We start from the raw sequence: 115343 nt of genomic DNA on the forward strand, positions 1-115343 counted from the left end.
TTTTCCCGTTTCGAGCCGTTTAAACCAGCTTCGAAGCGAGGGCGCCATTTTAGAGATTTAACTCTGTGTGTCAAGCGTCTTTTTAAAAGAATGCTGACTCACTTTCTAAACCCTTCCGAGCTACCTTACTGCGTATCCCCGTTGGCATGGCGCGCATTATAGAGCCTTTTAATTGATGCGCAAGCGCTTATTACAGAAAAATGACAAACTTTGTTTCGTTCGCATAAAGTTTCTACAATCCGCGCTTTTTTACAGCGTTTACTGCATAATATCTCAGCATTGGAGGATTTTATGACGATACGAGCCTATAAAGGTATTTTACCTACCCTTGGTAAAGCAGTTTATATAGATGAGTCAGCAGTTTTAGTTGGCAATATAGAATTAGCAGATGATGTGAGCATTTGGCCGTTAGTGGCTGCACGCGGTGATGTTAATATTATGCGGATTGGTGCCCGTACTAATATTCAAGATGGTACAGTTTTACATTTGTCTAGACCTAGCCCTGGGAAACCTGAAGGCTCCGCACTTATTATAGGTGAAGATGTCACTGTTGGTCATAAGGCTATGTTGCATGGTTGTACTCTTGGTAACCGTATTCTCGTGGGTATGGGTGCCATTGTTATGGATGATGTCGTAGTAGAAGATGATGTTATCATTGGTGCAGGCAGTTTGGTGCCACCCGGTAAACGCCTACAAAGCGGTTATTTATATGTGGGCAGCCCTGCTAAACAAGCGCGGCCTCTTAATGCTGCTGAAATTGCTTTTCTTACTGAGTCTGCTGCAAATTACGTTATTTTAAAAGATGAATATTTATCAGAGGCTTAAAGCCAAATTTCTCCCGCACTATTATAAGCGTCGTCGGCAATGGCCTGCTCGGCGCTATCTTCCCAACTAAAGGCTTGCTGTATAACTTCAGCCAGTGCAAGTTCATGAGAGCGATCCTCAGCAACGCCTATATAACAAGTTACTTTTAACCCTGAGACTAAACAGCTAAAGGTTATTGCTTGTCTAGCTTGGTTATAAGCAAAGTCATTATTAAAAATTAATTGTTGATTCATGCAGCCTGCTATTTTGTTGTTGTTAGTTGTTTTGCTAATAAGCTTAACACTGGTGTGATCTCGGGTCTTTTGCCGCGCCAAATATAAAATGACTCAGCGGCCTGTGCCACTAACATGCCTAACCCATCAGCTTGCTGCTCTGCCCCATGTTGTTTAGCCCAAGCTAAAAAAGCTGTTGGTTTGCCAGCATATAACATGTCGTAAGCTAGCTGACAGTAACGCATATGTTTAGCTTCAAGTTTTGGCCGCTCTCCCGTTAAACCTGCAGAGGTAGCATTAATAATAATGTTATAGCTAATTTCAGGAATTTGTTGTAAATCTGTAGCTTGCACTTGCGAGCTAAAGCTAGCCGCTATTGCTTGGGCTTTGTTTAGCGTGCGATTAGCAATAACTATTTGCCTTACGCCGGCTTGTAATAAAGGCCCTATTACGCCTCTGGTTGCCCCTCCAGCACCTACAATTAAAATACGGCTATTAGCTAAGCTTTGGCCTAAGCGCTGTAAATCCATGACTAAACCTATTCCATCGGTATTATCGCCACAGACTTTACCTTTGCTATCTATATAGAGGGTATTTACTGCTTGTGCTTGTTTAGCTCGCTCGGTTAAGTGCTCGGCTAATTGATAAGCTTGTTGTTTAAAGGGAACGGTTACATTAGCTCCTTTACCACCCTGAGTAACAAATTCGCGCCAGCTGTCGGCAAACTTATTTACCGGTGCTAGAATGGCCTCGTATTGCAGTGGCTCCTGTAACGCTAGAGCAAACTGTGCGTGTATAAAAGGCGACCACGAGTGGCCTATCGGATTGCCAAAAACAGCATAACGGTCCAAATTAGATGCCTATTAAAAAGTTAATGAACAGAATATTTAAAGCTAACACAAAAAACAGCTCCCTTCCTACGCCTGAACGCACACCTTATGACATTATGGGTGGTGAAGCTCAGGTTAAGTTATTAGCTAACCGCTTCTATGACATTATGGAAACAGCCCCTGAGGCAGCCGAGCTTTATGCCATTCATCCTTTGCCTTTAGATGCCATTCGCGAGAAGTTTTTTCAGTTTTTATCTGGCTGGTTAGGTGGCCCACCGCTTTTCGAGCAACAATACGGCCACCCTCGCTTACGGGCTCGCCATATGCCTTTTGCTGTTACTGAGCAGCTACGTGATCAATGGATGTTCTGTATGGATAAAGCCTTAGAAGAAGTCGTTGAACATAAACTGCTTCGCCAAGGCTTAAGTCATTCATTTGGTCAACTCGCCAGCCATATGATTAATCGTTAAGGTTTAACCAGTCTTGTGGCTGTAAATAACGTTGATACAACAAAGCTTCTGGGCTATCTGGTTCAGGGGTATAGCCATACTCCCACCGGACTAAAGGTGGCATTGACATAAGAATTGACTCAGTACGGCCTCCGCTTTGTAGTCCAAACAGCGTGCCTCGGTCATAAACTAAGTTAAACTCAACATAACGACCGCGCCGATATAACTGAAACTGACGCTCGTGCTCAGCGTAGGCGGTATCTTTACGCTTTTCTACAATAGGTAAATAAGCTGAAGTAAAGGCTTCGCCAACTGAGCGCATTAAGGCAAAGCTTTGCTCAAAGCCTAAATGATTTAAATCATCAAAAAACAAGCCACCGACTCCGCGTGTTTCTTGCCGATGTTTTAAATAGAAATAATCATCACACCATTTTTTATAGTCTGGATAAAAGTTAACGCCAAAAGGATCAACTGCTGCTTTGGCAGCTTGGTGCCAGTGCACCACATCTTCTTCAAATGGATAAAAAGGTGTTAAATCAAAGCCACCACCGAACCACCATATAGGCGCCGAGCCAGGTTTCTCGGCAATAAAGAAGCGGACATTGGCATGGGTTGTCGGCACATAAGGATTATGCGGGTGAATAACTAAAGACACACCACAAGCATGAAAACTACAACCTGCTAATTCAGGGCGGTGAGCCGTTGCAGATGCTGGCATATTAGCCCCATAAACATGAGAGTAATTCACCCCAGCTTGCTCGAAAACATGGCCACCTGTCAACACTCGACTCTTACCTCCGCCCCCACCAGGACGTTGCCATGCATCCTCAACAAACTTAGCATTACCATCAGCCTGCTCTAGTGCTTGGCAGATATTATCTTGTAATTTTAATAAGAATTGCTGTACGAGGTGTAAATGCGTGTGGTCTTGACTCGAGGTCATGTTAACTCCTTACAATAGCGCCTGTGAGTGCATTACGGATCTGGCTGGGCTGTTCAGCTCCACCTAGATCACCCGGCATGATAGCAGAAAGGTGCTGAGAAAGTTGCTCTACAAGCAGCTGGGCATCTGTGATTGCTGGTTGTCCCGATAAATTAGCGCTAGTAGAGACAATAGGTTTACCAAAAGCTAAGCAAAGTTGCTGCACTACAGGATGGGCGCTTACTCTTACGGCTATGCTATCAAATTTCCCCGTGATCCACGCCGGCGCTGCATCACTAGCAGGTAGCACCCAGCTAACATGGCCAGGCCAGCTAGCTAAAATTTGCTGCCGCATTTTTTTAGGAATAGCTTGATCGTCAACATAAGGTAGTAATTGATTATAATTAGCCGCAACAAGAATTAACCCCTTTTCGACGGGTCTTTGTTTAATCTTTAGTAAGGCTTTAACCGCTATCTCGCTATCAGGATCACAGCCTAAACCAAAAACAGCTTCGGTAGGATATGCAATAACACCGTCTTGCTGTAAAGCTTGTAATACTTGGTTTAAATTTGACATAGTGCCAATTTACCTTATCGATTTTTGTGCAAATAGCACAGTTAAAATGTTATTCAGTAGCGCAAGCGGTTATAATAACGTCTTCACGCACTTTGTTCATCACTAAAAAAGGAAACAACAATGCAAGTTGGAATCATAATGGGCTCTACTTCTGATTGGCCAACCATGAAACATGCCGCTGAAATGCTGGATACGTTTGGCATCGCCTATGAAACCAAAGTTGTTTCTGCTCACCGCACTCCTCAATTATTAGCCGACTATGCAAGTTCTGCAGCAGGGCGCGGTATTAAAGTTATTATTGCCGGTGCTGGCGGTGCTGCACACCTACCAGGTATGGCTGCCGCTTTTACTAGCTTACCGGTACTTGGTGTTCCTGTGCAGTCAAAAGCATTAAAAGGGTTAGATTCATTACTATCTATAGTGCAGATGCCAAAGGGTGTTGCCGTAGGGACTTTAGCCATTGGTGACCCAGGTGCCGCTAACGCCGGTTTATTAGCAGCCCAAATTCTTGCGACGAATAATCCAGATTTAATGTTAAAAATTGATGCCTTTCGCGCCAAGCAAACCGAAACTGTTTTAAGCCAGCCAGATCCATCTAAGGTAGCGCTATGAAAATATTAGTATTAGGCGCCGGTCAGCTAGCCAGAATGATGGCTTTAGCTGGCACGCCATTAAACTTACAAATTAATGCATATGATGTGAATACTGACACTATTGTCGATGCTATAAGTCAACAAGCTATTGGCCGTGGTTTGGCCACAGCTATTGCTGATGCAGATATTATTACCGCAGAGTTTGAACATATCCCGCTGCCTATATTAGAGCAATGCCAACAAAGTGGTAAGTTTTTGCCTGGCGCTGAAGCAATTAAAGCCGGCGGTGATAGGCGTATTGAAAAGCAATTACTAGACAATGCTGGGGTAAAATCAGCCGAGTACGCCATTGTTAATACAGAAGCCCAGTTTAAACAAGCTATTACAGATTTGGGCTTACCTTTAGTATTTAAAAGTGCCTTAGCCGGGTATGACGGTAAAGGCCAGTGGCGTTTAAAAACGACAGAGCAAGCGGCTGTATTATGGCAGGAAATAGCCGACTTCTTAGCGGCGGATCCTAAACAAGCGATAGTGGCAGAAAAGTTTGTTCCATTCCAACGCGAAGTCTCACTCATTGGTGCTCGCGACGCTAACGGCAATATTAGCGTTTACCCGTTAACGGAAAACCACCATGTTAATGGCGTTTTAAGTACCTCTGTTATTGCAGAAGCTACAACGGCCTTGCAGCAGCAAGCAGAGCAAGTTTTCACTAAACTGGCTAATAGCTTAAATTATGTCGGCGTGTTGGCTATAGAGTTCTTTGAGGTTAACCAGCAGCTTTTGGTAAACGAAATAGCGCCTCGAGTGCATAACTCTGGCCATTGGACCCAACAAGGTGCTGACGTCTGTCAGTTTCAGTTGCATTTACGCGCTATTTGCGGTTTACCACTGGGTAGCACAGATCTGATCCGGCCAACACTCATGATTAATATTCTAGGTGAAGACTCTCTGCCAAACGAGATATTAGCGATTTCAGGCTTACAGCTACATTGGTATGGTAAAAGCAAACGTCCAGGTAGAAAGATGGGCCATATTAATTTATCAGCAGTCAATAAAACCGAACTTAAGCATAAGTTTAATCAGTTAATAGACTTATTGCCTGCTGCGGCCTTTCCACAGTTAACAACCATGCTAGAACAGCTATAACCATCAGCAATGCCGGCAGCTTAGTCTGCCGGTTGCTTTTGCCCACAGCGCTTATCCGCACAATAAAAAGCAGCCTTACGCTGAACTAATAAGTTAAATCCACAGCTCACGCACTTACCTGCACAGGGTTTATCATTAACTAAAAACTTACACTGCGGGTAACCATCACAACCATAAAAGGTTTTGCCATATTTGCTTAAGCGTTCTGTTATTTCACCCGTTTTACATTTTGGGCAACTCAATTTTTGTTGGTCTTTATCGGCTTCGTGCTGCGACACAATAAAGTGACAGTCTGGGTAACTGCTACAACCAATAAACATGCCATAACGGCCATTTTTTACCGCTAAGGGTGCAGAACACTCTGGGCAGGGCTCGGTTTCTAAAAGCTTAACTAACGTAGTTTCATGTTGATGTAGCGCTTTAATATAATCGCATTCAGGGTAACTGCTGCAACCTAGAAAAGCGCCATTTTTTCCGGAACGAATAACTAAGGGTTGCTGACATTTAGGGCAAAACTGCTTGCGCTCTTCGAACGAAAATAAATTAGCCGTCTCTGTCATAACGCTTTAATCCAATTAATGCAGCAACCCCTCTGGTTGTTCAAAAATAAGTTCCTCCATTTGTGTATAGGCCGACTCATGGCCAGGAACGTTAAATAACACCATTAGCACCACCCACTTTAAGTCTTCAAGGCTGATGCTGTGACTATCTAAGTCCATCACCCGATCAATAACCATTTCGCGGGTGGTTACATCTAATACATTTATTTGCTCTAAAAATAATAAAAAGCCTTGTCCCTGCACATCTATTTTCTGCAGCTCTTGTTGGCTAAATATCCGTGTAGAACCACTGATGCTATGATCAATATAAGGTTTAACATCACTTTGCTGTAAAGCAGACAAGTGATCTAGCCATTTTAGGGCTTTAAAAATATCATCATCATGAAATCCAGCTTTGCTTAACTCTTTAGTTAATTCAGCATGATTAACATAAATATCAGATTCATTATGAATATAGTTTTCGAACAGATAAACGAGGATATCAAACATACTTAGGCACTCCTCACTCTGATATAGCCACCAGGAACGGTGGCAACTTCACCGGCAAGCTCAAGCTCTAATAAGGCAATGGTTGCCTCAGTAACGGCCAAACCTGAACGCTCAGCAATGGTATCTATTGCGGTAACATCATCACCTACGTTAGCCAACAACGACATTGTAAACAAGTCTGTATTGCAATTTTTTGACTCTGTTGGCTCATTTTTTGTGCAAATGCTAGTTAAAAAGCTGCGCTCTTCTAATATATCGGCCGGACAAGTGACAAGTTTAGCGCCTTGTTGGATTAATAAATGGCACCCTGCACTTTGCGGATTATAAATATTGCCAGGTACCGCAAACACATCACGACTATATTCAGCTGCTAAATTAGCACTAATTAATGAGCCGCTTTTTAATGCAGCTTCAACCACTATAGTGCCTATACTTAAACCAACTACAATGCGATTACGCTGTGGGAAATACTTAGGTAAAGGCGCAACTTGTGGAAAATACTCCGACACTAATGCTCCTTGGCCAGCAATATGTTCAGCTAAGCTTTTATTTGCAGCAGGATAAATTTGATCTAAACCGTGGCCCAAAACAGCAATAGTAATGCCTGATGCTTGTAAGGCGCCTTTGTGGCTTTCTGTGTCTATACCTCTGGCCATGCCACTTGTTATTACATAGCCTTGCTGAGTTAGCTCTGCAGCAAAGTCTTGGGCAATTCTGCGCCCCGTTGGTGTAGGTTGCCGGCTACCAACCATAGCAAGTTGCTGTTGCGATAATACTTGCGGATTCCCTTTAACAAATAAGAGCAGTGGCGGTTGTTTAGTTTGCTTCAGTAAGACTGGGTAATCGGGGTGGTTATAAGGAATAATATGGTGATCTTCAGCTTGCTCTAACCAACGAAGCGCTAATTCAACTTTAGCCTCACTTTCATAAGCTAATAATTGCGCTTGGCGTGAGGTGAAACCAATATTTCTTAATGCGCTGGCTGGCAAGGCGACGAGTTCAGCCGCGGTAATATGCTCGCTTAGACGTTGGAACTTCAGGCCATCAAGGCCATGCACTGTGGCTAAAGCGAGCCAGTTGCGTAGATCCTTCATAGCAATCTGGCTCCATCTAGAATGATTATAAGTTTGAGATTAAATCTCCAACCCGCACTGGGCTACTATTTTTAGTTACAATAGCGAAACTCGTACGCTCTGCTACCTTAAATACCATTAGCTCACCGACCTTTTCCCTTGGTAATTGAATACTGTTATCACCAAAGTTGCGCATTGCTTTTTGTAACTTATTGCCATCTTCAATATAAACTGGACCGTCTTTACCATCAAAGACAACAGGTGAGTTACGGTAAATGCCTAACATATGACCAGCTGTTAATTCGTGTAAAGAACCACGATTTAGCACGACGATATCCCATTTAGAAAATTCTCTTAAGTCAGAAGTAGTATCAATAATTAAACCTTCAATATCAAAAGTAGGTTTTGTCATGATAAAGAATGCTGGTAATGATTGCCCTTCAAGCGCAGGCATTACTTTATCGCCTTGTTTAATTTCGCGCTTAACGCTCAACACATTTAATGACGCAGCCTCAAGTGGCTTATCTTCTGTTGCGGCACGACCACTACGAAATGCACGGGCGGTTGCGACTAACTTAGTTTCATAACCTAGTATTAAATCGGTTTCTGGGTCAATGTAAGGCTTACCTTTACGGTAAACACCATATGATGCACCAGCATCTAATACACCTTTAACATAGATAATATGGTTATTCGTTGAGTTTTTCACATTAGCATTTGAACCCAAAACATAAGGTAACGCGTTAATACGTTCTTCTGTTAATGCTTGTTCAAAGGTCAAATATGGACGAATCATACTTAAAGGTAAGGTACTAATCGCATTATCACCTTTTAAGGTTTTGCGACTTGTAGGCGATAGCCTTTTAACATTTTCGTTAATAGCCAAACGAGGTCGGCCTTGAGCGTCATACGTTAAGGTTAAGGTATCACCTGGGTAAATAAGATGCGGATTATCTATTTGTGGGTTCATCTGCCACAATTGCGGCCATAACCAAGGCTCGGTTAAGTATAGGGCAGAAATATCCCACAGTGTATCTCCCTTCTTCACCACATAGCTTTGTGGTGCGTCTTCACGAATTGTAAGTACATCAGCTTGTGCTACAAAAAAGCCACTAACTAGTAAAAAAGTTAAAATTATTGCAATTTTTTTCAGCATGCCTGCATCCTTGAGCTCTTTTAGTTGTAATTGTTGCACACTATACTGTTAATACAGCGGATTAATGGCTAAAATTAAAACATAACACAATCCTTGAAACAAAGCATATTTTTGTAGGTACTATGGCCGTTTTAAATGTTTTACATTATCCAGATGACCGGTTGCGGACAATCGCTAAGCCGGTAGAAAAAATCACGAGCGAAATCAAGACACTAGTAGCAGACATGATTGAAACCATGTATGACGAGAATGGCATTGGTTTAGCAGCAACTCAAGTTAATGCTCATTTGCGTATTGTCGTTATCGACATTTCAGAAGAACGTAATGAACCAATGGTATTCATAAACCCTGAACTAAGCGCACTAAATGGTAAAACAAGCTACGAAGAAGGGTGTTTATCTGTTCCGCAAAACTATGCCTTAGTTGATCGCGCAGAAACAGTAACAGTAAAAGCTCAAGATGTAGAGGGCAATTGGTTTACCCTAGATGCTGATGGACTACTGGCAATCTGCTTGCAGCATGAACTAGATCATTTAGTCGGTAAATTATTTATTGATTATTTATCGCCGTTGAAGCGCGACCGTATTCGTAAAAAATTAGAAAAAGAAGCCAAAATGGCACAACGCCACGCGTTGTAATCAGGAAATACTGTGAGTCAATCGTTACGAATTATTTTTGCCGGTACGCCGGATTTTGCCGCGCGCCATTTACAGGCGCTTATTGACAGCCAACATCAAGTTATAGCCGTCTACTCCCAACCCGACAGGCCAGCAGGGCGAGGCCAGCAATTGCAACCTAGCGCAGTAAAACAACTTGCCTTAGAACACAATTTGCCGGTGTATCAGCCTAGCTCACTTAAAACTAGCGAAGCTCAAGCAGAGTTAGCTAGTCTAGATGCCGATATTATGATAGTGGTAGCCTATGGTTTGTTATTACCACAAACTGTTTTAGATACGCCTAAGCTAGGGTGTTTAAATGTACATGGCTCAATTTTACCACGTTGGCGGGGTGCAGCCCCTATTCAACGTGCCATTTGGGCCGGCGATACTGAAACGGGTGTCACGATTATGCAAATGGATGCCGGATTAGATACTGGGGCTATGTTAGCGGTTAGCCGCTGCCCTATTTCGAATAGCGACACTAGTGCTTCTTTATACGACACCCTTGCCCTACTTGGCCCAGCCGCTTTAATTGATACGTTAAATAACTTAACCAGCCAACAGCATCAAGCGGTTAAACAAGACAACAATTTAGCCACCTATGCCCATAAATTAAGTAAAGACGAAGCCGAGCTTGATTTTACTAAAACGGCACAACAGTTAGATCGTGAAATCCGGGCCTTTAATCCTTGGCCGGTAAGCTATATTAAATTACAGCAAGGCACGGTCAAAGTGTGGCAAGCAAGCCCAGAACCACTAACAACCGCTGCCAGCCCAGGTCAAATACTAGCCGCTGACAAACAGGGCATTCGTATTGCCTGCCAAGATAGCGTACTTAATATTACTCAGTTACAGCCGCCTGGCAAAAAAGCCATGTCCGCCGCAGACTTTCTCAATGGCCGAGCCGATTGGTTAGCGTTAAATAGCATCATTAAATCTAGCCACACTGAGAAAGCATTATGAGCCAAAGTGTGCGCGTTTTAGCGGCTCAATGTTGCTTTGATATTATTGATAATGGCCTCTCCATGTCAGAAGCCTTACCTCGAGCCCAAGCAAAGCTAAGTAACGATTTAGATAAAGCACTACTGCAAGAAATATGTTTTGGAGTTATGCGCTATCTGCCGCAACTAGAAGCAGCCACTAGCCAATTAATGGTTAAGCCACTGGTAAAGCAGCTAAGGCCACTGCAGTTTTTGTTGTATGTGGGTATTTACCAACTTAAATTTATGCGCATACCTGATCACGCCGCTATTAGTGAAACCGTAGAAGCAGCACGAGCTTTAAAAGGCCAGTCGCTAACAAAACTTATTAATGCCGTGCTGCGTAATGTGCAGCGTCATCCTGGTATTTTTGATTTTAACGATGCAGTAGATGCAGTACGTTTTAATCATCCGGGCTGGTTAATTAAACAATTACAACAAGCTTATCCAGAGCAATGGCAAGATATTTTATTAGCAAACCAGCACAAAGCACCACTTTGGCTACGCGTTAATGCCAACGTTATCTCTGCTGCAGACTATAGCGCGGCTTTAACCGCTGAAGATATTGAACACCAGCAACCCATAGCTGCTATGCCTACTGCAATTGTGCTTAAGCAGGCTCAAGATGTTAGCCAATTACCGGGTTACGATTTAGGTTGGTTTTCAGTACAAGACGCAGCGGCTCAATATGCTGCAACCTTACTTGATGTCAAAAATAATCACCTAATTTTAGATGCCTGTTGTGCCCCTGGTGGTAAAACTTGCCATATAGCCGAACTGGCCCCAGGTGCTAAAATAACCGCATTAGATAAAGAGCCTAAACGCTTAACCAGGGTTCACGAAAACTTAGCGCGGTTAAACTTAAAAGCAACCGTTATTGCGGCTGATGCGGCACAGCCAGACACTTGGTGGCAAGGGCAGCAATTTGATCGTATCTTATTAGATGTGCCCTGCTCGGCAACTGGCGTTATTCGCCGTCATCCGGATATTCGTTGGTTAAGAAAAAATAACGATATTCCAACCTTAGTCGCCCTGCAACAGCAAATATTACAACACTGCTGGCCATTACTCGCACCCGGTGGTCGTTTACTCTATGCTACGTGTAGTGTTTTACCTGCAGAAAATCAGCAACAAATCAGCGATTTTTTAGCACAACACCCTGATGCCCGTTTAGAGCCTATTCAACATCAACCGGATAGCACAACTATAGGTTGGCAAATACTGCCAAATGAACAACAACTAGACGGTTTTTACTATGCACTGTTAGTTAAAGACAGCAAGGATTAGCAAAAACTATGAAGATTATCATCTTAGGTGCTGGTGAAGTTGGCGCAACCCTAGCCGAAAACTTAGTCGGCGAACAAAATGACATTACGGTTGTTGACGTTAACGCCGACAAATTACGCTCATTACAAGATCGCTATGACTTACAGGTTGTTCATGGTCATAGCTCGCATCCCGACATCCTCAAGCAAGCAGGTGCTGAAGATGCCGATATGATTGTCGCGGTAACAAACAGTGATGAAGTTAATATTGTTGCTTGCCAAGTCGCTTATACTTTGTATAACACGCCAGTAAAAATAGCCCGGATTCGTGCGACCCAATACCTTAAATATCGCGAACAGCTCTTTAATAAAGATGATATGCCAGTAGATCACTTTATTGCACCTGAAGCCTTAGTTACTAATTATATTCGCCGTTTAATTGATTACCCAGGTGCATTACAAGTTGTTGAATTTGCAGAAGGCAAAGTAAGTTTAGTCGCGGTTAAAGCGTATTATGGTGGATTACTCGTTGGCCATGCATTATCTACCTTAAAAGAGCATATGCCTAACATTGATGCTCGTGTTGCAACAATTTACCGTAACGGCAATGCGATTAGACCCCTTGGCACCACCATAATTGAAGCTGATGACGAAGTTTTCTTTATTGCAGCCACTAAGCATATTCGTGCGGTTATGAGCGAACTACAAAAGCTAGAGCGTAATTATCGGCGCATTATGATTGCCGGTGGCGGTAATATCGGCTTTGGTTTAGCGCGTGCCCTTGAAGATACCCATAGCGTAAAACTTATAGAACGCGGTAAAGAGCGAGCAGAGTTTCTCTCTAGCGCTTTAGATAGCACCCGCGTTTATGTGGGTGATGCCTCAGATCCCGAGCTGCTTGAAGAAGAAAATATTGAGCAAATGGACGTATTTATTGCTGTTACTAATGATGACGAAGCCAATATTATGTCGGCCATGTTAGCCAAGCGGATGGGCGCACAAAAAACCATGGTACTGATTAAGCGCAGTGCTTATGTTGACTTATTGCAAGGTGGCGAAGTAGATATAGCAGTATCACCCCAGCAAGCTACTATATCCGCACTACTTACCCATATTCGTCGTGGCGATATTGTTAATGTTTACGCATTGCGCAGAGGTGCTGCCGAAGCCATGGAAGCTATAGCACGAGGCGATAGCAGCAGTAGTAAGGTAGTTGGTAAAGCCATAGGTAAATTAAAACTTCCGCCTGGCACCACTATCGGCGCTATTGTTCGCGGAGATGAAGTATTAATTGCTAAAAACAGCACTGTAATAGAAAGTAATGATCACGTTATTCTATTTATGGTAGATAAAAAACATATCGCTGAAGTAGAAAAGCTATTCCAAGTCAGCGCTATTTTTATTTAATCTTTCCAGAATGTTGGCGTGAACAATACTAATAAGGTAAATATTTCTAAACGACCAAACACCATCGCCGTTATTAGCAACCACTTACTCATATCTGGGACATCACCATAATGTGCAGCCGCTGCGCCTAATGCCGGTCCCAGATTATTTAAACAAGCCGCTGTGGCAGTAAAAGCCGTAACACTATCTAGTCCTGTCGCCATTAACAACAGCATAATAACAACAAACACTAATGCATAAGCCGCAAAAAAGCCCCAAATAGCCTCTACAACTCTATCTGGTACAGCACGACGGCCTAATTTAATGGCATACACAGCTCTGGGGTGAATTAAGCGGTTTAGCTCACGCTTACCTTGTAAAAACAACAACACTACCCGAACCACTTTTAAGCCGCCACCGGTGGAACCAGCACAACCACCGACAAAGCTGAAAAAGATTAATAAGATAGGTAAAAATAACGGCCAAGCCGAAAAATTATCGGTGGCAAAGCCTGCTGTTGTCGAAATAGAGACCGCTTGAAAACTTGCATGGTTTAAGGCTTCAGAAGCAGAGCTATAGGTATTTGTTTTTAACAGCACCATAAAGCAAATAAAAATAATGGCCGCTTGTAGCAATAAAAAAGCTTTAAACTCGGGATCGCGAAAATAGACACTAACACTTTTACCGCGCATAGCAGCAAAATGTAATGGAAAGTTAATGGCACTTATTAATAGAAAAACCATACAAATGGTATTAATTACTGGGCTTTGAAAATAGCCCATACTGGCATCATAAGTAGAAAAACCGCCAATAGCGATAGTGGCAAAAGCATGACAAATTGCATCAAATACATTCATTCCTGCGGCATAAAAAGCCACTGTACAAGCCAGAGTTAAAGCTAAATAAATATACCAAAGATGCTTAGCGGTATCGGCTATACGAGGCGTCATTTTATTATCTTTAACTGGCCCAGGCGTTTCTGCGCGATATAACTGCATACCACCCACACCTAACATAGGTAAAATAGCCACAGCTAACACAATAATTCCCATACCACCTAGCCATTGCAGCTGAGCACGATAATACAAAATTGCCTTGGGCAAGAATTCAATGCCGGTTAGTACCGTAGCACCTGTGGTAGTTAAGCCTGAAAAGGCTTCAAACATAGCACTGGCTAAACTCAAGCTAGGATTTGACGCTAACATAAAGGGGATAGCGCCAACAGCACCTAACACCACCCAAAACAGGGCCACTATTAAGAAACCATCGCGCACTTTTAATTCAGCACGATGCTTTCGATGCGGATACCAAATAGTAAAGCCAATAGACAAACAAAGTAAAAAAGACAATAAAAAAGGTACGCCAGCACCGTCGTTATACCCTAGTGCAACAAAGGCAGGTGGGATCATAGTGATACTGAAGATTGCGATTAGCAACCCCAGGATCCGAATTATAGAGCGGTACTGCATACCTAGTGGCGTCCTTCAGACTTAGTCCAGTTTTAGCTCGCGCGTCATATTTTCATTGCGCTCACGGTGAACAATTATATTGTCTTCAATGCGAATACCGCCATATTGACGGAACTGATCTATTTTTTGCCAATTGATATATTTATTGGCATCAGTTTCAGCTAAATCTGCCAATAAACTATCTATAAAGTATAAACCTGGCTCTATAGTAAATACCATATTGGCTTCTATTGCTCGGGTACAGCGCAGGTAAGGATGCCCTTCAGGTGCGGCAACACTCGTGCCCCGCTCATCAGCCATAAAGCCACCTACATCATGTACTTGTAGCCCTAAATGATGACCTAAACCATGCGGAAAGAAACTACGCGTAATTTGCTTTTCTAGAATGCTTTCAGGCGCTAATTTGACAAAATCAAACTGATTTAGTATTTCAGCGATATACCGATGACAGTTTACATGTAAATCACCATATTTAGCGCCAGGCTTAAGCTGCTCAATTAATGCTAACTGCGCCTGATTAACGGCACTAATTAATTCAGCAAATTCATTTTTACGCTCGCCACTATAGGTACGCGTAATATCAGCAGCATAACCATTAAACGACGCGCCAGCATCAATTAAAAAGGAATGACGCTGATCTGGAACTCGCCGCTCTAAACCAGTGTAGTGTAAAATGGCTGCATTACGGTTAAGCGCAACAATATTACCATAAGGCACTTCATTTTCTGTTTGTTCTACTGCTGCTAAATATGCCTGCTGAATATCAAACTCACTGCCACCGGCAAAAAATGCACTTTTTGCCGCTTTATGGCCACTAACCGCAAGCTTATTAGCTATGCGCAAACAAGCTAATTCATAAGGTGTTTTATAAACACGGTGATAGTGTAAGTAGTTTAGCACTGGTTCTGGGTTTATTTCGCTAAAACCAAGTGCTTGCGCAACTTCAATATACTCGCCAATGTAAGCTAAATTAGCCTTATCATAAGGCAGCAGGGTTTCAACACTTTCTGCTTTTTCTAATAACTGAATATCAAATTGTTCAGCCCAATAGCCATTAGGTTCATCTGGTACTTTATGCCAAAAATCTTTTGGACGATAGAAAATTAATTTTGGTTTATTTACACCATCAACAATCAACCAGCAGTGGGGATTATCAACTACCGGCAACCAAGCTTTAAACTGAGGATTAACAAAAAAGGGATAATCCATATCATCTAAAAATCTGCGCTTAGTTTGTCCTGAGTGAATAACTAGAGCATCTAGGTTTTCTCGCGCCAATAATTGTTGTACCCGCTGCTGTAATTCAGCAATATGCGCTGGGTATAGCGCTTGATAAGAAAGTGTCATAAATGTCTGACCCTATTGACTAAAAAACATCCGACGCATCATAGCATTAATCTACTATGACCCCAATCTGCATTGTTAATAACGGTTCAAATACATCATTATTAGCATTCAGGCGAATATTATATATTTGATAATACGCCATCACAGCTTTTACATATTCCCGCGTTTCACGATATGGAATTGTTTCAATCCAAATATCAGCCGGTAATGCGTAATCTTTGGGTATCCACTGCTTTACTCGGCTATATCCTGCATTATAGGCTGCGGTCGCCATTAGTAAATTACCATCATTGCGCTGCAATAAATAATTTAAGTAATCAGTGCCATAATCAATATTGAGTATTGGATCATTCAATTGTGTTACCGAGACCGCTTTTTTAGCCACTTCTTTTGCTGTTGCCGGCATTAATTGCATTAAACCTTGTGCACCAACGGGTGAGCGCGCATCCGCCATAAATGAACTTTCACGCCTCGCTATCGCCATCGCCCAGCCAGAATCCACTTTAGCCTTTGTCGCACCAAGGTTTATTTCATCTTGATACGCTAATGGAAAGCGCAATTCAATATCGTCCCAATAACCTACATCTGCTAATGAAAATATGGCTCTGTCATACCATTGCAGCTGATGAGCAAGCTTGGCTGAAACGAGTTTTTGTTGCTCTGTTGCATTGTTTTGTAGGTAGTTCCACTCCCGGCGCGCTTCAGTATTGCGCTTAAGGGCTAACCACTCCTGAGCACGACGTACTGCGGGATGCTTTTTTAATTGCTGAATTTCTGTATCGCTAACCGTTACAGGTGCATGGGCTAAGCTTGGCGGCAAGCCTAGCTTTGCTGCTGCCATAAAGCCATAGAAATGGCGCTGTAATGCTAGCTGTTGGAATATCTCGTTAGCTTTTTCAGGCATAGCTTGCTGTTCATAAGCTCGTGCTAACCAATATTGCCAACGGTTATTAGCGGCTAAATCCGCTGGAAAAGCTTCAATAGTTGCCTGCACTTTTGGCCAGTCTAGCTCTAATAATAAGCTACCAACCTGCCACTGGGCTAAAGTGTTATCTAATAATTCAGCGGGTAACTGTTTAAACCAATCGCTGGCACGCTCATCCCCTCTATTCGCTAATGCTATAGCAAATTGGCGCTGAACATCTACACGCTGAGCAGCAGTAAAATAAGGATCATTGATAAACTTCTGCCAGGTGGCAATGGCCTTATCAGCATCGCGCCAAATTAAGCGCTTTAAACCATAAGCTAAGATGTCACGCTCTTGCGGCTTTTTTAAAGTGAAAAATTTAGCACGAGCAATAGCGCTTGGGTTATATCGTGTTTGCCGATACATATCGGCTAAATATTGCTGCTCTTTAGGTAATAAGGTTTTAAGATAGCGAATTAAACTTGCATCGCCCCCTTCTGCCGCTAAACGCAAACGTTGCCAAACAATCTCTGGTGTTTGCTGCCCTGCATCTCGCCAAACGGTAAATAGCGCATCACACGCCTTAGGTTGCGACTTACCCACCGTCCATAACTTTGTAACCTTAGGCCAAATCTCTGCTTTATCAGCATTAGGCTGGGCTAACTCGAACCGTAATTGGTAACATTCTAATTCGGCATCTGCAGAGCCATGATAATTGGCTAAAAATAATTGTGTTTGCTTACGCTTTGCTAAGCTTAATAACCACTCTTTTCTTAACGGCCAATCCATAGGTGAGTTTTTATACTGCTGTAAAAAGTCAGCAATGCGTTGATCTGCAGTAAGGTGTTGCTTTAAACGCTCAAACTCAAGATAAGGCTGTAAAGGATAATCAGCAAATTTTTTCAGCGTTGCTTGAGCATCAGCATAGCGCATACTGCCTATAGTAAGTTCAGCTTGGCTAAACTCTGATCGCAACGTATTTTCTTCAGCTAAACTATAACTTGTTACTGATACACTTAAACAAAAACTAAAAAAATACAGAGCTCGTCTCACGATCTTACTCCCTAAATAACAAAAAAATTTAAATAACATCTATAGTTAACACTTATTGTTGCAAACAAATTCAAACACACGTTTAAATAGCAGTTGAAATTTTACTTAAAGCACGACACACTGGTTGTGAAACTCTCATCGTACCAGTTGCGACAATTCAACCTACGCGACCAAGGAGCACCGTTATGATTTACCAGAGTGACAACATTAGTGTTGTCTATATCAAACCTGGCATTGCCCGCTTTACTTTCAATGCTAAAGGCTCTGTCAATAAATTCGATCAGCAGACCTTAGCTGATTGTAAGTCAGCCTTAACCATACTGCACGCAGACAAAGCATTACAAGGTGTGATTTTTTCTAGTGAAAAAAATACCTTTATTGTTGGTGCCGATATTACCGAATTTTTATCTACCTTTTTGCAAGAAGAGGCTCAGTTAGTACCTTGGATTAAACAAGCCTCAGACATTTTTGATCTTGCTGAAGATTTACCTGTTCCGACTGTTTCTGCTATCAATGGTTTTGCTCTTGGTGGCGGCTGTGAGTGGGCACTCACTTCCGATTATCGTGTTGCAGATACTACGGCTCAAATTGGCTTACCTGAAGTAAAGCTAGGCTTAATGCCAGGCTTTGGCGGCACAGTTCGCTTGCCAAGATTAATTGGTGCCGACAACGCCTTAGAGTGGATAACCACAGGTAAACAATTTAAGGCCGAGCAAGCGCAAAAATTTGCTGCTGTTGATGCTGTTGTTGCCCCAGAAAAATTGCAAGATGCTGCGTTAAGTATGCTAGAAGATGCTATTGCCGGTAAACTTGATTGGCAAAAAAAGCGTCAAGCAAAGTTACAACCTTTAAAATTAAACAAAACTGAAGCGACCATGTGCTTTAGCACAGCAAAAGGCATGGTAATGGCAAAAGCAGGTAAACACTACCCTGCACCTATGGTCGCAGTGCAAACAATTGAAGCCGCAGCCGGCATGCACCGCGCTGAAGCTGTTGCATTAGAAAATGCTGGCTTTGCTAAACTCGCCAAAACTGATGCCGCAACCGCACAAATTGGCTTATTTTTAAATGACCAACTTATTAAAGGCAAAGCAAAAAAAGCCGCTAAAACAGCCACAAAAGCAGTGAAGTCTGCCGCTGTTATTGGCGCAGGCATTATGGGCGGTGGTATTGCTTATCAGTCGGCACTTAAAGGCGTGCCAGTGGTAATGAAAGACATTGCCGATAAAGCCCTAGATTTAGGCATGGCAGAAGCCACTAAACTGCTTACTAAACAAGTTGAACGCAACAAGCTAGATGTTCAGTCAATGGCTAAAGTCATTGCCTCTATTACCCCAACACTCAATAATGACGCTTTAAAAAATGCCGATATAGTGGTTGAAGCTGTAGTAGAAAACCCGAAAGTTAAAGGCGCAGTACTAAAAGAAGTAGAAGCGGTTATTGCTAATGATGCAATTTTAACCTCGAATACGTCTACTATTTCTATTAATGCCCTAGCCGCTAATTTAACCCGCCCAGAAAACTTCTGTGGCATGCACTTCTTTAACCCTGTCCATCGCATGCCTTTAGTAGAAGTTATTCGCGGTAAAGATACTAGCGATGAAACGGTAGCCGCCGTTGTTGCTTATGCTGCTAAAATGGGTAAATCACCTATCGTTGTTAACGACTGCCCAGGTTTTTTTGTTAATCGCGTTTTATTCCCCTATTTTGCCGGCTTTAGCAAATTAGTCTTAGACGGTGCCGATTTTACTCAAATAGATAAAGTGATGGAAAAGCAGTTTGGTTGGCCTATGGGTCCGGCTTACTTGCTTGACGTTGTTGGTTTAGATACCGCTTATCATTGTACAGACGTTATGGCTGATGGCTTCCCTACCCGGATGGCAAAATTAGCGAATGATCCGGTTAGCGCTATGTATCAAGCCGAGCGTTATGGCCAAAAGAATGGTTTAGGCTTTTATGCTTACAGTAAAGATAAAAAAGGCAGAACCAAAAAAGACATCGACAGTACAGCCGGTGCTTTATTAGCTAAGTGCACAACGAAACAACAAACCTTCTCTGCTGAAGACATTATTGCTCGCACTATGATCCCGATGATTAACGAAACAATTCGTTGCTTAGAAGAAGGTATTGTAGCAACTGCAGCCGAAGCTGACATGGGATTAATTTATGGCTTAGGCTTCCCGCCATTCCGTGGTGGCCCGCTACGCTATGCTGATACCCTAGGTTTAGCTAACTTTGTCGCCTTAGCCGATAGCTTTGCTCATTTAGGTGAAATATATCAGGTTACAGACAAAACCCGCGCTATGGCCGAAGCTGGCCAGCGTTTTTTCCCAGTTTAAGCGCAGGAGCAAAATAATGAATAACGCAGTTATAGTAGATTGTATTCGCACCCCTATGGGACGTTCTAAAAATGGCATGTACCGCAATGTGCGTGCCGAGCAGCTTTCAGCCCATATTATGGCGTCACTTATTGCCCGTAACCCTGCGCTTAAAGCAGAAGAAATAGATGATGTTATTTGGGGCTGTGTGCAGCAAACCTTAGAGCAGGGTTTTAATATTGCACGTAATGCCGCGCTACTTGCCGGAATTCCACACTCGGTGCCCGCTGTTACCATTAACCGTTTATGTGGCTCTTCTATGCAAGCGCTACATGATGCAGTTAAAGCAATTCAAACCGGTATGGGTGATGTTTATTTAATTGGTGGTGTTGAGCATATGGGCCATGTACCTATGACCCATGGTGTTGACTTCCACCCTGGTTTATCAACCTCAGTTGCCAAAGCCGCGGGTATGATGGGTTTAACCGCTGAGTTACTTGGTAAAATGCACGGCATTAGCCGTGAGCAACAAGACGAATTTGGCGCTCGCTCACATCGTTTAGCCCAACAAGCCAGTGTTGAAGGCCGCTTTGCTAACGAAATTGTGCCAACTGAAGGTCATGATGCCGACGGCGTATTAAAGCTAATGGAATACGATGAAGTTATCCGTCCTGAAACCACAGTTGAAGCCTTAAGCAACCTACGCCCTGTTTTCGACCCAGTAAACGGTACTGTCACCGCGGGTACGTCATCTGCATTATCAGACGGTGCTTCTGGCATGCTAGTTATGAGTGAAGACAAAGCTAAAGCTTTAGGTTTACCTATTCGTGCTTATATAAGAGGCATGGGTGTCGCAGGTTGTGATCCATCTATTATGGGCTATGGCCCAGTGCCTGCCTCTAAAAAAGCATTAAAAATGGCCGGCTTAAGCATTGCCGATATTGACTATGCCGAGCTAAACGAAGCCTTTGCTGCTCAAGCCTTACCGGTTATGAAAGACTTAGGTTTGCTAGAGGTGGCCGATCAAAAGGTTAACTTAAATGGTGGTGCTATTGCTTTAGGGCACCCGCTTGGTTGTTCGGGCTCACGCATAGCCACTACCCTTATAAACATTATGGAAGATAAGGGTGGTAAATATGGCTTAGCCACTATGTGTATTGGTTTAGGCCAAGGCATTGCAACAGTGTTTGAACGGCCTTAGTCTGGCAGCGAGCATTGTTATAGTTTACTATAAGGACCGTTTTACGGTCCTTTTTATTTTTTTGCTGAATATCGGAGTTATGATGGAGCAGTTATTTACCAGCGCAGATAAAACTTTAGATGCCTTAGGCATGCGTTGCCCTGAGCCTGTTATGATGATCCGATTAACCATTCGCAATATGCAACCTGGGCAAAGCTTATTAATAATTGCTGACGATCCTGCCACAACTCGAGACATTCCTGCTTTTTGCCGCTTTATGGATCATGAGCTTTTAGCCAGTGATACTAATGAACTACCATTTCGCTATCTCGTTAAAAAGGTGGCAAATTAACCGCCACTTTTGTTTTACCATCTAGAATCGTTTTCGCAAGGAATACCATCGTTATCCCCATCCATTTTGGTGTTAGGGCAATTTTCTAGGAAGAACTCGGCTTCAGCACGAGAAGTCATCTGACTACAATGCTGACGCCCATCACACCTATATTGTAACTTATTAGCAGTGTCTCGTGCTTTTTGTAGCGGAATTGAATAATCAGGAAAAACCTGTTCAACCGGCTCTACTACAGGTACCACTGTTTGCTTTTGATAATACTGCCAGCCACCAAAAGCAATAAGTGCAATAAATATTAGTTTTTTCAATTTTAACTTCCTTATTATCAACTTACCCTTCAGCAAAGAATACAGCAGACACTTATATTCTTAAACAATTAAAAAATTTGCTGATAATAATTTCTTACCGCGACAATTATATGTTTATATAGCTAACCCTTTGATCAAGCGCAATAGCTATAATTGTTATTTATTCTATTATAGGTGGACTAAATTCATAAGGAGCTACTATGCGCGTTAATACTGCTGAACAAGCACTCGATATTATTTCTGATAATGAAATTATTTGGTGCCATTCTATGGCTGCAACGCCTTATTATTTATTGCAGTCTTTAGCTAAAGTTGCTTTGAATCGTAAAAATCTTACTTTACTGCAATTACATACAGAACAAAGTGATTGCCTTAACACTCCTGAATTGCATGGCCATTTACGACAACGCGCCTTCTTTGTCGGCCGCTGCACCCGCCCCGCTATTAATGCGGGTTATGCCGATTATGTTCCTGCTTTCTTATCAGAAATTCCAAAGATGTTCCGCAGTGGCGAACAACCTATAGATGTAGCATTAATTCAAGTATCGCAGCCTGATAAACATGGCTGGTGTAGCTTAGGCGTTTCTGTTGAAGCGACTCGCGCAGCCTTACAAGTGGCGAAAAAAGTCATTGCTTGGGTTAACCCTAAAATGCCGCGCACCCATGGTGATGCCATGGTGCCCTTAAGTCGCTTTGATCGCTATGTTGAATTTAGTGCAGAATTATCACCTCATTTACCTGCTGCACAAAATACCATTACCGGCCAAATAGGCCAACATGTTGCCAGCTTAATTCATGATAGAGACTGCTTACAATTAGGCATAGGTGCTATACCCGATGCAGCTTTAGCTTGCTTAGGTAACCATAAAGATTTAGGTATTCACACTGAAATGTTCTCTGATGGCGTTTTGCCCTTATTAGAGCAAGGCGTTATTACTAATAAATACAAAAAGAAACACCCTGGTAAAACCGTTACCACCTTTGCTATGGGTACTAAAGCATTATATGATTTTATAGACGATAACCCTGAATTAGCCTTTTTAGATGTTGAATATACTAATGACACTGCCGTTATTAGGCAAAACCCGCAAACAGTATCAATTAATAGTGCCTTACAGATAGATTTATCCGGCCAAGTGTGTGCCGACTCTTTAGGTACCAAAATTTATTCTGGCGTGGGTGGTCAAATGGACTTTGTTCGCGGTGCTGGCTTATCGGAAGGCGGTCGTTCTATTATTGCTCTTCCCGCAACAGCGAGTGGTGGCGCAGTATCTCGAATCAGCAGTTTACTTAGTCCTGGTGCAGGTGTTGTTACTACTCGCGCTCATGTTCATTACATTGTTACAGAGCACGGTATTGCTAATTTGCGCGCTCGTAGTTTAACTGAGCGAGCCAAAGCTTTAATCGCCATAGCTGCACCACAATTTCGTGAACAACTGGCTCGTGCAGCTTGGGATGACTGGGGCTTACATTTATAATTAAGTTGTAACAACAAACGAAGCCATTAACGTTACCTTTCGCTGAGTTAATCTAAACGTAATGGCTCTAATCAATGTACGGCACAACCTCTAAGCTTGTATAATTTTTACTATTCATATCTTAGCTTATAACTTTATTTTCTGGTGCGAACCAACTTCTTTAGAGGTTACTGTCGCACCAACTGCGAACTTATCAAACGCTTCTGTTGTGTTATTCACTAACCAAATTTCAGCATCTGATAATTCGAATCGTAACATTAATAGGTTGCTATCTAATTTTCCATCTGGATACCAGGCTTCGACTTCTTTGCTCCAGTATTTGTCTATAATAAGAGGATCTTTTTCTTCAACGAGTTGACCACTTATACAAGCAAAAACATCATGCGCTTTACTTATAAATTGTGCCATCGCCAAACCACCAGATGCAATTCTATTATTTTTTGTTGTATAAATCCAAAGTTTACTTCTAGCATCTTGATCAAACTGCACTCGCATAGGCTCGCTATGTAAATCACTGTTATGTAGTTTTATCATTAAATTTGGACTAGCTGATATTGCCTGCCAAAATGTATTCTTAGCTTGTTCTGATGCTGTATTGCTTTTTTGATTAGGCGTTAGGTTAAACATAGTTACCTCATGACAATCCGATTTATGATTAGTGTTATTAACCTTGTATTAAAAAATATTACCGGGCTGATTAAGCATAGTTATATCATTAAGGTTAGATTCTAACTCAGTGATGCTTTGTTGAATTTCACTAACATACTCATCTATCACAAGCGCATTAATTAAGTTTTTTATAGCTCTTTGTCGAACGTTAATAGGCATTACATGTAGGTCAATCTGATCTTGATTTTGTTTAGCTTGTGCCATATCAATTTGCTCCACTATTCTTTTCACTTAGGTAGTGACAATAGAGTTGCAGGGTCTATACCAACTTTAAATTTATTATATAGCTTTAACTTACTGATTATATTAAATAAAAATTACGCCTGGATTTTACAACTAGATAAGCCATGTAATTTTTTCATTTTAATAGATTATATTTACAAATTAGCTAAGCGATAATTTAAATTGAAGTGCTATATGCATGATTAAAAAAAAGCCAGCAAAATTGCTGGCTTTTTAATTATTCAACAAGATAAACAAACAGGTTAATTATTGTAAAACGGAAATATCCGCAACCTGCAAGAATAACTCTCTTAGCTGTTTTAATAATGCCTGCCGATTTAATTTAACGGCTTCATCATCTGCATTAACCATTACATTATCAAAAAATGCATCTATAACCTGCTGCATTTTAGCCAGATGTTTTAAGCCATCAGTATAATTTTCAAGTTTAGCTTGCTCAGTTTGTTCTTGCACTATGGCTTGATATAGCGCCTGCTCTTCTGCTTGTTGTAATAAATTAGTATCAACGCGATCAGGAATAGCCGTGTCAATTTTAGCTAAGATATTAGCAACCCGCTTATTTGCAGCAGCTAATGCAGCCGCAGCTTCTAATTTACCGAACTCTGCAACGGCTTTTACGCGTTGGTTAAAGTCTGCCGGTACTGTTGGCCTCCGGGCTAAAACCGCTTGAATTACATCAACGCTATAGCCTTGGTCTTGATACCAAGCCCTAAAGCGGCCTAACATAAATTCAAGCACATCAGTGGCGACATTTGTATTTGTTAATTTATCCGCGAAAGTTTGCTGACTAAAAGCAATGATATCCACTAAGTCTAGCTGTAAATCTTTTTCAACCATAATACGTAAGGCGCCAATTGCAGCACGTCGTAAAGCAAAAGGATCTTTATCGCCTTTAGGTGCTTGGCCTATACCAAAGATCCCAACTAAGCTATCTAATTTATCGGCAATGGCAACTGCTGCACCTTCTAAACGGCTAGGCAGCTGATCACCCGCAAAACGAGGCATATACTGCTCATTTAATGCTAATGCGACACTTTCGGCTTCGCCATCAAAGCGTGCATAGTGCATACCCATAATGCCTTGCACTTCAGGAAACTCACCCACCATATTGGTCATTAAATCGGTTTTAGACAATAATCCCGCTCGTTCAGCGGCACCCTTATCTGCACCAATTTTATCGGCAATAAAGGCGGCTAATTGACTAATACGCTCTGATTTTTCCGCTAGAGTACCCAGTTGTTTTTGGAATAAAACACTGCTTAGACTTTCTAAGCGTGACGCTAAGCTTTGTTTTTTATCGGTATTAAAAAAGAACTCAGCATCAGCTAACCTAGGCGCTACTACTTTTTCATTACCGGCAATAACTTTATTTGGATCTTTACTCGCAATATTACTTACAAAGATAAATTTATTAATAAGCTTGCCCGTATTATCTACTACCGGAAAATATTTCTGGTTATCCTTCATAGTAGAAATAAGTGGCTCTGATGGTATTTCTAAAAAGCTTGATTCAAAGCTACCTACTAATACTACAGGCCATTCAACTAATGCTGTAACTTCATCAACTAAGTCGGCATCCATTAAAGCCTGCCCACCTAATTGCTCTGCCGCTTGCTTTACACCCTGCTCAATAATGCTTTTTCTTTTAGTGAAATCAGCAATCACATAAGCTTGCTCTAACGCGTTTAAATAACCATCTGCATTATTAACACTTACTTTTTCCGGGGCATGAAAACGATGACCATAGCTTAAATTATTACTAGCATGACCTAAAATAGTTGCTGGTATAATATCGTTGCCAAATAACATAATAATACTATGTACCGGGCGGATAAATTCAGCATCAGAGTTACCCCAGCGCATTCTTTTGGCAATAGGTAACTTGGCTAGTGCTGATGTCACTACATCGGCTAATAAATTGCTGGTGTCGGCTCCTGATTGTTGCTCTTTGTGTAATAGCCAGGCCCCTTTATCAGTTTCTAAGCGACTAGCTTGCTCTACAGTAATGCCACAACCTCTAGCCCAGCCCATTGCCGCCTTAGTGGGTTTACCCTCAGCATCAAAAGCAGCGCTCACTGCTGGGCCACGTTTTTCAACAATTTTGTCTGTCTGTTTAGCAACTAGCTGTTTTACTACAACAGCTAAACGTCTAGGCGCGGCATACCAGTTAATATCGCTATATGTTAATTCTAACTTAGTCAACTCTTGGGCAATATTATCGGCAAAAGCTGTTGCTAGGGTCGTTAGTGACTTGGGAGGTAACTCTTCAGTACCAATTTCGACCAAAAAATCTTCAGCACGCATTTAAGCCTCCTTCGATGATGTAGTTTGCATTTTACACAGTGGAAAACCTAACTTTTCACGTGTTGCATAATAAGTTTCGGCACAAGCTTTGGCTAAGGTTCTTACTCGTAGGATATAACGTTGGCGCTCTGTTACTGAAATTGCGTGACGGGCATCTAATAAGTTAAATGTATGCGAGGCTTTCATTACTTGCTCATAAGCAGGTAAAGCCAAGCCTTTTTCAATTAATAAATGACTTTCTTTCTCACACTGATCAAAATGGGCAAATAAAGCTGTAACATCAGCATGTTCAAAGTTATAGGTAGACTGCTCAACTTCATTTTGATGAAAAACATCGCCATACGTAACTCGACCAAAGGGACCATCTGTCCACACTAAATCATAAATACTATCTACGCCTTGCACATACATCGCTAATCGTTCAAGACCATAAGTAATCTCACCGGTAACAGGGCGACACTCTAAGCCACCTACTTGCTGGAAGTACGTAAACTGAGTAACCTCCATACCATTTAACCAGACTTCCCAGCCTAGACCCCAGGCACCTAAGGTTGGTGATTCCCAGTTGTCTTCAACAAAGCGAATATCATGTACTAACGTATCAATACCTAGCGCCTGTAAAGAACCTAGATAGAGCTCTTGAATATTATCTGGCGATGGTTTCAAGATAACCTGAAATTGATAATACTGCTGTAAACGCATTGGGTTATCGCCATAGCGACCATCTGTAGGGCGTCTACAAGGTTGTACATAAGCCGCATTAACAGGCTCAGGTCCAAGTGATCGTAAAAACGTCATAGGATGAAAAGTACCAGCGCCAACTTCTAAATCTAATGGCTGCACCAGCACACAACCTTGACGAGCCCAATAGTCTTGCAAGGTTAGAATTAAACCTTGAAAGGTTTTAATATCATACTTATTCATGCTTGATAACTCGCTAAAAAATGACTGAAAATTATACCTAGTTGCACTAATGAACAGTAGCGCTTATCGGCTTTTTATAGTGAAAAAAGGGGCCTAAGCCCCTTTTGTATTAATATAACTTGGACTACACATCCAAGTTTGCTACGTATAGTGCATTTTCTTCAATAAAGGCGCGTCTAGGTTCAACATGATCTCCCATCAAGGTAGCAAATAACTGATCTGCACCTACTGCATCTTCAATAGTAACCTGTAACATGCGACGGCTTTCTGGATCCATAGTAGTTTCCCACAATTGCTCTGGATTCATCTCACCTAGCCCTTTATAGCGCTGGATATATAAACCACGCTTAGACTCACTCATTAACCAATCTAAGGCCTCTAAGAAGGTTTCAACTGGCTTAATTTTCTCACCACGTTTGATATAGCTTCCCTCTTCCATTAAGTCACGAATTTCGTCACCTAAGGCGGCAATCGTTAAATAATCACGTGAGGTAATAAAGTCATAATGCAGCAAGTATTCATTATCAATACCATGTTGGCGAATAATAACTTTTGGTAAAAACAACTGACGCTCACGATCTTCATGTATCGCATAACTATAACTAGAGCCATCGCCCTCTTTATCGTCTAATCGCTGTACTAGGTTCTTAACCCATTCAGCACTATATTGCTCAGACTTAGCTTGCTCTGCATCAAGTGTCGGCACATATATTAATTCGTTTAATAAATTAAATGGGATTTTGCGGCCTAAACGGTCAATTGTTGCTGTTACCGTGTGGTATTGACGAACAATTTTCTCTAAGCCTGCACCACTAATACCGGGTGCGTCCGCATTAACATGTAACGATGCGCCATCTAAAGCTAGTGTAGTTAAATACTCAGTTAACGCAGCCTCATCTTTAATATATTGCTCTTGACGGCCTTTTTTAACTTTGTATAAAGGTGGTTGAGCAATATAAATATAGCCGCGCTCAATTAACTCAGGCATTTGGCGATAGAAGAAAGTTAATAGTAAAGTACGAATATGAGAACCATCCACGTCAGCATCCGTCATTAATATAATGCTGTGATAACGTGTTTTATCTGGGTTATATTCTTCTCGGCCAATACCACAACCTAAGGCAGTAATTAAGGTGCCTACTTCTTGCGAAGAAAGCATTTTATCAAAACGGGCTTTTTCAACGTTAAGAATTTTACCTTTAAGTGGCAATATAGCTTGGTTTTTACGATTACGCCCCTGCTTGGCTGAACCGCCAGCAGAGTCACCTTCCACTATATACAATTCAGATAATGCTGGATCTTTTTCTTGGCAATCTGCTAATTTGCCAGGTAAACCAGCAATATCTAGCGCACCTTTACGGCGTGTCATTTCACGCGCTTTACGAGCAGCTTCACGCGCTCGGGCTGCATCAACAATTTTGCCAACAATTATTTTAGAGTCGCTTGGGTTTTCTAATAAATATTCGTTCAGTTTTTCATGCATGACGCTCTCTACTGCTGAGCGCACTTCTGATGAAACTAATTTATCTTTTGTTTGCGAGCTAAACTTAGGATCAGGTACTTTAACACTAATAACCGCGGTTAAACCTTCACGCGCATCATCACCAGTAGCCGATACTTTCATTTTTTTGGCATAACCTTCTTGTTCAATGTAAGCATTGAGAACACGGGTTAGTGCGCCACGAAAACCTGCTAAGTGAGTTCCACCATCACGCTGCGGAATATTATTAGTAAAACAAAAAACATTTTCTTGATACGAGTCATTCCACTGCATGGCAACTTCGACAGAAATACCATCATCACGTTGGTCTGTGAAATAAAACGCTTTAGGATGAATACTTGTTTTACTTCGATTTAGGTATTGTACAAACGCCTCTATGCCACCTTCATATTTAAAGTGGTCACGTTTATCATTGCGCTCATCGGCTAAAATAATGCTAACACCAGAGTTTAAGAAAGATAATTCGCGTAAGCGTTTAGCTAAAATATCGTAATGAAAATCTAGATTTGTAAACACGTCTGGGCTTGGCCAAAAACGTAAAGATGTACCCGTATCTTCAGTTTCGCCAATTACGGCTAAAGGTGATTGTGGCACACCAGAACGATAAATTTGATTATGCACTTCGCCCTTACGACGGATAGTAAGTTCTAATTTATCTGATAAAGCATTTACAACAGAGACACCAACACCGTGTAAGCCGCCTGATACCTTATAAGAGTTGTCATCAAACTTACCACCAGCATGCAGTACTGTCATAATTACTTCAGCAGCAGACACACCTTCTTCGTGGATATCTGTTGGAATACCACGCCCGTTGTCTCGTACTGAAACAGAGCCATCACTATGAATAGTGACCCAAATATCTGTACAGTGGCCAGCTAAGGTTTCGTCGATAGCATTATCAACGACTTCAAAGACCATGTGGTGTAAACCCGAGCCATCATCGGTATCCCCAATATACATACCGGGTCTTTTGCGAACTGCATCCAGTCCTTTTAATACTTTAATACTTGAGGAATCGTAATTATGTTGTTCGGCCATCATCATCTGTCCGTGCTGTTATCTGACCATGTTCCACGTGAAACATTGCAACTTTTTCGGCAGCAATGTGCGGTGTAACCTGTTCAGCGTTAATTGCAGTAATAAAAACCTGTGAGTTTATATTGCGTAAGTAACTAAATATTTGTCGGGTAGAATTTTGGTCTAATTCCGACGCTAAATCGTCTATCAATAATAACGGTTGTTTTTTACCGTTATCGCGGATCAAATTATTTTGTGCAATTTTTAAGGCAAATAATAACACTTTTAATTGACCACGTGATAATTGTTCTTCAACCGCTTGCTGTTCAACTTTAAGTTTTAAATCAGCTTTTTGCGGGCCATATTGCGAAAAGCCCATTCTACTATCTTGAGAAAAGTTTTGCTGCATTAAGGCTAACAATTCAGCTTCTTCTGCTATCTTTTCTGGCCAGCCTTGCTGAAGTTGAAAAGTTAAAGTAGAAAACAAACTTTCATTTGCTGTTAGTTGGCAAAAGCAATCCGCTAACTGCTGCACATATTTAGCGCGCAAACGTTGCAAGGCAAACGCCAAGCTAACAAACTGCTGATCCCAATATTCAAACTGGCTATCGTAACTACGTTGTGTTTTTAATAGCGCATTTCGCTGTTTTAAAACTTTATTAAAGCGTAACCAAATATCAAAGAAATGAGGTTCCACGTGGAACAATCCCATATCAAAAAACTGACGACGCTCTTTGGGTCCACCAAAAAACAGCTTAAAACTATCGGGTGTAATTAACTGAACCGGCAATAAACTAGCTAAGTCTGCAAGTCTATTAACATTACTACCATTTAACCTAGCCTGCATATCACCTTGGCGTAAACGTTTTAGGCCTAAACTATGGGCTTGACCATGCGCATTAACTTTCGCATGCAACACAAAAGACTCTTGCTCATGCTGAACTAAACGCTGGGGCTTACTGGTGCGAAATGAGCGACCATGAGCTAAATAATAAATTGCCTCTAATAAACTAGTTTTACCGCTGCCATTGCTGCCAATAAATAAGTTAACTTGCTCAGCCGCATCCAAAGAAGCTGAGTCAATATTTCTAAACTGACTAATTTTAAGTGACAACAACGACATTAATTATAAGCGCATCGGCATAACAACATAAGATGCCCCAACATTACCCACACCTTCAACTAAGGCACTAGAATTAGCATCATTTAAATGCAACACAACTAAATCTGTTGCTAAGGTGTTTAATACATCTAACAGATATCCAACATTAAAGCCAATTTCAAGGTTATCACCTTGGTACTCAACTTCAATTTGCTCTTCTGCCTGTTCGTGCTCAGGGTTATTAGCAACAATATGTAAACCACCGGGTGTTAAGGTAAAACGAACACCACGATATTTTTCATTAGACAAAATAGAGGCTCTAGTACAAGCGTCTTTTAATATACTACGATGCGCCGTTACCATTTTGGTGCTATTGCGAGGCAATACTCGGCGGTAATCTGGAAAACGCCCATCAATAAGCTTGCTACTAAATACAAAATTGCTATCCGTTAAACGAATATGATTTTGACCAAAACTAAGCTGAACTTGCTGCTCATCATTAGCTAATAGGCGCATAATTTCCATTACCCCCTTTCGAGGAATAATGATTTGTTTTTGTTCCGCACTAAAACCCGGTAATTCTAATAAACTTAACGCTAATCTATGGCCATCAGTTGCTACCGCTCGAACCTGACCATTATCCGTTTCAAACAATAAGCCATTTAAATAATAACGAACATCCTGATTAGCCATTGAAAACGCGGTGTCATCTAATAGCTTACGTAATTGCTGGCGGCTTAGTTGAATATCAACTTCTCCCTGCCAACTTTCTAAGTTTGGATATTCAGCGGCACTGAGTGTCGATAAAGTAAACTTAGTTTTACCACAACTTAAAATACAATTATCAGCTTGAACCTGCACTGTAATATCAGCGCTATCAGGTAAGCTGCGACAAATATCTAATAATTTTTTAGCTGGTACAGTAATCCGGCCTTCTTCTTTAATAGATAATGCATCTGTTGTAGCGACAAGCTCTACTTCTAAATCAGTACCAGTTAAAGATAAACGGCCTTGGGCTACTTCAACTAATACATTTGATAAAATTGGTAATGTATGGCGACGCTCTATTGCGCCAGACACCATCTGCAATGGCTTTAATAACGCATCTCTGTTGATAACAAATTGCATGAGCAGATCCCTGTTACGATGACAATGTACGAATTAAGTTTTGAAAATCTTCTTTAATTTCATGCGTTTCTTCTTTTAATGATTCTATTCTACGGCACGCATGCAACACCGTAGTATGGTCTCGGCCACCAAAAGCATCACCAATTTCAGGTAAACTATGGTTAGTTAACTCTTTAGATAACGCCATGGCCATTTGCCGTGGTCGCGCAACAGAACGAGAACGCCGTTTTGATAATAAATCAGCAACCCGTATTTTATAATATTCGGCCACTGTTTTTTGAATATTTTCAATGGTAACCAGCTTATCTTGTAAGGCAAGAAGATCGCGCAAAGCTTCACGAACAAAATCGATAGTAATAGGCCTACCTGTAAAGTTAGCATTAGCGATAACCCTGTTTAAAGCACCTTCTAATTCACGCACGTTTGATCGCAAACGCTTAGCAATAAAAAATGCCACTTCTTCAGGCAAGCGGATCTGGTTCTCATGTGCCTTACGCATTAAGATCGCAACACGGGTTTCTAACTCAGGCGGCTCAATGGCAATTGTTAACCCCCAGCCGAAACGCGATTTTAAACGATCTTCAACACCATCAATTTCTTTTGGATAACGATCACTCGTTAAAATAATTTGCTGGTTACCTTCTAATAAGGCATTAAAGGTATGAAAGAACTCTTCTTGAGAACGCTCTTTATTAGCAAAGAATTGAATATCATCTATAAGCAAGGCATCAACTGAGCGATAATAACGCTTAAACTCTTCTATAGCATTGTTTTGTAAGGCTTTTACCATATCTTGAACAAAGCGCTCTGAATGCATATAAATAACTTTAGCATCCGGCTTATTGGCTAAAATACCATTACCAACCGCATGCAATAAGTGGGTTTTACCTAAACCTGTACCACCGTATATAAATAATGGGTTATACGCTGTGCCAGGGTTATCAGCAACTTGACTTGCCGCTGCCCGAGCTAGTTGGTTAGATTTACCTTCGACAAAGTTAGTAAAAGTATAAATAGCGCGAACATTACTGGTTACGATTGTTTTAGGCGCAGGCTCAGCGACGTCCTGTTCTTTAACAACTTGTTTTGGCGCAGGGCTGGTAGCTTGAGACACTGGTGCAGCCCGCTGTGTATGTTGCTGGCTAGAGCCAACATCAAATTTAAGTCTAGGGGCGTCATCACCACAATAATCATGGATAAGTTCTTGGATACGGTTTAAATATTTTTCACGCACCCAGTCTAATACAAAGCGATTAGGTGCATATAAGGTTAAACCAGCGTCAGAACTATCAGCCTGCAGTGGGCGGATCCACATGCTAAAATGTTGCGCGGTCAATTCTGCTTGCAGCGCCTGCAGGCAATTTTGCCAAACTGACTGATACACACTCTCTCCTGAAGCCCTAATTTACAGACGTAACTAGGCTGGCTTAGCTAAAATAAGCAGCCATTATGATACGATCTTATCCACAACTTCAATATTGACATTTACAAATTTACTCTAGCAACCACATAAACAGCTTAAACTACTGATTTACAACAGCAAATATTACATATATTCTTTACTGCTAACTGGGTAATTTCTTAGACTTTATTAGCAAAATTTAAAGTAACCCACAATTTGTTCACTATGGCTTGTAATGGTTGTGGAAAACTTATCCAAGTAAGTCGTTAAATTCTAGCTAAAAAAAAGATCAAATAAGATCGTGTATAATAAAACCGCGGATCTGATTGACTTTAGTTGCCAGAGTACTTAAAATTCGCGCTCATTTTTGTTAGCTGCGTTTTGGTACATTTTGCTAAAACACAGGAACCTTTAGTAAATATTTGACCGGACGGGTGAACTATGAGTAAAAGAACTTTTCAACCAAGCGTATTAAAACGCAAACGCAATCACGGTTTCCGTGCACGTATGGCTACTAAAAATGGCCGTGCAGTTTTAGCGCGTCGTCGTGCTAAAGGCCGTCATCGTTTATCAGCCTAATTGGTTAATAAGCACTGAGTGGTGAATTTAAAATTCGGCCGGGAGTTACGTTTACTAACTCCTGGTCAATTCGATAATGTTTTTCAACAACCTTTTCGGGTCTCTTCTCCGTTATTTACTATCCTCGCTAAATCAAACAATTTACCTCACGCTAGACTAGGCTTAACCATTGCTAAAAAACGCGTTAAATTAGCAGTTCAACGAAACCGTATTAAACGTTTTGTGCGCAATAATTTCCGTCTACATCAACACGAATTGCCTGGCGTTGATCTAGTATTAATGGTTAAAGGCGATATAAGTAACACTGAAAATAGTGAACTACAGAAGCAACTGGAAAAGTTATGGAGAAAAATCGTTCGCCAGCACACCGCTTTGCAATCCGCTGTGCGTTAACGCTAATTCGCGGTTATCAAACAGTCATTAGTCCAATTTTAGGGCCTAGTTGTCGGTTTTATCCAAGCTGCTCTCACTATAGCGTTACAGCCATAGAACGTTTCGGTATACTAAAAGGCGGTTGGTTAGCAACTAAGCGTATATTAAGATGTCACCCTTTAAATGCAGGCGGGAATGATCCTGTTCCTGAAAAGCACAACGAGAATAACTAAGCCATGGAATCACAACGCAGTTTATTAGTTATCGGTCTGGCACTTGTCAGTTTTTTACTCTGGCAGCAATGGCAAATAGATCACGCGCCGCAAGCCCCTACGACCGTAAGCCAAAGCAACTCTTCACCTAACAGTTCCGCTGATATAGGCATGAGTTCTACTCCTTCAGAGCAAGCTGTTATCAGTAACACTGCTGCTCAAGCTAAAATTATCACTATCAACACTGACGTATTGCAATTGCAAATCGACAGCCGCGGTGGCGATATCATAGGCTTAAAATTACCTAAATATACCGTAAGTAAAGAAAGCGATGAGCTTTACACTTTAATGCGTAAGCTGCCTAATTTTCAATTCGTTGCTCAATCTGGCTTAATTGGCCGTGATGGACCAGACGATAACCGCAATCCTCGCCCTGTTTACACTACAACCGCAGATAGCTTTACTTTAGCCAAAGGTGAACAGCAATTAGTTGTGCCATTGATGTTTAGCAGCAATGGTTTAAGTGTAGAAAAACGCTTTATCTTTACTGCGGGTAATTATGATGTTCGGGTAGAATATTTAATTCATAACCAAAGCGATGAAGTAAAAAGTGTACAATCTTATCAGCACTTAGTACAAAGCATTGAAGGCGGCGCAGAAAGCGGCTTGATGATGCCTATTTATCGTGGTGGTGCTTTTGGCACAGCCAAAGAGCGTTACACTAAGTATGCCTTTGACGATATGCAAGATGAAAATCTGCGTAAACACACTACAGGTGGCTGGGCTGCAATGTTAGAGCATTACTTTGTTTCTGCTTGGGTGCCAGATCAGCAAGCCGAAAATGAAGTTTATAGCCGAGTTCAAGGTAATTTAGGTGTTATTGGTACTAAAGGCCCTGAAGTTCATATTCAGCCAGGTGAAAGCCAAACTATAGCGGTGAGCTTTTATGCTGGCCCTAAAACTCAAGATAACCTAGCAAAACTCGCTAATGGCCTAGATTTAACCGTAGATTACGGAATCTTATGGTTTATCTCACAACCACTATTCTGGTTACTCACTACCATTCAAGGTTTTGTTGTTAACTGGGGTGTCGCTATTATTTGTATCACCTTAATTGTTAAAGGTGCTATGTACCCACTAACAAAAATTCAATACGAATCAATGGCTAAAATGCGTAATTTAAAGCCGAAAATTGATGAGTTACAAGCCCGTTATAAAGAAGATAAACAAAAAATGGGCCCAGCAATGATGGAACTTTATCGCAAAGAGAAAGTTAATCCGATGGGCGGCTGTTTGCCTATGATAGTGCAAATGCCAATTTTCTTAGCCTTATACTGGGTGTTTGTAGAAAGTGTCGAGTTACGTCATGCGCCTTTTGCACTTTGGATAACTGACTTATCGTCACAAGATCCCTTCTATGTGTTACCGGTGTTATTTGGTATTAGCATGTTCTTAATGCAAAAATTACAGCCAATGACGGTTACCGATCCTATGCAACAGAAGATAATGATGTGGATGCCAGTGGCCTTCTCTATCTTCTTCTTATGGTTCCCAAGTGGCTTAGTTTTATATTGGTTAGTCAGTAACTTAATATCACTGGCGCAGATGCTTTATATTTATAAAGGTATGGAAAAGAAAGGCTTACATACCAAAAAAGCAAAAACAAGTTAAACTAATAACATAAAGAACGCTTAACCGTATACTAACAGCCTGCCTTTATGGCAGGCTTTTTACTTTAAGAGGCTACTATGTTTACAACTGATACCATCGCCGCATTAGCAACAGCACCGGGCCGCGCCGGTGTTGGTATTATTCGTATTTCCGGTCCTCACACCAAAGATGTAGCCCAAACCATACTTCACAAGCTCCCCAAAGCCCGCTACGCGGATTATCTATCTTTTCACGATACAAGCGGACAGGTTTTAGACCAAGGCATAGCCTTATACTTCCCAGGCCCGAATTCTTTCACCGGTGAAGATGTGTTAGAACTACAAGGCCATGGCGGCCCTGTATTATTAGATTTATTACTAAAACAAGTACTGTCGATAGATAAAGTACGCATTGCCCGCCCTGGTGAGTTTTCTGAACGCGCATTTTTAAATGATAAACTCGACTTAGCACAAGCCGAAGCCATAGCCGACTTAATAGATGCCAGCAGCGAACAAGCGGCACGTTGTGCCATGCAGTCATTACAAGGCGAATTTTCGCGCCATATCCATGAATTGGTAGAAAAGGTTATCTATCTGCGCATGTATGTTGAAGCGGCAATTGATTTCCCAGATGAAGAAATTGATTTTTTATCAGACGGCAAAGTCGCAGCAGATTTAGCCGAGATTATTGCCTATCTTGATAAATTAAAAAAACAAGCCACGCAAGGCAGTATCTTACGCGAAGGCATGAAAGTGGTGATTGCAGGTAGGCCTAATGCTGGTAAATCAAGCTTACTGAACGCCTTAGCCGGCCGAGAAGCCGCCATAGTGACAGATATAGCAGGAACAACTCGCGATGTATTACGCGAGCATATTCATATTGATGGTATGCCACTACATATTATTGATACCGCTGGCTTACGTGAAGCCACAGATGCCGTAGAGCAAATAGGCATAGAGCGCGCATGGCAAGAAATTAGCCAAGCCGATAGAGTATTATTTATGGTAGATGCCACCACCACCGATGCCTGCGATCCAGAACAAATATGGCCAGATTTTATAGACCGTTTACCACCAGACTTAGGTGTCACTGTTATTCGCAATAAAGCCGATTTAAGCGGCGAAGAAATTAATGCTAGCCAACACGATAGCACCCCCGTTTTTGCTATTTCGGCTAAAACAGGTGCCGGTATTGACGCCCTGCGCGACCATTTAAAACAATGTATTGGCTTTGACGCCAGTACAGAAGGCAGCTTCTTAGCACGCCGCCGCCATTTAGACGCCCTAGATCGCGCCGCCGAACACCTAGCAACAGGCCAAGAGCAGTTACAAAGCTTTATAGCCGGAGAAATTCTAGCCGAAGAACTGCGAATTACTCAGCAACATTTAAATGAAATAACCGGTGAATTTAGCTCAGACGACTTACTAGGAAGAATATTCTCAAGTTTTTGTATTGGTAAATAAGCTGGCCACCCATCCACAAACTCATCACTATTAAAGCCTAAATTGCTTTGTTAAAAGCTATTTGGGCTTTTTTATCCACTAAGTTCTTAATCTAAGTTCAAAACTAAATTTAAGAGAAAAATAACTTAACACAACTTAATTTTAGCCGTCTAGATGTTTAGATTGACGTGATTTAAATTCTATGTTGTAGTAATTAAAACTTACTATTTAGCAACTAGGATTAAATAATGAAACGGGAAACAATCGCTTTACACCACGGTTATCAAGCAGATGAACAAAAAGCCGCTGCAGTGCCTATTCACCAAACCACCTCTTTTTGTTTTGACGATGCCCAGCATGCGGCGGATTTATTCGATTTAAAACAAACCGGTAATATCTATTCCCGTATTATGAATCCAACGTGTCATGTATTAGAGCAGCGACTTGCAGCTTTAGAAGGCGGTATTGCAGCTCTAGCCGTAGCTTCTGGCATGGCGGCGATAACCTATGCTATTCAAACACTCGCCGAGGTAGGAGATAATATTATTTCGGTGAATCAGTTATATGGTGGTACTTACAACTTATTTGCCCACACCTTACCGCGCCAAGGCATAACAGTGCGTTTTGCCGATAAAGGCGACTTAGCCACTATCGAAGCCTTAATAGATGATAAAACCAAGGCCGTTTTCTGTGAAACTATAGGTAACCCTTCTGGTGGTATTGTAGATATAGCCGCGCTGGCCGCAGTTGCCCATCAGCATGGCGTGCCATTAATTGTTGATAATACAGTCGCTACGCCATTTTTATGGCGGCCCATAGAGCATGGTGCCGATATAGTAGTCCATTCTGCTACTAAATATATTGGTGGCCATGGCACGACGATAGGCGGTGTTATTGTTGACTCTGGTAAGTTTCCGTGGGCCAAGCATGCAGCTAGATTCCCATTATTAAATGAACCCGATGTCTCTTATCACGGTATTAATTACGCTAAAGACGTTGGCGAAGCAGCTTTTATTGCTCGGGCGCGGGTAGTGCCGCTGCGAAATATGGGCGCAGCATTATCTGCACAAGCAGCGTGGAATTTACTGCAAGGCTTAGAAACCTTAGCCTTACGTATAGAGCGGGTTTGTGAAAACACGTTAAAAGTCGCGCAATTTCTACAACAGCAACCCCAAGTGAGTTGGGTAAATTATGCAGGCTTAACCGAACATAAAGATCATGCATTAGCTCAGAAATATTTACAAGGCCGTGCTTCGGGTATTTTAAGTTTTGGTTTAAAAGGTGGCCGCGAAGCCGGGGCGAAATTTTATGATGCTTTAAAATTAATATTACGCTTAGTCAATATTGGTGATGCCAAGAGTTGCTCAGCCATTCCGGCAATTACTACTCATAGGCAGTTAAATGATGAGGAACTTATACAAGCGGGTGTCTCGGCTGATTTAGTCCGGTTATCGATTGGTATTGAGCATATTGACGATATTATTGCCGATCTAAGTCAAGCCCTGGCCGCTGCGGTATAAATGACATAAAGGTAAATAATGCCAGTAAATTTGTAATGATTACGAACCGGCTTGCCCACGCCAACACGCCGTAAACCCTTCCTTGGGGGCTCGGTTCAGGCATCCATGCCTTCAACGGTTAGCTTAGGGCAAGTCGGTTCTCACTGAAACGATAGCTTATTCCCTAAAATAGGCTTTATAGACTACTATCATAACGCAAATAACTTATGCACTAACGGGCATAAGTTGCAGTTAACGTCGCCTTAGCTAACGACATTGCATTTAGCATAAAGCTCACTACTGCGGCGCTGGCATCATCAGCGGCTGGCAAGGTTTCTTCCGGTAAGGCCCAAACAGTAAACTGGTAGCGGTGCATACCATGGCCTTCAGGCGGACAAGCGCCACCGAAATATTTACTGCCATAATCATTAGCAAAACTACGACAACCTGGCGGTAAACTGCCCTTACCTGCACCTTTAGCTAAACCTGTTGCAGAAGCCGGAATATCAGTAACTAACCAATGCCAAAAACCCGAGCTAGTTGGCGCATCAGGGTCAAACACAGTAACAGCAAAACTTTTTGTACCTTCTGGAGCATTATGCCAAATTAGCTCTGGTGAAATATTGCTACCACTGCAACCAAAACCATCAAACTCTTGCTCTTTAGCCATAAAGTGGCCTTCTTTCAGATTAGGGCTAGTAAGACTAAATTTAGAATTGCTCATATTATCCTCGAATTATCTAGGTTTACTTATGGCTAGATAGCCATTGTAAAAAGGCTGATTTAGGAAATGCCCCCGCTTGCTGCGCTATTATTTTACCTTGCTTAAAGATCATCAAAGTAGGAATAGAGCGAATATTAAACTGCGCAGCTAATTGCTGCTGTTGCTCGGTATTAATTTTACCAAAGCGAAATTGTGGCTCTAATTCTTGTGCTACTTGATCAAAAATAGGCGCAAAGTTCTTACAGGGGCCACACCAGCTAGCCCAAAAGTCTACCACTAAAGGTAAATCTGATTTATTAGCATGGGCGGCAAAATTTGCTGCGGTTAATTCAATGGGTTCTCCTGTAAATAACCCTGACTTACATTTACCACAAACCGGAGCTTGGAATAACCGCTCATCAGGCACACGATTCAAAGAATGACAACTAGAGCAGGCAATAATCATAAATACCTCATGAAAAACTGTTATTTATAATATCTTAATCAAATTTAGCATAAATAAAATAGGTTAATATTTTACAATTAAACTTGTAAGCAAATGCTCACTTACCCCAAAAGAATTGTAATAATATGAAAAATCAAAATTTAGTTAAAAATAAAGCCCCTAGATAGGAGCTTTATTTGAGCTATAAATCGCTATTAATCGCGAGGTTTACGCGGTGCACGAGGTGCAGCACCTGGCCGTGGGCCAGAGTTGCCTGGACGACGATCATTACTTGGCACACTTGCAGCACTGTTGTTATCTACGCTGATATTAAGCTTTTGCTTACGTACATACACTTTTTTCAAGTGCTGAAATACTTCTGTAGGAATATTCGCTGGTAATTCAACGGTACTAAATTGATCAAACAATTTAATATTACCGATAAACTGGCTATCAATACTGGCTTCATTAGCTATAGCACCAACGATATCACCGGCACGAACACCATGCTCTTTACCTACTTCTAAACGGTAAGTATTAAAATCACCTTTCATTTCACGACGCTGACGAGGTCCACGCTCAGGGCGGTCACTACGATCACGTCTAGGACGATCATTATTACGACCACGATCATCACGTTCGCCACGAGCATGCGGCTCGCGAATTTCAGGAAACTTATTAGCTACATTTAAAGGTTGCTCTTTTTGCGCTAAAAATAATAAAGCTGCTGCTATATCAGTGTCTGAAGCGTCAATCTTTTCACTCCACTCACTGATTAATGTTTGGAAGAAGCTTAAATCTTGGTTTTCAACTGTTTGCGCTAATTGCTCACGGAAAGATTGAATACGGCGTTGCTCAATAATTTGCCCTGTCGGTAACGACATTTTTTCAATAGGCTGTTTAGTTGCATGCTCAATTGTACGTAATAAACGACGTTCGCGAGGTGAAACAAACAATACTGCTTTACCTTCACGACCAGCCCGGCCAGTACGACCAATACGGTGAACATAAGCTTCACTATCGTAAGGAATGTCGTAGTTAACAACTAAGCTAATACGCTCAACGTCTAAACCACGTGCAGCAACATCTGTTGCAACAATGATATCGATTTGGCTGTTTTTCAAACGACGAATAGTTTGTTCACGGCTAGCTTGGTTCATATCACCATTTAAGCAAGACACGGCATAACCACGAGCGCCAAGTTTTTCAGCTATTTCTTCCGTTGCACTCTTAGTGCGAACAAAGATAATGCTAGCATCGTATTCTTCGCCTTCTAACAAACGAGTTAAAGCATCAAGCTTTTGATTACCATCTAACATGACATAACGCTGAGTAATACGCTCAACGGTACTGGTTTTAGAAGCAATTTTAATTTCTTCAGCATTTTTTAAATGCTTCTGAGCGATAGCGCGTATTTGCGATGGCATGGTTGCTGAAAACATAGCTACCTGACGGCCCGCTGGCGTAGCATCCATAATAGTTTGCACGTCATCAATAAAGCCCATACGTAACATTTCGTCAGCTTCATCTAATACAATAGCGCGTAATTTATCTAATTTAAGCGTTCCACGATCAAGGTGGTCAAGAATACGGCCTGGAGTACCAACTATAACTTGCGAACCACGCTTAAGTGATTTAAGTTGGTTGGTGTAACTTTGACCACCATATAATGGTAAAACATGAAAAGCGGGCATATAGCGCGCATAAGCTTGGAAAGCTTCAGCGACTTGAATCGCTAATTCACGCGTTGGTGCTAAAACTAAAATTTGTGGATCATTTTGACTCGGATCTAACCGAGCTAATAATGGCAAAGCAAAAGCACCCGTTTTACCGGTACCTGTTTGAGCTTGGCCTAACACATCTTCCCCAGCTAAAAGTTTTGGGATTGCAGCCGCTTGAATTGGCGACGGAGTTTCATAACCCAATTCAGTTACAGCTCGAATAAGCGGCTCTGGTAACTTTAGTTGGGCAAAAGACATAGAGTCTGACATACGTTGATTAAACCTCAATAACACGCAGGCATTGTAATAGTGCTATATGTTGCTTTTACTTAGCCTGCAGAGCAGTAAAAACACGTAAATCAGATCAATAAATTTTTATTGTCCGATTTTATTCCAGTAGTATAGCCGAACATTTAGAAGACAAGAGAAACATCATGATAGACATCCTCGTTGGCAGCCAAATGGGCGCAGCGGAATATGTGGCAGAACAAGTTGCTGAAGCACTGGTACAAGCGGGCTACGACGTACATCTACATCTTAAACCCGAATTGAATCACTTAAACAGATATAAAACCTGGTTAATTGTCACATCCACCTATGGCGCAGGAGATCTGCCTGATAATATTCAACCCTTTGCGGATCAATTAGCACAAGATCAGGGCGATCTTAACACACTTTTCTTCGCCGTGATCACTTTAGGTGACTCTAGTTACGATACTTTTTGTTTATCTGGGCAATTTTTAAGCAAAATGCTATTAGAAAAGGGGGCTAATCAGTTAATAAATAATTTAGAAATTGATGCTCAGCAACCAGAATTACCAGAAGAGTATGCATTAGCTTGGTTACCAAAACTTATTGAACAGTTAAAAACCAAATAAAAAAAGCGGGTGCAAAACACCCGCAAATACAAATCGCGACCAGGAAGTTATGCGATGTACAAAAACAACTTCAAATTGGTTTCAGCAATAAACCAATCCGCTTAACTTTAATTTTTCCCCAGCTAAAAAACTTAATATATACCTGATAAAAGCCTGATAATTTCCTCTGCAGAAATACAAATTAGTAAATTTAATTATCCACAATATCGCTTTTCTTTGATTTAATTAGTGTATAACTCTGGGTATAACTAGTGTTTTAACTGTACTTATCCTATTTATAAAAAATATTTTTTCTTAGCCTGTGTATAACTAGGCATTCTATGCACTGCTTCTGAACACCTAGATCCTCTGTTGATCACAGGATCTGATCTTACGTAAGCTATTGATCCTTTAATATAAGAAGCACTTATGCACCGAAAACACTGTGCTTAATAGTAGTAATAACAAAAAGATCTCTTAAAAGATCTTATATTATTTAAGGATCAGCTTTTCAGATCATTATTCCCCTTAGCCAAGGATCACGGTACAATAGCTGGCTTAAATAGATCCTTTAAATTAATCCCGAGGCTAATATGCTCTACCAAGAAATTTTTGATGTTATTGTTGTTGGCGGTGGTCATGCTGGCACTGAAGCAGCTTTAGCCTCTGCACGTATGGGATTAAATACATTATTGTTAACCCATAATATGGAAACACTAGGCCAAATGTCTTGTAATCCAGCTATAGGTGGCATTGGTAAAGGACATTTAGTAAAAGAAATTGATGCCTTAGGTGGCGCTATGGCTATAGCAGCTGACAAAGGCGGTATTCAATTTAGAACTTTAAATGCCTCTAAGGGCCCTGCTGTTCGTGCAACTAGAGCTCAAGCAGACAGACAATTATATCGTCAAGCTGTACGACAAATTCTTGAAAACCAACCTAATTTACGCATTTTCCAACAAGCATGTGATGATTTAGTGGTAGAAAACGATCAAGTTACCGGTGTAATAACCCAAATGGGCTTAACGTTTAAAGCTAAGTCAGTCGTTTTAACCGTTGGAACTTTTTTAGGTGGCCAAATTCATATTGGATTACAAAGCAGTTCAGGTGGTAGAGCCGGTGATCCGCCATCTATAGCCTTAGCTAAACGCTTAAGAGAATTACCATTTAGAGTTGATCGCTTAAAAACAGGCACACCACCTAGAGTAGATGCTAGAACCATTGATTTTACTAAAATGCAGCAACAACCCGGTGATAATCCAACACCCGTATTTTCATTTTTAGGTTCACAAAAAGATCACCCTACTCAGATCCCGTGTTATATCACTTATACTAATGATAAAACCCATCAGGCTATACGGGATAATTTACATAGATCACCTATGTATTCAGGTGTTATCGAAGGTATAGGCCCCAGATATTGCCCTTCTATTGAAGATAAGATCACTCGCTTTGCTGATAAAGATAAACACCAGATCTTTATAGAACCAGAAGGCTTAAATACTCATGAAGTTTATCCTAATGGCATTTCAACCAGTTTACCCTTTGATGTTCAATTAGACATTGTTCGTTCAATCGTTGGTATGGAAAACAGCCATATAACACGACCTGGTTATGCAATCGAATATGATTATTTTGATCCCAGAGATCTGAAAAACAGTTTAGAAACTAAATTTATTAAAGGCTTATTTTTTGCAGGCCAAATTAACGGTACAACCGGCTATGAAGAAGCTGGGGCTCAAGGTCTATTAGCCGGGTTAAATGCTGCTTTATTTGCTCAAGAAAAAGACAGTTGGTCACCACGACGCGATAACGCCTATTTAGGTGTTTTAGTGGATGACTTAACCACTATGGGCACTAAAGAACCCTACCGCATGTTTACCAGTCGTGCTGAATATCGCTTAATGTTACGCGAAGATAATGCCGATGCTCGATTAACCGAAAAAGGTCGCCAATTAGGTTTAGTAGATGATGTTCGTTGGGCCGCTTTTAATGAAAAAATGGAGCAAATAGCCATAGAGCGTCAACGCTTAAAACAAAGCTGGGTTCATCCTAAACATACTTCATTGGCTGAAGTTAATGCATTAATTAAAACCCCTTTAAGCAAAGAAGCTAGCTTAGAAGAATTAGTTCGCAGACCAGAGGTTAATTATAATATCTTAATGCAGATTGCTGATATTGGCCCAGGATTAACCGATCCTATAGCAGCAGAACAAGTTGAAATTCAAATAAAATACGAAGGCTATATTTCACGTCAACAAGACGAGATCAATAAACAGCTTCGTAATGAAAATACCTTATTACCTAGCAAATTTGATTATCAGGTTGTTAAAGGCTTATCTAACGAAGTTATTGCAAAATTAAACCAAACCCAACCAGAAACTGTTGGCCAAGCCTCTAGAATTTCAGGTGTTACCCCAGCTGCTATTTCGTTATTACTGGTGTACTTAAAAAAACAAGGCTTACTAAGAAAGTCTGCTTAAGTTTAAGCTATTAAATAGGGTAATTATGATTTCTCAGCTGCGTAAATTAGTATCTGAAACAACATTAACGCTTACAGAACAACAATTAGCGCAATGTGTTGCTTATATAGAACTATTGCACAAATGGAATAGTGCTTATAATTTAACCTCGGTACGAGATCCAAAAGACATGCTAATAAAACATGTTATGGACAGTTTAGTAGTAGCACCGCATTTAATTGGTGATAACTTTATTGATGTTGGCACTGGCCCAGGCTTACCGGGTGTTTTATTAGCAATTTATTATCCAGAAAAAAACTTTACCTTGTTAGACAGTCTAGGTAAGAGGATCCGATTTTTAAACCAAGTAAAATTACAACTAGGGTTAACTAATATTCATCCCTTACAAAGCCGAGTAGAATTACATCAACCAGAACAAGGTTATGATGGCGTGATTAGCCGCGCTTTTGCCTCAATTAATGATATGCTTAGTTGGTGTAAACATTTACCAAATAAAACAGGTGCCTTTTTCGCCATGAAAGGGGCTGCTGTACAAGAAGAAATTGCAGCTTTACCTGATTTTGTTAAAGTAGTTGCCATTAAGCCACTGCAAGTACCGCAGTTGCACGCAGAACGACATTTAGTAATACTAGCGCACTGCTAATTTTAACTCTAGAGGACAACTTGTGGCCAAAGTGATCGCAATAGCTAACCAGAAAGGTGGTGTTGGTAAAACAACAACAGCAGTCAATCTGGCTGCATCACTGGCAGCAACTAAACGTAAAGTCTTATTAATTGATCTTGATCCACAAGGCAATGCCACTATGGGCAGCGGTGTAGATAAATATCAAGTGCATGCAACAGCTTATGAATTATTAGTCGATGAAAAACCCCTTTCTGAAGTTGTAGTTAAAGAAACCACAGGCGGCTATCATTTAATTGCAGCTAACTCAGATGTAACCGCAGCTGAAGTTCGTCTTATGGATGTTTTTGCCCGTGAACTTCGTTTAAGAAATGCCTTAAAAGATTATAGAAATAGTTACGATTTTATTTTTATCGACTGTCCGCCGTCTTTAAATATGTTAACTGTCAATGCAATGGCTGCTGCCGATACCGTGTTAGTGCCAATGCAGTGCGAATACTTTGCTCTAGAAGGCTTAACGGCTTTAGTCGATACTATTAATAAATTAGCCGCTGTAGTTAATCAGGATCTTAAAATTGAAGGTATTTTAAGAACCATGTACGATCCTCGTAATAGGTTAGCTAATGATGTTTCAGAACAATTAAAACAGCATTTTGGCGATAAAGTGTATCGAGCTGTTATCCCAAGAAATGTTCGCTTAGCCGAAGCGCCTAGTTTTGGCTCACCGGTAATGTATTACGATAAAAATTCAACTGGTGCAAAAGCGTATTTGGCATTGGCTGGAGAAATATTACGCCGAGCAGATAAAAAAAGTACTAACCCTGTTAGCACAAACTGAGAAAAGATAATAAAGGGAATCTATTTAGCATGTCGGTAAAAAAACGCGGTTTAGGACGAGGCTTAGATGCATTACTTACATCTAATAAAACCTCAGCAGGACAAAAGCAACAAGCTCAGACCAGCGAACTGCATACTTTACCGGTAGAGTTTTTATCTCGTGGTAAATATCAACCGCGTAAAGATATGTCTCAAGAAGCATTAGAAGACTTAGCTAGCTCTATTCGTGCTCAGGGAGTTATTCAACCTATAATTGTTCGGCCTGTAGCAAAAGATAATTATGAAATAATCGCCGGAGAGCGTCGTTGGCGCGCAGCCCAACTAGCTCAACTTGCTGAAGTACCCTGTATTATTAAACATGTGCCAGACGAAGCTGCCGTTGCTATTGCTCTTATAGAGAATATTCAACGCGAAGATCTCAATGCAATGGAAGAAGCCGTGGCGTTAGATCGTTTATTAACTGAATTTAGCTTAACCCACCAACAAGTTGCTGATGCCGTAGGTAAATCAAGAACATCAGTTACTAATTTGCTGCGCTTAAATCAGTTAAATGACGATGTTAAATTACTGCTTGAGCATGGCGATATTGAAATGGGCCATGCTAGAGCCTTATTAGCTTTAATAGACGAGCAACAAAGTGATGCTGCTCGCTTAGTTGCTGCAAAGCAATTAACCGTTCGTGAAACAGAAAATTTAGTTCGTCGCATTTTAGAACCAAAAGCTAAAGCTGCTGATAAACCGCGTGATGCCGATGTTGTTGCTTTAGAACAGCGTTTAAGTGAACGTTTTGCTGCACCTGTTCAAGTTATGTACAATAAAAAAGGTAAAGGTAACCTTGTTATTAGTTATAGCAGCCTAGATGAGCTTGATGGCATTATTAATAAGTTAGAATTAGAACAAGATTAAAGACTGTTAATTTAATAAATAACAGATTAGGCTAATGGCCTGAGCGCTTTTAGTTGCAAATTAAGGCCAAATAAGTATACTTGCGCCAGTTTTTTAACCCCCAACCCGGGTAATTTAAGGGGGTAATATAATGTCTGACCAAGGCGCTAAAGTAGCAAGAAAATCGGCTTATATGTCGGTGTTAGGCCAATTAGCAGTTGCTAGTGTTATTACACTGGCATTTTTTATAGCTAAAGATGCCTTTGCGGCAAAGTCAGCATTTAAAGGCGGCTTAGTTGCTGTTATACCAAATTTAGTGTTTGCGTTTTTTGCTTTTCGCTTTAGTGCAGCAGATAACCCAAACTTAGTAGTGATGGCATTTATGCGAGGCCAATCACTTAAATTAATTTTATCCGCTGTGTTGTTAGCCGTGGTTTTTTCTCAGCAACAACTGGTTTATAGCGCATTTTTAACCGGCTTTATGCTAACGCTAATAGCACAATGGACAGCACCAGTTTTTTTTAAACATTAACAATGGGATGAAACATGGCTGCAGGTGAAGAGTTAACCCTCTCTAGTCATATTCAGCACCACCTTACTAACGCGAAAATGTGTACTGTCGATGGCAGTGTCGCATTTAACAAAGCGTGTAGTGAAGCTGGCTTCTGGACATGGCATATCGATACATTAATGTACTCTATTCTTTTAGGAGTATTGTTTTTATGGATCTTCCGTAGTGCGGCTAAAAAGGCGACCACGGGCGTTCCTGGAAAATTACAATGCTTTGTTGAAATGATAGTAAGCTTTGTTGCTGATAACGTTAAAGATACTTATCACGGTAAAAGCAAGTTAATAGCACCACTGGCACTGACAATCTTTGTCTGGGTGTTCTTAATGAACTTAATGGATTTAGTTCCAGTTGACTTCTTACCTTCTTTTGCTGGTTTTGTAGGCGAGCAAGCTATGGGCGCAGAGCCTGGTAGCGTTTATATGAAGTTTGTACCTACTACAGATATTAACTTAGCCGCAGGCTTAGCCCTAGGCGTGTTTTTATTGATGATCGGTTATTCAATTCGTATCAAAGGTGTGCTGGGCTTTATTAAAGAATTAACATTACACCCTTTTAATACTAAAAATGTACCGTTACAAATTGCATTAATTCCATTCAACCTGTTGTTAGAAACAATAGCCTTGTTTGCGAAACCATTTTCATTAGCGCTACGTTTATTCGGTAACTTATACGCAGGCGAAATGATCTTTATCTTAATTGGTGCAGTAGGTTTAGCGCAGTTACCACTGCACTTCCCTTGGGCGGTATTCCATATCTTAGTTATTACGTTACAAGCATTCGTATTTATGATGCTAACGATTGTTTATCTAAGTATGGCCAGTTCTGATAATCATTAACTTTATACATATTTTTAAACTTTAACTTTAACTAAAACTCTGGAGAAAAAAATGGAACTAGTATTAGGTCTTAAATTAATCGCAGTTGCTATGTTGATCGGTTTCGGCGCAATTGGTACTGCATTAGGTTTTGGTAACATGGGTGGTAAGTTCTTAGAAGCTTGTGCTCGTCAACCAGAATTAGCACCTTCACTACAAGTTAAAATGTTCATCTTAGCAGGTCTTATCGATGCGGTAGCAATGATCGGTGTAGGTATTGCTATGTACATGTTGTTCGCAATGTAATTGAAGCTTGTGTTAATCCGAACAACTGTCAACTAAGGAGGAGCGGTCGTGAACTTAAACGCCACTCTGTTAGGCGAATTAATCGCATTCGCGGTGTTCGTGCTGTTTTGTATGAAGTTTGTATGGCCGCCTTTGATGAATGCCATCGAAGCGCGCCAAAATAAAATTGCTGATGGCTTAGCGGCCACTGATCGTGCTGAAAAAGACTTAGCATTAGCGCAAGACAAAGCAAAAGATCAGTTAAAAGACGCTAAAGCTCAGGCTGCAGAAATTATTGACCAAGCGAAAAAACGCGAAGCGAAAATGATTGATGAAGCCGTGCATAAAGCAAATGCAGAACGTGAAACTATCTTGGCGCAAGCCAATGCAGAAATTGCTGCTGAACGTAATCGTTTACGTGAAGATATGCGCAAACAAGTTGCTGCTTTAGCAGTTGCTGGCGCAGAAAAAATTCTGCAACGTTCTATTGATGAAGCTGCTCACAGCGACATTTTGGATAAATTGGTTCAAGAACTGTAATGAGGGAGAGCTATGTCTGATTTGACAAATATTGCTCGTCCTTACGCCAAAGCTGCGTTCGATTTTGCTGTAGAGCAAAATGCGTTACCAGCTTGGCTACAGATGTTGACCTTTGCTGCAGAAATAGCAAAAAACGACCAGGTTAGCGATTATTTAAACGCTAACGGTACTGCTGAAAAGCAAGCTGGTTTGTTTATTCATGTATGTGGTGAGCAACTCAACGAGCACGGTCATAACTTCATTAAAGTGATGGCAGAAAATCATCGCTTGTTGGCGTTGCCTGAAGTGCTAACTTCTTTTGCTAAGTTAAAAGCTGAGTATGAAAAAGAAATCGACGTTACTGTGGTTTCAGCTACTGAGTTGGATACAGCACAAAAAGATAAGTTAGCTGCAGCATTAACGCAACGTTTAGCACGCAAAGTTAAATTGAACTGTAGCGTCGATCCTGCGGTAGTTAGCGGTTTGCTAATTAAAGCAGGTGACATGGTTATTGATGGCTCGGTCCGCGGCAAGCTGGATCGTTTAGCAACTGCGCTGCAGTCGTAATTGGGGAACAGAGAATGCAACTGAATTCCACTGAAATATCAGAACTGATCAAGAGTCGTATCGCTCAGTTCGAAGTGGTCAGTGAAGCTCGTAACGAAGGTACTATCGTACAGGTAACTGACGGTATTATTCGTATCAATGGTCTTGCTGATTGTATGCAAGGCGAAATGATTGAGCTTCCTGGTAATCGCTACGCTATCGCACTGAACTTAGAACGTAATTCAGTAGGTGCTGTAGTTATGGGTCCGTATGCGGACTTAACTGAAGGCACAAAAGTAAAAAGTACTGGCCGTATCTTAGAAGTACCGGTTGGTCCACAGTTACTAGGTCGTGTTGTAAATACTTTAGGTGCGCCTATCGATGGTAAAGGTCCAATTGACGCTGCAGGTTTTGAACCAGTAGAAAAAATTGCTCCTGGCGTTATCGAACGTCAATCGGTAGATCAACCAATGCAAACAGGTTATAAATCTGTAGATGCGATGATCCCAATTGGTCGTGGTCAGCGTGAATTGTTAATCGGTGACCGTCAAACCGGTAAAACTGCTTTAGCTATTGATGCCATCATCAACCAAAAAGGTACTGGCGTTAAATGTGTATACGTAGCAATTGGCCAAAAAGCCTCTACTATTGCTAACGTAGTACGCAAATTAGAAGAGCATGATGCATTAGCCCACACTATCGTTGTGGTAGCGTCTGCTTCTGAAGCAGCTGCGCTTCAGTACTTAGCACCTTACTCAGGTTGTACTATGGGTGAATACTTCCGTGACCGCGGTGAAGATTCGTTAATAGTTTATGATGACTTGTCTAAGCAAGCAGTTGCTTATCGTCAAATCTCATTACTATTACGTCGTCCACCAGGCCGTGAAGCTTACCCAGGTGACGTTTTCTATTTACACTCTCGCTTACTTGAGCGTGCATCACGTGTAAATGCTGACTATGTTGAAAAATACACTAACGGTGAAGTTAAAGGTAAAACAGGTTCATTAACCGCATTACCAATTATCGAAACTCAAGCCGGTGACGTTTCAGCTTTCGTACCAACTAACGTAATCTCAATTACCGATGGTCAGATCTTCTTAGAAACTGACTTATTTAACGCGGGTATTCGTCCAGCGGTTAACGCCGGTATTTCAGTATCGCGGGTTGGTGGTGCAGCACAAACTAAGATCATCAAAAAACTAGGTGGTGGTATTCGTCTTGCGTTAGCGCAATATTCAGAACTTGCTGCGTTTGCGCAGTTTGCTTCTGACTTAGACGAAGCAACCCGCGCCCAGTTAGAGCACGGTCAAAAGGTTACTGAACTGATGAAACAGTTACAGTACAGCCCAATGTCTGTTGCTGAAATGGGTGTATCTATTTTTGCTATCGAAAAAGGCTTTATGAAAGATATCGAAGTAGACAAAATCATTGATTTTGAAACTGCGTTAATTTCATTTATGAAAGCAGAACACGCTGAGCTGATGGCTGAAATCGATAAAACCGGTAACTACAACGACCAAATCGAGTCTACGTTCAAAGCCGCTATTGAGAAATTCAAGGCTACGCAGACCTGGTAAGCAATGTGGGTGGCAACGCCACCCCATTCGTTGAATGAAACGGAGATACAGTCATGGCCGGTGGTAAAGAGATAAAAAGTAAGATCGGGAGTATTAATAATACTCGCAAGATCACCAGTGCTATGGAAAAAGTTGCGGTCAGCAAAATGCGCAAAGCGCAAGACCGTGTAGCTGCAACACGCCCATACGCTGAAGGTATGCGCAAAGTGATTGGTAACGTTGCAAATGGCAGCCTTGAATATCGCCATCCGTATTTAGCGGATCGTGAAGTTAAAAAGGTTGGCTATATTGTTATTTCTACTGATCGTGGACTTTGCGGTGGCTTGAATACCAACGAGTTTAAAAAAGTTATTATTGACCTTAAAAGCTGGAAAGATAAAGGTGTAGACGCTGAATTTGCTGTTATCGGTAATAAAGCAACTACCTTTTTCCGTCGCTTTGGTGGCAAAGTAATGGCACAACAAGCGGGTTCAGGTGACGTACCACGTTTGGCTGATGTGCTCGGTTCGGTAAAAGTCATGCTGCAAGCATTTAATGAAGGCCGAATTGATCGCTTATTCTTGGTATACAACAAGTTTGTTAATACCATGAAGCAAGAGCCAGTGATCGATCAACTATTACCTTTGCCAAAAGCAGACATCGCACAAAAAGAGCATAACTGGGATTACTTATACGAGCCGGATCCAAAACCTATTATTGATATGTTATTGGACCGCTTTGTTGAGTCGCAAGTTTATCAAGGTGTGGTAGAGAACTCTGCCAGTGAACACGCCGCCCGTATGGTTGCAATGAAAGCTGCAACTGATAACGCCGGTAACTTGATGGACGACCTGAAATTAGTGTACAACAAAGCACGTCAGGCCGCGATCACCCAGGAGCTTAGCGAAATTGTCGCAGGTGCGGCAGCTGTAGGCTAAGGTAAACAGTTTTGAGAAATTTGAGGAAACATCATGAGTCAAGGTAAGGTCGTCCAAATTATTGGCGCCGTTGTGGATATCGATTTTCCACAAGATGCGGTACCTGGTATCTATGACGCGTTAAACGTGACTGACGGTGATCTGGCTGGTTTAGTGCTGGAAGTACAGCAACAGTTGGGTGGCGGTACAGTTCGTACAATCGCATTAGGTACAACAGACGGTTTACGTCGCGGCGCAGCTGTGGCAAATACCGGCAAAGCAATTCAGGTTCCAGTAGGTACATCTACACTGGGCCGTATTATGAACGTATTAGGTGAGCCTATTGATGAAGCAGGCCCTATCGGTGAAGAAGAGCGTTGGTCTATCCACCGTGCAGCTCCTTCATACGAAGAGCAAGCCGCATCAAATGCGTTATTAGAAACAGGTATCAAAGTTATCGACTTAGTATGCCCGTTCGCTAAAGGTGGTAAAGTTGGTCTATTCGGTGGTGCCGGTGTAGGTAAAACCGTTAACATGATGGAACTTATCCGTAATATCGCTATCGAGCACAGCGGCTACTCAGTATTCGCCGGTGTTGGTGAGCGTACTCGTGAAGGTAACGATTTCTATCACGAAATGAAAGACTCTAACGTACTAGATAAAGTATCGTTAGTGTACGGTCAGATGAATGAGCCACCAGGAAACCGTTTACGCGTAGCGTTAACCGGCTTAACTATGGCTGAAAAATTCCGTGAAGAAGGCCGTGATGTTCTATTCTTCGTAGATAACATCTATCGTTATACCCTAGCCGGTACTGAGGTATCAGCACTATTAGGTCGTATGCCATCTGCGGTAGGTTATCAGCCAACATTGGCTGAAGAAATGGGTGCATTACAAGAGCGTATTACGTCAACTAAAACAGGTTCAATCACGTCTATTCAAGCCGTTTATGTTCCTGCGGATGACTTAACTGACCCATCACCAGCAACGACGTTCTCGCACTTAGACGCAACGGTTGTATTAAGCCGTAACATTGCTTCTTTAGGTATTTACCCTGCGATTGACCCACTGGATTCAACTTCACGTCAGTTAGATCCACAAGTTATCGGTAAAGAGCACTATGATGTTGCTCGTGGTGTACAAACCGTATTACAGCGCTACAAAGAGCTGAAAGATATTATTGCCATCTTAGGTATGGACGAATTGTCTGATGAAGACCGCACAACAGTATACCGTGCACGTAAAATTCAGCGTTTCTTATCTCAGCCTTTCTTCGTAGCTGAAGTATTTACTGGTTCACCTGGTAAATATGTTCCGTTAAAAGAGACTATCCGTGGCTTTAAAGGTATTTTGGAAGGTGAATTCGACCATATGCCAGAGCAAGCGTTTTACATGGTAGGCTCTATCGACGAAGCGATCGAAAAAGCGAAAAAGCTGTAAGTTAAGCTTTAGGAGAGCGAGATGGCGATGACAGTGCAACTAGATGTAGTAAGTGCCGAAGAAAAACTATTCTCAGGCCTTGTCGAATCAGTGCAGGTCACAGGCAGTGAGGGCGAATTAGGTATTTTACCTTTTCACGCCCCTTTTCTGACCACCCTGAAACCTGGCATGGTCCGTATCGTTAAACAGTTCGGTGAAGAACATGTAATGTATGTTGCTGGTGGCGTATTAGAAGTACAGCCAGACACTATTACAGTATTAGCCGATGTCGCGGTACGCGGCGAAGACTTAGATGAGCAAGCGGCTTTAGATGCACAAAAACGTGCTGAAGAAGCGATGCAAAATGCTGGCACAGACTTCAATTATGCTGAAGCTGCAGGTCAGTTAGCTGAAGCCATAGCGCAATTGCGAGTAATTAAGCAACTGCGTAAAAAATAAGTTTAGTCATATTAAAAAAAGCCACCTTAGGGTGGCTTTTTTGTTTGTAATGCTCAAATGTTGGTAATACGAGTCAACGGTTCAGTAAAACTTCAGCCTAACGCTGTAATCTTGGTCATTATCTATTAAAATAGCCGCATATTAATTACAGGGATTCTGTTATGGCGTTAAATGTAGTGATTCTTGCTGCCGGTAAAGGTACGCGGATGAAATCTAACTTACCTAAGGTATTGCATAAAGTGGCCGAGCGGCCGATGGTACAGCATGTTATTGATACCGCTAGAGCTTTAGGCTCAGTAAAACCTCAACTTGTTTATGGTTATGGAGCACAAGCATTAAAAACAGCATTAGGCGAGCAACCATTACACTGGGTATTGCAAGCCGAGCAGTTAGGAACCGGCCATGCTGTAGCGCAGGCTAGTGACAATATTGCTGATAACGATACGGTGTTAGTGTTATATGGTGATGTGCCGTTAACTGAACTAGATACGTTAAAGCGATTACTTAATGCTAAACCGGCAAAAGGTGTGGCTATTTTAACGGTAAAACTCGCTAACCCAACAGGTTATGGCCGAATAGTTCGTGAAAATGGCAAGGTTGTAGGCATTGTTGAGCAAAAAGATGCTAACGCTGAACAACTTGCGATTAACGAAGTTAATAGTGGCATTATGGCGCTGCCTGGTAAGCAACTTAAAACCTGGTTAAGCCGTTTATCGAATAGTAATGCCCAAGGCGAATATTACTTAACCGATATTGTTGCTATGGCCCATGCTGAAGGAGTTGAAATTGCAACCGCTCATCCTAGCGATCCTATGGAAGTAGAAGGTGCGAATAACAGAGTACAATTAGCCGCCTTAGAGCGCGCTTATCAGCAGCGTAAAGCTAACGAATTAATGTTGGCAGGTGCTAACTTACGCGACCCCGCTCGGATTGACGTACGTGGCAGCGTTGAAGTTGCCAATGATGTAATGATAGACATTAATGTTATTTTTGAAGGTAAAGTGGTACTAGGCCAAGGCGTTACTATTGGCGCTAACTGTATTTTAAAAGATTGCGTTATTGGCGATAACACAGAAGTTAAGCCTAATTCTATGATAGATAACTCGACAGTGGGTAGCGACTGTTCAATTGGTCCTTATGCCCGGTTACGCCCAGACTCAGTCATGGAAAATGATAGTCATATAGGTAACTTTGTTGAAATGAAAAAAACCACTTTAGGCCAAGGCTCTAAAGCGAATCATTTAACTTACTTAGGTGATGCGGTAATTGGCACTAAGGTAAACGTAGGGGCGGGTACTATTACCTGTAACTATGATGGTGCGAATAAGTTTGTTACTACTATTAAAGATGGCGCCTTTATTGGTTCTAATAGCTCTTTAGTAGCACCAGTAACCGTTGGCATTAACGCAACAGTAGGTGCAGGCTCGGTATTAACACGTGATGCCGAAGATGGTGAATTAGTAGTCGCCCGTGCTAAGCAGCGCCATATTGCTAACTGGCAACGACCAGTGAAAATCAAAAAGTAAGATAGTTTACGGCGAGTTAGTGTGGAGTGGGCTTTACAGGTTGCAATACCCGTTTCGGCTCCCCACAGTAACTCGTCCTTTGCCTGCGGCAGGACTCAGACATCCTGTGGTGACCGATCCGGGAATCCAACCTTCAGTTATAATCTACTCATCTATATCTAGTTAAAACGTTACTTAGCTTTTATCAACCAGCACGGCAATAGCCCCATCACCGGTTACGTTACAGGCAGTACCAAAACTGTCTTGTGCCATATATAAGGCTATCATTAGCGCTACTGCGGCATCGCCAAAACCAAGCATAGAACCTAGTAAACCTACTGCTGACATTACTGCACCACCGGGTACGCCAGGCGCGGCTAACATGACAACACCCAGCATAAGAATAAACGGCAGCATAGTCATAAATGATGGCATTTCTAAACCATTTTGCATGGTAATAACCGCCATAGCACAAGTTACTATGGTAATGGTTGAACCAGATAAATGGATAGTGGCGCATAAGGGCACTGTAAAGTTGGCTACATCAGGTTTAACGCCATTTTTCTTAGTGGCTTGTAATGAAACCGGAATAGTTGCGGCACTAGACATAGTGCCTAAGGCAGTAAAATAAGCTGGCAGCATATTTTTAATTAGGCTTAAGGGGGGTTTACCCGCTTTAATACCGGCCAGAGTATACAGCGCCATAATCCATACCCAATGCATAGCAACCGCTAATAATAGAACAATGCCAAAGGTTTTTAAGGTAGTAAATACCGTGCCCGAAGCGGCCATTTGGGCAAATTCACCGGCAATATATAAAGGTAGTAACGGAATAATCACTTTTTCTAATAGCAGTTGAATAATATCGCGACCTTGATCGGATATTTTCTTTAAGTGGTCAGCTTGAGTGGCAGCCATGCCTAAGCCAAAAATAAAGGCTAAAACTAACGCCGTCATTACGCCAAATACTGGAGGAATATCCATACGGATAAAGGGCTCAATAATAGCGTTAGCTGTATTGGCGTTATGTTGCCCGCTAGTTGTAAACATAGGCACCACTAAGCTTGCTACTAAAAAGGCGAGCGTACCGGCAATAATGGTAGATAAATAAGCAATGCTTAAGGTGCGACCAAGCAACTTGCCCGAGTTACGCGGCAAAGCAGCGATACCACTACTAATAAAGAATAATATTAATAACGGTATGGTGAAAAATAGTAATTCGGCAAACAAGCCTTTAAAGGTTAGCAATAATTGGATTAGCCAAACTGGCGCATAAAGCCCAGCGAGTATACCCAGCACAATGCCGGTGATTAATTTAAGAATAAGTGACATAATAACTCTCGTTATGCGTTATAGATATAAGCGTAAAGTTCGAAGCTGAGCATACCACAACTTAAAATGGCTAGGGTTATTTAGGTTAGCTGGTCGCATCAGTTTTACGACAAATAGCAACAATATTCAGCTTAACCTCAGCCGGATGCGTTATCTTGCTCTATGCTTTAGCATAAAACGACAGTTTTGATCACCATAGAAGGTTAAATCATGAAAAAAGTCCTCATCGCATTTAGCGTGTTGGTATTAGCCAGCTGCGCCCAGCTAGGCTCAATGGCAAGTTATTCTGTTTCTGAAGCAGATCTTGAACAAATGCTGGCGCAACAGGTGCCAAAGCTAAGCCATCAAGCCACGGCTGCAGGTATACCGCTGACTTTACAAGTAGATAATATGAAAGTAGATATAGGGCCTGATAATAGTGATTTAGTCCGGCTAGACACAAGTGCCAGCGCGGTATTGTCATTATTTGGTTTAAGTTATCCAGCAACAATGAGCTTACTTATAGAAGCTGCACCTTATTATGATGCTAAGCAACAAGCAGTTTTTCTACGCTCGGTTAATTTATTAAGTTCAAGTATCGATGCTGCAGGGTATCGCGGGAACTTAAAACCAGTAAACAATGAACTATTAAGCCTTATCAACAGTTTCTTAGCCGATAACCCAGTGTATCGGTTAGATACCAGCAACCCTAGCATGAAGCTGCTATCACAAGTGCCTTTAAATATGGCAGTACAAAGTGGCAGCCTACGTTTTAGCCCCAGTAATTAAGGGCGTTAGCTAATAAAAAAAGGGGTGGCGAATGCCACCCTTTAAGTAGTACAAGACAAGTTAACAACGACCAGAGTTTCCTTTCTGTAACCACAATGTCACTCCGTTGACAAAAGTGATACTAGCTTTATTTTTATATAAATGCAAATGGTTATCATTAACTTTAGTAAATATTTATATTGCATTCATTGTTTCAATCAGTAAAATACCTTTCGAATCGAAACTTAATCGAAAGATAAAGCCACTAACAGCTGAAAAGTGTATTAAATAAACCTTATGAATAAGCGCAATACCCAGCAACGACGTCATTTAATTGTTAGTCAATTAAAAGAGCAAGGCGAGCTTTCTGTTGAGCAATTAGCTGAGCGATTCCAAACCTCAGAAGTGACTATTCGTAAAGATTTAACTGTACTGGAACAAGCCGGTTTATTATTACGCCGCTATGGTGGTGCTATGCCAATACCACAAGACTTTGTTAGTGAAAGCAGTTTAGAGCAAGTTTCAAAACGAAAGGTAGCTATTGCTAAAGCCGCAGGCGAACTAATTAAAGATCACTATCGCATTATTATTGATAGCGGCAGATCTGGTACAGAGCTTTAAGTAGATTTCAGTCGAGCAATCCAGCGACAGCGTGCGGGATATTGAGCTGAACAGTTACCTGCGGGATGTGTTGTTGTCACTGCAACCACAACTGAAAAGATACGCTTGTACCGTGTCAATGCAGGCACCGGAACAGCGGCCTATTTATACCGATGCCGGTGCTGTAGCGCAGATCCTGCCCAATCTGGTGATGAACAGCTTGACCGATGTGGCCGAGCCCGAGATCAGCATACAACTGCATACTGACGGCGGAGAGTTGCATTGGAACTACAGCGATAATGGCGGCGGTTTGGGTGCCGACAGCCTGCTGCGCCTGTTTGACCTCTTTTACACCACCAAACGCCATCAGGGCGGCACCGGTCTTGGCACCCATATCGTGTATAACCTGGTAACAGTGCGGCTGAAATGGCCTGGCAACTTACTGACCGACGCAAATGCCTTTGCTTTCTTTGCCCAGCTTTTCTGCTAGCCTAGTATTTTCAGTCAGATGAGCCTGTACTATGCGGGTTTTGAGTTGCTCACATTTATCTGCCAGCTCTTTGCCAGCTAGATAACTCTGATCTTTCTGCCATTGCGCTGCACCGATGACGCCATTATAGCTATCCCTGTCTTCCGGCGATCTGTCGGCCTGATAAGGCGTGGGTATATGCGCGCTGCAACCGGAAATGAGCAGGTAAGCAGCAGCGGTTTTATATAAATTTAACATACAATTAACTCCAGTCGTTTCAGGCTGCATTTTATTACCTGTAGGTAGCTGCTTCGGCTGTATAGGATTATTCTTCTGCAGAGGATACATTCTGAATAAATTGATTAATTCGTTGCAGGTAATTTGTTTTATCTTTAATAAATGTATCACAATGTCCACCCTCTGACACTGAATAGAGCTCGCTCAGGCTATGGTTTGACGCGTTATATAATGTTTCACCCATACTTAGTGGAATGTTGTTGTCTTTTTCCCCATGAATTATCAATATAGGTTTATCGATGCCTTTCAATACCGAAATATTGTCAAACTTTAGCCTATTATCTAACTGAACATTTATCATGCTGCCAAATAAACGACGCGACTGATATAGCTTTACCATTTCCGCCACATTAGTAATACCACCTTCAATAATAAGCCCTGCAACACGCTCATCGTTAGCAATGCTGGTTGCCATAACAGAGCCAAGAGATAAGCCATAAACGTAAACATTTTCATCTTTATTTAAAGTACTTATTGCTAGCTGGGCATCATTCATCATTGTCGAGAAACTGGCTTCACCATCGCTAAAACCATAGCCTTGATAATCAATAGCTAGAATATTAAAGTCGGTTTTGGCCAGTGCTTCTAGCACGCCAAACCAGGGTTGAAGGCTCATATTCAAAGCGTTGCCATGAAGAATCAGCAGTGTAGTGTTCTGGCCTTCAACTCGCTTATTTAATGCATAAATTCGTTTGCCACTCTCTGTTACCAGCCACCGTGGGGAATAGCCATGTACCTTAGTCAATTGCTCAATATTTTCGCCATTAATTTGTTTCGAAGGCGATACAATCATAGTATCCTTTACTGTCACTGAGCATGATGTTAAAAACATGCTCAAAACAAATACAATATAGTTAATAAATTTAAATTTTTTCATTTTTATTTTGGGTCCGTTTTTGTTTTGTAGTTATTAATATAAAGCCTGTAACTGCTTTGAGTAATGAATAAAAAAAGAAAAATATGGCTATATAATGAAAAATTAATAAGGTGGATCTAAGCACGGTAGTGAAGCTTATTTTTGATACTGCCATCAGCTCCCTGATCATTTCTGGCCCGCTGTTAGTTAAGAAACGTAATATTAGGAACATAACCAAAACAGCCGTTAGCATAAAAAACACACCATAGGCGATATCCAAAATGCTGGCTTTCTTCTTGCGTTTGAGTACTGCAAATACGTCGTTGAGTAGGTCTTGTCGCTTTGTTAAATCGTTAATAAACCAGTAACCATCATTCCTGTATATTGGAAGAAGCGAAAAGGTAAAACCAATCAGGTATAGCGTGATAAACTTATCTAGCTGACCGTACCATTGTGCGAAAATTATTACCGCAGTGCCGTAGATAACCTGAAAGTACAAGCCCGATATTGAAACAATAGTTTTTTTTCGGCTGTTTAAAGTATAGATATTAGATACGTTGGCAAAAAATACCGGCACCATCATATTGATGCCAGTACCTATTTCTCCGGCTTTGCCAGCGAATCTGTGACAAGCAGTGGCGTGACCAAACTCATGAATTAGCGAGCTGATTAGCGATAATATCACCACCATCATTAAATCAGTAGCGGTATAGGTGAAAATGTAACGATAAGTAAAGTTTCCAACGTGCTCAATAATATATGTTGCATGAATAACAACGGCAAGACCAACTAGAAACAATGCCAGCAGAGGCCGAAACAACCAGTGCAATTGGACAGCAATCCTGTTCACCATAGTTGCGGGTAACAGTGTCTGATGACAGGTTAGCGCAGGCTGTTTTTTTTTGAAAATTCTGCAATCAGCGGGAGCACGGTAAATACCTTTTTTAACCAAGATTAATTCCACAAAATTCCGGACTAATTCTGGATCGCGCTGGTGATAGATGTCGTTCTCCAGCTCGTTTAAAAGAGATACTGAAGTACTAGTGAAGTTAAAAAACCTGTCGTCTTTAGTGCGGACTGTAAAATTATCGTCTACTTCAGAAATACTGTCTACCAAAGAATTATACTGCTTTCCAAATATACAAATTTGTTTGGTCATAGATTGCTGCTCGTTTTTTTTGAGCCTCCTCGTCAGAAAGGCGTCCATTTTTTATACTACAGATTTGTTTATATAAGCTTGCGTTAATCTGTAAAACTTTGTTGTTTTTTACGTCCAGAGCAAAATAGTTATCTTTTAGAATAAAAGGGATGTATAAGCCCTCGTCGTTCAGTCCTGTATAAAACCTAGTAAGGTCGATAATCTTGTCCCAGTTGTAGGCCTGGGTCTGCACATATCTTTCGAAGATAGCGAAGGCTTCTTCGGCAGAGCTAACGGTATAGCTGTCAACAGGGATAACATCATTTTTTGGGTTGTAGCCGGAAATAATAAAACGCGGTTCCAGCCCCAACTTATTAGCCAACTTAAATAGCCCGGTACGGATCCGCATCTCACCGCCAAGAAATTTAATTTTGTTGTCAGATTTCTCCGAAACCCCAAGCGGAATATCAATAAAAGACAAAAATATGCATTCCTCTTTCATTGCTCTTAAGCATTTTCTGAAGAAAATAAAAGATTCACCTATTTCAATAAAGCTAATATTTACATTGGAGTTTATAGCGAGTTGTTGGAGCAACGGCAACGATTTTTGTTTTCCAACTAGGCAGACGATTTTATGTTTTGGCTTGAGTGAGGCTAGATAGGATATCATTAGCGGATAAAGACCAAAATGCACAGAGATAAAAAACCGGCATTGGAGGTCTTCCTGCTTATTTAGGGTGTCACCGTGTTTCAAAGCACCAATGTGACCATTTAATAAGCAACCCTGAAGCGTTTTCTGGTAGCCAAGCCATTGTCGCATCGTTGAATACAGGCGTGCATCATTACCTTTATGTAAACCTAATGATGCGAAACCTGAGAGAGCTTTAATTTTTATTGTTTTTGGGATCATATTTTAATAAGCAGTAATTCAAAGATTACTGCTTTCTCTCACTAGAAAGTTACTTCGTATAAACAAAGCCAGATTACAGGTTCGTTTTCATAACGAGCCTGTAATTCTTCAACACCAGAAAAGGTATCTATGATTTCTAAGCTTTCTGTTACTATTTTTTTTTCAATGTTCATAATCGAGTTATCCATTAATTAATATGCCACTCATAATGACAGATGCTAATGTTGGTATCGTATTCGTAGCGCTGCTCTAGCTCTGAAACATCCATACTACTGATTACTTCACATATAGCAGCTTCGTTTTCAATGATTTCATTATTATTCATTTTTATGTTCCTTTTGATTTTTATTTTCTTGATACTTGCTCGTATTAAATTTGCTCGTATTAAATTTGTTCGTTTAATTAGAGCAATTGAGATGTTAGATCTAAATTGTTAACTTTGCAATCTTATAGTTAATATTTATTTACTTATAGTTAACATTTATTTGGCATTGCTTACGCTTACGCTTTGGCTGAGATGTTTGTTGCAACATCGAAGTTGACCATGCCGCAGGGGCTAGTAACTTAATCATGAAATATAACTTCCTACTTAGAGTCGCTATATCTAACGAGATATAGCTTGCAAATTTAATTGTTTTAAATATATTATCTTTCGTTTTGAAGCTTAAGCGAAAGAAATGAATAAACGTAACACTCAACAGCGGCGCCATTTAATTGTTAGCCAGCTGCAACAGCAAGGCGAATTGTCGGTTGAACAGCTCGCCGCCCAGTTTAATACCTCAGAAGTGACTATTCGTAAAGATTTAACTGTGCTGGAACAAGCGGGTTTGTTGTTGCGCCGCTATGGTGGTGCTATGCCAATACCACAAGACTTTGTTAGTGAAAGCAGTTTAGAGCAAGTTTCAAAACGAAAGGTCGCTATTGCTAAAGCCGCCGGCGAGCTGATTAAAGATCACTATCGCATTATTATCGATAGTGGCCGAACAACTGCTGCGTTATTACCCGAGCTGTCTATTAAGCGTGGTTTGGTGGTGATGACGAATTCGTTGGCGGTAGCTAATGCCTTACGAGAGTTAGAAAATGAGCCTACTTTATTGATGACCGGGGGAACTTGGGACCCTCAGTCAGAAGCTTTTCAAGGTCAGTTAGCCGAGCAAGTATTACGGGCTTATGATTTTGATCAGCTATTTATAGGGGCTGACGGTATAGATTTAGAACGAGGCACAACAACCTATAACGAACTCTATAGCCTAAGCCGTGTAATGGCAGATGTGGCGCGTGAAGTTATTGTTATGTTGGAATCCGATAAGTTAGGCCGAAAAATACATAATTTAGAGCTGCCTTGGTCAAAGGTGAAAGTATTAGTAACAGATCAAGGTTTGCCAGTTAATGATGCTAAAAAAATTGAACAGCAAGGCGTTAGAGTTATCAGAGTTTCAGTTTAGTTATAATCTGAACTTTAGCGACTAATAGCTAAGCGCAATAAATAAAAGAATTTTGGAGAAAATACTATGTGTGGAATAGTTGGCGCCGTAGCTCAGCGCGATGTGGTTGATATTTTAGTTGAAGGCTTACGTCGTTTAGAATACCGAGGCTATGACTCTGCTGGTGTGGCTATTGCCCATAATGGAGAGTTACACCGAGTACGCCGCTTAGGTAAAGTAAAAGCCTTAGCTGATGCTATTGCTGCCGATCCAATATTAGGCACTACGGGTATTGCTCATACTCGTTGGGCAACGCATGGTGAGCCAAGCGAGCGTAATGCTCACCCACATGTGTCTAGCAATATTAATGTGGTTCATAACGGTATTATTGAAAACCACCAAAGTTTGCGCGACAGCTTAACAGCTAAAGGCTATGTATTTAGCTCTGATACAGATACAGAAGTCATAGCTCACTTAGTAGAAGAAGAGCGTAAAACAGCAGGCAGTTTACTCGAAGCGGTTCAGCGCAGTGTTAAACAATTACACGGTGCTTATGGCACTGTACTGTTAGATAAAACAGATGCCGAGCGTATTGTTGTTGCCCGTTCAGGCAGCCCATTAGTGATAGGCCTTGGTATAGGTGAAAACTTTATTGCCTCAGATCAGCTAGCCTTATTACCGGTGACGCGTCGTTTTATTTTCTTAGAAGAAGGCGATGTCGCTGAAATTACACGCCATAGCGTACGTATTTTTGATCAAGATGGCCATGCCATTGAGCGTGAGATCCACGAGTCTACAGTAAGTTACGATGCCGGTGATAAAGGCCAATATCGTCATTTTATGATGAAAGAAATTTACGAGCAGCCTAATGCTATCAATAACACCTTAGAAGGCCGTTTAAGTAATGATAGCGTACTAGATGAAACCTTTGGTAATGGCGCTGCTAACTTATTTAAACAAGTTAAACATGTGCAAATTGTTGCCTGTGGCACCAGTTATCACTCAGGTATGGTAGCCCGTTATTGGTTAGAGTCATTAGCTGGTATTTCATGTAATGTTGAAATTGCCTCTGAGTTTCGTTACCGCAAGTCGTTTGTACAACCAAACAGCCTAATTGTTACTATTTCTCAATCTGGTGAAACAGCAGATACGCTAGCAGCATTACGTATTGCTAAAGACTTAGGCTATTTAGGTAGCTTAACCATATGTAATGCGGCGGGTTCGTCGTTAGTTCGTGAATCTGATCTTGCCTTTTTAACCCGTGCAGGTGTTGAAATTGGTGTTGCTTCTACTAAAGCCTTTACTACTCAGTTAGTAGGCTTAGCCATGTTAACACTGGCCATTGGTAAATATAATGGTTTAACCGAACAGCACCAGGCAGAATTAGCGGCTGCTTTAAAAAGCTTACCGGCTAAATTAGAGCAAACTCTTACTTTAGCACCACAAATTGAAGCCTTAGCAGAAGAGTTTGCCGATAAACACCATGCACTATTCTTAGGCCGCGGTGATCAATACCCTATCGCGATGGAAGGGGCATTAAAGTTAAAAGAAATTTCCTATATTCACGCTGAAGCTTATGCTGCAGGTGAGTTAAAACACGGCCCGCTGGCGCTAATTGATGCCAATATGCCTATTATTGTTGTCGCACCAAATAACGACTTATTAGAAAAGCTACAGTCTAACGTAGAAGAAGTACGGGCTCGCGGCGGTATTTTATATGTATTCGCAGATACCGACGCTCAATTTAAATCAGATGACACTATGCGGGTAATTAACGTTCCGCATGTTTCTGAATTAATAGCACCCATTGTATACACCCTACCGTTACAGTTATTAAGCTACTATGTCGCCATTATTAAAGGCACAGACGTAGACCAACCACGTAACTTAGCTAAATCGGTAACGGTTGAGTAAGCAAAACTTAAGCGCTTAATTTAACCTTACATTCGCTAACGCGGTCATATAATAAGCCCAGTGCTGTCAAATAAGACACACTGGGCTTTTTTTATAAAAACTGTAATTAGTTAGCTAGTGATAACTCTCTTGCTAAAGGTGAGAATTACTGTTGAATACTGAGGGTTCACTAACGGGTTAACGCATTATTTTTGCGCTTAACTTTTTGTCATTAATCGTAGTCTATAGCGGTGTGTTTACGTGGTGCCTGGTTAGCTAAAGCCTTATTTATACTGTGGCACAAGATAAGAATATTAGAAACTTATCATAAACTTATAAGAAGTTTTGTTTACCTGAGCGTTATAGCAATGCAGGGTAAAGCCAATGTTAGCGCTTACTTATGTTGACGTAATGTTAAATAGTTGGAATAATATGCAGGCATAAATTAAGTATTAGTTAAAATGTGTATATTATTTAGCGCGGCAATTCTTTGGCCGGAGCTAGTTTATTGTTAATTAACACAACAACCACAGCTAAAGGGCACCTCAATGAAATTAGCTTTATTTTGCGCATCATTACTATGTATGGGGGTGGCGAATGCACAAAATGCGCCCCTATTTGAAACATTAGATTACCAAAAACATACAACTCAAAGCCTTAACACAAACAATAAGCAAGATCAGCATAACCATGCTGCCATTAAAGTTAGGGTAAATAAATCGGTATTGTCTGCGCAGCGCCAACGCTTTGTTCGTGCAGCTGAAAATGCACAACACCAACAAGCTGTCACTGAGCTACAAATTGCCTTACCAGATGGCACGGTGCGCAGTGTTGTTATTACTCGGGTTAAAGATAACACTAATGACGGTTATTCAGTATTTGGCCATATTCAAGGTCAACCAAGTCATAAAGTGGCCATTAACGTTATTAACAATGAAGCTTATGCAGGTACGGTTTTATTAGATGATATCAGCTATAAGATAATTCCTGAGTCTGATGGCATCTCTATTATTGAGCCTATTTTAGGTGAAGAGCATCAATGTGCTGGTGGTCAAATTGACCATAGGTTAGAGCGACAAATTCAGTCACAAATTACGCCACAGTTTGAGCAGCAGCTAACCCCAGAGTTGCTTAATAGCTCTGCGTTAAGCCAAGTAGATGTTATGCTTCTTTATACTGGTGCAGCACGAAATGGTGCTGGTGGTACTAGTTATATGCAAGCCTTGGCGCAACAATCGATAGACCAAATGAATTTAGCATTAGAAAACAGTAATGTTAATGCGTGGGTTAACTTGGTTTATGCGAATGAGATTGCTTATCGTGAAACCGGCAGTGGTTACACAGACTTAGACTGGGTAACTGCAAACTCAACTGTTGCGCAGTTACGTAATACTTATGCTGCAGACTTAGTGGGCATGATTATAGAAAACCCAGGTAACTTATGTGGTTTAGGTTGGTATATGGCAACACCTAGCACTAACTTTGCTTCACGCGGTTTTCAAATAACTCGTCGTAGCTGTGTGGGTGGTTGGACTATCTCGCATGAGTTTGGTCATAACATGGGTTTGCAACATGATGAAGCTAACGCGGGTGGCTCGCCTGGTCCTTACCAATATAACTATGGTCACTTACTTGCGAATAATACCCATACCATTATGGCTTATGGTAGCTCGTGTAACTGGTGTCCTGCAATAAACCACTTCTCTAACCCTGATGTATATTACAACGGTTATGCTACCGGTAGTGCTTATCATAATAATGCAAGACGCTTAAATGATACGCGTGCTTATGTTGCAAATTTCCGTCAAGGTAACGACAGCACACCTCCTCGTGAAACAATTGAGCTAACCAAAGGTAAAGCAGAGACTTTAACCAGCTTAAATGCTTCTGCTGAGCAAAAATATCGTATTGAGGTGCCAGCCAATGCTAGCAATCTAGTTATTAACACTAGCGGTGGTAATGGTAATGTTGACCTTTTTGTTCGCTTTGGTGCAGAAGCTAGCAGCCAGCAATATGATTGTGCTAGTGAAGGCGCAAATAATGCTGAAAGCTGTACTATTAGTGTGCCACAGCAAGGTAGTTACTTTATTACTGTAGCTGCAAAGGCAAACAGCACTAATGTTAATGTTGTAGCTGACTATAGCGTTGCTACGCCTGACTTTAAATATTTAGGCCGTGCTTATATCAACCATGGTGGCTATGCCATTTTACCGCAAAATAACTATGGCTATTACTACGCTAAAGCCGGTGCACATAAAGCAGAGTTATCTGTTTCTTCAACTCGTCGGACAGACTTTGATTTATACCTACAACGCTGGAATGGCTACCAGTGGGTCTATGTTGCTAATAGTAAGTCACCAACTAATAGCGAAACCATCAATTATAACGGTACAGCCGGTTATTACCGTTGGTATGTATATAGCTATTCAGGCGCAGGAACAGCAACTTTGCGCTATAACATTCCAGAATAGTACTTAGTTTAAATAGCCTCTTAATAAGCCAAGAGGCTATTTTTTTGTTGATACTTCAAGTTGATAGGTTCTTATATGAATATAAAACATGCTGAACTAAAATCTATAAGCAGTAAATTGCTGCTAGCGATTGCCTTAGGTGGTTTTTCTACTTTTCTGGCCGCTACACCGCAGCTAACGGCTGAACAGTCTATTGTTGCTGTTAAAAAACAGGCTGTAAGCATCACTAAGCAACAGCTTTTATATGATTATGATGAAATGTTAAGTTTCGATGTAAAAGACTATTTGCAGCAACATGCTCCGCATTTAGTTGATTATGCAGAAATAATTTCTCACCATGCTGGTTACTCATCAATTAGCCCTAAACTATTGATTGCGCTTATTGAGCAGCAAAGCGGCATTATCACTAAGCCAGGCTCTGCCAGTGCAATGGCACAACCTTTTGCTCGGTTATCAGCTAAAACCAGCTTTGCTGAACAAGTAGAAGATGTTAGTCAGCAGCTTGCTCAAGCCTTTTATCAAGGCCATTCGTACAGCGTAACGGGTAAAAATGAAAAGTTTACTACCGATATAGACGCCTCTCGTGCGTTAGGCCAGCTGCTAGCAAAGCAAGCAGGAAAAGCAGATCGACAACAAGCGGCTACTCTACAAAAGCAAACTGCTGATTTAATGGCTTTGTATAATAAGCTATTTAAAGATGTTGTCTCTGATAGCGATAGAGAAGCTAGCGCTTATCAACAGCAGAACACTCAAGCTATTACCGATATTAACAGTTACTTTCAATTGCCTTTTCCTACAGGGGATTATTGGCGAAATGGGGGCAGCCACACTAATACCGGCAGTGGTAGCTACCCTCAGTCATCGTTAGATTTTAATCAAGGAGGCTACTGGGGTGATAACTTAAGCCATATATGGGTGGCGTCAGTTGCACCTGGTACAGTGAAGTATCATTCATCTTGTTTTATGGAAGTTATTCACCAAGATGGTTGGTCTAGTACTTATTATCATTTATCTAATATTCAGTATGGTACTGGTGCTTATGTAGAGCGTAATGTGCCTATTGCTAACTATGCTAGCAATAGATCACAAGCCTTGTGTAATGGCGGTGCTTCAACAGGGCCACACTTACACTTTTCAATGAAAAGAAATGGCCAATTTTATCACTTAAATGGCATGAGCTTTTCAGACTATAAAGTGAATACAGGTAGAAATAGTTATGATGATAGCTGTAATTACTTTTGGTTAGCTAAAGGCGGTCAGCGTTATTGTGCTTGGTCGCGCATTTATAATGGCGGCGTAAGCGATACGACACCTCCGGATAACGGCACAACCTATACGGGCTATTTATCGCACCGTTCAAGCCAAATTCAACCTGATGGTAGCTGGTTCTCTTATCGTGGAGGCATGATAAAAGCTAACTTAACTGGCCCGTCTAATGCTGACTTTGAGCTTAGATTAGAGCGCTGGGATGGTTATCGTTGGTATTCTGTTGCTAGCTCAACATCGCCAACTTCAACGGAATCTATTAGCTATAATGCGAACAATGGTTACTACCGAGTTATTGTATATTCTTACTCTGGTTCAGGTGATTACACGTTAACTTTAATTAAATAATATTCAACAGCACTAAGTTCAAATTAGTGCTGTTAAAGTAAATGTTTTTTATTGCTTATAGCCAGCCCTTTAGGTTGGCTATATTTTCAGCAACTGAGCGAATTTAATTTAACTTTTAACATCATCTTTTTTTAATAAAAAATCAATTAATTGCTGCATCTCTTGTTGCAAGTTGCGATTATCTAGGGCGGCATTATTAATTTTATATTTACCATTAACAATAAGCATTGGCACACCTGTCAGTATGCGACTTTCACTTAGCTCATTCTGTTCCTTTTTCATTTGTTTAGCTGCTCCCACTATAGAGAAGCTTTTGATGGCTTTATCATAAGTGTCGCCATCTATACCGTGTAATAATACTAAGCTACGAATGTCGGCTTCATTAGTAAAGGATAAATGGGGTCAGATAAAAATTAAGTAGGCTATGCTTAACCTAGCTTCAGATGGTTATGGTAAGGCAGCGTTATGGCAAGACTTCCACGAGTGCATTTAGCCGGTGTACCAGAGCATATTATTCAGCGCGGTAATAACCGTCAGGTGTGTTTTGCGAGTGACGATGATTTTGCAGCTTATGCCGATTGGCTGAAGGAATATTCAGAGGCCTTTGGCGTACATATACATGTCTGGGTAATGATGACCAATCATGTGCATTTACTTTGCACCGCATCTGACAATAGCGGCATTAGTTTAATGATGCAAAGCCTTGGCCGGCGATACGTGCGGTATTTTAACCGGGCATACCAGCGCAGCGGTACCTTGTGGGAAGGGCGTTTTAAGTCGTGCCTGTTGCAGGAGGAGCAGTATGTAATGGCGGTGTATCGCTATATCGAACTGAACCCGGTGCGGGCAGGTATGGTTGACTCACCTGTGGAGTATCCGTGGTCGAGTTATGCTATAAATGCCCAAGGCAAGCAATCTGCGTTGTGTCAGGGGCATGCCTGTTATTTAGCATTGGCAGATACCGCAGCTGAGCGGCAACAAGCGTATCGCGATTTGTTCAGGAGTGAAATAAGTGAAGATGTGCTTGCTGATATTCGCAGTACGGTAAAAAGTGGCATGGCATTGGGTAATGATCGCTTTAAGCAAGAAATAGCAGCATTAACGGGCCGGCGGCAGCATTTGGAGCCAAGAGGGCGACCGAAGGCAAAGCAGGATCAGAGATAATTATTATCTGACCCTAATTTTCAATTAGGACAACTTGGCGCAGAATCTGAAATTTCTTTCCCGCAATCAGTACATTGTATTAAAGGCATGCACACCTCTCTTTTATATGGTTAATTTTAAATTATTACCTAGTAAAATACTCGAACAAATCGCCAAGCAGTCAATATTGACCAAAAAATTGAAGAAACAATAAAAAACACTGCCTCAAAAAGAACCCGAAGTGCTTTATAGATGGGCTTAGCTATTTTAGGTGCTAGCTTTATTATCCCAGTGAAACTTTTTTTGGTCACCGCAGACAATTTTTTCAATCTATTTATATCGTTAAAGTCATCAGCAATAGTTAGACTACGTGCAATACCAACAAAACCAGAATTACTGCCTATCACCCTCATATCATCCACTGCTGATATTAGTGGCTTAGCCGCTTTGGGATTAATTGCATTCTTAGCAAGAACAGAGAGCTCGTCTATTTGCTTAGCATCAACTTTGGTGAGGTCTAAATCATCCAGCTTTGCGGAAAACTCTGATAATACTTTTTTATCAATGACAACATCTGTGTGTTTAGAAAATGTCCGCTCCAGTTTCTTTGATAGTTTACCAGCGGTTCTAAGCCCCTTTACAGCTGTTACACCTACTCGAGCAGAAACACCACCAACAGCCGATGTGCCACCGGTAAAAAAAGAGGAAACTGTCATAGCAGTAGCAGTAATACCAACCAACGATAAACCCACAGTAAACGAGTCGTAGTCTGGATAAGCATCTAACTCAGTCGATAGATCCCTAAAGTCACTAACTCCCGTTAGACCAGAGACCACTGCACCTGTCAAACTTGCAGTTGAGGTTACCTCACCAGTCGATATCCCATTCCATAAATCTTTGCCAGTTCTGGATATACCGGACAAGGTTGAATTAGCTTTTTTTAATCGTATAAGTAGCTGGTCATCGAATATAACCTGTTTTTCTAAGCCAATAGCATAAATCTGATTTGCTGTTTCAATATCGTCTTCTTCAAGTGTTATGAAAAGTTCATCATTAAAACGAGTATCAGAAATCGTGCGAAGATGCATTCGAACTATTGCCTCGCTTGTGTGCTGCTTGAATAACAGCAAAACTGCATCAGACACATAAGGATAAAGTAGAAAACCTGGGTACAACAAAGATAAGAAAAATAATGCGTTTAAGATCCTTTTCACAAACAATCCTTATTAATAATTTAACTCTGAGACCTTTTTATCAACCACAGCGCCTTTAATCCTTTTCACTGTTTGCTCGAGAGCATTGCGCAGCTCATCTCGTTTTTGTCTATTAACGAATTTAAAATTCGCAGAACCAAACTCACCTGTGACATTAATATTAAATAGAACACGCTTCTTTTTTACTTTTCTAAATTTTGTCTTACCACTAGAGTAGCTGCCTGAAACAACATCTTTGGATTCAGTCCAGCGCTGAGTATCAAGATAAATATTTTCGATACTACTTATTTTTACTGTTCTACGCCTCATCAAATCCCAATAAGGCTGAAATGTGATAATTTGAAAGATGCTATTCTCGAGATCGCTTCTTGGAAAGCTAAATTCACCAACTTTAATGTCAACTACATATTTACAATTTTTTAAATATATTACGATTGATTGGATTAAAAATAAAATTATTACTATAGGCAAGTATATTAGATAATCAAAAAAATATAAAACAGGAACAGATAAGAAAACTAACCAGAAGAAGTTTTTAGCTGCTAACTTAAGTGACGTCCATACATCTATAATCACATACCTGTCCATTCAATCCCTTATTGCCAGTGATCATTCCAAACTCATCTCGTGTTAGGTTAATAGATTTTTACTAACAAACCAAGTTACTTTACAACCCTGATTGAAAACGACCAGAGCAAGACCAGAAAACCTGTACCTTTCAGCGCTAGCTACTCCACCCCCTGATAAGCAGTTTACTTACACCACTACCACTACCAGACCGTTAATGATCGGCAACCAACAATCACCGTCAGAAAAACAAACGACCGGATATAGACCAGACACCCAATAGGCAACCTTTATAGTAATCAATAGGGTCAGGTTCATTGATTTTGCGCCGTTAGCGGGCTAGTTTTAGTCAGGTACTTCAAGGAGGAAACCTGATGGCCCGTTTGCCCCGTCTTTATTTGCCGTGGATAAATGGGGTCAGATAAAAATTAAGTAGGCTATTACCCTAATGATATAAGCTAGCAAGGGTTAAACTTGTTAACCAAAAAATAAAGCCGCTGTAAGCGGCTTTATTTTTAAGTAATATAGCTATATTAGCTTTTTATATCATCTTTTTTTAATAAGTAATCAATTAATTGCTGCATCTCTGCTTGTAGGTTACGGTTATCTAAAGCCGCATTATTAATTTTATATTTACCATTAACAATAAGCATTGGCACACCTGTTAGTATGCGACTTTCACTTAGTTCATTCTGTTCCTTTTTCATTTGTTTAGCTGCTCCCACTATAGAGAAGCTTTTGATGGCTTTATCATAAGTGTCGCCATCTATACCGTGTAATAACACTAAGCTACGAATATCGGCTTCATTAGTAAAGGGCATCCGATTACGATGAATACGGTTAAAAATAGCTGAAGCAACTTCATCACCTTTATCGAGTTTTTTGGCTACTAAATAGGCACGGGCTAACATATTTTGAATATCAGGTGATGCGGCACGAATAAAGTCGACATGGACTTTCTTAAATGGTGTGTTGTCAGGCAAGTTTGCAGCAATACTCTGTGCAACAGGTTCAAATGCATTACAGCCACCGCAGTAAAATGAAAAATATTCTTTTACTTCTGGCCTTGCAGTTGCTTGCTCAGAGATAACCTCATAGTGTTTGCCCTGTTTAAACTGGTCTGCTTGAACACTTAATGGCAATAATACAGATAACAACAAAATGGCTGCACGTTTAATCATTAGTTAAATCCTTAAAGCTTTAAAATATTGGGTTTAGAGTACTAGTAATGTATTTACCTTGGCTGAACCTTAGGCTCAGTCATCTTTGCTAATAAGAAACTGAATGAGTTTGGCAAGTTCGGCTTCTAAATCGCCATCTAGATTCTCAAGGTTAATTCTATATTTTCCATTCACAATAAGCATAGGTACACCTTTTAATACTCTTTGCTCTGTGTACATTGTCTGTTGCTGCTTCATATAATCTGCAGCATTTATAACACCAAAGCTTTCAATATTGGCATCATAACTCTCAGGGGTAACCCCCGCGCTTATGGCAAGCTGGCGAATTTGCTCTGGGCTAGTAAAATTTTGTCTTTTTTTATGGATCTGCTCAAAAATAGCATCAACGACTTGATGTTTTTTGCCTTCTAAGTCGGCCACTAAAACTGCTCGAGCTAAATTATTTTGTAATGCTGGACTTGCCGCTCGGATAAAGTCGACATGCATTTTTGTAAAGCTAACATTTTTTGGTAGTTGTTGCTCAATACGTTGGGCGATGGGCTCAAAATTGGCGCAATGCGGGCAATAGAAAGAAAAAAACTCAACCACTTCAGGTTTTTCACTCGACGATGCTGCAATCACATCATAATGGTGACCATGTTTAAATTCATCGGCCGATAACGCTAAAGGTATGAAGAAGCTTAGCAATATAATTATAAATAACTTTCTCACGCAAAAATTCCTGTATCAATAATCTGCAATTAGCTTAACAAAGTTTAGTACTGTGGCACTAGTGAAAGTGGTGCTTGTTGTAATAAGAATAATTGCTCTTTAAGAGCTAAGCATTGTTGCTCCCAGTATTTGTCTGTATTAAACCACGGAAAGTTCATCGGAAATGCAGGATCTTGCCATCGCTTAGTTAACCAAGCCATATAATGTACCATACGCATTGCTCTAAGAGGCTCAATGAGCTTTAATTCAGAGGGATCAAAGTCACAATGTTGCTCATACTCTTCTAATATTAGCTCTAGTGTGTCTCGTTGCTCTTTTTGATCGCCTGACAGCATCATCCATAAATCTTGAATAGCGGGCCCCATACGGCAGTCGTCTAGATCAACAAAGAAAGGACCTTGGTCTACATAAAACAGATTACCGGCATGACAATCTCCGTGTAAACGTATAATTGAATTAGGCTTATAGTGTTGGCTGGCTAAGTCGATTACTTGTTGTAATGCGCTGGTAAAGGCTGGTTGTAAATAGCTAGGAATAAAACCTGAGTTTAATAACGTATTTTGGCTTTCTATAAGTTGGCTTTGTACGCTAAAACTGGGTCTATGCTTAAATCGATTAGCCGACCCCACTTGATGTAAGCGGCCTAAGAATCGTCCTAACATGGCAAGATGTTGGTCGTTATCAGTTTCTAAGCCTCTACCGCCACGACTAGGGTAAACCGCAAAATAGAAACCGTGATAGCTGTGTAGCGACTTACCTTGAATTACTAAAGGGGCAACTACCGGTACATCGGCGTTAGCTAATTCAAAAGCAAATTGATGCTCTTCTTCCAGTTGAGCTTCGCTCCAACGTTGAGGTCGGTAAAACTTAACTACAAACTTAGCTGCGGTTTCAGCAGCACCTTGATAAGCGCTAAATTGGTAGACCCTATTTTCATAGCTATTTAGCGCCAGTAACCCTGAGCTAACGTCAAGGCCGAGTTGTTGTAGAGCATCAATAATTAAATCTGGCTGAAGCGTACTAAAGTCGAATGTTGCCATGGTTGCTTTAATGTCCGACATAAAAAGTCGATTTATTAATTAAATTGACATCAGCATCGCCAACTTTTTCTACTTTAATTTTAAAGTTAACTTTTCCAACCTCTATGCTGTAAGGGTCGATAGATAAACTAATAGGTACACTTCGAGTTTCGCCACCGTTGAGTGTTACCTGTTCTAAACCTATCCAGTTAAACGGTATATCACTAACAACGCTTAAATTAAAATCAGCGGTTTGTTGTGATTTATTGGAAATAATAACGGTAAAGGTGTTTTCTATTAAGCCCTCATTGGTTTCTCGATATAAAGCACCGCGGTCACGGATAATATTAAGCTCCATAGGAACGCGATTATATAAAGTGTAACCAAAAGCACTGGTTACTATAGTCAGCACTAGCATATAGCCAAGTAGTTTGGGTCGCATTATCTTGGTTTTCTTGCCGGCTAAACTGTGTTCTGTGGTGTAACTGATTAAGCCTCGCTCATAGCCCATTTTATCCATAGTGTCATCACAGGCATCGACACAAGCGCCGCAATTAATGCACTCATATTGTAAGCCGTTGCGAATATCTATCCCGGTTGGGCAAACATGCACACATAAGTTACAGTCGATACAGTCACCTAACCCCTTATCTTGGTAATTCTTATCTTTGCGTGAACGGGGGCCTCTGTTCTCACCTCTTTTTTCATCATAACTTACGGTAAAAGTGTCTTTATCAAACATGGCCGATTGAAAACGTGCATAGGGACAGATATGAGTGCACATAATTTCGCGCATCCAACCCGCATTTCCATAGGTACAAAAAGTAAAAAATAATACCGACAACACGGCCCAAAAGCCGGCTTGCAAAGTGAAGAAGTTTTTAAATAAGGGCCAGATAGGCGTGAAGTAACCCACAAAGATTAAGGCTGTAAGTAAAGAAAAGCCTAACCAGCAAGCATGTGTCGCCGCCTTTTTTGCAAACTTAGATGCGCTCCACGGGTCGCGATCTAATTTCATTCGTTGGTTACGGGTACCTTGAATTTTTTCTTCAAACCAAATAAAAATAAAGGTCCAAACTGTTTGCGGGCATAAATAGCCACACCAAACTCGGCCATACAGCGCAGTGATAAAAAATAGTGCATAAGCAGCAATAATAAATATCCAGGCTAAAATCGTAAAATCTTGCGGCCATAATGTTAATGAGAACAGGGTAAATTTTTGCTCACCAATATCTAATAAAATAGCTTGCTGCCCTTGGTATTGGATCCAAGGCAATATCATAAAGGCGGCCATTGATAGAAAACCAATATAACGACGAATTGCTTGATGGATACCGGTAACCGCCCGAACATAAATTCGGTTTCTTGCGTTATAAGAGACTTTATTTGCAGGATCCGGCTTATGAATTTCAACTTGAGCTGGTATATTTTTAATATCTATCTTTTGTTGATCCACGGTATATCCTCATAACAACTTTAACGCTTAATACTGAGTATATCATTATGAGATAAAAAATAAGCTGCTCTAAGCCTGTTAAAATAAGACTTCGTAACAAAATCGATTGTTATTGACTGAATTTGACATTTTTAGTCGAATAAAGCACGGTGCATGTGGCGCAAGTATTAGTTACAATGTATCGAGAATGGCAAGGATAAGCTGCATCCGGTAGCTACTAATAGTTAATTTAGGTCGATTATGAAAAAGTTTTTTTGGATCGCTGTTATTTTTTTACTTGTGCTCACCTTCTCTGATCATGAGCTGATTCGCCCCTATAAAGAACAGGTATATAACCTAATTATGGATAAAGCGAGTAAGGCAAGTGACAGTAATGAGGCGGCGCTACGCCATGTTAAGAAAGAACTAATGGCAGCAGCCGAAAACTGGGGTGAAGGGCCGCGTAGTCAATTAGAAAAAGCAACGTCAAGTCTAGACTCTGTCTTGAGGTTTCATAAAAACTATTGTGTAAATGGTGACTTTAATCCCATTATTTATGGCGAACCATTAAAACAAAGCTGCGTTATTCTTAATAATCAGCATCATAATTTAACTAAACCTTAACTGGGGAGTGTTCATGCGCGTATGTGGAATAGAAATAAAGGCGAATGAAGCCATTATTTGTCTTATGGTGTTAGAGAATGGCTTATTTGAATTGCCAGACTGCCGACAAACTCGGTTCACACTAACTAAAGATGCCGATAGTGAGCAAATAAGACACTTTCAATTTACATTCGCTAAATTTATAGAAGACTATAAAATTGAACAATTAGTCATCAAGGAGCGGCCACAAAAAGGTAAGTTTGCTGGTGGTGCGGTTGGCTTTAAAATAGAAGCAGCCTTGCAGTTAATTAAAAGCTGTGATTGTCATTTAATGTCGGCTACAGAGCTTAAAGAGCAGTTAAAACGCAATCCATTACAAATCGACTTTAAAGCTACCGGTTTAAAAGGCTTTCAAGAGACAGCCTTTACTACAGCTTATGCCTTTAGCTTAAATAAACAGCGCTAATATTTACTAAATTTAATTCGGCTTACTAAAGCTAAAAGCTGGCGCTAAGTAAGCCGATGTATCAAGCAAAATAAGTGAATGTTAGTGGGTGATGCGGCGACGAATTGCTACTAACATTAATGCCAATAATGACACTAAACCTGCACTACCAGCGCTTCCACCTATAATAGTATCTGGTTGCTCATTTCTGGTTGGTGTTTTAGCAACATTGTCTTCAGTGTTCGGTGTTTCATCAACTACAGTAATGCTTTCTACAACAATAAAGTTACTTGCAACCAGAGGTTTATTGTCACTGTAATCATCAGAAGTATAGTTGGTTAGAGGTAAATCAGTTGTTACGCCTTGGAAGTTATAGCGTGGCAAAGCCGCAATAGCATCAACGACCTCCATGCCTTGAGCATTAATCTGGCCAAATACGGTAAAGCCACCATTTTGAAAATCTAAATTAGCCGAATTATCACTTAAATTGATATACCATTGGTTTGTCGCACTATTAGGGTTACCAGATAATTTAGCCATAGCAATGGTGCCACGAACATTCGACCATTTTGGCTCATTTACAATGGCAGCATTAGTTTCCGTTTGTTTTAAGGGTAATTCTTGCTCAAAAACAAAGCCACCACCTTGGATAACAAAACCGGGCATTGAACGATGAATAACGGTATTATGATATTGCTCAGCATTAGTGTAATTAAGAAAGTTTTCAACTGTAACCGGTGTGCTTTGATCAAATAAGTTAACTTCAAAGCTACCTAAGTTAGTTTTAATTTCGACTATAGTTGCGTGGGCTAAACCAGAGCTTGCTAGTAAAGTGGCTGCCGCAATCGTTTTATATAAGTTTTTAACCATAAGTCCTCCATATTGAATGCTAAATAGGATAAAGCAAACGCATTACTCTGCGCTACAAAAATAACAATTAATTACGTTTTACTTTACTTTTTACTGCTTTTTTCTTCGTCCAGCGTTTAGTTGTGTTTTTAGGAAGGTTAACCATAGTGATAGTTGCTGCTTCTGCTATTAGTGCCTGTAGCTCTTCACATAAAGGCTGCATAAAGGCTTGGTAACTGCTTCTTTTATGACTGATATTGTTTAAGTTAGCCTCCCAAAGTGCAGTCATATCTGGCAGTGTCGCTTTTAATGGTAAAGTATTTATTAATGATTTACCGGTCTCGGTGGCAAAAATCTGCTTCCCTTTTCGTTGTAAAAATTGTCGTTTAAACAGTAATTCAATAATACGTGCTCGGGTTGCCTCTGTGCCTAAACCATCGGTATCGCGTAATATTGCTCGAGTTTCCTTATCTTGAACATAGCGGCTAATGCCGGTCATTGCAGCGAGTAAGCTTGCATCTGTAAAGTGCTGTGGCGCTTGGGTTTGTTTTTCTAATACTGTTGAGTTGATACAGTGAAGATCTTGGCCTAATACTAGCTTTGGCAGTTGGCTTATCGAGTAGTCTTCAGAGCAAGCTTGCTGTATGTGGTTTGTTGTTTGCTGTAATAGTTGTTTCCAGCCTTTACTTTGTTCAACTTTAGCGGTTGCGCGAAAAGTGCCGGTTAAAATGCTCACTTCAACTTTGGTTTCGCTATAACAATAGGCTGGATAAAACTGAGCCAAGTACTGCAAAGCTATTAAGAGATATAAACGTTGTTCGGTAAGACTTAACTTACCTATTGCTAGGCGCTTGGCCGTTGGAATAATAGCATGGTGAGCCGTAACTTTACTGTCATCCCAAGCCTTACTGCGTAATGACGTTTGGCAATTTTTAACCTGAGTTATTAACTCATCGCTGTTAGTGGCTATGCTTTGGCAAATGTCAGCGGCATCATTAAACTGCGATAGGGGTAAGTAACGACAGTCAGATCGAGGATAAGTTATCAATTTATGTCTTTCATAGAGTTGCTGGCAGGAATCTAAAGTTTGCTGGGCACTAATACCGTAACGTTTAGCCGCGTCAATTTGTAATGCCGATAAATTGTAAGGTAAGGGAGGCGCTTGTTTTTTATTTTTCTGCTCTAGTTTAGAAACCTTAGCCGGTTGATTTAGAATTTTGCTTTTAACTTGCTCAGCTAATGCTTTTACTAACACTCTGCCGTCACTATCCTGATAAGGTAAGCAGGCCTCACTAGGTAACCATAATGCTGTAAATTGTTCATTATCGGCGGTGTTTAATGTTGCGACGACTTGATAAAATGGTTTACTAATAAAATTAGCAATTTCTTCATCACGGCGTACCACTAAGCCTAGCAAGGGTGTTTGCACTCTACCTACAGATAATACTCCGTTATAGCCTGCTTTTTGACCTTGTAAAGTATAGGCGCGAGTCATATTCAAACCGTATAGCCAATCTGCCCGACTGCGGGCTAATGCCGATGTTGATAAAGGCACAAAATCTTTATTGGCTTTTAATTGTGTTAATGCTCTTTTTACGGCAGCTGGATTTAAATCATTGATTAATAAGCGTTGAGTTGTCGCTAACTTTTCGCCTTTAACATCACAAAAAGCGAGCACTTGATCGACTAAAAGCTGTCCCTCGCGGTCTGGATCACCAGCGTGAACTATTTTGTCTGCTTGTTTAATTAACTTTTGTAATATTTTAAATTGCTTAGCTGCGCTAGATTTCACGGCTAGTTGCCATTTTTCTGGGATTATAGGTAAATGCTCCATCTGCCAGCGTTTAAATTCTGAGTTATACTGTTCAGGAGTCGCTTGTTCTAGTAAGTGACCAATGCACCAGCTTACTAGATCACCATTTGCTAAGCGGATAAAGCCATTATCTTTTTGTTGTGGTTTAGGCAATACTGCAGCAATCGCTTTCGCTAAACTGGGTTTTTCTGCAATATATAAAATCATAAGGCTCTCTAAAGAGTATTTAACTGTATCTATATACAGCAATGTAGCTTTAGTTAACACTTTTTGCAAAATATTTGTGATAAAATTTGGCTTTTTGGCAAAAGGGCATAGAATAAGAATTCTGGTGTTTTGGTTACTAACTTAAAAGTTGTCAGGCAGGTATGTAAATTATGGCGCAATATAATGATATTAAGAAAATCTGTGATGAGCTGCAAAAAACAGGTCAGCCAGTCTCGTTAGATTATTTATTGACTCAAATACCTGGGGCGCAAGCCAGTGTTGTAGTGCATTACCAAAAATGGCGTAATGAACAAGCTAATGAAGTGCCTGAAAAGCCAGAGGTTGTTGATACGCCTTTTTTTAGCGCTGACTTTATCAATGCCTTCCAACATGAAGCGTCACTTTTTGCCAAAGAACATACCGACAGATTAAATGCCCAGTTAGAGCAAGCTATCCAGGCTGAAGTTAGCGCAGCAGAGCAAAACCAGCAGTTACAAAATGAACTGTTTGATATCCAGCAGCGTAAAGAGCAGTTAGAAGCCAGCGTTACTGAACAGCAACAACGTTTAGCTACACAAACTGAAAAATATTCCACCTTATCTGAAGAGCGAGATGCAGCAACGGCTAAAATTGCTGAACTAACAGAGCAATTCAGTGTTGCGGAACAAGCATTAGCCGCAGAAAAAGAACAGCTAGAACAAACGCAGCAGCAATTGGCTGAAGCGACACAGGTTCAGCAAGAATTAAAAGATCAAATTAGCCAGATGACTGCTGCTACAGAAGAGCAGCAGTTACAAGTAGAACAGCAACAGCAAAGACAAGCCGGTATTATTGCTGAGTTAGAAAGTAGCTTACAGGCTCAAGAAGAATTAATTACAGAAGCGCAAAAACAATCAGAGCAGTTGCAGCAACAGTTAGAACAGCAGCAGCGTGAAAGTCATGAATTACAGCAGCAACTTAAGCACGCTTTACAACAAAGTGAGCAACAGTTACTTGAATTACAAAGTAAGTTAGCGACTTCTGAGCAGCAATTAGAACAAGCTGAACAAGAATTAAAAGTAGCGACTGAAGCACAAGCTGAAGTTGAAGCGTTACGTAACAGCGCTAAAGCGGCTGCGGCTAAGTTGCAGGATCAAGAAAACGAGATCATTGAACTTAATGGTATGTTGTCAGAGTTTGAAACGCGCTTACAAACTGCAACCAAAACAGAAACACAAGCTTTGGCACAAAGCCGTCGGCTACAAAAGCAGCTTGAAGACTTACAAAGTTCTGGTGGAGTAGCGACAGTTGCGGCAGGTGGTGATGAAGAGTTAGTTAAGAAGTATCAAGAGCTAGAGCATCATTATCAACAGCTTAAAGATAATTTAGCAGCTCAAGAGCAAGAAAAAGCGCAATTGTTAGCAGAGCATCAGCAAGCCTTAGCCAAGGCAGCTGAAGCTTCAGGTTCAAGCAGTGATAATGAGCAGGTTAAGTTACTACAGCAAAATCTTGAACAAGCTCAAGCAAACTTAAAAGAGTTTGAAGAGGACAAAATTGCATTAGAAGCTGAGCGAGATGTTGCTTTAGCAAAAGTTGCAGCAAGTAGTGCTCAAGATCAGGCTTCAAGTGCTGACATAGAAAAAGCCCAACAGCAGATTAACCAGTATGAGAATCAAATATCGACGTTAAATGCTGAACATGAAGATGCTAAAAAAGAAGCGAAAGAACTGCGTGATACTATAGCTAAACTACAGCAGCAATTAGATAACTTAGTTCAAGCTCAGAAGGTATCAGATAATGGCCCTGCTGATATGCAAGAAATGCTAAATCAGCTAAAAGCCAGCAATACCATGCTGAAAGAACAAAATGAAATGACCGCTAGCCATCAAGTTGAACAGCGTGAAACCATTAGGCAATTACGAGAAGAGCTGCAACAGCATCGTGATAAAACGCATGATATGCAACTCGAACATGACCGCTTATTAAAGCAGAAGAACCAGTTAGAACAACAGGTTGGTTTTGTTAAAGATAATGCGGCTGCCACTATTGAACGCTTAACTCGTTATCGTGAGCAGGCTCAAGAGAAGATTGAAAAACTAGAGAAAAAATTAAGCGCAGCAAAAATTCCAGATCCGCTTTAAACTACACAACCCCCCAGCTTAGCAGTTTACTAAGCTGGGGTTAAACTACCAATACAAGTTAAGTTATCTCGTTTTACAACCAGCCTTTTTGTCGGGCAATGCGGGCTGCATCTATTCTGTTAGTTGCGTGCAGCTTACTAATGGCTTCTGATAAGTAATTACGTGCAGTGCCTTCTGCTATATATAAAGTGGCAGCTATATCAGCTGTGCTTTTACGCGCTTGTACTTACTTTAATGCCGCTTTACTGCAGGGGCTAATGCGAACATTAAGGTGCATGCGCATTGTGATTTATTTAGTAGCTACTATGGCAATGGCCATTTGTAGCTGCCTTACTCTTACCAAGTAAGGCAGCGGTTTTATTAAGCTAATAGCGGTTTTAAGTAATGACCAGTGTAAGACTTTTCGCAGTCAGCGACTTGCTCTGGTGTGCCGGCAACTAAAATTTCACCGCCGCCGCTACCGCCTTCTGGGCCTAAGTCAACAATCCAGTCAGCGGTTTTCACTACGTCTAAATTATGCTCTATAACCACTATAGTGTTACCGTGATCGCGCAAGCGGTGCAATACATTTAATAGCTGTTGAATATCGTAAAAATGCAGGCCGGTGGTTGGTTCATCTAAAATATATAAGGTTTTACCGGTATCGCGCTTGCTTAGCTCACGCGCTAATTTAACCCGCTGTGCTTCACCACCTGATAAGGTTGTCGCCGATTGGCCTAATTTAATATAACTTAAGCCAACATCTAGCAAGGTTTGCAGTTTACGCTTCATAGCTGGTATGGCAGAGAAATACTCTAGGGCTTCTTCTACTGTCATATCTAATACTTGGTGGATGTTTTTACCCTTATATTTTATTTCTAAGGTTTCGCGGTTATAACGTTTACCGTGACAAACATCACAAGGCACGTAGACATCGGGTAAAAAGTGCATTTCTACTTTTATCATGCCATCGCCTTGGCAGGCTTCACAGCGGCCTCCTTTAACGTTAAAGCTAAAGCGGCCAATTTTATAGCCACGAGAACGCGCTTCTTGCGTGCCGGCAAATAATTCACGAACACCAGTGAAAATACCCGTATAGGTTGCAGCATTAGAGCGAGGTGTGCGGCCAATAGGGCTTTGGTTGATATCTATTACTTTATCAAAGTGGTCTAAACCGGTAATTTTTTCATGCGGAGCAGGATCTGCGCCTTCGCCTTTGTTTAGCGCCCTGTGGGCAACCCTAAATAGCGTATCATTAATTAAAGTCGACTTACCTGAGCCTGATACACCCGTAATACAGGTCATTAAGCCAAAAGGAATGGCTAGGTCGACATTTTTTAAGTTATTGCCCGTTGCGCCAAGCACTTTTAACCATTTATCGCCAACAGCCGTACGCTGTTTTGGAATAGCTATTTCGCGAGCACCCGATAAATACTGGCCTGTTAACGATTCAGGCTCAGCCATTATTTGTTGTAATGTGCCTTGAGCAACAACTTGACCGCCATGAACACCAGCACCAGGACCAATATCAATAATATGGTCTGCCAAGCGTACGGCATCTTCGTCGTGTTCAACCACAATAACCGTGTTACCTAAGTCGCGTAAGTGGCGCAATGTGGCCAATAAACGATCATTATCGCGTTGATGTAAGCCAATAGAGGGTTCATCTAGCACATACATTACCCCCACTAAACCAGCGCCAATTTGGCTGGCTAGCCTAATACGTTGGGCTTCGCCGCCAGATAAGGTTTCAGCACTGCGCGATAGGTTTAAGTAATTTAAGCCAACATTAACTAAAAAACTTAGCCTGTCTTGAATTTCTTTTAATACCTTTTCGGCAATTTTAGCTTTTTGCCCCTGCAAGCTAAGTTGCTGGAAGAAGTTCATACAGTCGCCTATTGATAACTCAACAATATTTGGCAAGTTAGTTTGGCCAATAAAGACATGACGGGCTTCTTCGCGTAAACGCGTACCACTACAGCTAGGGCAAGGCTGGCTAGCTAAGTATTTACTTAATTCTTCCCGTACCGAGTTAGACTCAGTTTCACGATAACGCCGCTCCATATTAGGCAATATGCCTTCAAAAGTATGGCTGCGCAGCACTATGTCGCCGCGATCATTAAGGTATTTAAACTCGATAACCTTATGGCCACTACCTTGTAAAATAGCGTTTTGCTGGGCTTTAGTGAGGCTGTTAAACGGGGCATCTAATGCAAATTTATAGTGCTCTGCTAATGACTTTAGCATTTGAAAATAATAAAAATTACGCTTATCCCAACCACGAATAGCACCGCCAGCTAAGCTTAATTCGTCACTAACAATTACTTTATTTGGATCGAAGTATTGCTTTACCCCTAAGCCATCACAGCTTTGGCAGGCGCCAGCTGGGTTATTAAACGAGAACATTCTCGGCTCTAATTCGGTCATTGAATAACCGCAAGTTGGGCAGGCAAAGTTAGCAGAGAAAATAAGCTCTTCGGCGTCAGGGTCATCCATTAATGCCACTTTTGCTATGCCGCCAGAAAGAGCTAATGCCGTTTCAAAAGACTCAGCTAAGCGCAATTTTACGTCGTCACGTACTTTTATCCGGTCAATAACAACTTCAATAGTGTGTTTTTTGTGTAAGTCTAGTGTTGGCGGATCAGATAAATCACAAACTTCGCCATCAATACGGGCGCGAATATAGCCTTGTGCTGCCAAGCTTTCTAAAAGCTTAACATGCTCACCTTTGCGATCTTGAACTACGGGCGCTAAAACCATTAACTTAGTGTCGTTATCAAAAGCAGTAGCTTTATCTACCATCTCGCTAATGGTTTGGGCGGCTAAAGGTAAATTATGGCTTGGGCAGCGTGGCTCGCCAACACGGGCAAATAACAGCCTTAAGTAATCGTAAATTTCGGTGATAGTACCCACAGTAGAGCGCGGGTTATGCGATGTTGACTTTTGCTCTATTGAAATAGCCGGTGATAAGCCTTCTATATGATCAACGTCAGGCTTTTCCATTAAGCTTAAAAATTGCCGAGCATAAGCAGATAAAGATTCAACATAGCGTCGTTGGCCTTCAGCGTATAAAGTGTCGAATGCTAAAGAAGACTTACCCGAGCCGGATAAACCGGTAATAACAATTAATTTATCACGCGGAATAACCAATGAAATATTTTTTAAGTTGTGGGTACGGGCACCACGAATATCAATTGTTTTCATTATAGCCTTATTTCAAGTTTCGCTTTTATACGCAAAAAGCATTATTGCAGATCTGTGGCTTTTATTTAAGCATAACCCAGTATAAACTGTAAAAATATACACCTATTTGAGCTGCGGCAACTAAATTGCCTGTAAAGTTAGCTTTTCATTATTTAGAAACGTTTTTAAAACAGCAATAGCGGTTAGCTTAACGAAACAGCGCTTAATGCAGAGCCATTTTATGTTACACTCGCCGCCTATTTATTATCATGTCAAAGCGTTAAAGTAAGCCAATGCAGCAATTAAACTCTGTTGAAAAACGCGCCGCCGTTGCCCTAGCCTTAGTATTCTCTAGCCGTATGCTGGGGCTATTTATGTTGCTACCTGTTTTTGCCCTTTATGGTAGTGAGTTAGCCGGCTTTTCACCACTATGGATTGGCCTAGCCATTGGCGCTTATGGTTTAACCCAAGCTATTTTGCAAATACCTATGGGCTGGCTGTCTGATCGCATTGGTCGGCATAAAGTAATGCTGGCAGGTTTAATGCTGTTTGCTGCCGGCTCTGTTGTCGCCGCCCTGGCCGATTCTGTGTATATGGTAACCTTAGGTCGCATTTTACAAGGCGGTGGTGCTATAGCAGGTGCAGTATTAGCACTAGCAGCAGATTTAACCCGAGAAGAACAGCGGCCGAAAGTGATGGCGATTATTGGTGTTTGTATCGGTTTATCTTTTGCGGTAGCCATGATTTTAGGGCCACTAGTTGCCCGTTGGGCTGGGCTTAGCGGTGTATTTTGGTTTACTGCTTTGCTAGCGTTAGTTGCCATGGCACTGGTGTGGTTTGTGGTGCCTAAAAGTGTGCAAAAAGCGCCAACGGCTGAAACCTTAGCCTTACCGCAAAGCTTAAAAGCCATGTTAAAGCATCGTCAATTAGTGCAACTAGATCTGGGTGTTATGTTATTGCATTTAATGCTAACCGCTATCTTTGTTGCTTTACCACAATTATTAACTAACACCGGTTTAGCCTCAGTTAAGCATTGGCAATTTTACCTGCCTATTTTAGTTAGCTCTTTTGTTTTAATGCTACCCATGATGATTATAGCTATGCGTAAGTCGCAAGAAAAAGGCTTCTTTTTAGTGGCAATTGCCTTACTAATAGCTGCTATGCTTAGCGTATTATTGCTGGCTAATTTTATTGGCTTAGTGCTTGGCATGCTGCTGTTCTTTATAGGCTTTAACTTTTTAGAAGCAAGTTTGCCTGCTTTAGTATCACGCATTGCGCCTGCTGGGCAGCGTGGTAGTGCTATGGGAATTTATTCAAGTAGCCAGTTTTTTGGTGCTTTTTTAGGTGGCCTAATCGGTGGTGCTGTAGTGCAGCAGTACGGTAATCAAGCACTGTTTATAGTGTTAGCGGTTATTGGTTTACTTTGGTTACTGGTTGCCAGTACACTGATTATTCCAGAGCGTGCGCAGCGTTTATCGTTAGCCGTAGCAGTAGAAACTGAATTAGCAGCACAGCAACTTGCAGCACAACTTAGCGCCTTAACGGGTGTACAAGAAGTAACATTACTACTGACAGAGCAACGCTGTTATTTAAAGGTTAGCTCAGCAGAATTTGATCCGGCGCAGGCAAAAGCAATTATTGCCGCCGCCGAAGCTTAATATTTTTAGGAGAATGTAGATGGCGCGTGGAATAAATAAAGTTATTTTAATTGGTAACTTAGGCCAAGATCCCGAAGTGCGATATATGCCGCAAGGTGGTGCTGTAGCAAATTTAACGGTTGCCACATCAGAAAGCTGGACAGACAAAGCGACTAATGAGAAAAAAGAGCAAACAGAATGGCATCGTATTGTTATCTACAATCGTTTAGCTGAAATTGCTGGTGAATACTTACGCAAAGGTAGCAAGGTTTATATTGAAGGCAAATTAAAAACCCGCAAATGGCAAGATAAAGACGGCATTGAACGTTACACCACAGAAGTTATTGCTAACGAACTGCAAATGTTAGACGGCCGTGGTGATAACCAGCAGCAAGGCGGTATGGGCGGACAACAAGGTGGCTACCAAAGACCACAACAAGCTCCTCAGCAGCAACAAAGCAGCTACCAAAAGCCAAGCCAACCACAGCAGCAACAAGGTGGTTATCAGCAACAGCAAGGCGGTTACCAGCAGCCAGCGCAACAAGCTGCACCACAGCAAAGTTATCAAAAACCAGCACAGCAACAGGGTGGTTATCAGCAACCGGCTCAACAGCCAGTAGAGCCAAATATCGACTTTGATGATGATATCCCGTTCTAAACAAGAACAGCTTTGAATCCTTAGAATATAAAACTTTAAAACCCTGCTTTGCAGGGTTTTGTTTTTTTAGCTGGTTTATTGGTGTTAGCTGTGTCAGTAATGCTGGCTTAAAACTTATTGTAAATTTACGCGGTTACCTAACGAGTAGCCATGTAAAATTTGCTGTTGTGGGCTTTTAATTTCGCTTACAGAAAAATATAAGGCGCTGTCGTTATTAAGTTTTATGGTCTGCTCTGTAGCATACAGGTTAAGGCCGGCAGCATCTATTTTACTATTGTCGCTATATAAGGCGATTAAGCCATGTAAGTCGGCATTAGTGATAGTAACAGCGCTATTTAGCAGCGTTAAGGCGGTGGCATCACTGTTAATAGTAATATCTTGCATACTTACAATAGCGTTTTCTATATAGATTGATTCTGCAGTAAGTTGTTCAAGTCGCACATAGCGGCAGCCAATAATGCGTATCTGTTGATAGTGGCCGCTATATTTTTTGTCTGTTTGGTTATGGCAGTTGAGATCTTGCTTGCTAGCTATAAATTCCGGTAAAGCTGTTTGCTCTGCTGGTTGCTGCAATGCCTGTTGAAATACGACAAGTAGCTGTTGTGGTGCATCGGCCATAGGCACATGGCCGGAGTTTTTAATGACATGCAATTGAGCGTTAGGCATGCGGAGCGCTAAAACTTGGCCCGTACGTAGTGGCGCAATTCTGTCTTGCTCGCCCCATATAATATGGGTTGGCACCTTAACTTGGCTAATGGCCGCGGTGAAGTCTTCGTAAATTAAGCCCAAAGCGGCATTTAAATTGGTTCTATCGCGATATAAATAGCGTTGGGCTATTGGTAGGTTTAACAGTAACTGGGCCGGATCAGGCAGATGGTCTAACCCTGTTAGCACTTTAGAGGTTAAGCGTTCTGTAAAACGATTAAACTTGCCTAACACACTAGCAAACACGCCTTTTGCTGGGCCAAGTTGCTCCATCCATTGGTAAGATTCAGGCATTTTTGCTAAATGTTTGACAAAAACAGTACGCTGCAGCACCCCTGCTGTATCTAACATAATCAGCTTGCTTACCTGCTGTGGATAATCTGCGGCGAAGCGTAAGCTAATGGCTGCGCCCATGGAATGGCCGGCTACAATAACTGGCTTATCGCTAAACTGCTTTATAACCCAATGCACTAGCTCGGCATAGCGAGATGGAGATAACTGCTCGATAGTTTTATCTGATAAGCCAAAACCAGGTAAATCGATACTGATGACATGATAATCAGATTCAAATTGTTTAATAACCGGCAGCCAATCTAGCATGCCGTTTTCACCTAAGCCGTGGATTAAAAACAAGATAGGCGCAGTGTTGTTCCCAGCTTGTACTAGGCTGATGTTACCATTATAAAGCGGCTCTTTTAACACAGTACGCTGCCAGTGTTGAGGTAATTCAACTGGATTTGGCATAGTTGTTGTCGTGTCTGCACTGAGGTTAAAACTGGTTAAAGAAAAATGAAAAACTAAGGTTATCAGCAAAAGTTTCTTGCCAAGCAGAGGCAGGGTATTAGTCAGCATTGAAAAATAGTTACTTAATAAAATAGGATGATTATCTTAGCATTTTTTTGTTTTAACAGAACATAGCAAGCCTAGTTGCTGCTATGCTAATTATTCACAAATTAAGGAAAGTAAAGATGATTAGTTATGTAACTTTAGGTGTTAGTGATTTAACCAAAGCAAAAACGTTTTACAGCCAGTTATTTTACGATCTAGGCGCTAAAGTTTTAGTGGATATGGGCCGGATCTGTTTTATTGGTAAAGACATGAAACAGCCTATGTTGGCCGTGTGTGTGCCTTTTAACCAAGAACCCGCTCAGCCTGGAAACGGTAACATGGTGTCTTTTTCTCCTGGCAGTAAAGAAGCGGTAGACGCCTTATATAAAAAAGCGATTGAATTAGGGGCAACTTGCGATGGCGCACCAGGCCAACGTATTCCAGATGTATTTTATGGCGCTTATGTAAAAGATGTTGATGGTAATAAGCTTTGTTTTAGTCACTTTGGTTAAAACTCTATCCCATAGTGTTACGGTAATTAATAATATGTGTTTAGCTGTAAAATGATATGAAGATACTATGAAACTGTTACCGATCACCTTGTAAACTTTTCTTTGATAATTATAAAGATACGAAGCATACACTCAAATGGCTGATTATAACTTACTGATTTTTAATGGTTTGATGTATTTATTATTGTTGGCATAAAGTTAGCTTAAGTTTAACTAACACATCATCAGCGCAGTTTAGACTGCACTAAGGAGCTTGTTATGTTAGGTTGGGCATTAACTTTTCTTGTAATAGCGATTATTGCAGCTGTATTAGGTTTTGGTGGTATTGCTGGCGCAGCAGCCGGTATTGCTAAAATAATCTTTTTTGTTTTTATCGTTTTATTGGTTATTTCATTAGTTTTCGGTGCACTACGTGGCCGTAAACCACCATTATAAAAATAATATAGGAGTATAAGTATGAATTTATCAACGCTTTTATCACGCAGTTTATTGGTTGCCTCTTTAGCTTTTACCGTTGCCGCTTGTAGTGACAATGACGCAGAAACAGCAGGTGAAAAAATAGATGAAGTTGTTACCGATGTAGGTAATAAAGTTGAAGACGTTTGTGAAGACGTGAAAGAAGAAGCGAAAGCTAAAGATACTGATTGCTAATATACATTTTAAACTAAGCTAAAAGGCAGCAGGTTTTTGCTGCCTTTTTTATTTGGACTAATTTAGTATGATATTTGCACTTTATTATATTCTCGCCGCCCTGATATTTTTTATTATCGCCTTTATTTCCCCGCACTGGATGCTACAGCTGTTATTCGGCTGGATAAGTTTATCGTTATTCATAGTAAGCAGTGCTTATTGGTTAAATAGCGCCTCTATATTTCGCAAACGCAGTAATGGCAGCTTGCCTTGGTACAGTCGTTGGTTATTTATTCCTTTCTTTTTGTTCGCGCGCGTTTATAACTTTTTAGCTAGGCATTATGACAAGGTGCCACCAATACAACGAATTACCAATAAAGTTTATTTGGGGGCTCGGTTAACTGAAGATGATATTCCTCAGTTAAATGCTGAAGGAATTAATGCCGTATTAGATGTAACCGCTGAGTTTGCCGCATTAGATTGGGCAACAAGTGACGAAAATATTCAGTATTTAAATATCCCTATTTTGGATCATGCCATTCCAAGTGATGATCAGCTTAGCCAGGCTGTGCGCTGGATGCATGCTCAACAGGCGGCGCAAAAAAAGATTCTAGTGCATTGTGCTTTAGGTCGCGGTCGTTCTGTTTTGGTGTTAGCCGCTTATTTACTTAGCCAGCAGACTAGTCGCTCAGCTGAGCAAGCATTAGCTTTAATTAAAGCGGTTCGGATAACGGCTAGGTTGAATAGACGTCAGCTTAAAGCATTAAAAAACTTTGCCACACACCAGCAAGGCAATAGTCATGTTAAAGCCTGTTTAATTGCTAATCCGGTTTCTGGTGGTGGTAAGTGGCAACAAGAAGAGCAGCAAATTATTGAACTGTTGTCACCTTATATGACGCTAACTGTGCAGACAACAAGCCCCGAAGTTTCGGCACAACAGCTAGCTAAACAGGCAAAAGATCAGGGAGCAAATTTAATAATAGCCTGCGGTGGGGATGGCACGGTGAGTGAGGTAGCCGCCGAGCTGGTTAATACTGATATTCGCTTAGGCATAATTCCTCTTGGTACAACCAATGCGTTAAGCCATGCTTTGTGGGGCATTAGTGCTAAATTAATGCCTGTTCGATCAGCCTGCATCAATATTATTGAAGGTCAAAGCCAAGCTATTGATACCGCTTTATGTAATCAACGTTTAGTCTTGTTATTAGCTGGAATTGGCTTTGCTCAACAAATGATAGCCTCAGCGGATCGAGAGCGTAAAAATCAGCTAGGCCAGTTAGCCTATTTAGACGGTTTATGGCGAGCAGTACAGTTAAGTGATGTTCAGCAGTTAGAGGTGCAGTTTGATAACCAGCCGGTGCAGCGTATTGAAACCTGCAGTTTAATTGTGGCTAATGCCGCGCCTGCTACAACAGTGTTGGCACAGGGAAAAGGGATGCCCAATATTAACGATGGCCAATTAGATGTTACTTGGATAAAAAATACGGCAGATAATCAAAGCTCTATTACCAGTTTAGCTGAATTAGCTTTTATGGGTATTACCCAGATTAAACTAGATAATAGTGTGCAGCATTGTTTAGCTAAACGGGTACAAGTTACAGCTGATAAAGACATTAATTACGTTATTGATGGCGAGCTATTCCAAGCTGAAAGCTTAGATATTCAAATTATGCCAGCATCACTCTATGTTATGTTGCCAGCAAGCAGCTTAGCTAAGGTAAGTGAATAAACAGCTTACACAGAACAGTGAAATTTTTACCGATTAGTCAGTAATAATGTAAATATAAAAATTAACATAAAATGAACAATAAAGGTTAACTGCAGTTAAAACAATAGGTTAAAAGTTGGCATCGAACTGGCATAGTTAATAACGTCTCACAAAATAGGAGTGACATAATGAAACGTACAACTTTAGCCGTAATGATGACATTTGCTTTAGCTGCAACTTCAGCCAACGTAGCTGCTAACGATTGGAAAGACGCGTCAAAAGATGCGTGGATTGATGGTAAAGCTGAAACGACATTATTATTAAACGGAAATTTAAACTCATTCTCTATCGATACTGATGTAAAAAATGGTGTAGTTACCCTAACAGGTAAAGTAGAAAGCGAGGTTGATAAGGCCTTAGCCGAAGAGCTTATTGAAAACCTTGATGGCGTTGAAAGCGTTGATAATAAGCTAATGGTAGAGCACTCAGATAAAAAGCGTGACCACGATAAAGACGGTAATGCTTTAAAAGATGCCAAAATTACTACTGTCGTTAAAACACGGTTATTATTTGAGTCTGAAGTCAGTGGTACCTCAATTAATGTTGATACCAAAAATGGCACTGTTACCTTAAAAGGTGAAGTTGACTCATCAGCAGAGAAAGACTTAGCAATGGCTATTGCTAAAAACACCAAAGATGTAAAAGACGTAGTTAATAAATTAAGAGTTAATAAGTAATACTTAATTGTAGACTATAAAAGCCAGTCATTTGACTGGTTTTTTTTTACTAAAATTCCGCATTAGTTAAGTAATCTAGCCCTATGACAAGCTATCCGTTATGCTAGCGCTAGGCTTATTAAGAGATAAATTTTAATGCGAATTTTGCATACGTCTGATTGGCACTTAGGCCAGCATTTTATTGGTAAAAGCCGTGCGGTTGAGCATCAAGCCTTTTTAACTTGGTTAGTACAGCAAGTTGTCGCGCTAAACATTGATGCCATTATTGTTGCTGGTGATATTTTTGATACGGCTACCCCACCTAGCTATGCCCGTGAGCTATATAACCAGTTTATTGTCCAGCTACAGCCAACCGGCTGCCAGTTAATTTTATTAGCCGGTAATCATGACTCTGTGGCGGTATTAGCAGAAAGCAAAGACTTATTAGCTTGCTTAAATGTGCAAGTGATCCCAAGCGTTACCGATGATATTGCCCAGCAACTTTGTCTGCTAAATAATCAGCAACAGCAGCCAGCAGCATTAGTGGCAGCCATTCCGTTTATTCGGGCCAGAGATGTATTACAAAGCCAAGCTGGTCAAACCGAGCGCGATAAACAACTAAGCTTACAACAAGCCATAGCCGGGCATTATCAACAGCTGTTTAGCCAAGCCGAGCAATATAATCTTGAACATAAGCTAGCGCTGCCAATAGTGATGACAGGCCACTTAACCACTTTAGGCGTTAGCTTAACCGAGTCGGTACGCGATATTTATATCGGCACGTTAGAGGCTTTTGCCGCCGATCAATTCCCTAAGGCTGATTATATTGCTTTAGGCCATATCCACCAGGCACAACAAGTTAAAGGTGCAACCGATATTCGTTATAGCGGCTCACCTATACCACTTAGTTTTGATGAGGCTAAGCAGCAAAAACAGTTATGGTTGCTAGAGTTTAATGGTAAAGAAAAGCAAGTAACCTCAGTGCCTATTCCCTGTTTTCAGCCGTTACTTAGCATTAAAACCGATTTAGTCTCGTTAGAAAGCAAGCTAACTTCAGCCTTAGCCGATTTAGCTGCCGATCAGCGGCTTTGGCTGGAAATTGTGATAACCGAAACCGATGCTTATTTAACTGATTTACAGCAACGAGTTGAAGCGCTGTGTGCAGATTTACCGGTTGAACTCTTACGCTTGCGACGTCAACGTGCCCTTGCTACTGCAGGCTTAGCCCAGCAAGGCCAGCAAAGTTTAGCCGAGCTGACACCAGCAGATGTTTGGCAAGCTAGGCTAGCTCAAGAGCAACTAACCGATGAGCAAAAGCAGCAATTAACTCAATTACACCAGCAAGTCTTAGCTGCGGTTGAGCAGGGGGAAGCATGAAAATTCTCTCGGTAAGATTACAAAATTTAAATTCATTACGAGGCGAGTGGTGTATCGATTTTCGCTTAGCGCCTTTTAATCAAGCTAATCTATTTGCCATTGTTGGCCCAACCGGTGCCGGTAAAACCACCATTTTAGATGCAATCTGCCTAGCCTTGTATCATCAAACGCCGCGCTTAAAAACGTCACCTACTAGTAATGAAGTTATGACCCGTCACACCAGCGAATGCTTAGCTGAAGTTGAATTTGAAGTGGCGAATATTGGCTATCGCGCTTTTTGGAGTCAACGTCGCGCTAGGGGGAAAAGTGATGGTAACTTACAAGCTGCTAAAGTAGAGCTGGCGCGCTTAGATGGCACTATATTGGCAGAAAAAATTAATGATAAACAACGCTTAATAGCAGAAATTACCGGCTTAGACTTTGGTCGCTTTACTAAATCTATGTTGTTAGCCCAAGGTGGCTTCGCGGCGTTTTTAAATGCCGAAGCCAACGAGCGCGCTGAGTTATTAGAAGAGCTAACCGGTACCGATATTTATGCCCGTATTTCAGCCCAAGTGTTTGCCGATTGTCGTGAGAAAAAACAACAGCAAGAGTTATTACAAGCTAAATTGTCAGCGGTAGAGCTATTAACGCCAGAGCAACAGGCTGAGCTTAATAGTCAGTTGCAACAAATTAGTGCTGATATTCATGACCAGCAAACAGAGCTAAAGCAATTACGTCAGCAACAGCAATGGCGACAACAGGTAGCACAGGCAACAACAGCGTTACAACAGGCAGAGCAAGAAGCAAAACAAGCCGAAATTAACTTAGCATTACAGCAACCGCAATTAGCCAAGTTAGCAGCTTATCAACCCGCGCATAAACTCGCACCGGTATATCAGGCTTTGCAGCATAGTCAGCAGCAGTTGCAACAACAGCAGCAAGGATTGCAACGGTTAAGCAAAGAAGTGGTCAGCGCTAAGCAGCAGCAAGCCACTTATTTGTGGCAAGGCTGGCAAAGAGTGCAGCAGCAACTTGTGCAAGCTCAACAGCAACAACAGCAGCGCCAGCAACAGCAGACTAAGCTTAAGCAACAATTAGCTGTCTGGCTGCCAGCTTTACAGCAGCAAACCGCGCTAGAGCAGCAGCTACATAGCCAACTAGAACAATTACAGCAACAAGGTTCAAGGTCGCAGTTACAGGCGAGTTATCATCAGCAGCAAGCTCAGTTACAGCTGCTACAAAAGCTGCAGCAGCAATTAACTTTGCAGCAAAAATATCAACAACAGCAGCAACAATTACAGCAGCAGCTTAAAAATGAAGAGCAAAAAAGGCAGCAGTTAGCTCAAAATTTAACGCAGTTACGGCAGCGCTATAGTGAATTGGCGCAACAAGTTAAAGATAAGCGTTTACTGCTACAACAGCAGCAGTTAATTTTGCAGTTGTCTGATCATCGAGCGCAGTTAAAGCAGGGGCAGCCTTGCCCGCTTTGTGGCGCCACTGAGCACCCTGCCATTGCTGACTATCAGCAGTTAGATAGTTCAGCAACCGAGCAGCAACTAGCCCAAGTGGAAAATGAACAAGCTGCCTTACAAAAGCAAGGCGAGCAAACCAATGCCGAACATGCTGCGTTAAAAGCAGCAATAGGACAATTAGAAAAACAAGATCAGCAATTAAGCCAAGATCTTCAGCAGTTAGATAGCGAAATGCAAACCGTTAAGGCTGAGCTTGGACGTTTAACATTAACAACAGCATTAGTACCTGCATTAATCGCAGAGCTAGCAGAAAAAGCGACAACAGACTTAACGACAGAGCATATTGCTGCAGCAATTAGCGAGCAAGAGCAACAGCAGCAGCAATGCCAACAGCAGCTAGCGCAATTAGAGCAATTACAACAGCAATGGCAAGACAATAAAACGGCTTTAACCAAGCAACAACAACAGTGTAGTGATGCTCAATATCAGTTGCAGTTGTTAGCCAATCAAATTCAGCAAGCTGAGCAAGAGTTAGCGCGGTTACAGCCGCAAGCAGATAATTGGCAGCAGCAGTGGCAACAGTTAGAGTTAGCTGCGCCAGGCTCAGCTGTGGCAAAAGAGGTGTTAGCTGAGCCTTTAAGTAGTATTGAGTCTACACTGCAGCAAGCGCAGCAGCACGGCCATGTATTACAAGGCCAGCATCAAGCATTGCAGCAAAGCTTAAAACAAACAGAGGCTCAGTTGCAGCAACAACAACAGCAATGGCAAACAGCCTTAGCACAAAGTGTTTTTTCTGATGAAGCGGCCTTTAAAGCCGCATTATTAAGCGATGATCAAGTGCAACAACTAGCGCAGCTAGAAAAAGACTTAAACCAAGCCAGCATTAGTAGCCAGCGTTTATTGTTAGATAGACAGCAGCAATTACACCAGTTAAAACAGGCAAATTTAACCGATTTAGAGTTAAACTCAATATCAAGACTAGTGCAGCAAGCCGAGCAAAAGTTGGAAGCTTTAAACCAGCAGCGTGGTGAAATAGCGCAGCAACTAAATGCTGAGAAAAAGCGCCGCGAGCAACAGCAGCAATTAATAGCTGATATTAAAGCGGGTCAGCAACAATATGAATTATGGCAGCGTTTAAATAGCTTAATAGGCTCGGCCGATGGCGCACGTTATCGCCGTTTTGCTCAAAGCTTAACCTTAGCCCAGCTTATATTATTAGCGAATAGGCAGCTGGGGCTATTGCATAACCGTTATCAATTAGCGGCACATGAAACCGCTGAGTTAGAGCTAGTTGTGCTAGATACTTGGCAAGCTGATAGCGCAAGGGATACCAAAACCTTGTCGGGCGGCGAGAGCTTTTTAGTCAGCTTAGCCTTGGCGTTAGGTTTGTCTGATTTAGTCAGTAGCAATACCCGCATTGATTCACTGTTTTTAGATGAAGGTTTTGGTACCTTAGATGCCGATACCTTAGATAGCGCCTTAACGGCCTTAGATAACCTAAATGCCAGCGGTAAAATGGTGGGTATTATTAGCCATGTTGAAGCGTTAAAGCAGCGTATTCCGGTGCAGATTAAAGTAGAAAAACAGCAAGGGTTAGGCTTTAGTAAGATTAGTATTGAGCAATAGTGGTGAAGCAAAGAATAAAAAAGGCCGCAGGCGGCCTTTTTGTTTTATTAGCAAACGACTAGAACGAATAAACTAAGGTTAAGGTCGTTTGCGTATCGGTCGATTTTTTATTAACCGGCACAGCTGAGTCATTCTGGACTAAAAACGCAGCTTTCATTTGTAATGAGCCGTTTATTTTTGCTGTAAGCGATGTTTCAGCAATAGTACGTGTATTGTCTTCACCGTATTCAACGCTTAGGGTTTGCGCAAACGTTGCCGACTCACTTAAGGTCCACTTAAAACTTGCGGCACCGCGAACAATTAAGCCGTTCTCAGTTTCGCCAGTAGAGCGCTCACCAGTAAAGTAACCCGGACCAATTTCTGCGTCTAAATGCATATCTTCACTGTTATATAAGCGGGTGCCGTAACCGATAGCTAAAGTAGTATACTTAGTATAAGAACCAAATTTGTCGTCAGTATAAGAGCCAAACATAAACAGCTTTTCAAACTCGTCATCAAGTTTATAAGCTGCCTTTGCTGAAATTAAGTAACGTTCTGCTGAGCGTTCAGTTACTTTTTCACCGTTTTCATCAGTTTTTTCGTCTTCTTTAAAAAAAGCACTGAAAATATACTGGTTACTCCAGTTTTCTAGCTCTTGCTTAGCATCAATTTTACCTGTTATCGAGGTACCAACAGTGTTACCTGTGGTAGTGATTGCGCCAAGCTCTGCTGAGGTTGTCCATACTTTATCAGTATCTTCAGCATAAACGTTTACGCTAGCAACGGCAAAAGCCGCTGCTAATAAAGACAATTTTCTCATTACTTCTCCTGAGAGTCTTTTTTGATGTGAACATCCATTTGTGGGAAAGGAATGCCAATGCCATTGTCATCAAAAGTGAGTTTAATTTTTTCTAAGGTATCCCAGTAAACACCCCAATAATCAGCGGCATTGACCCAAGGGCGAACATGGATATTAACTGATGAGTCAGCTAAGGCTGCAACAGCAATAACAGGCTTAGGTGTCGGTAAAATACGATCATCAGCGCTTAGAATGTCTTCAAGAATTTTCTTCGCTTGACGTAAATCAGCGTCGTAAGCAATACCAATTAATAAATCAACACGGCGTGTAGGCTCTGATGAGTAGTTAGTAATAGCGCCGCCAGTAATTTTAGCATTAGGTACTATAACGCGTTTATTATCTGGAGTTGTCATTAAGGTTTGGAAGATTTCAATTTTATCAACCGTACCTGAAACACCGCCAGCGTCAATGTAATCGCCCGATTTAAATGGACGGAATAAAATGATTAAAATACCAGAGGCAAAGTTTGCTAGTGAACCTTGTAACGCTAAACCAATGGCTAAGCCAGCAGCACCTAAAATGGCAATAAACGAGGTAGTTTCAACACCAATTTGTGACAATGCCATTAGCACTATTGCAATTAAAATAACGGCATAAACAATACTAGCGATAAAAGAAACCACAGCTTTATCGACAGAGCGTGCCAATAAGGTACGTTCTAATAGACGTTTTACAACTTTCGCTACAATGCGACCAACATAAAAGATAATAATAGCCGCAATAAATTGGACTAAATAGCCAAACATTACTTCATTATTTTCTTGAAAAAACTTAGTAATTTCTTCCATAGCGTTCTCCATAAGCGAACTAATATAATAAAATCAACGGGATTTTAGCATACCAGTTAAAAAAACAGCAATTATTACTGGGTATCTTAATCAATTGGCTTATTAAGTGGTAAAAAAGCTTGGTGTTAACGCTAAAATTAGCTAAGATAGCGGCCATCTGCGGTGACTGTAGCTCAGTTGGTAGAGCCCCGGATTGTGATTCCGGTTGTCGTGGGTTCGATCCCCATCAGTCACCCCATTTTTCTGTTCCTGCCTAGATCTGCTAAGCTTAGCTGCATTATTATAATCAAGAAGACTGATTTGTGATGGATTTAACGGCTTTGCAGCAGCAATTGCAACAACCTAATTTAGCCCCTGTAGAACAATGGCAGCCAAGCTTTTGTGGTGATATTCCGCTGTATATCGATGGTCAAGGCCAATGGTTTTATAATGATAGCTTGATCCAGCGCCCTGCTATGGTCAAACTCTTTGCTTCAGTTCTATTGTGTCAAGATGGTGAATACTTTTTACAAACTCCTGTAGAAAAAATGCGGATTAGCGTAGCCGACGCTCCTTTTATTATTACAGATTGGCAATGGCTAACGAGTGATAATTTGCCAGTGTTAGCTTTAACGACCAACATAGGCGATAAGCTTCTTGTTAGCCCTGAACACCCTATCTGGTTAGGGTTAGCTGCTGAGCAAGATTGGCTTCCTTATGTGCAAATGTGGCGGGGATTAAGCGCTAAACTGAATAGAAATGTTTACTACCAACTAGCCGAGCAAGTTAGCGCCGTTTATTGTAATGGCCAAATGCACTATCAACTGAAAAGTGCCGGTTACCCCTACACCTTTGCTATAACAGCTATTGATTAATTTAGTAAGCAGGGCTTTTGGATGTTCGTTATAGTTGTTAACCGGCACAGTGCTTTCTAATCCAATAAAGTCTTTTTTCTTCGGTTAAATTGGCGCTTTAGTTATTTTAGATAAATCAGAGTTTACATCATAAATGCGGGCTCTAACTTCCGTTACACCAAGTTGTTTTAATCGTGCTGTATGTTTGTCTAGATAAGCTTGTGCACTTTGTTTGTCTGCGAATAAGTAAATACCGCCAGCTTCTTGGCCGCTTTTACTTTCTGTCCATATTTTCCAAATAAAACCAGGCTCTTCGGTAATAGATAATGCTAGTTCATTTAACGCTTGTGTCATCTCGTCACCGAAAGGGCCAGTAAATGGAAAGTCTATCTGTAGTAGTTTTTGCATGGTAACACCTTTTAATTGGGCTTATTTTCCTGGTTCAGGTACTGACTTTTTATTTACGCCTTGTTGTTGAGTGATCTCTGTCGCTAAATCTTTGTCTTCCTTATCTGGGGTTAAGCCATTCTGCTCAGCGCCGTGACTTGGTGTATAAGACAAGGTGGTCATTAATGCAAAATGATCTGAGCCTATAGATGGTAGTCGCTGTATTTGGTTGAGCGTAAAGTGCTGGCTATGAAATAAATGATCCAATGGCCAGCGCAAAAAAGGATAACTCGCATGGAAGGTATTAAACATTCCTCGACCTACACGAGGGTCTAGTAGGCCACTTAACTTGCGGAATAAGCGGGTAGTGCGAGACCATGCTACGTCGTTTAAATCTCCGGTTATAATTGTGGCTTGCTGTGTATCTGCAATGCTGCGCGCCACGATAATTAGCTCGGCATCACGCTCAATAGATTGTTCATTTTCAGTTGGGCTAGGTGGTGCTGGGTGCAAAAAGTGCATTCGTATTTTGTTACCACACTTTAAGGTCAGTAGTGCATGCATTGAAGGTACATTATCTTCTACTAAATAGGCGATCTCGCTATCAGTTAAGGCTAAGCGAGAGTAAACATGCATACCATAAAGGTTATCTAGCGGGCACTTTATAGTGAAAGGCATATCTTTCTCTAAGCAATCTAGCTGCTGTTGCCACCATAAATCTGACTCTAAGGTAACGAGAACATCGGGTTTATGCTGCCTAACTAACTGAATAAGGCTAGCGGCATTGCGATTTGTTGTTAACACATTAGCTGTAATAATAGTGAGCTGGCGCTCTGGATTAGTATTTTCACTTGATAATACTTCATAAGGCCATAAGGGGGTGTAAGGCAGGATCCACCATAGTTGCCACAGTAAACAGAGCAATACACCAGAGGCTAACAACCAGTGCTGCCAAGCTGTAAAGTTAAAGAAATAAAGCTGACTTAATAATATAGCACTGGCTAAGACGGCCAGTTGCAGTCGAGGAAAATCTAGGCCGCGAATGGTCCAGTGAGCGTTTTTCCACAGCGGTAGCACAGTGGCTAAAATAATAATTAAGGTGAAAACTAATAAAGCTAAAGACATCTGTTGTACCTAGCTGCAGCGTGTATTCGCCGTTATTCTGAAAGTCTCATAATTCGCTGAAGACATAAAGCTGAGAGTTAAGCTCTGGCTCGTTATGTTTATGCTTAATTAAATCAAATTTTTTTATTTTTCAATCTACTATAAATTAGTGATAAGACCAAGCAACTAAGCACAAACAACTAAGCACAAACAACTAAGCTAAACATAAACAGCTTAACCTAAAAGCACCTTAAGCTGCTGCTAGTCGGTAATAAAAGTTTACCTATCGCAATAATATTGTTGAATTAGTCTAAGCTGTTATTACTAAGTAATCTAACTGATTTAATGAGTATACAGTATGAAAAAAACAACTTTAGCATTATTAGTGCTGTCATTAGGTGTTAGTCAATACGCATCTGCGGCAACCTTAATTTATGCCGGAAAATTGATTACGGCCGAAAATAACAAAGTACAGAGCAAGCAGACTGTGGTAGTAGAGCAGGATAAAATTATAGCGATTGAGTCGGGCTATAAAGAACCAACAGAAGCAGACCAAGTGATCGACTTACGTGCTCATACTGTTATGCCGGGTTTAATGGATATGCATACCCACTTTTATACTCAGTTTAGCCCTACGGTTTATTCAGAAAGTTTTACCATGAACGAAGCAGACTTAGCCTTAAGAGCGGCAACCTATGCCGAAAAAACCTTAATGGCGGGGTTTACAACGGTTCGAGAATTAGGTGATAACCATCAGATTAGTGTGGCTTTAAAAAAAGCCATTGCTAAAGGCTATGTTAAAGGGCCTCGTATCTATGCAGCGGGCAAAACGATTGCGACTACCGGCGGCCATGCTGATCCGACAAATGGCATTGCCTTTAGATTGATGCAAGATCCTGGCCCTAAAGAAGGCGTTATTAATGGCGTTGATGATGCACGTAAAGCAGTGCGACAACGCTATAAAGAAGGCTCAGACCTAATAAAAATTACCGCAACAGGTGGTGTGTTAAGTGTTGCTAAAAGTGGCACTAATGCCCAATTCACCGATGAAGAACTTGAGGCTATTGTAAGTACCGCAAAAGACTATGGCTTTAAGGTTGCTGTACATGCCCACGGTAAGGATGGCATGGTGCGAGCAATTAAGGCCGGTGTTGCGTCTATAGAGCATGGTACTTATATGGACCAAGAAACCATGGCATTAATGCGTAAGCATGGCACCTATTTTGTACCGACAATTATTGCCGGTAAATGGGCTGAAGAAAAATCACATATTGATGGTTTTTTCCCTGAGATTGTGCGGCCTAAAGCTGCGACAATCGGTGGCTTAATACAAAATACTTTTGCTAATGCTTATAAGGCAGGGGTAAAAATTGCTTTTGGTACTGACGCTGGTGTATTTGAGCATGGCAATAATTGGCGTGAATTTATTTATATGACTGAAGCCGGTATGCCTGCTTTAGAGGCAATTCAAAGCGCCACAATAGAAGGTGCTCGTTTACTTGGCGTTGAGCAGCAGCTTGGTAGTATAACGGTCGGTAAAATTGCCGATATAATTGCTGTTCCTGGCGATCCTTTGCAAGATATACAGCAAATGGGCAAAGTTAGTTTTGTGATGAAGGCTGGCGAAATCGTTCGCCAGTGAATCAGGAGTATTAGTCTTTCAGCCAGACTATTCTGGCTGAAAGCGATTAAGTAAAGCGGCAGTATCTTGTAAAATTGTCGACTTTAGATCTTGCTCTGCTTTTAGACGAACACTATCTTGTTGCTTAGTTAGTGCTTTATCTTGTTTATTTCTCGCTTCATGGGTTGGCATATCTTTTACTACGAGATACATCTGATATAAACCAGGATAGCTGGTATTTGGATCAGGCGTTCGCTCAGGAACAAGGTGATCTAATAATACCCATAACCTTAAGGCGCCCTCAGATAGCTCGCACTGGCCTTCTAGCATCGCTTTACAAATAAGCACTATGCTGTCAGTTAAATACTTTTTACGCTCAGTGGTTTTGTGCTCTTGTTGCTGGGCAATTTTTTGCTTCTGTTGCTGTAACTGCCATATTAGTTTGCCGGCATAAAAAGCTAAGGCTGCAACTATAATGGCGCCTAAAGTAATTAATATTATGGCTGTTGTGCTAAGCATTAGTCGTCATCACCTAATAAATCTTTACGCCAGTCTTTTTGTGCAAAAGTACTTAACGCATCTTCAGGCTCATCTTCTTCTTGATCTAAACCTAGCTCTGTTAGTAATTCCGCTAAGCGTTTAGTCTTAGCATTAAAATACTTGGCATCTTTACCGGTTAAAATTTCATCTTGCTCAACTTTTTCTAATAGCTGCTGTAAATAGCTATCATTTTCAATTTCGGCAAGTTCTACCTCAGGCGCTAATGGAATCGGCTTAGCTTTGGTTAAACTTGCGCGAGGTTGTAATTGCTCTTTAGTTTCGGCTTCTGCTACTGGATGCAAAGGAATCGGCGTCTTGCTACCTAAGCGTTTATCTTTATTTGCTTGATTTGAGCTATCAGCTTTGCTGCTAACAAGGCTATTTCGGTTGCCAGACTTTAAGCCAGCTCCCTTTTTTTTCGTTTGCTCTTTAGGCTGGCGTGTTTTACGTGCATCTTCAGCAGCTAAGTGACGTAAACCATTGGAAACGGCTGAGCGAGTTTTTTTCTGACGCGTCATGTTGAATACCTACAAAAAAGGGCGCACATTTTAACCAATTTTAGTTATAAAGACTAATCCTTTGTGCGTTGCATGATCACAACATCATTTGTGGGAAAATGCAATTTATAGCCGTCGCGATCTGCTAAAAAGCGAAAAGTTTGCTCTGAGAAAAAGCTAACGTGGGTAGGGTCAGTTTTATAATGCCAATTTTGGAACGCTTCCAGGCAGGTATAACGTTTAGTCATAATGGCAAGCACTCCCTTTGGTTTAAGCAAGTCTTGCCATTTTTGCCATTCGATAGCCGGTTGAATAAAATGTTCAATAGCTTCACTGCAAGTAATAAAGTCATATTGCTGGCTTAGCACTTTATCATCAGCAGCAAAGAAGGGATCCCAAATGGCCATAGTGTGGCCTTGTTGTTGTAACATTTTAGCTAATAAGGGCCCTGGTCCACAGCCATAATCTAAACCTGACAACGCGGGTGTGGCTAAATGTTGCTGTAAAGGCTGGGCTAAGCGTTGTAAAAACTGGCGATAGCCTAAGTCGTTTAAATCATTATTATGTAATTGATATTGTTTAAGCTCATCTTGTGCTGATAACAGCGCATTCCGATCAGCAAAAACTAAGGTACAGTTTTGGCATTGCCAATAGGCGCGTAATTTATCTTGGCAAAAGAAACGGGTGTTTGACTGACACAGTGGGCAGTGTTGGTTTGGCATGGTGGCAACAGGCTTGACTAGTTTTATTAAAAGAAAAAAGGCGATAAGTTTACCTATCGCCCCTGGATTTTTTTGTGTCTATAGACACGATATTTTCGCTGTCGTCATCCTGACACTCGGTAATCACCTTGTCAGCTCTAGTTCCGTGTTTTTATTATTATCTTCCATGAAAAAGTTTTTATTATTGATGATCTTCCTAATACTTTATTATTCATCCTTGCGCGTGAAGCACGCGGCACATCGTCCCGATGTGTTAAACTGAAGGTACGGCTCTTTAAAACACGTACTGTCCCTTCCCTGCGCCAAATCCTTGTTATTATTTGTCACTAAATGTAACCGCTATTAATTTACGCACTTTAATAAATATGGCAAGTGATTAGTACAAAAAAAGTTCAATATATAAATAAAATATATTTTTTATTTATATTAAACAATGGGTTAAATGATTTTATTGGTTTGATCTATCTCGTTGTAGCGCTGATATTTGGTAATGTCTTACATAATTTGTAAGATATCTCTTACATTTTACTGCGGTGAACCTACAAAAAAACCGGTTAAATGAACCGGTTTTTTTAACAAGTGTAATTTTCTTAGTGCAAACCACCTAAATATTGAGAAAGTAACTCAATATCTGCGTCGGTTAATTTTTTAGCTATATCTCGCATCATACCATTTGGATCATTAGCACGTTTGCCGTCGCGAAACTCTGTTAGGGTTGTTTTTAAGTAAGTTGCATTTTGAAATGCAATCTTTGGAAAGTTAGCTAAACCGCTGCCATTTCCTCTTGGACCATGACAGGCAATGCAAGCTGCGATACCACGTTCAGCGTCGCCGCCTCGGTACAGTTTTTCGCCAGCTGAAATAACATTTTCAGGCGTGCTGCCTGGCTTCATTTTTTGTGAAGAGTAATAGGCCGCTAGATCTTTCATATCTTGGTCTGAAAGGCCTGCAACCATACCAAACATAATGGCATTATCACGACCTTGCTTACCGCCGGTTTCCATGCCTAATTTAAATTCTTTAAGTTGCTTATATAAATAGGAGGCATGTTGGCCTGCTATTTTTGGATACATATCAACCTGGCTATTGCCATCTGTACCATGACAAGCAACACAAGTTGTTGATTTTGCTTTGCCTGCTTCAGCATTGCCGTCGAAAGCGTGCGCTGTGCCGATAAGACCAAACACTAGCGTCAATGGAAATAGAAGTTTTTTCATGTTTTATCCGTCTCTGTCCGCAGTAAAAGTGCCAGCATACTGGCATTGAGGAGTAATAACCTTAATATTGCAGTCTATTTTACACGATTTAACAGAAAGTAAAATGGCATATAGCATGCAAAAGCTTCTGCCGATCTAGTAGATCCGTTACAATAGCTATAAATAAATAGCCGGAGTAGGCCGTGTACAAGTCAAATATACATTATCAAAGCGCAACTTTCTTAACTAGCGCACCTGATATCAAGGCGTTACCTGCTGACCAAGGTATTGAAGTTGCCTTTGCGGGGCGTTCAAATGCAGGTAAGTCTAGTGCGTTAAATACTTTAACGCGACAAAATAGTTTAGCCAGAACCAGTAAAACACCAGGTAGAACCCAACTAATCAATACTTTTAGCTTAGATGCTGAACGTAGATTAATAGATTTGCCAGGTTATGGTTTTGCTAAAGTGCCATTAGCGGTAAAACAAAAATGGCAAAAATCTTTGGCTGAATATTTACAAAAACGACAAAGCTTAAAAGGCTTAGTGGTATTAATGGATATTCGCCACCCGATGAAAGATCTTGATCAAGATTTAATCTCATGGGCTGTTGCCAGTGACTTACCTGTTTTAGTGTTATTAACTAAGGCAGATAAATTAGCCTCAGGCGCAAGAAAAAAAGCCTTGATGCAGGTTCGAGAAGCTTCTTTAGCTTTTATGGGTGATGTGACTGTGCATGTATTTAGTTCTCTAAATAAGCTGGGGTTACCTGAATTAGAGCAAGTATTAGATAACTGGTATCAAGCAGAACCGTTGCCGGATATTGGCGCGGAATAAAAGAAAAAAACCGACACTTGAGGGTGTCGGTCATAGCGAATGGGGGAGAAGCTATAATGTTAAATCAACAGGGTGTCTAAAAGACAACGCCATTATACAGCAGCAATTGCAAAATTAAAGCATTTGCTCTAAATTGTGTTATTTATTCCAGCGTTCTTGCTGGCTAACTCGCGTTAATAGAGTAAAAGCTAGCCTTCATAGTAGATTTTATCTATTGAAGGCTAAACTTTTTGTGCCATTTCTAGCGTTAATCGCGCTTTTCAAATGATTAATGTGCCTGATCCCAGTTGTCACCATGGCCTGCTTCTGCTAGTAAAGGAACATCTAGCTTCGCTGCAGTCGCCATTAAATCAACTAACTTTTGTTTAACTTGCTCCACTTTATCGCTATCGACTTCAAACACTAACTCATCGTGTACTTGCATTATCATGGTTACGCTATCGTCGTTTTGTTGTTGTAGCCAGTTATCAACAATAATCATGGCTTTTTTAATTATATCTGCTGCCGTGCCCTGCATAGGCGCATTAATAGCGGCACGTTCAGCTGCTTTTTTACGAGCCATATTTTTAGCGCTAATTTCTGGTAAGTATAAGCGGCGACCAAAAATAGTTTCCACGTAACCCTGCTCATGTGCCTGTTTACGGGTGCGATCCATATACTCTAATACACCAGGGAAGCGGTCAAAGTAACGATCCACATAATGCTGAGCTTCAGCACGGCTAACGCCCAGCTGCTTAGCTAAGCCAAAAGCAGACATGCCATAAATTAAACCAAAGTTGACCGCTTTAGCACTGCGCCGCTGATCTGAAGTCACTTGCTCTAAACTGACGGCAAACACTTCAGCTGCAGTAGCGCGGTGAATATCGCGCCCCTGGGCAAAAGCTTCTAATAAGGCTTTATCTTGTGATAAATGCGCCATAATGCGTAACTCAATTTGTGAGTAGTCGACGGCGACAATTTGCTTATTTTTAGGCGCAATAAAGGCTTGGCGGATCCTACGGCCTTCTTCGGTGCGAATTGGAATATTTTGTAAATTAGGATCGGTTGAACTTAATCTTCCTGTTGCGGTTACCGCTTGATGGTAAGAAGTATGAACCCGGCCCGTTAATGAATGCTGCATTTTTGGCAGTTTATCGGTATAGGTTGATTTTAACTTACTTAAACCGCGATGCTCGGTGATGAGTTTGGGAAATTCGTATTCTAAGGCTAATTCGGCTAATACTTCTTCGGCTGTTGAAGGCGCTCCCGTTGGCGTTTTCTTTAAAACAGGTAATTCCATTTTTGTAAAAAGAATTTCTTGTAGTTGTTTAGGTGAGGCTAAATTAAAGGTGCTGCCAGCTTGTTGGTAAGCTTCTTGTTCCAGCTCAGCAAGGCGATCAGCTATTTGCTTGCTTTGTGCTTGCAATAGTTTGGCATCAATTAAAACGCCATGGCGCTCCATACGTGATAAAACGTCTACTAACGGCATTTCAATTTGCTGCAAGACTTCAACTAGTTTTGGCTGCTCTTGCAGTTGAGGCCATAAGGCAAAATGCAACTGTAATGTGATATCGGCATCTTCAGCGGCATAAACAGCAGCTTTTTCTAATTCTATTTGATTAAAGGTTAATTGCTTAGCACCCTTGCCGGCAATTTCTTCAAAGCTAACGGTCTTTTTACCAAGGTGCTTTAAGGCGAGGCTATCCATATCATGGCGACCTGCGACAGAGTTGAGTACATAAGACTCCAACATAGTGTCAAACTTAATGCCTTTAAGTTGAATATTGTATTTGGCTAGCACACTTTGGTCGTATTTTAAGTTTTGACCTACTTTGGCATAGTCGTCACTTTCTAACCAAAAGCTTAATTGTTGTAATACCCAGTCACGATCTAACTGCTTGGGTGCGCCGACATAATCGTGGCTCACGGGCACATACCATGCCTTATCCACACTAACGGCAACAGAGAGTCCAACTAAGTCGGCTTGCATATAATCTAAGCTAGTGGTTTCAGTGTCAAAAGCGGTTAGTTCGCTTTTGCGTAAAGCCTCTAGCATAACGGCAAAGTCAGCTTCGCTAACAACAGTGGTGTAATCGGTTGCATTCGAATCGCTGCTATTGGCTTCATCAGCTGAAGATGCTGGAGTAGCTTGTTCTGCAGCAGTTTCATCGCTACTCAGTACTTCTTTTAACCAACGATTAAACTCACATTCTTGATATAGAGCAGTTAAGGCAGCTGTATCCGCTGGCGCAATCACTAAGTCATCTAAAGTGACATCGAGCTCTACATCAAGCTTTATGGTGGCTAAGCGACGGGATAGCTCAAGCTGCTCTTGATACTCTTCAAATTTGGCTTTCATGGTTTTAGCGCCACGGAAACCTAAGCTGGCCACTTGATCTAATTGTTGATAAATCGCCTCTATTGACCCCATACCTTGTAATAAGGCGACCGCTGTTTTTTCTCCCACGCCCGGTAAGCCAGGAATATTGTCAGACTTATCACCCATTAAGGCTAAATAATCGATTATTTGCTCTGGTTTAACACCAAACTTCTCTAGTACGGTATCAGGCTGCAAGATAGTGTTGGTCATCGTGTTGATAAGAGTGACATGTTGATTAACTAATTGCGCCATATCTTTATCACCGGTAGAAATAAGCATATCTCTACCTACTGCACTGGCTTTGCGAGCTAAGGTACCAATCACATCATCGGCTTCAACACCGCTAATACTAATTAATGGTAAGCCCATGGCTTTAATTATTTTATGTAATGGTTCAATTTGGCTACGCAAGTCGTCAGGCATAGCAATACGGTTCGCCTTGTATTCACTGTACATTTCATTGCGAAAAGTAGGACCTTTAGCGTCAAATACGACAGCCATTTGCTTAGGATTATATTGCCGTAATAAGCTTTTTAGCATATTAACAACACCATAAATGGCGCCAGTTGCTTCACCACGTGAATTGGTTAAATGTGGCGGTGAATGGTAAGCACGAAATAAATAAGAAGAGCCATCAACTAAAATAAGTGGGCTGTCTGCGTTGCTAGTCATGAAATTACACATCCTGCAGAAATAAAGCTATAGCATGCCACAGCAGGGCTAAGGCTGCCAGTTTGCCAAGTGAATTAACTGAAGTATAAGCTGTGGATAACTTTGTGCAAAACCTAAGGGTACTTTCAGTAAACAAAGTGTTCACAGTCGAGGTTGGCTGTATAAGTTATTGATTTTGTTGGTATTTATTCTTTGTTTGGGACTGTTTTGCTAAGCGTTGATAAAAAGAGACTTTGTGGAAAACAGTTTTGGTTACAAAATTATAGGCTAATTTATAACAGTTATAATTTATGCAGCTAGCCAAATAGGTTAGCACAAAAATAGTGAAAGCCAACTAAAATAGCATAAATTTTTTAATTTAATATTAGCGCGGTAAAAGTGACTTTTGGCAAAATCCATATATTGCGCTAACTGCAGTTAATCATTTAAAAAAAATCTGCTATCATAATTGCGATCAAAATTATCAGTAGCTATACAACTTTTCGCAGCTAACTGCCGATAGCGAACGTTTTAAGCTTCCACTTTTTATGGCTAGGAGGCTATAATGCGACAAATTTATATGGCCTTCACGACGGGATTATAGACAATGAAAAAACTGACCATGGCTATTGCCTTGCTATTAGTGACGCTAGGTGTCAATGCTAGCTCAGAATCAGATAAAGCGGATATAGCCAAACGTATAGCGCCAATAGGGCAAGTTTATGTTGCTGGTGCCGTTGTAGCCTCTGCGGATGCATCAGGCCCGCGTAGTGGTGAAAAAGTATATCAAACTTCTTGTTTTGCTTGTCACGGTACGGGTGCCTTAGATGCACCTAAAAAAGGTGACCCAGCTTGGAAGCCACGGTTAGAGCAAGGTTTTGATATCTTATTAAAGCATGCTGTTGAAGGTATCCGTAATATGCCAGCTAAAGGTACTTGTGCTGACTGTTCAGAAGACGAATTAGCCGCTGCAATTAAGTTTATGACCGAAGGCGTTTAATCAAGAATCTTTCCGGCAATAAAAAAAACCGCGTTGATATCGCGGTTTTTTTTCGCCATTTGTTTATATAACAAACAAAAATGTTAATAACACTTCCCTATACCAAAGAAACGATGCATAATTAAACCGTTAATGGAATTCCCTTTAATGGAAACGTCTCTCTATTAAAGCGACACTTAGCCGATAAAGGATATAAGAGCTAAACTCGTGACTAAGTATTCAACTAATCATTTGCGTCGTTTAAAGTTGCTAATTCAGCACTACAGGCGAGCTTATATCACTCAGGGTGCTTTGCTAAGTCTTTCTGAACTTGCCAGCACGACTAGCGATATGCGTGAGTTTTATCCCGCTATCCATAAAATGGTGTCTGAGTTACTGCATGCTGAAAATTTTTATGTTGTTTTCTACGATAATGCTAATCATCACTATTCAGCCCAATATTTTTCTGATGAAAAAGATCAAGTTAAAATTACAGAGTTTTCATCTGAAACCTTCTCTTCAGGCTTAACTGGCTATGTTGTTAACTCCGCTCAGCCTTTGTTATGTGATGAAACATTATTTAATAATCTAGTTGCGCGAGGAGCTATTAAAGCGCAAGGAACACCTTGTGCGCACTGGCTAGGTATCCCCTTGTGTCGTGATGACAAGGTAATTGGCGTAATGGCCATTCAGTCTTATAATCCACAGCAAAGCTATACTGCAGCCGATCTAGATTTATTTAGTAATATTGGTAGTCATACTATTACAGCCTTAGATCGAGTTAAAAGCCGTGAGTTACTTGAAGAGACAGTGCGCCATCGCACCCAAGAGTTACAAAGCGCCAACTTGCTACTAGAAAAAGAAGTGCAAGAGCGAATTAATGCTGAAAAACTGCAAGCAGCGTTATATCGAATATCTGAACTTACTGCCAGTAGTCAAGATATGGAAAGTTTTTACGCAGCCATGCAGCAAGTATTAGCTGGGCTAATGCCGGCGAATAACTGCTTTATTGCGCTGCTGAATAAAAACAAGTCGACGCTCAATTTTCCTTTCTATTTAGACCAATATTCTTCCTCTGCAGATGACAGGCCCCTAGGTCAGGGGTTTACCGAGTTTGTTTTACGATCTGGTGAAGCTAAGTTGATTAATCCTGAGTATGCTAATGCATTAGTTAAGTCAGGGGAAATCCGACGTGAAGTAGCAACTGCCGGTAAAGCGGTTCAGTATTCGACAAGTTGGTTAGGCGCCCCTTTGCTAGTGGATGGCGAAGCAATAGGCGTTATTGCCTTGCAGTCTTATCAGCAGCAATATCAATATGGTGAACATGAGTTAGGTATTTTACGTTTTGTCTCGCAAAATATTGCTGTTGCTATTCAGCGAAAACTGGCAGCAGAGCAACAAAAAGCCCACCAAGAAGAATTAGAACAACGCGTTCTAGAAAGCACCACAGAACTGCGACAAACTAATTTATTTTTACGGCTACAGGTTGAAGAGCGGAAAAAAGCGGAAGCAAAATTATTCTATGAAGCAAATCATGATTCTTTAACAGGCTTAGCTAATAGGCAGATGTTTTTACAGTTACTTAAGCAGCAGTTTGCTTTAACTAAGCGCCAACCTAATTTGCATATGGCGCTGCTTTATATCGATTTAGATCGCTTTAAGCATATTAATGATAATTTTGGCCATCATATTGGCGATGCCTTTTTAGTTGAAGCCAGTAAGCGCTTAAAGCAATTAATAAGAGATCATGATGTTGCGGCAAGGTTAGGCGGTGATGAATTTGTTGTTTTACTATCACACCTAAAATCCGAGTACGATACGCAAGAAATTGCTCAGCGGATAGTGCTATCTTTAGAGCAACCTTTTGAATTAGAGCAGCAAAAAATATACTCCGGCGCAAGTGTAGGCTTAGCTTATATGAAACCAGAGCACAGCACAGCAGAAGAGCTGTTGCGCGACGCAGATAAAGCCATGTATGAAGCAAAATCGCAAGGCCGCAATCAGGTTGTTACGTTTAATTAAATTGCCAAATAGCTTAAGATTTTTTTATCATTTGGCGTAATCTTTCTAAGTGCGCTTGTCCAGTTTGCTGCCGTTGTTGCTCTGTTTTTACTGGTGCTTGTTTTTGCCAGTCTAAGTCATCCTGCGGTAACTCGTATAAAAAGCGACTTGGCTCAGGGCGAATAATCTCGCCAAATTGACGGCGCTCTTTGGCGTAAGTAAAAATAAGTTCGCGTTGGGCTCGGGTAACGCCAACATAAGCTAAGCGACGTTCTTCTTCTACATTGCCCTCATCAATACTGGTTTGGTGTGGCAAAATACCTTCTTCCATACCCACCATAAAAACATAAGGAAACTCTAAGCCTTTAGAGGCATGTAAGGTTAGCAACTGCACTTGATCAGCGTTATCTTCTTGCTCTTGCCGTTCCATCATGTCGCGTAGTGTTAAACGAGTGACTACTTCAGACAAGGTCATGGGCTCTTCATCGTCTTTGCCCGCTAGCATTTCACTGATCCAACGATATAGCTCATTAATATTTTTTAAGGCCATTTCTGCTGCTTTAGGGCTAGTGCTACTTTCAAATAGCCAGGCTTCATAATGACTTTGCCGTATTAAATCGCGAATGGCTTCAGCGGGGTCGGCACGCTGGGCGTTGTCGGCTACTTGGCTAATCCATTTAGCAAATTGTTGCACAGCATTTTGGCTGCGAGCCGATAAATGCATAGAAAGCTCTGACTCACAGCAGGCGGCAAATAAGCTAATGTTCTTTTCGTTGGCAAGCTGGCCCACTTTTTCTAATGTTGCTGCCCCAATTTCTCGTCTAGGGGTGTTAATAATACGCAGTAGTGCATTGTCATCGTCTTGGTTTACCACTAAGCGTAAGTAAGCCATCATGTCTTTAATTTCGCTACGGGAAAAAAAGGATGTACCGCCGGAAATCTTGTAAGGAATACGGTTAGTCATTAAGGCTTTTTCAAACACTCTGGACTGGTGATTACCGCGATACAATAATGCATAGTCACGATATTGGCTGCGGTTAATAAAACGATGGGAAATAATTTCAGCAACCACTTTTTCCGCTTCATCTTCTTCGTGCTTACAAGGTAATACCTTTAAAGGCACGCCATAACCATTTTCACTAAATAGTTTTTTTTCAAATTCATGGGGGTTATTAGCAATTAAAATATTAGCGG

108 protein-coding genes, 1 tRNA gene and 2 pseudogenes (1 of these 111 running past the window's edge) are annotated in these 115343 nt (G+C 41.1%); 59 read left to right on the plus strand and 52 right to left on the minus strand.

What is annotated here, in order from left to right; genetic code table 11:
* Positions 1 to 291: 291 nt before the first annotated feature.
* Positions 292 to 825, plus strand: a complete 534-nt coding sequence (locus ACRCA4_RS10195; protein ID WP_433187827.1) for a gamma carbonic anhydrase family protein — start codon at positions 292 to 294, stop codon at positions 823 to 825.
* On the opposite strand, the gene ACRCA4_RS10200 is transcribed toward ACRCA4_RS10195, so the two are convergent.
* Positions 822 to 1058 carry a DUF1488 family protein gene (locus ACRCA4_RS10200; protein WP_433187830.1) on the minus strand — a complete coding sequence of 79 codons (237 nt, stop codon included), beginning with the start codon at positions 1056 to 1058 and terminating at the stop codon, positions 822 to 824. The two genes, ACRCA4_RS10195 and ACRCA4_RS10200, sit on opposite strands and share 4 nt — an antisense overlap.
* Before the next feature lie 8 nt (positions 1059 to 1066).
* A complete protein-coding gene (gene aroE / locus ACRCA4_RS10205) occupies positions 1067 to 1888 on the minus strand; it encodes a shikimate dehydrogenase (RefSeq protein WP_433187833.1) in 822 nt (273 codons plus the stop codon).
* Between the two features lie 23 nt (positions 1889 to 1911).
* Here aroE and ACRCA4_RS10210 point away from each other — a divergent pair, with 23 nt between their 5' ends.
* Entirely contained in the window at positions 1912 to 2337 is a 426-nt protein-coding gene (locus ACRCA4_RS10210) for a group II truncated hemoglobin (protein WP_433187836.1), read from the plus strand.
* Here ACRCA4_RS10210 and hemF read toward each other — a convergent pair.
* Together hemF and ACRCA4_RS10220 are read right to left on the minus strand one after the other, a co-directional pair.
* Complete coding sequence (gene hemF, locus ACRCA4_RS10215; RefSeq protein WP_433187839.1) at positions 2327 to 3259, minus strand: oxygen-dependent coproporphyrinogen oxidase; 933 nt, start codon at positions 3257 to 3259, stop codon at positions 2327 to 2329. The genes ACRCA4_RS10210 and hemF overlap by 11 nt on opposite strands.
* 1 nt (position 3260) lies before the next feature.
* Positions 3261 to 3815, minus strand: a complete 555-nt coding sequence (locus ACRCA4_RS10220) for a Sua5/YciO/YrdC/YwlC family protein (RefSeq protein WP_433187842.1) — start codon at positions 3813 to 3815, stop codon at positions 3261 to 3263.
* Positions 3816 to 3935: 120 nt separating this feature from the next.
* Here ACRCA4_RS10220 and purE point away from each other — a divergent pair, with 120 nt between their 5' ends.
* On the plus strand, positions 3936 to 4427 hold the full coding sequence (gene purE, locus ACRCA4_RS10225; RefSeq protein ID WP_433187845.1) for a 5-(carboxyamino)imidazole ribonucleotide mutase: 492 nt from the start codon (positions 3936 to 3938) through the stop codon (positions 4425 to 4427).
* Positions 4424 to 5554 (plus strand): 5-(carboxyamino)imidazole ribonucleotide synthase, encoded by a 1131-nt coding sequence (locus ACRCA4_RS10230; protein WP_433187848.1) that lies wholly within the window; start codon positions 4424 to 4426, stop codon positions 5552 to 5554. The genes purE and ACRCA4_RS10230 overlap by 4 nt, the downstream gene beginning before the upstream one ends.
* A gap of 20 nt (positions 5555 to 5574) precedes the next feature.
* Here the strand turns inward: ACRCA4_RS10230 and ACRCA4_RS10235 are convergent, their stop codons facing one another.
* Genes ACRCA4_RS10235 through ACRCA4_RS10250 form a run of 4 tightly spaced genes read right to left on the minus strand, consistent with a single transcriptional unit; the run spans position 5575 to position 8832 of the window.
* The gene (locus ACRCA4_RS10235) at positions 5575 to 6114 is read right to left on the minus strand and encodes a topoisomerase DNA-binding C4 zinc finger domain-containing protein (protein WP_433187851.1); all 540 of its coding nucleotides are present in this window, start codon (positions 6112 to 6114) and stop codon (positions 5575 to 5577) included.
* A 15-nt stretch (positions 6115 to 6129) separates the two neighbouring features.
* A complete protein-coding gene (locus ACRCA4_RS10240; protein WP_433187853.1) occupies positions 6130 to 6603 on the minus strand; it encodes a DUF494 family protein in 474 nt (157 codons plus the stop codon).
* A 2-nt stretch (positions 6604 to 6605) separates the two neighbouring features.
* Positions 6606 to 7697: a DNA-processing protein DprA gene (dprA, locus tag ACRCA4_RS10245; RefSeq protein WP_433187856.1), complete on the minus strand. Its 1092-nt coding sequence runs from the start codon at positions 7695 to 7697 to the stop codon at positions 6606 to 6608.
* Between the two features lie 25 nt (positions 7698 to 7722).
* On the minus strand, positions 7723 to 8832 hold the full coding sequence (locus ACRCA4_RS10250) for a LysM peptidoglycan-binding domain-containing protein (protein ID WP_433187859.1): 1110 nt from the start codon (positions 8830 to 8832) through the stop codon (positions 7723 to 7725).
* Positions 8833 to 8954: 122 nt separating this feature from the next.
* Here ACRCA4_RS10250 and def point away from each other — a divergent pair, with 122 nt between their 5' ends.
* Genes def through trkA form a run of 4 tightly spaced genes read left to right on the plus strand, consistent with a single transcriptional unit; the run spans position 8955 to position 13143 of the window.
* Entirely contained in the window at positions 8955 to 9470 is a 516-nt protein-coding gene (gene def, locus ACRCA4_RS10255) for a peptide deformylase (RefSeq protein ID WP_433187861.1), read from the plus strand.
* 12 nt (positions 9471 to 9482) lie between these two features.
* The gene (fmt, locus tag ACRCA4_RS10260; RefSeq protein WP_433187864.1) at positions 9483 to 10454 is read left to right on the plus strand and encodes a methionyl-tRNA formyltransferase; all 972 of its coding nucleotides are present in this window, start codon (positions 9483 to 9485) and stop codon (positions 10452 to 10454) included.
* Positions 10451 to 11758 (plus strand): 16S rRNA (cytosine(967)-C(5))-methyltransferase RsmB, encoded by a 1308-nt coding sequence (gene rsmB, locus ACRCA4_RS10265; protein WP_433187867.1) that lies wholly within the window; start codon positions 10451 to 10453, stop codon positions 11756 to 11758. Before fmt ends, rsmB begins: the two co-directional genes overlap by 4 nt.
* 8 nt (positions 11759 to 11766) lie before the next feature.
* Positions 11767 to 13143, plus strand: coding sequence for a Trk system potassium transporter TrkA (trkA, locus tag ACRCA4_RS10270; protein ID WP_433187870.1), 1377 nt, complete (start codon positions 11767 to 11769; stop codon positions 13141 to 13143).
* Here the strand turns inward: trkA and ACRCA4_RS10275 are convergent.
* The 3 genes from ACRCA4_RS10275 to ACRCA4_RS10285 are packed head-to-tail and all read right to left on the minus strand — an operon-like array spanning position 13140 to position 17898.
* Positions 13140 to 14591, minus strand: coding sequence for a TrkH family potassium uptake protein (locus tag ACRCA4_RS10275; RefSeq protein ID WP_433187872.1), 1452 nt, complete (start codon positions 14589 to 14591; stop codon positions 13140 to 13142). The two genes, trkA and ACRCA4_RS10275, sit on opposite strands and share 4 nt — an antisense overlap.
* 21 nt (positions 14592 to 14612) lie before the next feature.
* On the minus strand, positions 14613 to 15938 hold the full coding sequence (gene pepQ / locus ACRCA4_RS10280) for a Xaa-Pro dipeptidase (RefSeq protein ID WP_433187874.1): 1326 nt from the start codon (positions 15936 to 15938) through the stop codon (positions 14613 to 14615).
* A 46-nt stretch (positions 15939 to 15984) separates the two neighbouring features.
* Positions 15985 to 17898: a transglycosylase SLT domain-containing protein gene (locus tag ACRCA4_RS10285; protein ID WP_433187877.1), complete on the minus strand. Its 1914-nt coding sequence runs from the start codon at positions 17896 to 17898 to the stop codon at positions 15985 to 15987.
* Between the two features lie 185 nt (positions 17899 to 18083).
* Between ACRCA4_RS10285 and fadB the strand changes: the two genes are divergently transcribed.
* The 3 genes from fadB to tusA all read left to right on the plus strand — a co-directional run bounded on the left by fadB (position 18084) and on the right by tusA (position 21748).
* Positions 18084 to 20237, plus strand: coding sequence for a fatty acid oxidation complex subunit alpha FadB (gene fadB, locus ACRCA4_RS10290; protein WP_433187880.1), 2154 nt, complete (start codon positions 18084 to 18086; stop codon positions 20235 to 20237).
* 16 nt (positions 20238 to 20253) lie between these two features.
* Positions 20254 to 21417: an acetyl-CoA C-acyltransferase FadA gene (gene fadA, locus ACRCA4_RS10295; RefSeq protein WP_433187883.1), complete on the plus strand. Its 1164-nt coding sequence runs from the start codon at positions 20254 to 20256 to the stop codon at positions 21415 to 21417.
* An 82-nt stretch (positions 21418 to 21499) separates the two neighbouring features.
* Positions 21500 to 21748 (plus strand): sulfurtransferase TusA, encoded by a 249-nt coding sequence (tusA, locus tag ACRCA4_RS10300; protein ID WP_433187886.1) that lies wholly within the window; start codon positions 21500 to 21502, stop codon positions 21746 to 21748.
* 14 nt (positions 21749 to 21762) lie between these two features.
* Here the strand turns inward: tusA and ACRCA4_RS10305 are convergent, their stop codons facing one another.
* Entirely contained in the window at positions 21763 to 22056 is a 294-nt protein-coding gene (locus ACRCA4_RS10305; protein ID WP_433187888.1) for an excalibur calcium-binding domain-containing protein, read from the minus strand.
* A 200-nt stretch (positions 22057 to 22256) separates the two neighbouring features.
* Here ACRCA4_RS10305 and ACRCA4_RS10310 point away from each other — a divergent pair, with 200 nt between their 5' ends.
* Positions 22257 to 23534, plus strand: a complete 1278-nt coding sequence (locus ACRCA4_RS10310) for an acetyl-CoA hydrolase/transferase family protein (RefSeq protein WP_433187891.1) — start codon at positions 22257 to 22259, stop codon at positions 23532 to 23534.
* Positions 23535 to 23660: 126 nt separating this feature from the next.
* Here the strand turns inward: ACRCA4_RS10310 and ACRCA4_RS10315 are convergent, their stop codons facing one another.
* The 8 genes from ACRCA4_RS10315 to dnaA all read right to left on the minus strand — a co-directional run bounded on the left by ACRCA4_RS10315 (position 23661) and on the right by dnaA (position 33809).
* Entirely contained in the window at positions 23661 to 24161 is a 501-nt protein-coding gene (locus tag ACRCA4_RS10315) for a pyridoxamine 5'-phosphate oxidase family protein (protein ID WP_433187894.1), read from the minus strand.
* 48 nt (positions 24162 to 24209) lie between these two features.
* Entirely contained in the window at positions 24210 to 24407 is a 198-nt protein-coding gene (locus ACRCA4_RS10320; RefSeq protein WP_433187897.1) for a hypothetical protein, read from the minus strand.
* A gap of 285 nt (positions 24408 to 24692) precedes the next feature.
* The gene (gene glyS, locus ACRCA4_RS10325; protein ID WP_433187899.1) at positions 24693 to 26750 is read right to left on the minus strand and encodes a glycine--tRNA ligase subunit beta; all 2058 of its coding nucleotides are present in this window, start codon (positions 26748 to 26750) and stop codon (positions 24693 to 24695) included.
* On the minus strand, positions 26751 to 27674 hold the full coding sequence (gene glyQ, locus ACRCA4_RS10330; protein ID WP_433187902.1) for a glycine--tRNA ligase subunit alpha: 924 nt from the start codon (positions 27672 to 27674) through the stop codon (positions 26751 to 26753).
* A gap of 124 nt (positions 27675 to 27798) precedes the next feature.
* Complete coding sequence (gene gyrB / locus ACRCA4_RS10335) at positions 27799 to 30216, minus strand: DNA topoisomerase (ATP-hydrolyzing) subunit B (protein ID WP_433188149.1); 2418 nt, start codon at positions 30214 to 30216, stop codon at positions 27799 to 27801.
* Complete coding sequence (gene recF / locus ACRCA4_RS10340) at positions 30200 to 31318, minus strand: DNA replication/repair protein RecF (protein WP_433187905.1); 1119 nt, start codon at positions 31316 to 31318, stop codon at positions 30200 to 30202. The genes gyrB and recF overlap by 17 nt, the downstream gene beginning before the upstream one ends.
* Positions 31319 to 31321: 3 nt before the next feature.
* Positions 31322 to 32425: a DNA polymerase III subunit beta gene (gene dnaN / locus ACRCA4_RS10345; RefSeq protein WP_433187908.1), complete on the minus strand. Its 1104-nt coding sequence runs from the start codon at positions 32423 to 32425 to the stop codon at positions 31322 to 31324.
* Between the two features lie 13 nt (positions 32426 to 32438).
* Positions 32439 to 33809, minus strand: a complete 1371-nt coding sequence (dnaA, locus tag ACRCA4_RS10350) for a chromosomal replication initiator protein DnaA (protein WP_433187910.1) — start codon at positions 33807 to 33809, stop codon at positions 32439 to 32441.
* Between the two features lie 459 nt (positions 33810 to 34268).
* Here dnaA and rpmH point away from each other — a divergent pair, with 459 nt between their 5' ends.
* From rpmH to ACRCA4_RS10380, 6 genes are all read left to right on the plus strand, one after another.
* Positions 34269 to 34406: a 50S ribosomal protein L34 gene (gene rpmH / locus ACRCA4_RS10355; RefSeq protein WP_313907777.1), complete on the plus strand. Its 138-nt coding sequence runs from the start codon at positions 34269 to 34271 to the stop codon at positions 34404 to 34406.
* Between the two features lie 21 nt (positions 34407 to 34427).
* Positions 34428 to 34799 carry a ribonuclease P protein component gene (rnpA, locus tag ACRCA4_RS10360; protein WP_433187913.1) on the plus strand — a complete coding sequence of 124 codons (372 nt, stop codon included), beginning with the start codon at positions 34428 to 34430 and terminating at the stop codon, positions 34797 to 34799.
* Positions 34748 to 35011, plus strand: coding sequence for a membrane protein insertion efficiency factor YidD (gene yidD, locus ACRCA4_RS10365; protein ID WP_433187916.1), 264 nt, complete (start codon positions 34748 to 34750; stop codon positions 35009 to 35011). The genes rnpA and yidD overlap by 52 nt, the downstream gene beginning before the upstream one ends.
* A gap of 3 nt (positions 35012 to 35014) precedes the next feature.
* Positions 35015 to 36661 carry a membrane protein insertase YidC gene (gene yidC, locus ACRCA4_RS10370; protein ID WP_433187919.1) on the plus strand — a complete coding sequence of 549 codons (1647 nt, stop codon included), beginning with the start codon at positions 35015 to 35017 and terminating at the stop codon, positions 36659 to 36661.
* A 77-nt stretch (positions 36662 to 36738) separates the two neighbouring features.
* A complete protein-coding gene (gene mnmE / locus ACRCA4_RS10375; RefSeq protein ID WP_433187922.1) occupies positions 36739 to 38103 on the plus strand; it encodes a tRNA uridine-5-carboxymethylaminomethyl(34) synthesis GTPase MnmE in 1365 nt (454 codons plus the stop codon).
* Positions 38104 to 38330: 227 nt separating this feature from the next.
* Complete coding sequence (locus ACRCA4_RS10380) at positions 38331 to 39602, plus strand: O-acetylhomoserine aminocarboxypropyltransferase/cysteine synthase family protein (protein WP_433187925.1); 1272 nt, start codon at positions 38331 to 38333, stop codon at positions 39600 to 39602.
* A gap of 211 nt (positions 39603 to 39813) precedes the next feature.
* Here ACRCA4_RS10380 and ACRCA4_RS10385 read toward each other — a convergent pair whose 3' ends face one another.
* The 3 genes from ACRCA4_RS10385 to ACRCA4_RS10395 all read right to left on the minus strand — a co-directional run bounded on the left by ACRCA4_RS10385 (position 39814) and on the right by ACRCA4_RS10395 (position 42720).
* Positions 39814 to 40305: a YbhB/YbcL family Raf kinase inhibitor-like protein gene (locus tag ACRCA4_RS10385; protein WP_433187928.1), complete on the minus strand. Its 492-nt coding sequence runs from the start codon at positions 40303 to 40305 to the stop codon at positions 39814 to 39816.
* Between the two features lie 22 nt (positions 40306 to 40327).
* Entirely contained in the window at positions 40328 to 40750 is a 423-nt protein-coding gene (trxC, locus tag ACRCA4_RS10390) for a thioredoxin TrxC (RefSeq protein WP_433187931.1), read from the minus strand.
* Positions 40751 to 40944: 194 nt separating this feature from the next.
* Complete coding sequence (locus tag ACRCA4_RS10395; protein WP_433187933.1) at positions 40945 to 42720, minus strand: DEAD/DEAH box helicase; 1776 nt, start codon at positions 42718 to 42720, stop codon at positions 40945 to 40947.
* A 164-nt stretch (positions 42721 to 42884) separates the two neighbouring features.
* Between ACRCA4_RS10395 and mioC the strand changes: the two genes are divergently transcribed.
* The 15 genes from mioC (at position 42885) to glmU (ending at position 56747) form a co-directional block, all read left to right on the plus strand.
* Positions 42885 to 43328, plus strand: coding sequence for an FMN-binding protein MioC (gene mioC, locus ACRCA4_RS10400; protein ID WP_433187936.1), 444 nt, complete (start codon positions 42885 to 42887; stop codon positions 43326 to 43328).
* Between the two features lie 572 nt (positions 43329 to 43900).
* Positions 43901 to 45790 carry a tRNA uridine-5-carboxymethylaminomethyl(34) synthesis enzyme MnmG gene (gene mnmG, locus ACRCA4_RS10405; RefSeq protein ID WP_433187939.1) on the plus strand — a complete coding sequence of 630 codons (1890 nt, stop codon included), beginning with the start codon at positions 43901 to 43903 and terminating at the stop codon, positions 45788 to 45790.
* A gap of 25 nt (positions 45791 to 45815) precedes the next feature.
* Complete coding sequence (gene rsmG, locus ACRCA4_RS10410) at positions 45816 to 46433, plus strand: 16S rRNA (guanine(527)-N(7))-methyltransferase RsmG (RefSeq protein WP_433187942.1); 618 nt, start codon at positions 45816 to 45818, stop codon at positions 46431 to 46433.
* Between the two features lie 22 nt (positions 46434 to 46455).
* Positions 46456 to 47250 (plus strand): ParA family protein, encoded by a 795-nt coding sequence (locus ACRCA4_RS10415; RefSeq protein WP_433187945.1) that lies wholly within the window; start codon positions 46456 to 46458, stop codon positions 47248 to 47250.
* A gap of 29 nt (positions 47251 to 47279) precedes the next feature.
* On the plus strand, positions 47280 to 48155 hold the full coding sequence (locus tag ACRCA4_RS10420) for a ParB/RepB/Spo0J family partition protein (protein WP_433187948.1): 876 nt from the start codon (positions 47280 to 47282) through the stop codon (positions 48153 to 48155).
* Between the two features lie 130 nt (positions 48156 to 48285).
* Positions 48286 to 48666: an ATP synthase subunit I gene (locus ACRCA4_RS10425; RefSeq protein WP_433187951.1), complete on the plus strand. Its 381-nt coding sequence runs from the start codon at positions 48286 to 48288 to the stop codon at positions 48664 to 48666.
* A 14-nt stretch (positions 48667 to 48680) separates the two neighbouring features.
* Positions 48681 to 49541: a F0F1 ATP synthase subunit A gene (atpB, locus tag ACRCA4_RS10430; RefSeq protein ID WP_433187954.1), complete on the plus strand. Its 861-nt coding sequence runs from the start codon at positions 48681 to 48683 to the stop codon at positions 49539 to 49541.
* A 51-nt stretch (positions 49542 to 49592) separates the two neighbouring features.
* On the plus strand, positions 49593 to 49826 hold the full coding sequence (gene atpE / locus ACRCA4_RS10435) for a F0F1 ATP synthase subunit C (protein WP_132586566.1): 234 nt from the start codon (positions 49593 to 49595) through the stop codon (positions 49824 to 49826).
* Positions 49827 to 49874: 48 nt separating this feature from the next.
* A complete protein-coding gene (gene atpF, locus ACRCA4_RS10440) occupies positions 49875 to 50345 on the plus strand; it encodes a F0F1 ATP synthase subunit B (RefSeq protein WP_433187959.1) in 471 nt (156 codons plus the stop codon).
* 12 nt (positions 50346 to 50357) lie between these two features.
* The gene (atpH, locus tag ACRCA4_RS10445; RefSeq protein ID WP_313907749.1) at positions 50358 to 50891 is read left to right on the plus strand and encodes a F0F1 ATP synthase subunit delta; all 534 of its coding nucleotides are present in this window, start codon (positions 50358 to 50360) and stop codon (positions 50889 to 50891) included.
* 14 nt (positions 50892 to 50905) lie between these two features.
* Complete coding sequence (gene atpA, locus ACRCA4_RS10450; RefSeq protein WP_313907748.1) at positions 50906 to 52447, plus strand: F0F1 ATP synthase subunit alpha; 1542 nt, start codon at positions 50906 to 50908, stop codon at positions 52445 to 52447.
* A 53-nt stretch (positions 52448 to 52500) separates the two neighbouring features.
* Positions 52501 to 53364 (plus strand): F0F1 ATP synthase subunit gamma, encoded by an 864-nt coding sequence (gene atpG, locus ACRCA4_RS10455; RefSeq protein WP_433187963.1) that lies wholly within the window; start codon positions 52501 to 52503, stop codon positions 53362 to 53364.
* 33 nt (positions 53365 to 53397) lie between these two features.
* The gene (gene atpD / locus ACRCA4_RS10460; RefSeq protein ID WP_313907746.1) at positions 53398 to 54783 is read left to right on the plus strand and encodes a F0F1 ATP synthase subunit beta; all 1386 of its coding nucleotides are present in this window, start codon (positions 53398 to 53400) and stop codon (positions 54781 to 54783) included.
* A 21-nt stretch (positions 54784 to 54804) separates the two neighbouring features.
* On the plus strand, positions 54805 to 55221 hold the full coding sequence (locus ACRCA4_RS10465; protein ID WP_433187967.1) for a F0F1 ATP synthase subunit epsilon: 417 nt from the start codon (positions 54805 to 54807) through the stop codon (positions 55219 to 55221).
* A gap of 161 nt (positions 55222 to 55382) precedes the next feature.
* Positions 55383 to 56747 carry a bifunctional UDP-N-acetylglucosamine diphosphorylase/glucosamine-1-phosphate N-acetyltransferase GlmU gene (glmU, locus tag ACRCA4_RS10470; RefSeq protein WP_433187970.1) on the plus strand — a complete coding sequence of 455 codons (1365 nt, stop codon included), beginning with the start codon at positions 55383 to 55385 and terminating at the stop codon, positions 56745 to 56747.
* 174 nt (positions 56748 to 56921) lie between these two features.
* Here the strand turns inward: glmU and ACRCA4_RS10475 are convergent, their stop codons facing one another.
* Complete coding sequence (locus tag ACRCA4_RS10475; RefSeq protein ID WP_433187973.1) at positions 56922 to 58058, minus strand: dicarboxylate/amino acid:cation symporter; 1137 nt, start codon at positions 58056 to 58058, stop codon at positions 56922 to 56924.
* 210 nt (positions 58059 to 58268) lie between these two features.
* Here ACRCA4_RS10475 and ACRCA4_RS10480 point away from each other — a divergent pair, with 210 nt between their 5' ends.
* The 3 genes from ACRCA4_RS10480 to ACRCA4_RS10490 all read left to right on the plus strand — a co-directional run bounded on the left by ACRCA4_RS10480 (position 58269) and on the right by ACRCA4_RS10490 (position 59895).
* Positions 58269 to 58826 (plus strand): DUF1439 domain-containing protein, encoded by a 558-nt coding sequence (locus ACRCA4_RS10480; protein ID WP_433187976.1) that lies wholly within the window; start codon positions 58269 to 58271, stop codon positions 58824 to 58826.
* Between the two features lie 276 nt (positions 58827 to 59102).
* Positions 59103 to 59426: a DeoR family transcriptional regulator gene (locus tag ACRCA4_RS10485; protein WP_433187979.1), complete on the plus strand. Its 324-nt coding sequence runs from the start codon at positions 59103 to 59105 to the stop codon at positions 59424 to 59426.
* A 31-nt stretch (positions 59427 to 59457) separates the two neighbouring features.
* Entirely contained in the window at positions 59458 to 59895 is a 438-nt protein-coding gene (locus ACRCA4_RS10490) for a sensor histidine kinase (RefSeq protein ID WP_433187982.1), read from the plus strand.
* Here the strand turns inward: ACRCA4_RS10490 and ACRCA4_RS10495 are convergent.
* The 6 genes from ACRCA4_RS10495 to ACRCA4_RS10520 all read right to left on the minus strand — a co-directional run bounded on the left by ACRCA4_RS10495 (position 59845) and on the right by ACRCA4_RS10520 (position 63400).
* Entirely contained in the window at positions 59845 to 60132 is a 288-nt protein-coding gene (locus ACRCA4_RS10495) for a hypothetical protein (protein ID WP_433187985.1), read from the minus strand. The genes ACRCA4_RS10490 and ACRCA4_RS10495 overlap by 51 nt on opposite strands.
* 67 nt (positions 60133 to 60199) lie before the next feature.
* Entirely contained in the window at positions 60200 to 60964 is a 765-nt protein-coding gene (locus tag ACRCA4_RS10500; RefSeq protein WP_433187987.1) for an alpha/beta hydrolase, read from the minus strand.
* A gap of 70 nt (positions 60965 to 61034) precedes the next feature.
* Entirely contained in the window at positions 61035 to 62186 is a 1152-nt protein-coding gene (locus ACRCA4_RS10505) for a hypothetical protein (protein ID WP_433187990.1), read from the minus strand.
* Positions 62149 to 63075, minus strand: coding sequence for a hypothetical protein (locus tag ACRCA4_RS10510; protein ID WP_433187992.1), 927 nt, complete (start codon positions 63073 to 63075; stop codon positions 62149 to 62151). Before ACRCA4_RS10510 ends, ACRCA4_RS10505 begins: the two co-directional genes overlap by 38 nt.
* Before the next feature lie 41 nt (positions 63076 to 63116).
* Complete coding sequence (locus tag ACRCA4_RS10515) at positions 63117 to 63248, minus strand: hypothetical protein (protein WP_433187995.1); 132 nt, start codon at positions 63246 to 63248, stop codon at positions 63117 to 63119.
* A 14-nt stretch (positions 63249 to 63262) separates the two neighbouring features.
* Positions 63263 to 63400 carry a hypothetical protein gene (locus ACRCA4_RS10520; protein WP_433187997.1) on the minus strand — a complete coding sequence of 46 codons (138 nt, stop codon included), beginning with the start codon at positions 63398 to 63400 and terminating at the stop codon, positions 63263 to 63265.
* Positions 63401 to 63752: 352 nt separating this feature from the next.
* Here ACRCA4_RS10520 and ACRCA4_RS10525 point away from each other — a divergent pair, with 352 nt between their 5' ends.
* The 4 genes from ACRCA4_RS10525 to ACRCA4_RS10540 all read left to right on the plus strand — a co-directional run bounded on the left by ACRCA4_RS10525 (position 63753) and on the right by ACRCA4_RS10540 (position 70477).
* The gene (locus tag ACRCA4_RS10525) at positions 63753 to 64520 is read left to right on the plus strand and encodes a DeoR/GlpR family DNA-binding transcription regulator (RefSeq protein WP_433188000.1); all 768 of its coding nucleotides are present in this window, start codon (positions 63753 to 63755) and stop codon (positions 64518 to 64520) included.
* 66 nt (positions 64521 to 64586) lie between these two features.
* The gene (glmS, locus tag ACRCA4_RS10530) at positions 64587 to 66413 is read left to right on the plus strand and encodes a glutamine--fructose-6-phosphate transaminase (isomerizing) (protein ID WP_433188003.1); all 1827 of its coding nucleotides are present in this window, start codon (positions 64587 to 64589) and stop codon (positions 66411 to 66413) included.
* Between the two features lie 527 nt (positions 66414 to 66940).
* Positions 66941 to 68863: a pre-peptidase C-terminal domain-containing protein gene (locus ACRCA4_RS10535; protein ID WP_433188006.1), complete on the plus strand. Its 1923-nt coding sequence runs from the start codon at positions 66941 to 66943 to the stop codon at positions 68861 to 68863.
* Between the two features lie 75 nt (positions 68864 to 68938).
* Entirely contained in the window at positions 68939 to 70477 is a 1539-nt protein-coding gene (locus tag ACRCA4_RS10540) for a M23 family metallopeptidase (RefSeq protein WP_433188009.1), read from the plus strand.
* Positions 70478 to 70585: 108 nt separating this feature from the next.
* Here ACRCA4_RS10540 and ACRCA4_RS10545 read toward each other — a convergent pair.
* Positions 70586 to 70855 (minus strand): annotated as a pseudogene (locus ACRCA4_RS10545) (DsbA family protein); the annotation flags it as partial.
* A gap of 87 nt (positions 70856 to 70942) precedes the next feature.
* On the opposite strand from ACRCA4_RS10545, the gene ACRCA4_RS10550 reads away from it, so the two are divergent.
* Positions 70943 to 71641 carry a transposase gene (locus ACRCA4_RS10550; protein ID WP_433188012.1) on the plus strand — a complete coding sequence of 233 codons (699 nt, stop codon included), beginning with the start codon at positions 70943 to 70945 and terminating at the stop codon, positions 71639 to 71641.
* 128 nt (positions 71642 to 71769) lie between these two features.
* Here the strand turns inward: ACRCA4_RS10550 and ACRCA4_RS10555 are convergent, their stop codons facing one another.
* The 6 genes from ACRCA4_RS10555 to ccoG form a co-directional block, all read right to left on the minus strand.
* Positions 71770 to 72834, minus strand: coding sequence for a hypothetical protein (locus tag ACRCA4_RS10555; RefSeq protein ID WP_433188015.1), 1065 nt, complete (start codon positions 72832 to 72834; stop codon positions 71770 to 71772).
* A 12-nt stretch (positions 72835 to 72846) separates the two neighbouring features.
* Complete coding sequence (locus ACRCA4_RS10560; RefSeq protein WP_433188017.1) at positions 72847 to 73410, minus strand: hypothetical protein; 564 nt, start codon at positions 73408 to 73410, stop codon at positions 72847 to 72849.
* A 524-nt stretch (positions 73411 to 73934) separates the two neighbouring features.
* Complete coding sequence (locus ACRCA4_RS10565) at positions 73935 to 74582, minus strand: thiol:disulfide interchange protein DsbA/DsbL (RefSeq protein ID WP_433188020.1); 648 nt, start codon at positions 74580 to 74582, stop codon at positions 73935 to 73937.
* A 75-nt stretch (positions 74583 to 74657) separates the two neighbouring features.
* Positions 74658 to 75293 (minus strand): thiol:disulfide interchange protein DsbA/DsbL, encoded by a 636-nt coding sequence (locus ACRCA4_RS10570; protein ID WP_433188023.1) that lies wholly within the window; start codon positions 75291 to 75293, stop codon positions 74658 to 74660.
* A gap of 44 nt (positions 75294 to 75337) precedes the next feature.
* Complete coding sequence (locus tag ACRCA4_RS10575) at positions 75338 to 76354, minus strand: serine/threonine protein kinase (protein ID WP_433188026.1); 1017 nt, start codon at positions 76352 to 76354, stop codon at positions 75338 to 75340.
* A complete protein-coding gene (ccoG, locus tag ACRCA4_RS10580) occupies positions 76341 to 77768 on the minus strand; it encodes a cytochrome c oxidase accessory protein CcoG (RefSeq protein WP_433188028.1) in 1428 nt (475 codons plus the stop codon). Before ccoG ends, ACRCA4_RS10575 begins: the two co-directional genes overlap by 14 nt.
* A 240-nt stretch (positions 77769 to 78008) precedes the next feature.
* Here ccoG and ACRCA4_RS10585 point away from each other — a divergent pair, with 240 nt between their 5' ends.
* Positions 78009 to 78371 carry a hypothetical protein gene (locus ACRCA4_RS10585; protein ID WP_433188030.1) on the plus strand — a complete coding sequence of 121 codons (363 nt, stop codon included), beginning with the start codon at positions 78009 to 78011 and terminating at the stop codon, positions 78369 to 78371.
* A 13-nt stretch (positions 78372 to 78384) separates the two neighbouring features.
* Positions 78385 to 78816, plus strand: coding sequence for a DUF3010 family protein (locus tag ACRCA4_RS10590; RefSeq protein ID WP_433188033.1), 432 nt, complete (start codon positions 78385 to 78387; stop codon positions 78814 to 78816).
* An 81-nt stretch (positions 78817 to 78897) separates the two neighbouring features.
* Here ACRCA4_RS10590 and ACRCA4_RS10595 read toward each other — a convergent pair whose 3' ends face one another.
* Positions 78898 to 79665, minus strand: a complete 768-nt coding sequence (locus ACRCA4_RS10595; protein WP_433188036.1) for a peptidylprolyl isomerase — start codon at positions 79663 to 79665, stop codon at positions 78898 to 78900.
* A 67-nt stretch (positions 79666 to 79732) separates the two neighbouring features.
* Positions 79733 to 81664: a DNA topoisomerase III gene (locus ACRCA4_RS10600; protein ID WP_433188039.1), complete on the minus strand. Its 1932-nt coding sequence runs from the start codon at positions 81662 to 81664 to the stop codon at positions 79733 to 79735.
* A 170-nt stretch (positions 81665 to 81834) separates the two neighbouring features.
* Between ACRCA4_RS10600 and ACRCA4_RS10605 the strand changes: the two genes are divergently transcribed.
* Positions 81835 to 83784 (plus strand): hypothetical protein, encoded by a 1950-nt coding sequence (locus ACRCA4_RS10605; protein ID WP_433188042.1) that lies wholly within the window; start codon positions 81835 to 81837, stop codon positions 83782 to 83784.
* Between the two features lie 73 nt (positions 83785 to 83857).
* Here ACRCA4_RS10605 and ACRCA4_RS10610 read toward each other — a convergent pair.
* Positions 83858 to 83986: pseudogene (locus tag ACRCA4_RS10610) on the minus strand (LuxR C-terminal-related transcriptional regulator); the annotation flags it as partial.
* 158 nt (positions 83987 to 84144) lie between these two features.
* Positions 84145 to 86967, minus strand: coding sequence for an excinuclease ABC subunit UvrA (gene uvrA / locus ACRCA4_RS10615; protein ID WP_433188045.1), 2823 nt, complete (start codon positions 86965 to 86967; stop codon positions 84145 to 84147).
* Between the two features lie 272 nt (positions 86968 to 87239).
* On the opposite strand from uvrA, the gene ACRCA4_RS10620 reads away from it, so the two are divergent.
* A complete protein-coding gene (locus tag ACRCA4_RS10620; RefSeq protein ID WP_433188047.1) occupies positions 87240 to 88604 on the plus strand; it encodes an MFS transporter in 1365 nt (454 codons plus the stop codon).
* Positions 88605 to 88623: 19 nt separating this feature from the next.
* Positions 88624 to 89241 (plus strand): single-stranded DNA-binding protein, encoded by a 618-nt coding sequence (gene ssb, locus ACRCA4_RS10625; protein WP_433188050.1) that lies wholly within the window; start codon positions 88624 to 88626, stop codon positions 89239 to 89241.
* 114 nt (positions 89242 to 89355) lie between these two features.
* Here the strand turns inward: ssb and ACRCA4_RS10630 are convergent, their stop codons facing one another.
* The gene (locus tag ACRCA4_RS10630) at positions 89356 to 90798 is read right to left on the minus strand and encodes an alpha/beta fold hydrolase (protein WP_433188052.1); all 1443 of its coding nucleotides are present in this window, start codon (positions 90796 to 90798) and stop codon (positions 89356 to 89358) included.
* A gap of 116 nt (positions 90799 to 90914) precedes the next feature.
* Here ACRCA4_RS10630 and ACRCA4_RS10635 point away from each other — a divergent pair, with 116 nt between their 5' ends.
* The 7 genes from ACRCA4_RS10635 (at position 90915) to sbcC (ending at position 98797) form a co-directional block, all read left to right on the plus strand.
* On the plus strand, positions 90915 to 91286 hold the full coding sequence (locus ACRCA4_RS10635; protein WP_433188055.1) for a VOC family protein: 372 nt from the start codon (positions 90915 to 90917) through the stop codon (positions 91284 to 91286).
* Between the two features lie 258 nt (positions 91287 to 91544).
* Positions 91545 to 91721, plus strand: a complete 177-nt coding sequence (locus ACRCA4_RS10640; RefSeq protein ID WP_313907684.1) for a DUF1328 domain-containing protein — start codon at positions 91545 to 91547, stop codon at positions 91719 to 91721.
* 21 nt (positions 91722 to 91742) lie between these two features.
* A complete protein-coding gene (locus tag ACRCA4_RS10645; protein ID WP_433188058.1) occupies positions 91743 to 91937 on the plus strand; it encodes a hypothetical protein in 195 nt (64 codons plus the stop codon).
* 67 nt (positions 91938 to 92004) lie between these two features.
* Positions 92005 to 93645: a diacylglycerol kinase family protein gene (locus tag ACRCA4_RS10650; protein WP_433188061.1), complete on the plus strand. Its 1641-nt coding sequence runs from the start codon at positions 92005 to 92007 to the stop codon at positions 93643 to 93645.
* A gap of 167 nt (positions 93646 to 93812) precedes the next feature.
* The gene (locus ACRCA4_RS10655; RefSeq protein WP_433188064.1) at positions 93813 to 94361 is read left to right on the plus strand and encodes a BON domain-containing protein; all 549 of its coding nucleotides are present in this window, start codon (positions 93813 to 93815) and stop codon (positions 94359 to 94361) included.
* 135 nt (positions 94362 to 94496) lie between these two features.
* Positions 94497 to 95717: an exonuclease subunit SbcD gene (sbcD, locus tag ACRCA4_RS10660; protein WP_433188067.1), complete on the plus strand. Its 1221-nt coding sequence runs from the start codon at positions 94497 to 94499 to the stop codon at positions 95715 to 95717.
* A complete protein-coding gene (gene sbcC, locus ACRCA4_RS10665; RefSeq protein WP_433188070.1) occupies positions 95714 to 98797 on the plus strand; it encodes an exonuclease subunit SbcC in 3084 nt (1027 codons plus the stop codon). The genes sbcD and sbcC overlap by 4 nt, the downstream gene beginning before the upstream one ends.
* A 58-nt stretch (positions 98798 to 98855) precedes the next feature.
* Here sbcC and ACRCA4_RS10670 read toward each other — a convergent pair whose 3' ends face one another.
* Together ACRCA4_RS10670 and ACRCA4_RS10675 are read right to left on the minus strand one after the other, a co-directional pair.
* A complete protein-coding gene (locus tag ACRCA4_RS10670; RefSeq protein WP_433188073.1) occupies positions 98856 to 99596 on the minus strand; it encodes a DUF481 domain-containing protein in 741 nt (246 codons plus the stop codon).
* A complete protein-coding gene (locus tag ACRCA4_RS10675; protein ID WP_433188076.1) occupies positions 99596 to 100423 on the minus strand; it encodes a mechanosensitive ion channel domain-containing protein in 828 nt (275 codons plus the stop codon). The genes ACRCA4_RS10670 and ACRCA4_RS10675 overlap by 1 nt, the downstream gene beginning before the upstream one ends.
* A 162-nt stretch (positions 100424 to 100585) precedes the next feature.
* Here ACRCA4_RS10675 and ACRCA4_RS10680 point away from each other — a divergent pair.
* A tRNA-His gene (locus tag ACRCA4_RS10680) sits at positions 100586 to 100661 on the plus strand.
* A 67-nt stretch (positions 100662 to 100728) separates the two neighbouring features.
* Positions 100729 to 101277, plus strand: coding sequence for a DUF1285 domain-containing protein (locus ACRCA4_RS10685; RefSeq protein ID WP_433188152.1), 549 nt, complete (start codon positions 100729 to 100731; stop codon positions 101275 to 101277).
* Positions 101278 to 101361: 84 nt separating this feature from the next.
* Here the strand turns inward: ACRCA4_RS10685 and ACRCA4_RS10690 are convergent, their stop codons facing one another.
* Together ACRCA4_RS10690 and ACRCA4_RS10695 are read right to left on the minus strand one after the other, a co-directional pair.
* On the minus strand, positions 101362 to 101664 hold the full coding sequence (locus ACRCA4_RS10690; RefSeq protein ID WP_433188079.1) for a monooxygenase: 303 nt from the start codon (positions 101662 to 101664) through the stop codon (positions 101362 to 101364).
* 21 nt (positions 101665 to 101685) lie between these two features.
* Positions 101686 to 102768 carry an endonuclease/exonuclease/phosphatase family protein gene (locus ACRCA4_RS10695; RefSeq protein WP_433188082.1) on the minus strand — a complete coding sequence of 361 codons (1083 nt, stop codon included), beginning with the start codon at positions 102766 to 102768 and terminating at the stop codon, positions 101686 to 101688.
* A gap of 337 nt (positions 102769 to 103105) precedes the next feature.
* Here ACRCA4_RS10695 and ACRCA4_RS10700 point away from each other — a divergent pair, with 337 nt between their 5' ends.
* Positions 103106 to 104389 (plus strand): amidohydrolase family protein, encoded by a 1284-nt coding sequence (locus ACRCA4_RS10700; protein ID WP_433188085.1) that lies wholly within the window; start codon positions 103106 to 103108, stop codon positions 104387 to 104389.
* A 27-nt stretch (positions 104390 to 104416) separates the two neighbouring features.
* Here ACRCA4_RS10700 and ACRCA4_RS10705 read toward each other — a convergent pair whose 3' ends face one another.
* The 4 genes from ACRCA4_RS10705 to ACRCA4_RS10720 form a co-directional block, all read right to left on the minus strand.
* A complete protein-coding gene (locus ACRCA4_RS10705; protein WP_433188088.1) occupies positions 104417 to 104887 on the minus strand; it encodes a DUF2489 domain-containing protein in 471 nt (156 codons plus the stop codon).
* Positions 104887 to 105426 (minus strand): Der GTPase-activating protein YihI, encoded by a 540-nt coding sequence (gene yihI / locus ACRCA4_RS10710; RefSeq protein ID WP_433188091.1) that lies wholly within the window; start codon positions 105424 to 105426, stop codon positions 104887 to 104889. The genes ACRCA4_RS10705 and yihI overlap by 1 nt, the downstream gene beginning before the upstream one ends.
* A 53-nt stretch (positions 105427 to 105479) precedes the next feature.
* Positions 105480 to 106127 (minus strand): class I SAM-dependent methyltransferase, encoded by a 648-nt coding sequence (locus ACRCA4_RS10715; RefSeq protein ID WP_433188094.1) that lies wholly within the window; start codon positions 106125 to 106127, stop codon positions 105480 to 105482.
* A 590-nt stretch (positions 106128 to 106717) separates the two neighbouring features.
* Complete coding sequence (locus tag ACRCA4_RS10720) at positions 106718 to 107344, minus strand: c-type cytochrome (RefSeq protein WP_433188097.1); 627 nt, start codon at positions 107342 to 107344, stop codon at positions 106718 to 106720.
* A gap of 182 nt (positions 107345 to 107526) precedes the next feature.
* On the opposite strand from ACRCA4_RS10720, the gene yihA reads away from it, so the two are divergent.
* Entirely contained in the window at positions 107527 to 108159 is a 633-nt protein-coding gene (yihA, locus tag ACRCA4_RS10725; protein ID WP_433188100.1) for a ribosome biogenesis GTP-binding protein YihA/YsxC, read from the plus strand.
* Between the two features lie 268 nt (positions 108160 to 108427).
* Here the strand turns inward: yihA and polA are convergent, their stop codons facing one another.
* A complete protein-coding gene (gene polA / locus ACRCA4_RS10730; RefSeq protein WP_433188102.1) occupies positions 108428 to 111190 on the minus strand; it encodes a DNA polymerase I in 2763 nt (920 codons plus the stop codon).
* A gap of 586 nt (positions 111191 to 111776) precedes the next feature.
* Here polA and ACRCA4_RS10735 point away from each other — a divergent pair.
* Together ACRCA4_RS10735 and ACRCA4_RS10740 are read left to right on the plus strand one after the other, a co-directional pair.
* A complete protein-coding gene (locus ACRCA4_RS10735) occupies positions 111777 to 112169 on the plus strand; it encodes a c-type cytochrome (protein ID WP_433188105.1) in 393 nt (130 codons plus the stop codon).
* A 207-nt stretch (positions 112170 to 112376) separates the two neighbouring features.
* The gene (locus ACRCA4_RS10740) at positions 112377 to 114170 is read left to right on the plus strand and encodes a diguanylate cyclase domain-containing protein (protein WP_433188108.1); all 1794 of its coding nucleotides are present in this window, start codon (positions 112377 to 112379) and stop codon (positions 114168 to 114170) included.
* A gap of 13 nt (positions 114171 to 114183) precedes the next feature.
* Here ACRCA4_RS10740 and rep read toward each other — a convergent pair whose 3' ends face one another.
* Positions 114184 to 115343: the 3' portion of a DNA helicase Rep gene (gene rep, locus ACRCA4_RS10745; protein ID WP_433188111.1), read on the minus strand. Its footprint extends 856 nt past the window's final position; the window shows 1160 of its 2016 coding nt (coding positions 857–2016); its start codon lies beyond the right edge, outside the window; the stop codon is at positions 114184 to 114186.

This window comes from Rheinheimera sp. WS51, assembly GCF_050936095.1.
In the GTDB taxonomy this organism is placed as follows: Bacteria; Pseudomonadota; Gammaproteobacteria; order Enterobacterales; family Alteromonadaceae; genus Alishewanella.

Bases quoted from the DNA above. Each gene is read 5' to 3' on its own strand.
- ACRCA4_RS10600 (WP_433188039.1), bottom strand. From the start codon at position 81,664: ATGATTTTATATATTGCAGAAAAACCCAGTTTAGCGAAAGCGATTGCT.
- hemF (WP_433187839.1), bottom strand. From the start codon at position 3,259: ATGACCTCGAGTCAAGACCACACGCATTTACACCTCGTACAGCAATTC.
- ACRCA4_RS10480 (WP_433187976.1), top strand. From the start codon at position 58,269: ATGAAAAAAGTCCTCATCGCATTTAGCGTGTTGGTATTAGCCAGCTGC.
- glmS (WP_433188003.1), top strand. From the start codon at position 64,587: ATGTGTGGAATAGTTGGCGCCGTAGCTCAGCGCGATGTGGTTGATATT.
- ACRCA4_RS10535 (WP_433188006.1), top strand. From the start codon at position 66,941: ATGAAATTAGCTTTATTTTGCGCATCATTACTATGTATGGGGGTGGCG.
- ACRCA4_RS10640 (WP_313907684.1), top strand. From the start codon at position 91,545: ATGTTAGGTTGGGCATTAACTTTTCTTGTAATAGCGATTATTGCAGCT.
- ACRCA4_RS10700 (WP_433188085.1), top strand. From the start codon at position 103,106: ATGAAAAAAACAACTTTAGCATTATTAGTGCTGTCATTAGGTGTTAGT.
- ACRCA4_RS10565 (WP_433188020.1), bottom strand. From the start codon at position 74,582: ATGATTAAACGTGCAGCCATTTTGTTGTTATCTGTATTATTGCCATTA.
- atpG (WP_433187963.1), top strand. From the start codon at position 52,501: ATGGCCGGTGGTAAAGAGATAAAAAGTAAGATCGGGAGTATTAATAAT.
- gyrB (WP_433188149.1), bottom strand. From the start codon at position 30,216: ATGGCCGAACAACATAATTACGATTCCTCAAGTATTAAAGTATTAAAA.
- ACRCA4_RS10220 (WP_433187842.1), bottom strand. From the start codon at position 3,815: ATGTCAAATTTAAACCAAGTATTACAAGCTTTACAGCAAGACGGTGTT.
- atpH (WP_313907749.1), top strand. From the start codon at position 50,358: ATGTCTGATTTGACAAATATTGCTCGTCCTTACGCCAAAGCTGCGTTC.
- ACRCA4_RS10380 (WP_433187925.1), top strand. From the start codon at position 38,331: ATGAAACGGGAAACAATCGCTTTACACCACGGTTATCAAGCAGATGAA.
- ACRCA4_RS10540 (WP_433188009.1), top strand. From the start codon at position 68,939: ATGAATATAAAACATGCTGAACTAAAATCTATAAGCAGTAAATTGCTG.
- ACRCA4_RS10525 (WP_433188000.1), top strand. From the start codon at position 63,753: ATGAATAAACGTAACACTCAACAGCGGCGCCATTTAATTGTTAGCCAG.
- sbcC (WP_433188070.1), top strand. From the start codon at position 95,714: ATGAAAATTCTCTCGGTAAGATTACAAAATTTAAATTCATTACGAGGC.
- ACRCA4_RS10210 (WP_433187836.1), top strand. From the start codon at position 1,912: ATGAACAGAATATTTAAAGCTAACACAAAAAACAGCTCCCTTCCTACG.
- ACRCA4_RS10235 (WP_433187851.1), bottom strand. From the start codon at position 6,114: ATGACAGAGACGGCTAATTTATTTTCGTTCGAAGAGCGCAAGCAGTTT.
- ACRCA4_RS10395 (WP_433187933.1), bottom strand. From the start codon at position 42,720: ATGTCAGACTCTATGTCTTTTGCCCAACTAAAGTTACCAGAGCCGCTT.
- ACRCA4_RS10705 (WP_433188088.1), bottom strand. From the start codon at position 104,887: ATGCTTAGCACAACAGCCATAATATTAATTACTTTAGGCGCCATTATA.
- trkA (WP_433187870.1), top strand. From the start codon at position 11,767: ATGAAGATTATCATCTTAGGTGCTGGTGAAGTTGGCGCAACCCTAGCC.
- mnmG (WP_433187939.1), top strand. From the start codon at position 43,901: ATGCTCTACCAAGAAATTTTTGATGTTATTGTTGTTGGCGGTGGTCAT.
- ACRCA4_RS10420 (WP_433187948.1), top strand. From the start codon at position 47,280: ATGTCGGTAAAAAAACGCGGTTTAGGACGAGGCTTAGATGCATTACTT.
- ACRCA4_RS10495 (WP_433187985.1), bottom strand. From the start codon at position 60,132: ATGTTAAATTTATATAAAACCGCTGCTGCTTACCTGCTCATTTCCGGT.
- trxC (WP_433187931.1), bottom strand. From the start codon at position 40,750: ATGATTATTGCCTGCTCTAGTTGTCATTCTTTGAATCGTGTGCCTGAT.
- ACRCA4_RS10620 (WP_433188047.1), top strand. From the start codon at position 87,240: ATGCAGCAATTAAACTCTGTTGAAAAACGCGCCGCCGTTGCCCTAGCC.
- ACRCA4_RS10585 (WP_433188030.1), top strand. From the start codon at position 78,009: ATGAAAAAGTTTTTTTGGATCGCTGTTATTTTTTTACTTGTGCTCACC.
- ACRCA4_RS10515 (WP_433187995.1), bottom strand. From the start codon at position 63,248: ATGAACATTGAAAAAAAAATAGTAACAGAAAGCTTAGAAATCATAGAT.
- glyQ (WP_433187902.1), bottom strand. From the start codon at position 27,674: ATGAATAAGTATGATATTAAAACCTTTCAAGGTTTAATTCTAACCTTG.
- dprA (WP_433187856.1), bottom strand. From the start codon at position 7,697: ATGAAGGATCTACGCAACTGGCTCGCTTTAGCCACAGTGCATGGCCTT.
- ACRCA4_RS10485 (WP_433187979.1), top strand. From the start codon at position 59,103: ATGAATAAGCGCAATACCCAGCAACGACGTCATTTAATTGTTAGTCAA.
- pepQ (WP_433187874.1), bottom strand. From the start codon at position 15,938: ATGACACTTTCTTATCAAGCGCTATACCCAGCGCATATTGCTGAATTA.
- fadB (WP_433187880.1), top strand. From the start codon at position 18,084: ATGATTTACCAGAGTGACAACATTAGTGTTGTCTATATCAAACCTGGC.
- sbcD (WP_433188067.1), top strand. From the start codon at position 94,497: ATGCGAATTTTGCATACGTCTGATTGGCACTTAGGCCAGCATTTTATT.
- ACRCA4_RS10675 (WP_433188076.1), bottom strand. From the start codon at position 100,423: ATGGAAGAAATTACTAAGTTTTTTCAAGAAAATAATGAAGTAATGTTT.
- polA (WP_433188102.1), bottom strand. From the start codon at position 111,190: ATGACTAGCAACGCAGACAGCCCACTTATTTTAGTTGATGGCTCTTCT.
- ACRCA4_RS10250 (WP_433187859.1), bottom strand. From the start codon at position 8,832: ATGCTGAAAAAAATTGCAATAATTTTAACTTTTTTACTAGTTAGTGGC.
- fadA (WP_433187883.1), top strand. From the start codon at position 20,254: ATGAATAACGCAGTTATAGTAGATTGTATTCGCACCCCTATGGGACGT.
- ACRCA4_RS10310 (WP_433187891.1), top strand. From the start codon at position 22,257: ATGCGCGTTAATACTGCTGAACAAGCACTCGATATTATTTCTGATAAT.
- yidD (WP_433187916.1), top strand. From the start codon at position 34,748: ATGGAGAAAAATCGTTCGCCAGCACACCGCTTTGCAATCCGCTGTGCG.
- ACRCA4_RS10320 (WP_433187897.1), bottom strand. From the start codon at position 24,407: ATGGCACAAGCTAAACAAAATCAAGATCAGATTGACCTACATGTAATG.
- purE (WP_433187845.1), top strand. From the start codon at position 3,936: ATGCAAGTTGGAATCATAATGGGCTCTACTTCTGATTGGCCAACCATG.
- ACRCA4_RS10690 (WP_433188079.1), bottom strand. From the start codon at position 101,664: ATGCAAAAACTACTACAGATAGACTTTCCATTTACTGGCCCTTTCGGT.
- ACRCA4_RS10685 (WP_433188152.1), top strand. From the start codon at position 100,729: ATGGATTTAACGGCTTTGCAGCAGCAATTGCAACAACCTAATTTAGCC.
- ACRCA4_RS10500 (WP_433187987.1), bottom strand. From the start codon at position 60,964: ATGATTGTATCGCCTTCGAAACAAATTAATGGCGAAAATATTGAGCAA.
- ACRCA4_RS10650 (WP_433188061.1), top strand. From the start codon at position 92,005: ATGATATTTGCACTTTATTATATTCTCGCCGCCCTGATATTTTTTATT.
- ACRCA4_RS10550 (WP_433188012.1), top strand. From the start codon at position 70,943: ATGGCAAGACTTCCACGAGTGCATTTAGCCGGTGTACCAGAGCATATT.
- ACRCA4_RS10735 (WP_433188105.1), top strand. From the start codon at position 111,777: ATGAAAAAACTGACCATGGCTATTGCCTTGCTATTAGTGACGCTAGGT.
- ACRCA4_RS10595 (WP_433188036.1), bottom strand. From the start codon at position 79,665: ATGGTTAAAAACTTATATAAAACGATTGCGGCAGCCACTTTACTAGCA.
- ACRCA4_RS10275 (WP_433187872.1), bottom strand. From the start codon at position 14,591: ATGCAGTACCGCTCTATAATTCGGATCCTGGGGTTGCTAATCGCAATC.
- dnaN (WP_433187908.1), bottom strand. From the start codon at position 32,425: ATGCAATTTGTTATCAACAGAGATGCGTTATTAAAGCCATTGCAGATG.
- ACRCA4_RS10695 (WP_433188082.1), bottom strand. From the start codon at position 102,768: ATGTCTTTAGCTTTATTAGTTTTCACCTTAATTATTATTTTAGCCACT.
- atpE (WP_132586566.1), top strand. From the start codon at position 49,593: ATGGAACTAGTATTAGGTCTTAAATTAATCGCAGTTGCTATGTTGATC.
- mnmE (WP_433187922.1), top strand. From the start codon at position 36,739: ATGTTTACAACTGATACCATCGCCGCATTAGCAACAGCACCGGGCCGC.
- ACRCA4_RS10520 (WP_433187997.1), bottom strand. From the start codon at position 63,400: ATGAATAATAATGAAATCATTGAAAACGAAGCTGCTATATGTGAAGTA.
- mioC (WP_433187936.1), top strand. From the start codon at position 42,885: ATGATAGACATCCTCGTTGGCAGCCAAATGGGCGCAGCGGAATATGTG.
- glmU (WP_433187970.1), top strand. From the start codon at position 55,383: ATGGCGTTAAATGTAGTGATTCTTGCTGCCGGTAAAGGTACGCGGATG.
- ACRCA4_RS10655 (WP_433188064.1), top strand. From the start codon at position 93,813: ATGAAACGTACAACTTTAGCCGTAATGATGACATTTGCTTTAGCTGCA.
- ACRCA4_RS10230 (WP_433187848.1), top strand. From the start codon at position 4,424: ATGAAAATATTAGTATTAGGCGCCGGTCAGCTAGCCAGAATGATGGCT.
- ACRCA4_RS10715 (WP_433188094.1), bottom strand. From the start codon at position 106,127: ATGCCAAACCAACACTGCCCACTGTGTCAGTCAAACACCCGTTTCTTT.
- ACRCA4_RS10200 (WP_433187830.1), bottom strand. From the start codon at position 1,058: ATGAATCAACAATTAATTTTTAATAATGACTTTGCTTATAACCAAGCT.
- ACRCA4_RS10195 (WP_433187827.1), top strand. From the start codon at position 292: ATGACGATACGAGCCTATAAAGGTATTTTACCTACCCTTGGTAAAGCA.
- yidC (WP_433187919.1), top strand. From the start codon at position 35,015: ATGGAATCACAACGCAGTTTATTAGTTATCGGTCTGGCACTTGTCAGT.
- ACRCA4_RS10475 (WP_433187973.1), bottom strand. From the start codon at position 58,058: ATGTCACTTATTCTTAAATTAATCACCGGCATTGTGCTGGGTATACTC.
- rpmH (WP_313907777.1), top strand. From the start codon at position 34,269: ATGAGTAAAAGAACTTTTCAACCAAGCGTATTAAAACGCAAACGCAAT.
- tusA (WP_433187886.1), top strand. From the start codon at position 21,500: ATGGAGCAGTTATTTACCAGCGCAGATAAAACTTTAGATGCCTTAGGC.
- atpB (WP_433187954.1), top strand. From the start codon at position 48,681: ATGGCTGCAGGTGAAGAGTTAACCCTCTCTAGTCATATTCAGCACCAC.
- ACRCA4_RS10465 (WP_433187967.1), top strand. From the start codon at position 54,805: ATGGCGATGACAGTGCAACTAGATGTAGTAAGTGCCGAAGAAAAACTA.
- ACRCA4_RS10670 (WP_433188073.1), bottom strand. From the start codon at position 99,596: ATGAGAAAATTGTCTTTATTAGCAGCGGCTTTTGCCGTTGCTAGCGTA.
- ACRCA4_RS10385 (WP_433187928.1), bottom strand. From the start codon at position 40,305: ATGAGCAATTCTAAATTTAGTCTTACTAGCCCTAATCTGAAAGAAGGC.
- ACRCA4_RS10720 (WP_433188097.1), bottom strand. From the start codon at position 107,344: ATGAAAAAACTTCTATTTCCATTGACGCTAGTGTTTGGTCTTATCGGC.
- ACRCA4_RS10315 (WP_433187894.1), bottom strand. From the start codon at position 24,161: ATGTTTAACCTAACGCCTAATCAAAAAAGCAATACAGCATCAGAACAA.
- ACRCA4_RS10425 (WP_433187951.1), top strand. From the start codon at position 48,286: ATGTCTGACCAAGGCGCTAAAGTAGCAAGAAAATCGGCTTATATGTCG.
- rsmB (WP_433187867.1), top strand. From the start codon at position 10,451: ATGAGCCAAAGTGTGCGCGTTTTAGCGGCTCAATGTTGCTTTGATATT.
- ACRCA4_RS10645 (WP_433188058.1), top strand. From the start codon at position 91,743: ATGAATTTATCAACGCTTTTATCACGCAGTTTATTGGTTGCCTCTTTA.
- rsmG (WP_433187942.1), top strand. From the start codon at position 45,816: ATGATTTCTCAGCTGCGTAAATTAGTATCTGAAACAACATTAACGCTT.
- ACRCA4_RS10590 (WP_433188033.1), top strand. From the start codon at position 78,385: ATGCGCGTATGTGGAATAGAAATAAAGGCGAATGAAGCCATTATTTGT.
- def (WP_433187861.1), top strand. From the start codon at position 8,955: ATGGCCGTTTTAAATGTTTTACATTATCCAGATGACCGGTTGCGGACA.
- ACRCA4_RS10510 (WP_433187992.1), bottom strand. From the start codon at position 63,075: ATGATCCCAAAAACAATAAAAATTAAAGCTCTCTCAGGTTTCGCATCA.
- ACRCA4_RS10605 (WP_433188042.1), top strand. From the start codon at position 81,835: ATGGCGCAATATAATGATATTAAGAAAATCTGTGATGAGCTGCAAAAA.
- ACRCA4_RS10575 (WP_433188026.1), bottom strand. From the start codon at position 76,354: ATGTCGGACATTAAAGCAACCATGGCAACATTCGACTTTAGTACGCTT.
- recF (WP_433187905.1), bottom strand. From the start codon at position 31,318: ATGTCGTTGTTGTCACTTAAAATTAGTCAGTTTAGAAATATTGACTCA.
- ACRCA4_RS10240 (WP_433187853.1), bottom strand. From the start codon at position 6,603: ATGTTTGATATCCTCGTTTATCTGTTCGAAAACTATATTCATAATGAA.
- ssb (WP_433188050.1), top strand. From the start codon at position 88,624: ATGGCGCGTGGAATAAATAAAGTTATTTTAATTGGTAACTTAGGCCAA.
- ACRCA4_RS10635 (WP_433188055.1), top strand. From the start codon at position 90,915: ATGATTAGTTATGTAACTTTAGGTGTTAGTGATTTAACCAAAGCAAAA.
- yihI (WP_433188091.1), bottom strand. From the start codon at position 105,426: ATGACGCGTCAGAAAAAAACTCGCTCAGCCGTTTCCAATGGTTTACGT.
- atpA (WP_313907748.1), top strand. From the start codon at position 50,906: ATGCAACTGAATTCCACTGAAATATCAGAACTGATCAAGAGTCGTATC.
- ACRCA4_RS10630 (WP_433188052.1), bottom strand. From the start codon at position 90,798: ATGCTGACTAATACCCTGCCTCTGCTTGGCAAGAAACTTTTGCTGATA.
- atpD (WP_313907746.1), top strand. From the start codon at position 53,398: ATGAGTCAAGGTAAGGTCGTCCAAATTATTGGCGCCGTTGTGGATATC.
- glyS (WP_433187899.1), bottom strand. From the start codon at position 26,750: ATGCGTGCTGAAGATTTTTTGGTCGAAATTGGTACTGAAGAGTTACCT.
- ACRCA4_RS10505 (WP_433187990.1), bottom strand. From the start codon at position 62,186: ATGACCAAACAAATTTGTATATTTGGAAAGCAGTATAATTCTTTGGTA.
- uvrA (WP_433188045.1), bottom strand. From the start codon at position 86,967: ATGAAAACAATTGATATTCGTGGTGCCCGTACCCACAACTTAAAAAAT.